This window comes from Flavobacterium pokkalii (assembly GCF_014596575.1).
GTDB classification, from domain to species: Bacteria; Bacteroidota; Bacteroidia; order Flavobacteriales; family Flavobacteriaceae; genus Flavobacterium; species Flavobacterium pokkalii.
In genome coordinates this window covers 230,686-346,028 of sequence record NZ_NASZ01000001.1, presented here as the reverse complement: position 1 = coordinate 346,028, position 115,343 = coordinate 230,686, and the positions used below count along the sequence as shown (strand labels likewise).

At 34.3% G+C, this 115,343-nt stretch carries 91 protein-coding genes and 3 tRNA genes (2 of these 94 only partly in view); 43 read left to right on the top strand and 51 right to left on the bottom strand.

Annotated elements, in window-relative coordinates:
- From B6A10_RS01515 to B6A10_RS01455, 13 genes are all read right to left on the bottom strand, one after another.
- A protein-coding gene (locus tag B6A10_RS01515) for a hypothetical protein (RefSeq protein ID WP_188219434.1) crosses the window boundary here: on the bottom strand, positions 1-163 show its start. 1,112 nt of this gene lie to the left of the window's left edge; only the first 163 of its 1,275 coding nucleotides appear in the window; it begins with the start codon at positions 161-163; its stop codon lies beyond the left edge, outside the window.
- A 35-nt stretch (positions 164-198) separates the two neighbouring features.
- On the bottom strand, positions 199-1,710 hold the full coding sequence (locus B6A10_RS01510) for a transglutaminase domain-containing protein (RefSeq protein WP_188219433.1): 1,512 nt from the start codon (positions 1,708-1,710) through the stop codon (positions 199-201).
- Positions 1,711-1,739: 29 nt separating this feature from the next.
- Complete coding sequence (locus tag B6A10_RS01505; RefSeq protein ID WP_188219432.1) at positions 1,740-3,608, bottom strand: O-antigen ligase family protein; 1,869 nt, start codon at positions 3,606-3,608, stop codon at positions 1,740-1,742.
- A gap of 1,202 nt (positions 3,609-4,810) precedes the next feature.
- Positions 4,811-5,815 carry a DUF5712 family protein gene (locus B6A10_RS01500; RefSeq protein ID WP_188219431.1) on the bottom strand — a complete coding sequence of 335 codons (1,005 nt, stop codon included), beginning with the start codon at positions 5,813-5,815 and terminating at the stop codon, positions 4,811-4,813.
- A complete protein-coding gene (locus B6A10_RS01495) occupies positions 5,815-6,333 on the bottom strand; it encodes a BfmA/BtgA family mobilization protein (RefSeq protein WP_188219430.1) in 519 nt (172 codons plus the stop codon). The genes B6A10_RS01500 and B6A10_RS01495 overlap by 1 nt, the downstream gene beginning before the upstream one ends.
- A 208-nt stretch (positions 6,334-6,541) precedes the next feature.
- Positions 6,542-7,417 (bottom strand): CHC2 zinc finger domain-containing protein, encoded by an 876-nt coding sequence (locus B6A10_RS01490; RefSeq protein WP_188219429.1) that lies wholly within the window; start codon positions 7,415-7,417, stop codon positions 6,542-6,544.
- Between the two features lie 211 nt (positions 7,418-7,628).
- Positions 7,629-8,861 (bottom strand): primase-helicase family protein, encoded by a 1,233-nt coding sequence (locus tag B6A10_RS01485; RefSeq protein WP_188219428.1) that lies wholly within the window; start codon positions 8,859-8,861, stop codon positions 7,629-7,631.
- Between the two features lie 87 nt (positions 8,862-8,948).
- On the bottom strand, positions 8,949-9,236 hold the full coding sequence (locus B6A10_RS01480; protein WP_188219427.1) for a helix-turn-helix transcriptional regulator: 288 nt from the start codon (positions 9,234-9,236) through the stop codon (positions 8,949-8,951).
- Positions 9,237-9,329: 93 nt separating this feature from the next.
- Entirely contained in the window at positions 9,330-10,058 is a 729-nt protein-coding gene (locus tag B6A10_RS01475; RefSeq protein WP_188219426.1) for a hypothetical protein, read from the bottom strand.
- A 163-nt stretch (positions 10,059-10,221) separates the two neighbouring features.
- Positions 10,222-10,295, bottom strand: a tRNA-Ile gene (locus B6A10_RS01470).
- A 107-nt stretch (positions 10,296-10,402) separates the two neighbouring features.
- Positions 10,403-10,801, bottom strand: coding sequence for a methylmalonyl-CoA epimerase (mce, locus tag B6A10_RS01465; RefSeq protein WP_188219425.1), 399 nt, complete (start codon positions 10,799-10,801; stop codon positions 10,403-10,405).
- A gap of 31 nt (positions 10,802-10,832) precedes the next feature.
- Positions 10,833-13,124, bottom strand: a complete 2,292-nt coding sequence (locus B6A10_RS01460; protein ID WP_188219424.1) for a hypothetical protein — start codon at positions 13,122-13,124, stop codon at positions 10,833-10,835.
- Positions 13,084-14,088: a hypothetical protein gene (locus tag B6A10_RS01455; protein WP_188219423.1), complete on the bottom strand. Its 1,005-nt coding sequence runs from the start codon at positions 14,086-14,088 to the stop codon at positions 13,084-13,086. The genes B6A10_RS01460 and B6A10_RS01455 overlap by 41 nt, the downstream gene beginning before the upstream one ends.
- A gap of 178 nt (positions 14,089-14,266) precedes the next feature.
- Here B6A10_RS01455 and B6A10_RS01450 point away from each other — a divergent pair, with 178 nt between their 5' ends.
- On the top strand, positions 14,267-15,928 hold the full coding sequence (locus B6A10_RS01450) for an Ig-like domain-containing protein (protein WP_188219422.1): 1,662 nt from the start codon (positions 14,267-14,269) through the stop codon (positions 15,926-15,928).
- Between the two features lie 3 nt (positions 15,929-15,931).
- Here the strand turns inward: B6A10_RS01450 and B6A10_RS01445 are convergent, their stop codons facing one another.
- From B6A10_RS01445 to B6A10_RS01430, 4 genes are all read right to left on the bottom strand, one after another.
- Positions 15,932-16,696: an amidohydrolase gene (locus tag B6A10_RS01445; RefSeq protein ID WP_188219421.1), complete on the bottom strand. Its 765-nt coding sequence runs from the start codon at positions 16,694-16,696 to the stop codon at positions 15,932-15,934.
- A gap of 84 nt (positions 16,697-16,780) precedes the next feature.
- Entirely contained in the window at positions 16,781-17,527 is a 747-nt protein-coding gene (locus B6A10_RS01440) for a succinate dehydrogenase/fumarate reductase iron-sulfur subunit (RefSeq protein ID WP_188219420.1), read from the bottom strand.
- A gap of 52 nt (positions 17,528-17,579) precedes the next feature.
- Positions 17,580-19,580, bottom strand: coding sequence for a fumarate reductase/succinate dehydrogenase flavoprotein subunit (locus tag B6A10_RS01435; protein ID WP_188219419.1), 2,001 nt, complete (start codon positions 19,578-19,580; stop codon positions 17,580-17,582).
- Positions 19,581-19,592: 12 nt separating this feature from the next.
- Entirely contained in the window at positions 19,593-20,258 is a 666-nt protein-coding gene (locus B6A10_RS01430; RefSeq protein WP_026714778.1) for a succinate dehydrogenase cytochrome b subunit, read from the bottom strand.
- 370 nt (positions 20,259-20,628) lie between these two features.
- Here B6A10_RS01430 and B6A10_RS01425 point away from each other — a divergent pair, with 370 nt between their 5' ends.
- From B6A10_RS01425 to B6A10_RS01415, 3 genes are all read left to right on the top strand, one after another.
- Positions 20,629-21,990 (top strand): hydroxymethylglutaryl-CoA synthase family protein, encoded by a 1,362-nt coding sequence (locus tag B6A10_RS01425; RefSeq protein WP_188219418.1) that lies wholly within the window; start codon positions 20,629-20,631, stop codon positions 21,988-21,990.
- Between the two features lie 304 nt (positions 21,991-22,294).
- On the top strand, positions 22,295-23,587 hold the full coding sequence (locus tag B6A10_RS01420; protein ID WP_188219417.1) for an aminopeptidase P family protein: 1,293 nt from the start codon (positions 22,295-22,297) through the stop codon (positions 23,585-23,587).
- A 94-nt stretch (positions 23,588-23,681) separates the two neighbouring features.
- Entirely contained in the window at positions 23,682-24,464 is a 783-nt protein-coding gene (locus B6A10_RS01415; RefSeq protein WP_188219416.1) for an alpha/beta fold hydrolase, read from the top strand.
- Positions 24,465-24,566: 102 nt separating this feature from the next.
- Here the strand turns inward: B6A10_RS01415 and B6A10_RS01410 are convergent, their stop codons facing one another.
- The 3 genes from B6A10_RS01410 to B6A10_RS01400 all read right to left on the bottom strand — a co-directional run bounded on the left by B6A10_RS01410 (position 24,567) and on the right by B6A10_RS01400 (position 32,203).
- Positions 24,567-27,329 (bottom strand): PD-(D/E)XK nuclease family protein, encoded by a 2,763-nt coding sequence (locus tag B6A10_RS01410; RefSeq protein WP_188219415.1) that lies wholly within the window; start codon positions 27,327-27,329, stop codon positions 24,567-24,569.
- A gap of 62 nt (positions 27,330-27,391) precedes the next feature.
- Entirely contained in the window at positions 27,392-28,810 is a 1,419-nt protein-coding gene (locus tag B6A10_RS01405; protein ID WP_188219414.1) for an OmpA family protein, read from the bottom strand.
- Between the two features lie 219 nt (positions 28,811-29,029).
- Complete coding sequence (locus B6A10_RS01400; protein WP_188219413.1) at positions 29,030-32,203, bottom strand: UvrD-helicase domain-containing protein; 3,174 nt, start codon at positions 32,201-32,203, stop codon at positions 29,030-29,032.
- Positions 32,204-32,326: 123 nt separating this feature from the next.
- On the opposite strand from B6A10_RS01400, the gene rbfA reads away from it, so the two are divergent.
- The gene (gene rbfA, locus B6A10_RS01395; RefSeq protein ID WP_026714786.1) at positions 32,327-32,719 is read left to right on the top strand and encodes a 30S ribosome-binding factor RbfA; all 393 of its coding nucleotides are present in this window, start codon (positions 32,327-32,329) and stop codon (positions 32,717-32,719) included.
- Positions 32,720-32,723: 4 nt separating this feature from the next.
- Positions 32,724-33,923, top strand: a complete 1,200-nt coding sequence (locus tag B6A10_RS01390; RefSeq protein ID WP_188219412.1) for an ABC transporter permease — start codon at positions 32,724-32,726, stop codon at positions 33,921-33,923.
- 4 nt (positions 33,924-33,927) lie between these two features.
- On the opposite strand, the gene dusB is transcribed toward B6A10_RS01390, so the two are convergent.
- The gene (dusB, locus tag B6A10_RS01385; protein ID WP_188219411.1) at positions 33,928-34,920 is read right to left on the bottom strand and encodes a tRNA dihydrouridine synthase DusB; all 993 of its coding nucleotides are present in this window, start codon (positions 34,918-34,920) and stop codon (positions 33,928-33,930) included.
- A 280-nt stretch (positions 34,921-35,200) separates the two neighbouring features.
- On the opposite strand from dusB, the gene lepA reads away from it, so the two are divergent.
- From lepA to thiL, 4 genes are all read left to right on the top strand, one after another.
- Positions 35,201-36,997 (top strand): translation elongation factor 4, encoded by a 1,797-nt coding sequence (gene lepA / locus B6A10_RS01380; RefSeq protein ID WP_055091275.1) that lies wholly within the window; start codon positions 35,201-35,203, stop codon positions 36,995-36,997.
- Positions 36,998-37,180: 183 nt separating this feature from the next.
- Positions 37,181-37,402, top strand: coding sequence for an addiction module protein (locus B6A10_RS01375; protein WP_055091274.1), 222 nt, complete (start codon positions 37,181-37,183; stop codon positions 37,400-37,402).
- A gap of 3 nt (positions 37,403-37,405) precedes the next feature.
- Positions 37,406-37,714, top strand: a complete 309-nt coding sequence (locus B6A10_RS01370; protein WP_055091273.1) for a type II toxin-antitoxin system RelE/ParE family toxin — start codon at positions 37,406-37,408, stop codon at positions 37,712-37,714.
- A gap of 142 nt (positions 37,715-37,856) precedes the next feature.
- Complete coding sequence (thiL, locus tag B6A10_RS01365; protein WP_055091326.1) at positions 37,857-38,903, top strand: thiamine-phosphate kinase; 1,047 nt, start codon at positions 37,857-37,859, stop codon at positions 38,901-38,903.
- Between the two features lie 83 nt (positions 38,904-38,986).
- Here thiL and B6A10_RS01360 read toward each other — a convergent pair whose 3' ends face one another.
- The 5 genes from B6A10_RS01360 to B6A10_RS01340 form a co-directional block, all read right to left on the bottom strand.
- On the bottom strand, positions 38,987-39,667 hold the full coding sequence (locus B6A10_RS01360) for a response regulator (protein WP_055091272.1): 681 nt from the start codon (positions 39,665-39,667) through the stop codon (positions 38,987-38,989).
- 21 nt (positions 39,668-39,688) lie between these two features.
- Positions 39,689-41,434, bottom strand: a complete 1,746-nt coding sequence (locus B6A10_RS01355; RefSeq protein WP_238929349.1) for a tetratricopeptide repeat-containing sensor histidine kinase — start codon at positions 41,432-41,434, stop codon at positions 39,689-39,691.
- A 395-nt stretch (positions 41,435-41,829) separates the two neighbouring features.
- Positions 41,830-42,078, bottom strand: a complete 249-nt coding sequence (locus B6A10_RS01350) for a hypothetical protein (RefSeq protein ID WP_188219410.1) — start codon at positions 42,076-42,078, stop codon at positions 41,830-41,832.
- A gap of 352 nt (positions 42,079-42,430) precedes the next feature.
- The gene (locus B6A10_RS01345; protein ID WP_188219409.1) at positions 42,431-43,252 is read right to left on the bottom strand and encodes a LytR/AlgR family response regulator transcription factor; all 822 of its coding nucleotides are present in this window, start codon (positions 43,250-43,252) and stop codon (positions 42,431-42,433) included.
- Between the two features lie 322 nt (positions 43,253-43,574).
- Positions 43,575-45,116 (bottom strand): glycine--tRNA ligase, encoded by a 1,542-nt coding sequence (locus tag B6A10_RS01340; RefSeq protein ID WP_055091269.1) that lies wholly within the window; start codon positions 45,114-45,116, stop codon positions 43,575-43,577.
- 98 nt (positions 45,117-45,214) lie between these two features.
- On the opposite strand from B6A10_RS01340, the gene B6A10_RS01335 reads away from it, so the two are divergent.
- Together B6A10_RS01335 and B6A10_RS01330 are read left to right on the top strand one after the other, a co-directional pair.
- Entirely contained in the window at positions 45,215-45,898 is a 684-nt protein-coding gene (locus tag B6A10_RS01335; protein WP_188219408.1) for a ComF family protein, read from the top strand.
- Positions 45,899-46,083: 185 nt separating this feature from the next.
- Positions 46,084-46,692: a superoxide dismutase gene (locus B6A10_RS01330; protein WP_055091267.1), complete on the top strand. Its 609-nt coding sequence runs from the start codon at positions 46,084-46,086 to the stop codon at positions 46,690-46,692.
- 345 nt (positions 46,693-47,037) lie between these two features.
- Here the strand turns inward: B6A10_RS01330 and B6A10_RS01325 are convergent, their stop codons facing one another.
- The 5 genes from B6A10_RS01325 to purN form a co-directional block, all read right to left on the bottom strand.
- A complete protein-coding gene (locus B6A10_RS01325; RefSeq protein ID WP_188219407.1) occupies positions 47,038-48,936 on the bottom strand; it encodes an amidophosphoribosyltransferase in 1,899 nt (632 codons plus the stop codon).
- 87 nt (positions 48,937-49,023) lie between these two features.
- Complete coding sequence (locus B6A10_RS01320; protein WP_188219406.1) at positions 49,024-49,947, bottom strand: PfkB family carbohydrate kinase; 924 nt, start codon at positions 49,945-49,947, stop codon at positions 49,024-49,026.
- A gap of 74 nt (positions 49,948-50,021) precedes the next feature.
- Positions 50,022-50,627 (bottom strand): START domain-containing protein, encoded by a 606-nt coding sequence (locus tag B6A10_RS01315; RefSeq protein ID WP_188219405.1) that lies wholly within the window; start codon positions 50,625-50,627, stop codon positions 50,022-50,024.
- A gap of 19 nt (positions 50,628-50,646) precedes the next feature.
- Positions 50,647-51,126 carry a ribonuclease HI gene (rnhA, locus tag B6A10_RS01310; RefSeq protein WP_055091264.1) on the bottom strand — a complete coding sequence of 160 codons (480 nt, stop codon included), beginning with the start codon at positions 51,124-51,126 and terminating at the stop codon, positions 50,647-50,649.
- A gap of 2 nt (positions 51,127-51,128) precedes the next feature.
- Positions 51,129-51,698 carry a phosphoribosylglycinamide formyltransferase gene (gene purN / locus B6A10_RS01305; protein WP_188219404.1) on the bottom strand — a complete coding sequence of 190 codons (570 nt, stop codon included), beginning with the start codon at positions 51,696-51,698 and terminating at the stop codon, positions 51,129-51,131.
- Positions 51,699-51,874: 176 nt separating this feature from the next.
- On the opposite strand from purN, the gene B6A10_RS01300 reads away from it, so the two are divergent.
- From B6A10_RS01300 to B6A10_RS01275, 6 genes are all read left to right on the top strand, one after another.
- Entirely contained in the window at positions 51,875-52,111 is a 237-nt protein-coding gene (locus tag B6A10_RS01300; protein ID WP_007137004.1) for an acyl carrier protein, read from the top strand.
- A gap of 174 nt (positions 52,112-52,285) precedes the next feature.
- A complete protein-coding gene (gene fabF, locus B6A10_RS01295) occupies positions 52,286-53,539 on the top strand; it encodes a beta-ketoacyl-ACP synthase II (RefSeq protein WP_026714808.1) in 1,254 nt (417 codons plus the stop codon).
- 9 nt (positions 53,540-53,548) lie between these two features.
- The gene (locus tag B6A10_RS01290; RefSeq protein ID WP_026714809.1) at positions 53,549-54,289 is read left to right on the top strand and encodes a ribonuclease III family protein; all 741 of its coding nucleotides are present in this window, start codon (positions 53,549-53,551) and stop codon (positions 54,287-54,289) included.
- Positions 54,290-54,403: 114 nt separating this feature from the next.
- The gene (locus B6A10_RS01285) at positions 54,404-54,892 is read left to right on the top strand and encodes an IPExxxVDY family protein (RefSeq protein WP_055091262.1); all 489 of its coding nucleotides are present in this window, start codon (positions 54,404-54,406) and stop codon (positions 54,890-54,892) included.
- An 8-nt stretch (positions 54,893-54,900) separates the two neighbouring features.
- Complete coding sequence (gene pyk, locus B6A10_RS01280) at positions 54,901-56,334, top strand: pyruvate kinase (RefSeq protein WP_055091324.1); 1,434 nt, start codon at positions 54,901-54,903, stop codon at positions 56,332-56,334.
- Positions 56,335-56,554: 220 nt separating this feature from the next.
- Positions 56,555-57,322, top strand: coding sequence for a Bax inhibitor-1/YccA family protein (locus tag B6A10_RS01275; protein WP_188219403.1), 768 nt, complete (start codon positions 56,555-56,557; stop codon positions 57,320-57,322).
- 56 nt (positions 57,323-57,378) lie between these two features.
- On the opposite strand, the gene dinB is transcribed toward B6A10_RS01275, so the two are convergent.
- The gene (gene dinB / locus B6A10_RS01270; RefSeq protein WP_055091260.1) at positions 57,379-58,464 is read right to left on the bottom strand and encodes a DNA polymerase IV; all 1,086 of its coding nucleotides are present in this window, start codon (positions 58,462-58,464) and stop codon (positions 57,379-57,381) included.
- Between the two features lie 109 nt (positions 58,465-58,573).
- Between dinB and B6A10_RS01265 the strand changes: the two genes are divergently transcribed.
- Positions 58,574-59,041 (top strand): CYTH domain-containing protein, encoded by a 468-nt coding sequence (locus B6A10_RS01265; RefSeq protein WP_188219402.1) that lies wholly within the window; start codon positions 58,574-58,576, stop codon positions 59,039-59,041.
- Here B6A10_RS01265 and B6A10_RS01260 read toward each other — a convergent pair whose 3' ends face one another.
- From B6A10_RS01260 to uvrC, 8 genes are all read right to left on the bottom strand, one after another.
- Positions 59,042-59,548 (bottom strand): septal ring lytic transglycosylase RlpA family protein, encoded by a 507-nt coding sequence (locus B6A10_RS01260; protein ID WP_055091259.1) that lies wholly within the window; start codon positions 59,546-59,548, stop codon positions 59,042-59,044.
- Positions 59,549-59,629: 81 nt separating this feature from the next.
- The gene (locus tag B6A10_RS01255; RefSeq protein WP_188219401.1) at positions 59,630-60,055 is read right to left on the bottom strand and encodes a hypothetical protein; all 426 of its coding nucleotides are present in this window, start codon (positions 60,053-60,055) and stop codon (positions 59,630-59,632) included.
- A 152-nt stretch (positions 60,056-60,207) separates the two neighbouring features.
- Positions 60,208-61,851 (bottom strand): glucose-6-phosphate isomerase, encoded by a 1,644-nt coding sequence (pgi, locus tag B6A10_RS01250; RefSeq protein ID WP_188219400.1) that lies wholly within the window; start codon positions 61,849-61,851, stop codon positions 60,208-60,210.
- A 174-nt stretch (positions 61,852-62,025) separates the two neighbouring features.
- Positions 62,026-63,258, bottom strand: coding sequence for a peptidoglycan DD-metalloendopeptidase family protein (locus B6A10_RS01245; protein WP_188219399.1), 1,233 nt, complete (start codon positions 63,256-63,258; stop codon positions 62,026-62,028).
- Positions 63,259-63,296: 38 nt separating this feature from the next.
- Positions 63,297-64,232 (bottom strand): tryptophan 2,3-dioxygenase family protein, encoded by a 936-nt coding sequence (locus B6A10_RS01240; RefSeq protein WP_188219398.1) that lies wholly within the window; start codon positions 64,230-64,232, stop codon positions 63,297-63,299.
- The gene (locus B6A10_RS01235) at positions 64,232-65,002 is read right to left on the bottom strand and encodes a DUF3108 domain-containing protein (RefSeq protein ID WP_188219397.1); all 771 of its coding nucleotides are present in this window, start codon (positions 65,000-65,002) and stop codon (positions 64,232-64,234) included. The genes B6A10_RS01240 and B6A10_RS01235 overlap by 1 nt, the downstream gene beginning before the upstream one ends.
- Before the next feature lie 449 nt (positions 65,003-65,451).
- The gene (locus tag B6A10_RS01230; protein ID WP_238929348.1) at positions 65,452-67,653 is read right to left on the bottom strand and encodes a patatin-like phospholipase family protein; all 2,202 of its coding nucleotides are present in this window, start codon (positions 67,651-67,653) and stop codon (positions 65,452-65,454) included.
- A gap of 42 nt (positions 67,654-67,695) precedes the next feature.
- Positions 67,696-69,495, bottom strand: a complete 1,800-nt coding sequence (uvrC, locus tag B6A10_RS01225) for an excinuclease ABC subunit UvrC (protein ID WP_188219396.1) — start codon at positions 69,493-69,495, stop codon at positions 67,696-67,698.
- 138 nt (positions 69,496-69,633) lie between these two features.
- On the opposite strand from uvrC, the gene B6A10_RS01220 reads away from it, so the two are divergent.
- Positions 69,634-70,206 (top strand): 5-formyltetrahydrofolate cyclo-ligase, encoded by a 573-nt coding sequence (locus tag B6A10_RS01220; RefSeq protein ID WP_188219395.1) that lies wholly within the window; start codon positions 69,634-69,636, stop codon positions 70,204-70,206.
- Positions 70,207-70,261: 55 nt separating this feature from the next.
- On the opposite strand, the gene B6A10_RS01215 is transcribed toward B6A10_RS01220, so the two are convergent.
- The 4 genes from B6A10_RS01215 to B6A10_RS01200 all read right to left on the bottom strand — a co-directional run bounded on the left by B6A10_RS01215 (position 70,262) and on the right by B6A10_RS01200 (position 76,010).
- Positions 70,262-70,861 carry a lipoprotein signal peptidase gene (locus B6A10_RS01215; protein WP_188219394.1) on the bottom strand — a complete coding sequence of 200 codons (600 nt, stop codon included), beginning with the start codon at positions 70,859-70,861 and terminating at the stop codon, positions 70,262-70,264.
- Positions 70,862-70,976: 115 nt separating this feature from the next.
- Entirely contained in the window at positions 70,977-71,357 is a 381-nt protein-coding gene (locus tag B6A10_RS01210) for a TraR/DksA family transcriptional regulator (RefSeq protein ID WP_026714825.1), read from the bottom strand.
- Between the two features lie 8 nt (positions 71,358-71,365).
- A complete protein-coding gene (ileS, locus tag B6A10_RS01205) occupies positions 71,366-74,767 on the bottom strand; it encodes an isoleucine--tRNA ligase (RefSeq protein WP_188219393.1) in 3,402 nt (1,133 codons plus the stop codon).
- 289 nt (positions 74,768-75,056) lie between these two features.
- Positions 75,057-76,010, bottom strand: coding sequence for a Fic family protein (locus B6A10_RS01200; RefSeq protein WP_188219392.1), 954 nt, complete (start codon positions 76,008-76,010; stop codon positions 75,057-75,059).
- 485 nt (positions 76,011-76,495) lie between these two features.
- On the opposite strand from B6A10_RS01200, the gene B6A10_RS01195 reads away from it, so the two are divergent.
- The 8 genes from B6A10_RS01195 (at position 76,496) to B6A10_RS01160 (ending at position 82,916) form a co-directional block, all read left to right on the top strand.
- Positions 76,496-77,323 carry a hypothetical protein gene (locus B6A10_RS01195; protein WP_188219391.1) on the top strand — a complete coding sequence of 276 codons (828 nt, stop codon included), beginning with the start codon at positions 76,496-76,498 and terminating at the stop codon, positions 77,321-77,323.
- 42 nt (positions 77,324-77,365) lie between these two features.
- Entirely contained in the window at positions 77,366-78,469 is a 1,104-nt protein-coding gene (locus B6A10_RS01190) for a helix-turn-helix domain-containing protein (RefSeq protein ID WP_188219390.1), read from the top strand.
- Between the two features lie 115 nt (positions 78,470-78,584).
- Entirely contained in the window at positions 78,585-78,935 is a 351-nt protein-coding gene (locus tag B6A10_RS01185; protein WP_188219389.1) for a hypothetical protein, read from the top strand.
- Positions 78,936-78,986: 51 nt separating this feature from the next.
- Complete coding sequence (locus tag B6A10_RS01180; protein WP_188219388.1) at positions 78,987-79,643, top strand: DUF6134 family protein; 657 nt, start codon at positions 78,987-78,989, stop codon at positions 79,641-79,643.
- 5 nt (positions 79,644-79,648) lie between these two features.
- Complete coding sequence (locus B6A10_RS01175) at positions 79,649-80,374, top strand: CPBP family intramembrane glutamic endopeptidase (protein WP_188219387.1); 726 nt, start codon at positions 79,649-79,651, stop codon at positions 80,372-80,374.
- Positions 80,331-81,326 carry an NAD-dependent epimerase/dehydratase family protein gene (locus B6A10_RS01170; protein WP_188219386.1) on the top strand — a complete coding sequence of 332 codons (996 nt, stop codon included), beginning with the start codon at positions 80,331-80,333 and terminating at the stop codon, positions 81,324-81,326. The genes B6A10_RS01175 and B6A10_RS01170 overlap by 44 nt, the downstream gene beginning before the upstream one ends.
- Positions 81,316-82,164, top strand: coding sequence for an SDR family NAD(P)-dependent oxidoreductase (locus B6A10_RS01165; RefSeq protein ID WP_188219385.1), 849 nt, complete (start codon positions 81,316-81,318; stop codon positions 82,162-82,164). The genes B6A10_RS01170 and B6A10_RS01165 overlap by 11 nt, the downstream gene beginning before the upstream one ends.
- 11 nt (positions 82,165-82,175) lie before the next feature.
- A complete protein-coding gene (locus B6A10_RS01160) occupies positions 82,176-82,916 on the top strand; it encodes a hypothetical protein (protein ID WP_188219384.1) in 741 nt (246 codons plus the stop codon).
- Position 82,917: 1 nt separating this feature from the next.
- On the opposite strand, the gene recO is transcribed toward B6A10_RS01160, so the two are convergent.
- Positions 82,918-83,631 (bottom strand): DNA repair protein RecO, encoded by a 714-nt coding sequence (recO, locus tag B6A10_RS01155; protein ID WP_188219383.1) that lies wholly within the window; start codon positions 83,629-83,631, stop codon positions 82,918-82,920.
- A 114-nt stretch (positions 83,632-83,745) separates the two neighbouring features.
- Positions 83,746-85,089, bottom strand: a complete 1,344-nt coding sequence (gene gdhA, locus B6A10_RS01150; protein ID WP_188219382.1) for an NADP-specific glutamate dehydrogenase — start codon at positions 85,087-85,089, stop codon at positions 83,746-83,748.
- Positions 85,090-85,338: 249 nt separating this feature from the next.
- Between gdhA and B6A10_RS01145 the strand changes: the two genes are divergently transcribed.
- Positions 85,339-86,151 carry a THC0290_0291 family protein gene (locus B6A10_RS01145; protein WP_188219381.1) on the top strand — a complete coding sequence of 271 codons (813 nt, stop codon included), beginning with the start codon at positions 85,339-85,341 and terminating at the stop codon, positions 86,149-86,151.
- A 123-nt stretch (positions 86,152-86,274) separates the two neighbouring features.
- Positions 86,275-87,012, top strand: a complete 738-nt coding sequence (locus tag B6A10_RS01140) for a DUF3298 and DUF4163 domain-containing protein (RefSeq protein ID WP_188219380.1) — start codon at positions 86,275-86,277, stop codon at positions 87,010-87,012.
- Positions 87,013-87,048: 36 nt separating this feature from the next.
- Here the strand turns inward: B6A10_RS01140 and B6A10_RS01135 are convergent.
- Positions 87,049-87,122, bottom strand: a tRNA-Asn gene (locus B6A10_RS01135).
- Positions 87,123-87,388: 266 nt separating this feature from the next.
- On the opposite strand from B6A10_RS01135, the gene B6A10_RS01130 reads away from it, so the two are divergent.
- From B6A10_RS01130 to B6A10_RS01100, 7 genes are all read left to right on the top strand, one after another.
- The gene (locus B6A10_RS01130; RefSeq protein WP_188219379.1) at positions 87,389-88,222 is read left to right on the top strand and encodes an SMP-30/gluconolactonase/LRE family protein; all 834 of its coding nucleotides are present in this window, start codon (positions 87,389-87,391) and stop codon (positions 88,220-88,222) included.
- 329 nt (positions 88,223-88,551) lie between these two features.
- Entirely contained in the window at positions 88,552-89,151 is a 600-nt protein-coding gene (locus B6A10_RS01125; protein WP_188219378.1) for an RNA polymerase sigma factor, read from the top strand.
- Between the two features lie 87 nt (positions 89,152-89,238).
- On the top strand, positions 89,239-90,411 hold the full coding sequence (locus B6A10_RS01120; protein ID WP_188219377.1) for a FecR family protein: 1,173 nt from the start codon (positions 89,239-89,241) through the stop codon (positions 90,409-90,411).
- Positions 90,412-90,600: 189 nt separating this feature from the next.
- Positions 90,601-93,885 carry a SusC/RagA family TonB-linked outer membrane protein gene (locus B6A10_RS01115; RefSeq protein WP_238929347.1) on the top strand — a complete coding sequence of 1,095 codons (3,285 nt, stop codon included), beginning with the start codon at positions 90,601-90,603 and terminating at the stop codon, positions 93,883-93,885.
- A 16-nt stretch (positions 93,886-93,901) separates the two neighbouring features.
- A complete protein-coding gene (locus tag B6A10_RS01110) occupies positions 93,902-95,500 on the top strand; it encodes a RagB/SusD family nutrient uptake outer membrane protein (RefSeq protein ID WP_055091757.1) in 1,599 nt (532 codons plus the stop codon).
- 189 nt (positions 95,501-95,689) lie between these two features.
- Entirely contained in the window at positions 95,690-99,667 is a 3,978-nt protein-coding gene (locus B6A10_RS01105; RefSeq protein WP_188219376.1) for an ATP-binding protein, read from the top strand.
- Between the two features lie 105 nt (positions 99,668-99,772).
- Positions 99,773-102,259, top strand: a complete 2,487-nt coding sequence (locus tag B6A10_RS01100) for a glycoside hydrolase family 31 protein (RefSeq protein WP_188219375.1) — start codon at positions 99,773-99,775, stop codon at positions 102,257-102,259.
- A 334-nt stretch (positions 102,260-102,593) separates the two neighbouring features.
- On the opposite strand, the gene B6A10_RS01095 is transcribed toward B6A10_RS01100, so the two are convergent.
- The 3 genes from B6A10_RS01095 to rseP all read right to left on the bottom strand — a co-directional run bounded on the left by B6A10_RS01095 (position 102,594) and on the right by rseP (position 104,491).
- Entirely contained in the window at positions 102,594-102,878 is a 285-nt protein-coding gene (locus B6A10_RS01095; RefSeq protein WP_188219374.1) for a GIY-YIG nuclease family protein, read from the bottom strand.
- 58 nt (positions 102,879-102,936) lie between these two features.
- A tRNA-Asn gene (locus B6A10_RS01090) sits at positions 102,937-103,010 on the bottom strand.
- 134 nt (positions 103,011-103,144) lie between these two features.
- Positions 103,145-104,491 carry an RIP metalloprotease RseP gene (rseP, locus tag B6A10_RS01085; protein WP_188219373.1) on the bottom strand — a complete coding sequence of 449 codons (1,347 nt, stop codon included), beginning with the start codon at positions 104,489-104,491 and terminating at the stop codon, positions 103,145-103,147.
- Between the two features lie 154 nt (positions 104,492-104,645).
- Between rseP and B6A10_RS01080 the strand changes: the two genes are divergently transcribed.
- From B6A10_RS01080 to B6A10_RS01055, 6 genes are all read left to right on the top strand, one after another.
- A complete protein-coding gene (locus tag B6A10_RS01080; RefSeq protein WP_188219372.1) occupies positions 104,646-105,713 on the top strand; it encodes an NADH:flavin oxidoreductase/NADH oxidase in 1,068 nt (355 codons plus the stop codon).
- Positions 105,714-105,972: 259 nt separating this feature from the next.
- Entirely contained in the window at positions 105,973-107,013 is a 1,041-nt protein-coding gene (locus B6A10_RS01075) for a Gfo/Idh/MocA family oxidoreductase (RefSeq protein WP_188219371.1), read from the top strand.
- A 146-nt stretch (positions 107,014-107,159) separates the two neighbouring features.
- A complete protein-coding gene (locus tag B6A10_RS01070; protein ID WP_262891608.1) occupies positions 107,160-108,407 on the top strand; it encodes an MFS transporter in 1,248 nt (415 codons plus the stop codon).
- 341 nt (positions 108,408-108,748) lie between these two features.
- Complete coding sequence (locus B6A10_RS01065) at positions 108,749-111,586, top strand: peptidase associated domain and porin domain-containing protein (RefSeq protein ID WP_188219369.1); 2,838 nt, start codon at positions 108,749-108,751, stop codon at positions 111,584-111,586.
- An 18-nt stretch (positions 111,587-111,604) separates the two neighbouring features.
- Complete coding sequence (locus B6A10_RS01060) at positions 111,605-112,945, top strand: DUF5689 domain-containing protein (RefSeq protein ID WP_188219368.1); 1,341 nt, start codon at positions 111,605-111,607, stop codon at positions 112,943-112,945.
- 115 nt (positions 112,946-113,060) lie between these two features.
- Positions 113,061-113,534, top strand: a complete 474-nt coding sequence (locus tag B6A10_RS01055) for an FKBP-type peptidyl-prolyl cis-trans isomerase (RefSeq protein WP_026713015.1) — start codon at positions 113,061-113,063, stop codon at positions 113,532-113,534.
- Between the two features lie 4 nt (positions 113,535-113,538).
- Here B6A10_RS01055 and B6A10_RS01050 read toward each other — a convergent pair whose 3' ends face one another.
- Positions 113,539-115,343 carry the 3' portion of a TonB-dependent receptor family protein gene (locus B6A10_RS01050; protein ID WP_188219367.1) on the bottom strand. 286 nt of this gene lie beyond the right edge of the window, so 1,805 of the gene's 2,091 nt are visible here — the last part of the coding sequence; its start codon lies off the right edge, out of view; the stop codon is at positions 113,539-113,541.

Here is a 115,343-nt window from a genome sequence, read left to right as displayed (position 1 = left end):
CAATTTTTATTTGTTTATCTTCGGCTACATTTACTTTTGAAACAACTTCATCTATTTTATAGATAATGTGCGCTGGAAATTGTTTTATTACTTTAGAACTTATTTGTGCCTGAATTAAAACAGGACAGAACAGAATAGTTAGAAGTGTTTTTTTTATTCTCATTTTTTATAATTTTAAAATTGTTATTCAAATTGGCTTTAAAACCAGGTTCTGTTTCCTTCATTATCCACAATAAAAGGACGTTCTAATCTTTTTGAATCACTGGATAATAATAAGAGTAAAGCATTTTCAGGTACTTTGGTAAAAAGCATGGATGTAATTTGATTATCCACTCTTTTAGTATCAATAAGTTTCCAACCGTTATCCCAGTAAAAGAGTTTGTACGTTACTCCTATTTTAAAGCGAAGGTATTTATCTGCTTCTGCTATTACCAAATCTCTGGTATGCAATAAATCAGGCAATAGTACTTTAGATTCTTTATCTTTGACAACGACCGGAGCACCAGCCGGAATCAATTTTCCATCACTAAAATATTGAGGAATTAAAACTGTTTCTTTACAAATAGAGTTGAAAATGGTTTGTCCTTTATCTACTTTTCCCCACCAAAAAGGTCTCCACGACAATCCATTAAATGTGGTTGCATATACTACCTTAGAAGTAGTTATTGATGGAAATAAAGGACAAGTTACATCAGTTGTTTCCCAAAAATCTTTGGTTACATCAATGTAATTTTGTTGTTGAAGAATGCCTTTCGGAATATGACTTGGATCTTCAAAACTAGCTAATGTTTCGGCTTGTTTTGAATAAGTTAATCTTAATACTTTAGCAGGTTCTCTTTTCAAATTTTCTCCAAAATCTTTAGATCCAAAATCACAATTATATGCTTGCATTGTATCTCCAAAAACAGTATTCATAAAATGACCTCCTGTAGCTGTTGCCCAGTACGGAATTACATTGACTGTAGCTGGAATACCTTGTGAACGCATAGTAAAAACGCCAAGATCTGCAATATCAGGACAGGGACCTTCTTTTCTAAAAAGTAATTGTGAAGCACCTAGCCTAGGTAAAGGTTCTTTACGAGCTTCTTCCCAGGTAGTTGTAAACCAAGTGTCGTAATCGCCTTTTAAATAATACAAAGCCGATTTAAATCCTTTTGAATGGATTTTTTCATCAATCCATTTGAATTTTTCGTGATAGATACTCCGCCAGTCTTGTATTTGTTCAGTACTTACTCTGTAAGGCAAAATATACTCACAGAAATCAATAAAAGAAGTTGTTTTAATTGTAGATGCTTTCCAACTAGTAAAAGCCCTTTCTAAATTCTGTATTAAATAATCGCCTGTAATAGTTTTGATGTCTTGATAAATAATGGGCTTAGCTTTGAGTTCAGGATTTTTTTCCTGAATAGCTGTAAGTGCTTTTTTTGCTTCTTCCGTATTAGAGTAGCTTAACTCATTATATTCTATTTTCTGACCTGCAGCATCTTCCCAATAATAATCAGACGAAGAGTGAATATCCATATTAGCAATCAAAAATTGCATGGCTTTTAATTTTAAGGGATCGCCGGTTTTATTACTATACTCTAAAGCTTTTTCAAGCTCAGCTCTGTTAGTTCCTGCTTTTTTTAAAACAGTTTCGACTGCTACAGGATGTTGCGCTTGTGTCAAAAAAGGAAACAGTAGTAATAGGATTTTAAGATGTTTTCGCATATTTGTGTTTAAGATTTTAGAAATAATTGCTATTGGAATCGTTTACTATTGAAATTGTTATTTAAATTGAAATTATTTTTTAGTTGTTTTCTAACCCCCAATTTCCATAATAACTTACGACACCTATATTTATATTCATTTACTTTTTCGGATGGTATTTTGGGGTTTAGTTGAATGATTTCCTGTGCTAAGGCAATGGTTTTAGCGGTGTCTTTATTTTTTAAATAAGCATTCAATAAAAGCATTTTATACAAAAATTTAGGGGGATACAAAGCATTGAGAGTTTCATATTCCCTAATGGCTTTGGGGTATTGATGCAATTTTTCATAGCACAAACCACTACCTTTATATATATCAGGTAAAGAGCTTAATTTTTTTGCTTTTTCCATACAGTATAATGCCTTGGAATACTGTTTTATTTCCAGATGAATAACAGCGTAATTTTTCCAGTAATCACTAAAACTGTTTATGTTTTTTGCTAAATCGGGCATAATTTGTAGTGCCTGCCCATAGTTTTTTTCTTTTTTTAAGAGAGCCGCTTTTTTATTGAGATTATCGGCTGTAGCCATGCCAAAAAGAAGGTATAATACATAAAGGTTAACAGATGCAATTGTAGTTTTAGTTAGTATTGAAATGCCTTTGTTTGTTTCAGGAAAAGTAAATTTTACAGGAAGTTGTACTGGTTCAAGCATACTGCAAATAATAGCGGCATATATGATTAATAAACACATTATTGGCACCATTTGAATAGTTGAATTGACCATCGACATAGCAATAAAAGCAACAATTCCAGCATAAGAAAGATTAAATATACTGTTGTCGCATCCTGTTACAGTTTCTTTTTCCCTTTTTTTAACAACTAAAAGGAGTGATCCAAAAAAGAATAACAGCAAAAGAAGTCCTATGATTCCGCCTTCAACTACATTCAATAGTAATTCGTTATGCGGCATAATTACAGGTCCGGCATTAGCTAATTCTTCTGCTGTAGCTTTTCCTTGTTTGATGTAATCAGCCTGAAATAGGTTGTATTCTTTTTCAAAGAAACCATAACCATAACCTGATAATGGCTTTTCAGTTGCCATTTGAGCAGAAAGTTTCCAGATGAATTTCCTTCCGTCAGCTGAAGCCTTTTTAGAATTATATAATTGTGAACTTATAGGGATAATTATGAGTAAACTTATAATGAGCAAAGCTTTAGCTGAAGATCTGTTTTTCTTGTCTTTTATCCAATTGATGAAGTTGTATTCTAAACCATAGAAAACTATAATAGATAATATTGCGCCTATAAAGGCAGCCCGACATTTGAGTAATAGTAATGCAATAAGTAGTGTTATAAAACCTAATAGTGCTGTTTTTTTATTTTTTCCCCGAAATAAGAATAAAAAAGCGGGGGTTGAAAGTGCTAAAAATATAGCAATAACATTAGGGTTATTCCAACTGCCTGTAACTTTAAAAAGTTCGTTTTGACTTTTGAACCAACCTAAAAATTGTCCGACACAATAAATAGATTCTATAGATGCTATTGTTGCAATACCTATAAATAATTGCGTGAAATTAAAGTTGGCTGTACTAAAAAGAATAGTTGCTTTGAGAAGTAAAAAGTATAGACAAATACAATAAATTGTAAAAACAAGAGTTCCTGTATTAGAGAAATAATGGAAGAGAACGTACAAACACCATAATCCAAATAGGATAATTGGTGTTTTAAGAATTTTACTTTTATTGTTTACAGTGTTATTATATGGAATAATTGTAAAAAATAAAGTAGCTATACAAAAACCATAATAAGCAAAAGCAGTCACGCTATAAAAGGTTTCGGTATTGACTAATCCTATTAAAATTATAATAAGCAGAAAAACAGTCAGTAGTGGTTTTAAAAAAGGATTTAATAAGTTCAATTTTTGGTTTTTTATAAAATTTTTACCCACAAACCTATTGTTGTCAAATTAAATATCCAATACCCACTTTTAGTGATATTTTGCAAATCATTGATTTTTATTAATTTAAACCAAAAAACAAATTTTAATTACCTAAACAAAACCAAACACCGATTAAGGCATTGTAGTTTTATATATTTAACAAGAATTTAAACTTAAATTTGTAATTAATGGATTATTAGACAATAAATAAAATAAGATTTTACTTCTATAATTTTTCAGAATAACTTTTATTTGAAATCATATTTTTTTAATTTTTGCTATAAACCTCCTAAATTTTAACTTCTATATATTATAGCATTTAGTCATCGATAGAACAATATATTAATCAGAAGGATTATCAATTCACGGTTTTCTTCTTATAATTTTTACAAAGAAAAAAAGAAAAAAGAAAGTCCTCGTATTAGTGGAGGTTTCAAAATAAGTCAAGTTTTTTGAAAAAATACTACCTCAATGTTTCTTAAAAATCGGAAGTGTTGTTGTATAGGCGGTTGTTATGGAAATAAAAGAGTAGAGATTTTTTCAAAAACCCGTAGGGCTTGAACTTTACTTTTTGAAACCGGAACTTAGCTTTACTTTCTTTTTTTTATATTTTTCTGAAGTCGGACGTTCTCGCTTTCCTCTTTTTGGGAGCATTTTTATGTAATCGGCAATCAAATACCTCAAGGCACCGCAGTCCCGTCTCGTTTTTAGAACGAGACAGGACGAAGTCGAGAGAAGGGCTAGCAGCGTATAACAGCGCAAAAAAATAAAGAGCAACCTTTAGACTAACCTTGATTTAGGGCAAACTGAGATTTTTCACCAAACGGAGTCAACCCCGATGGCTGAGCGAAAGAGCAACCGCTGAAAAAATAAGGGGCGGCAGACATAATACTGCTGGAATGTAGTGAAACGTAGCCTGCGGAGTGTAAAGAAATGAAGCGGTATTGTGGATGCAGTAGCCCGACCGAACGTAGGAAGTGACCGTGTGAAGACGAGTAACGAAACAGCGCAAAAAAAGAGCTGCTTTTTTTCTAAGCTGCTCTTTTTTTGTGCTATGAAGTGCCTGTGGAACGAAGGAAGGAGACTTTTTCTACCGACGACCGACTGAAACAGACGAGCAGAACAAAAGGTAGCAACCGGAGAGAGACCGCTATATTGTTATAGTGTTATAGCCATACTTACTATCTTTTTAATCTTATCTTTTTCTTTAAATTATCGTCAGTATCATCAGCAATATTTATGGATAGCAATGAAGATAATGTATTTACTAGTTGAGTATTGATTTTCCAATCTTGGAGTGATTTTTCATTAATAAATAGCTCATTATCTCTATTAATCGATTCTATTTCTATTTTTTTATTGACTTCAAGTTTGTCTTGAGGACTACCATTTTTTAGAATATTTTGATTTTCAAATTTTTCAAGTTCTCTTCTTTTATAATTAAAATGTTCATCAAAAAGTTTTTCGTTCGAATTAATCCATTTAACTCTATCAAATCCTACTTGATATTCGTTATTACCAATTTTTCTATTGGTTTGTTTTTCATTACAAGTAGGACTTAATTTTAATTGTTGAGTTTTGTCTTTTCTGGAAACAATTATGTGAATATGAGATTGCAATCCTTTTTTATTTTGTCCCGAAATTTCCTTTCCACCAATAACCTCTTTATCTGTTCCCTTAAATTTCCTAAAATGCTCAATTTTTCCAAAATAAACTAAATCAGCTCCTGACTTTATTCCTTTGTCTTGACGATTAAAATTCAAAGCATAGTTGTCCATCGCTTTGCGTCCATATTCTCTAATCAGGTTATTAAATTGCTCTAATTCGGATGAATTTAATTCTAAAACACTTGTTACTTCTTTTTTACCAGTTGCTAAAAAAGCAATGTGATTCAACTCATTCTCGCTGAAACTAATTGTTGGAGCAAAATATTTAGCATCATTTGCTCCTAATTTTCTTTTATTATTATCGATAGAACTAATAACATCTATCGTGCTAATATTAATCTCTGAAGCTGTAAAGAAACCTTGTTTCCTACTTTCTAGCTGAAATATTTCATTCATTGAAGAAGACTTTTTTATGAGTTTATCTAATTCTTCATTTTCCTTTTCTAAGTAAATGACCAAATTAGAACAACTTCCCTTGTTCTCAGCTCCAAGTGTACTATGTGGTTTCGATATTGGCATTATGAAAAAAGAGATTTAATTTTACTCAATGTGCCAGATTTATTTTTGTCGTCTAATAGTTGACAAAGAAGTAAAATGGCTTGTCGGTTTTTTTGTAATTCAACAACTACCATTTTAGTTCTTTCTAAATCATTACTATTAATTTTGTTTAGATTCTCAAAATGAGCTTTTTTTATTTCAGTAGTTCGTTCTGAATGTTGTTCTAAGAGTTTATTTATCGAAATAATTAATTTTGATATTTCTTCTTTTTGAGCATTTTGATAATTAAAAACATCTTGTCTTAATGGTTTCAAAATATCTCTTTCTTGAACTTTTAAAAAAGAGACTATTCTTTTATCTAAAGCTGCAACCATTAAAGAAGGATCTTTGTTTACAGCATCCTTAGGATCTATTCCAGTTTTCTTGAAATAATAAATCATCTCCTGTATAAGAGCTCCTAAGTTCATTCGTAAACTTTCAGATAATTTCCCAAGTTCTGAATGAGCTTTTTCATCTATAATAATACTTTTTTTAGTCATAATTATATTTTTTAAAACTGTTAATCAGTTAGTTACACATTTAATTATATTTAAATTATAAAATATTATAAATTTCATTCTCAATGAAAGCCTTATTTTCAAGGCTTTAGCCTCGCAGAGCAAGTAGGATAGGGGTTTTTCCGCCCCTGTCCTACTTGCTACTAAATACACTGCCTTTATAAACTCTTTCAAAGCATCCCCCACAAGCCTAACCATTTGTTTTAATGTTTAAAATCAAGAAATCATTTATATCTTTTGAGCCATGAAACAGATACCTAATATCTTTACATCTTACCCCCGCAAAATTCCACTTCTTTAAACAGTTTTCCGTTGCATTCGAACCCGCAACATCGTTGTCCAGAGCAAACAAAAGTTCAGCATAGACATTTAGTACCTTATCTACTTTTGAAAGCATTGATAGGGAATTCAAAACCAAGAAATCTTTTGACTTTTCGCATTTTGGATACAAACTCAATAATGAAATGAAATCAGACCAAGACTCTAAAATTATTATGGATTTATTGCTTTTATTAATCCATGTGAACCATTTCTCCCCCAAACATAACTTGGCGTATTTATTTCTGATTTCATATTGATTTTTATCATTCTTAAATCCCACCCCAAAATATTTCTTTTGATTAATCGTATAATAAACTTCATCTAAATACTTTTTACATATTTCAATATTCAATTTTCGGCTTTTTAAATATTCGATTAAAATGAAATTTGCTAATGGTTTTGTTTGATCAATTTCATAGCTTTTTTGATTCTCCTTTTTTTTGAGTTCAATATTGTTTTGTGGCTGGTGAAAAGAAAAAGAATCAAATTCACTTCTCAAAAAATGTAAAGCTTCTTTAAAATTGCAATCTTTCATTCGCATTATTAAATCGAAAACATTTCCACCTTTTCCTTCTCCAAAATCGTAATAAAGATTTTTTTTACTATCCACTTTAAAAGAAGCTGTTTGTTCATTTCTAAAGGGACTTTTATACCATAAATTTGAGTCATTTGTCCGAATTATACAAAAACCTAACCTGTTCATTACAGTCGAAATTGGTGTGTTTTTTATTGTTCTTATGTCCATAATTGTAAAAAGCTAAAAAATTGTTTTTTTTGATGCAGTGATGCAGAAACAACTTAACTAATTGTATATAAGCTAAATACTCTGCATCACTCTTGCATCACTGCATCAAACTGATTTCAATTCTTGCATCACTCTTGCATCAAAAACCATGTTTTTTCAGTTTGATGCAGAGTTTAATGCAGAATAAACAATTATATATCAACACTTTAAACTACTCTTGCATCAAAGCATCAAAAATTTTATAGAACAAAAACTTTTTTATCAAATAATAGCGACCTCTACGATCTACTTTTACAATCTCTCCATGCGACAATAGTTCAATTCCTTGATATGATTTTGTGTTGTCTTCTGGTTGAAATTCCCAGCGTTTTAAAATTTTTCTTATTTCACTAGCAGAAATAAACAATCTTGGATTTGTTTTACGTAACAACAATAAGATATCATTAGGTGCAACTAAAATTTCATCATCATCAATTTTTTCAAAACACTCGTGGAATAGTTCCAATAATGCAACTTCTGTTTTATTTTTATTGATCAATTTCATTAGTGATTCCGTCATAATTTGTTGTGGAGTAAACCACATACGTGTTTTTTGAGAAGATTTAAAATCTCGTTCGATTAAATATTTTAAAAAGTAAGGGATTTCAGCATTTAGCTTTTTCAAGAAAAAAACATCCTCTGACTTTATAGGTCGAATTTTACGAATCCAGAACCGAATTTCTTCTTCGTCGATCTGAATGAAGTTATCTTCATTATTAGAACATAAGATGAACTTTGCAAAGAATTCAATTTCCTGTCGGTCTTTTCCTTTGGCTTCCACTTTATCTTTATCGGTTGTGGATAGATATTTTAAACGTTCTGTAATTTCTTTTTTATCAAAGAATACTTCATCAATAGCAACAAGCAACATGCTTGCCCAATCGCTGTTAAATTGCGAGTTAAAAGAATCGCCTTTTATGTACGTCATATTCAGTCCAAAAATTGCTTTAAGCCATTTGATAAAGGAACTTTTACCTGTAGCTCTTTCTTTGCTCACAAGACATAAAATAGGTAATGTTTGCGTTGGTTTTTCAAACAACAGTTTCAAATAATCTAAACCAAATTCTTTTTGATCTCCGAATATATGCTGCACGAATTTTAACGTATTTGGTATGTTATTTTCTAATTGTTCCAAAGTTAAAACTTCGTTTGTTGGCGACGCACCTAATTCATTATAGGTATTATAAAAATTATCTACAATTAATTGATAGTTAAGATGATCTGGAATACAACAAAAACCGTCTAATTTCTGGATATTTCCTAAAAAATTTTTACCATGATCGGAAACAATTGTTTCGCGATTCCAGCGTGTCATTACTTTGACTTTATCGCCAGAAATGAGTGGTTTTTCTATAATTTTAAAATAGGAAGTTCCTACTCGGATATAAGGAATATCTAAGTCCATAGTTTAATGGTATTTTATTCCTACATTTGCATAGGAATAGATTAAGAAATAGGATTTTATGCGTTCAGTTTGCGGAAGTTGAACGCATTATTTTTTTAATTGCTTGGAAAATTTAGATAAAACTTCCTCATCAGAATAGACTTTATGTTTTCTGATCCATTCAACTATTTCGACTCTATCGAAGAATAAAGCTCCGTTGGTCGGTTTATTATGAGGGATTAATTTTTTAGCAGATAATTTATGTATAGTACTATCTGAAAAGCCTGTATAAGCCATCAAATCCTTAATAGTAAAGATTTCTTTTTGAAACTGATTACCCTTAGTAATCATCATTTTAATTTCATTTAACTGTTCAATAATTTTTTGTGGACTCATAATAAATGATTTAAGATTATGAGGCTAAATTATCTAGATGAAGCTAGATGAAACGTGGAATTGCGACTTGATCACATAAAAATTCGGGGAAATTCACCTTTTTTTAAGACTCTCGTATATTTCTCTTTGGTAAGGGGTAACTAATATTCTTTTTATATCTGATAATGATTTTTCATTTACAGGAAAATATTTTCCTGCTTTTTTATATAGAAATAATGAAGCCATTATTTTTTTACTAACCTTATAATTTGAGTCTATTTTTATCAAAAAAGGGATCATAAATTCATTAATAAAACCGTGTGTTTGCATAGCATTAACTTCCAATTTAAATAAACATTTGTCTTTAGACTTTTTTAAACAATTACCAATCAAAATTTGAAAATCACTTAATGACGTATCATCATTAAATAAATCGATTTTTCTAAATTGTTTATAATAATGATTTATGACATCTTTATTGGAATCCAAAAGTTCATTAATTTTTCTCTCAGAAATATTTTTGGAAGATTTTTGTGAATTTTGGAATTGAGACAAATTCTTATTAGATTTTTCTCTATTAATTTTAACATAAATACTATCGTTTTTATAAAAATAAAATGACGATACTCCAAGTATGAAAGTGAAAATAATTCCTAATAGTATCATTATTGAATGGAATAAAATATAAACTCCATTACTTAATTGAAAGACACTTAAGATAACAACTGAAAAAGGCAACAAAGGAGCCAAGATGAGAGAAATTATCTTAGAATTAAAAATTGAATTTAACTTTTCAATATGTCTGTGAAGGAAGAAAAAAATTTCTTCAATTACATTTTTCATAAATCTAGTTTTTTTTGAAGCGTAAAAATACTAAAATAAACAGCTAATTGAAACAGAATGAAAAGTTTACTATCTTTGCAAAGTCCAACAGTTTGTTGTACATATGTTGTACTGAAAGAAACAAAAAAGCCTCTACATCACTGTAAAGGCTTGATTTTGAGAGTGGTCCCACCTGGGCTCGAACCAGGGACCACCTGATTATGAGTCAGGTGCTCTAACCAGCTGAGCTATAGGACCGGTTAAGAGTTTGCAATATTACTACTATTTTTTGTTTGCTCCAAATATTTTTAGTCTTGTTTTACACATGCTAAAACACTTCATCTAAAAAGCGTTGATTATTAGAATTATAAACTTTGACATAATTCTATCAAAACACCATTTGTACTTTTGGGATGCAAAAAAACGACTAACTTATTATCGGCTCCTTTTTTAGGAATTTCATTCAAAACAACAAAACCTTCAGCCTTCAGCCTTTCCAACTCATCCGGAATACTTTCGACCTCAAAGGCAATATGATGAATTCCCTCCCCTTTTTTCTCAATAAATTCAGCAATAACACTATCCTCCTGAATAGCAGCAAGCAATTCAATTTTACAGCTATCATTTTTAAAAAAAGAAGTCAAAACCGATTCATTTTGTACTTCCTCCTGCTTATAAGCCGAAACACCTAATAAGCTTTCAAACAATTTATTAGAAACCTCAATATCTTTTACCGCAATTCCTATATGATCTATTTTTTTCATTTCCAAATTTTACAACCTCAAGAAACACTTACTACTGATTAATAAAGGTATTAAAATAACCGCATTCCCTAATTACATCTTGATAATATTTAGTATCCGAATAATCTTTTTGCAAAGTTTTGAATCCATTCCACGCTAAAAAATTAAGCTTGTCTCCATAAAATTCCCAATAACTCTTGTTTTTGAAATAATAACGTTGGTTGTAAAAATCGTTCCGTTCACATTTAGCTAATAAATAGCTGCATTTTGCCTTTTGCTCTTTTGTAGTTGCCGCCAATAGCGCTTTTTGATAATACATTTTAGACACTGAACAATCAACAATCATCTTTTTCATCGATTCTCTGAAATAAGTTGGACTAGAACCATAACCTACAATGTTAATCTCGTAAAATGTTCTTGCATTTCCAAAATGAGAAATATTATAAAACGCATTTCCTAATAACAAACTATTATTGTAAACATCTTCATTTGCTGCCAATTTTTCCTGCATTAATTGGATTGTATTCAAAAAATCAATTTTGGAATATTTCTTTTTTTGAAAAGCCAAATGTTCACAATCGTGACAATCTTTTATATTCCCATTAAAGGGATTTCCATAGAATAACTGCAATTGGATAGAATCTGTTTGCTTCAAAAAAGCTATTGCGTCAGGAATTTTGTTTTGAAAGGTAGCTTTAACAGCCTGAAAATTTATAATATCCTTCAATCTTAAATCATAAATTCCTTCAGCAATTTGTTCCAATTGTGTTTTGTTTGATTTTGATAAAAAAGTCTTCATGTCCAGAAGATTCTTTTCATCATCATAAAATGAATTACCCATATTGCCGGAATAATATTCGGTAGATTGTGAAAACAACTCTGCCATAACCGCGTTATTTTGTACTTTAAACAAAGAAGACAAATAGCATCTGCTCCAATTTGAAGCATGATCGAATCGGAAATTTTCGATATTCTCTTTTGGAAGCTCTTGATACAACCATTTCAAATCCTTTAAAATGGTTTGCGTTGAATGGTCATCAATTTTGGTTATTTTATTCAAATTATTCACAAAACGAAGCAATCGCAATTGACTGGAAGCCAAAACTGTTTTTGGCATTTCCTTTTCAGCTTGGCTATAATTTTTATCAGCCATAAGATATTTACCATGTAAAGTTTGCAAATAACCTAAAGCCATATTCCACAAATAAGGCTTAGCAGTAGCATTGGAGGCATTAATCTTAGTTACCAACTCCAAGACTGACGGACTCAATTTAGATATTTGTTCCTTTTTACTTATTTCTAACACAGGATTTCCTCTGTCACCTCCTATTTTATTTTCCTGATTATTTATTAATCGGGTCAATAAATAATCTAAATGCGGACTTTTAGGATCCAACTCGAATATTTTGGCAACAGCTTCTTCTTCATCATTATAATAGCCTCTAATAGCCCAAAGCGCTGCTTTTTCCTCTTTTGTTTTTGCCATTTCTAAGGATTGCTTCCAGTCACTCTCTTCCTGCGGACGAAAACTATAAGCAGCCACTACTCTCATTTCGGGACATTTGTCAAAAACCTGACTATATAAATAATTCGAAACAGCATAATTTCCCTGTTTATAATGAATTCCGGCCAAATACCCTATAGCTCTGTAATACAAAGTGTTTTTAGGAATTAAACTCTCTGTTTTATGGAAAAAATCAATTGCTCTTTGTTTAGTATCACTATAAAAATAAGCCTTTATGGTTTGAAACCAATATCTGTTTTTCAGAAACAAATCTTTGGTCGTATTGTATTTATTTTCTATTTCCTCAATGACATCCGAATTTACAAATTCTTTTGAAACTACCGGATCATAACCCCAATTTTCTTCTCCAATTGAGACGGTTTCTATTTGCTGTGCCAAGTATAAAAAATTAATAAATTCTTTAATTTTGGCCTCTTTCAAATTCATTTTAGAAGCAAATCCTAACGAAGATTCATTCTCCTTTTTAGTCTTAAAAAAGAAATACAACTCTTCCACCGTTATCCTACGGTTGTTTTCCAGTAAAAATTCTTTTACATATTGAGGATTCATCTTTCCTTTCAAAAAAGACTGCCACTCGGCTACAATTTGATTATTGAACCTTGAATTATGCCCATTGTCAAAACCAATTCCGTAAAAAACATCTCCTGATAAAAACAAAGGCGAATAGGATTCATCAACAAAGGTTTCCGGAGTAAAATTAGAATTGTAATACCAATTATCAAACCAATCTCCGCCGCCGCAAGCGTAAATCACGCCATAGGCAAACATCAAAACACCACTAAAAACAACTACTAATTTGCTTAAAAATATTCTTTTCATAATTTTTCAAATTATCCTGATCTAAATCGTAAAATATAATTTCTTTAGGCTTTTGGGCTAAATTCTCTTTTAAATCTTCAGCCATTTCTTTTAAATCTGCGGCTGTTACTGCTTCAATTTTCACGAAATCTCCTTTTTTATAAAAAACTCCCTTTCGGTAATTAGATTGTATCACTTTAAAAGTAGTTGTATTAATAGCTAGAAAATTTTCATCTTTCTGCAAATCCTCAAACGTCAATTTACTCCGCAAACCCAGAATATTATTGTCTCTGCTATGAATTCCCCAGGAATAAATAGGCAAGGCAACATTTAATGCCAAGGGATATTTATTTAAACTTGAAATGTAGCGTTTTGCAATACTTCTGTCATAAATGGAATTACCTGATTTCATAGAAATTGTACCCATGTTATAATACATTAAAACTCCGGAATCGACATTTGGCACCTTCGTTTTTTCAAAATATTTTACCTGATGCAAACGAATTGTTGCTGATATTTTTTTCTTCGAAATATGTTTAAACCGCTCAATAAACACTAAATAATTTTCCTTTGAATTCAAACTCCAATCACAATCAATTTGAACTTCCCTGCAATTTATCCCATTTATAGTATTAATTGTTTCCATAAAACGTACTGTTTTTTGTACCAAATCTTCAACATCTAAATCTGTTTGTAACATTACGCTGTTTTTAATATAAACCACCGGAACAACATTCTTAACAGTTGGTTTTTGAATAAAGTGAATTGGACTTCTTGGGTATGGAGTTTTAGTTTTGGGATTCAAATCAATATCAAAATAGCGGATATAAATTTTTTGAATATTATTGTCCCGGATCGCTTCTTGCTCTGTAGCAGACAATTCGTAATTGGTTTTCCAGTAATAAAATGAAATAAGTGAATTCTCTTTTTTATCACAGGAAAAAAATAGGAAAATTAAAAGAAGATATATAGTATTATGTCTCAAAAAAGTAGATTTACAAACTGCTAAAGTAAGAATTAGCTTCGAATTAGCACATAATATCCTTTGTTAAAACTCAAGAAATTTGGTTTTAAACCAAACAAATACTACTTAATAATTCCATAAAAAGTTTTAATACCAGTAATTATAATTGTTATTTTGTATTCTCTAAATTTTAAATTTCATGTTGAGAAACAAGCTTAAATATATTTCGATAATTATATTACTAATCACAATTGTAAGTTGTGCCAAAAGAGGTTCTATTACCGGCGGATTAAAAGACACTATTCCTCCAAGCCTGAGAACAAGTTTTCCAAAAAACTTCAGTACAAATTTCAACGCCAAACAAATCAGACTGGAATTTGACGAAAATGTTATTCTGAAAAACCTCAGAAAACAATTGGTTATTTCGCCGCCAATGAAAAATGACCCGCTTATCTTACCCACAAACGCGAGTAAATTTATCACGATTAAAATTTCAGACACTTTACAGCCCAACACTACTTACAGCTTTAATTTTGGACAAAGTTTAACCGATAACAACGAAGGTAACCCGTTGAACCAGTTTAAATATGTGTTTTCAACCGGCGATTATATCGACTCGTTAAAACTTAACGGAAAAGTAAAATATGCTTACGAAAAAGAAGCAGAAGCCTTCATTTCGGTAATGCTTTATGAAATAAACGACAAATACAACGACTCGGTAATTTATAACGAAAGCCCAAGATACATTACCAACACCCTGGACAGTTTAAAAACTTTTAGCCTTGAAAATCTAAAAGCCGGAAAATACCGTTTGATTGCACTAAAAGATTTAAACAACAACAATAAATACGATCCAAAAACCGAAAAAATTGGTTTTATCAAAGAAACTATTTCAATTCCAAACGACACTTTATACGAAGTAGAATTATTCAAAGAAAACGTTCCGTTTAAAGCTTTTAAACCCACTCAGGAATCCGGTAATAAATTATTCATGGGGTACGAGGGAAGCCTTAAAGAAACTCATGCAAAACCCAAAATCACATTAAAAAACAACAACGAAATTTTACCGAGCATCGCCACCAAATTACCTAAAAAAGACTCTTTGCAAATTTGGTTCAAACCAATAAAAACCGATTCTTTAAAAGTAGAAGTTGCTCAGGGAGATTTCAACAAAACATTTGCCATAAAAATCAAAAACCAAAAAAAAGACAGCTTAACTATAAGCTCCGTAAACCCTGCCAGTTTTTATGATTCTTTTGCTTTAGAAGCCACAACGCCTTTAGTGAAATTTGACGAATCCAAAATCAAATTAATTGATAAAGATTCTGCAGCGGTAAAATTCACCACAAATTATGATGAATTCCGTCAAAAATTATTTTTTGATTTCAAAAAAGAACCGGCTCAAAAATATGCTTTCCAGATTTTACCGGGCGCTCTAACTGACTTTTTCGAACAAACTAACGACACTTTAAACTACCAAATAAGCACCAAAGAACTGGAAGATTACGGAAATTTAAAAGTAAAATTAGAAAACATAAAATCTTTTCCCGTTATCCTAGAACTCCTTAAATCCACCGGAGAAGTGGTTGCAAATGCTTATTTAGAAAGCAACTCCGTTGTTAATTTCAACCTCTTAGATCCGGCCGTATTTTCGCTGCGCGCTATATACGACAACAACAAAAATAAAGAATATGACCCGGGAAATTACTTAGAGAAAAAATATGCCGAAGAAGTAATTTATTTTTCCGGAGAAATTGACGTAAGAACCAACTGGGATGTCGAACAAACTTTTGACCTCAGTATTCCATACAGCCCGCCTGTTAAAAAAGACGACAAAAACAAAAAGAAGAAAAAGCCGTAAAAATCAGAGCATTTTAAAAAGATCCTGATCTTTTAAAAAACCCAATTGTTTGCGCGTAGCCAGCATACTTTCACGATCTAAAACCAATAGAAATACCCCTTCGGATTCTTTGGGTTCCAACAAATAATCTCCCAAACAATCCACCACTTGGGTATGTCCGGAATAGCCGTGACCGTTATCATCGGTTCCAATGCGGTTTACACCCACAACATAACTCATATTTTCAATCGCACGCGCCTTTAAAAGCGCATCCCAAGCCTGAGTCCTTTTTTCAGGCCAACTCGCCACATACAGCAGCAAATCATAGTTTTCAACATTACGTGAGAAAACAGGAAAACGCAAATCATAACAAACCATCGGACAAATTTTCCAACCCAAATAATCAACAATTAACTTTTGCTCTCCGGCAGTATAAATTCGATCCTCTCCTGCAAGAGTAAACAAATGTCTTTTGTCATAATGCAAAATTTCACCTGATGGATAAACAAACAACATTCGATTATAAAAACAACCTCCGTCTTCAATTACCAGACTTCCTGTAACAGCCGTTTTTTTATCCTTCGCCAAAGCTTGCATCCACAAGACCGTTTCTCCCTGCATCGTTTCAGCAATCGCCGCAGGATTCATAGTAAAACCCGTGGAAAACATTTCGGGCAATACAATTAAATTGACCGACTCACTAATTCCATTAATTTTTTCTTCAAAATAAACTCGGTTAGCTTTTGGGTTTTCCCAAACTAATGGCGATTGGATTAAGGCTACTCTCATATTCAATTATGGTTTTCCAATAAAGATAAATAAAAAGCGCATTCAAATCAATGAATGCGCTTTTAAAATATATTGAAAAAAATATTATCCTTTCAAACTTGCCGACATGTATTCTCTGTTCATACGAGCAATGTTTTCTAAAGAAATTCCTTTTGGACATTCGATTTCACAAGCTCCTGTATTGGTACAGTTACCAAATCCTTCTTCGTCCATTTGTTTCACCATGTTCAATACACGGTCTGCAGCTTCTACCTGACCTTGTGGCAATAAAGCATATTGAGATACTTTAGCAGAAACGAATAACATAGCCGATGAGTTTTTACAAGTTGCCACACAAGCTCCACATCCAATACAAGTTGCAGCATCAAAAGCAGCATCAGCGTCTTTTTTGTTTACCGGAATCGTATTAGCATCGATAGTATTTCCTGAAGTATTTACCGAGATAAATCCTCCTGCGTGTTGGATTCTGTCAAAAGAACTTCTGTCAACCACTAAATCCTTCACAACTGGGAAAGCAGCAGCACGGAATGGCTCAATAGTGATAGTATCACCATCTTTAAACATACGCATGTGCAATTGACAAGTAGTTACCCCTCTGTCCGGTCCGTGAGCTTCTCCATTAATGAATAAAGAACACATTCCGCAAATTCCTTCACGACAGTCGTGGTCAAAAGCTACCGGCTCTTCACCAGCATTAATTTGTTGCTCATTGAATACATCAAGCATTTCAAGGAACGACATATCAGGTTCGATTCCGTCGATTTTATAATCGACCATTTTCCCTTTATCTTGAGCGTTTTTTTGACGCCATATTTTTAATGTAAGTTTCATCTTCTCTAAGTATTAAGTATTAAGAAACAAGTATTAAAACTTTCTCTAAATACTATTTATAACTACGTTGTACTAATTTAATGTTTTCGTAATTCAACGGCTCTTTGTGTAATACCGCATCACTTGGTTTTCCTTTGTATTCCCAAGCAGCAACATAAGCAAAGTTTTCGTCATCACGAAGTGCTTCTCCTTCTTCTGTTTGGTATTCTTCACGGAAGTGACCTCCACAAGATTCTTTACGATGTAAAGCATCTTTAGCAAACAACTCTCCTAATTCTAAGAAATCCGCAACACGAATTGCTTTTTCTAATTCCTGATTGAATTCTTTATCTGATCCAGGTACTTTTACATCTTTATAAAACTCTTCACGTAAAGCAGCTATTTCTTCCATTGCTTCAGTTAAGCCCTTCTCATTACGAGCCATACCTACTTTGTTCCACATAATTTTACCTAATTTTTTGTGGAAATAATCTACTGAATGCGTTCCTTTATTATTCATAAAGTTAGCAATCAAATCTTTTACAGATTTCTCCGCTTCTTCAAACTCAGGTCTGTCAGTAGAGATAGGTCCCATTTTGATATCCGGAGCTAAATAATCTCCAATTGTGTATGGCAATACGAAATATCCGTCAGCCAAACCTTGCATCAAAGCAGAAGCTCCCAAACGGTTCGCTCCGTGATCAGAGAAGTTAGACTCTCCAATTGAGAAACATCCAGGAATTGTAGTCATCAGGTTATAATCAACCCAAGTTCCACCCATGGTGTAGTGAACCGCCGGATAAATCATCATTGGCGTAGTATATGGATCTTCGTCAACGATTTTGTAATACATCTGGAACAAGTTTCCGTATTTACTTCTAACGATATCAGTTCCTAATTTAGTCACTAAAGCGTTATCATTTTCATCCAATCCTTTAATATGTGCCTGCTCTTTTCCGTAACGTTGAATAGCCGCAGCAAAATCCAAGTAAACTGCTTCTCCAGTTTTGTTAACACCAAAACCGGCATCACATCTTTCTTTAGCCGCACGGGAAGCTACGTCACGAGGCACTAAGTTACCAAAAGCAGGATATCTTCTTTCCAAGAAATAATCTCTGTCAGCCTCAGCTAAATCAGTTGCTTTTTTCTTTCCTTCACGAATAGCTTGCGCATCTTCTAATTTTGCAGGAACCCAGATACGTCCGTCATTACGAAGCGACTCCGACATCAAAGTCAATTTAGACTGGTGATCTCCTGAAACCGGGATACAAGTTGGGTGAATTTGAGTATAACAAGGGTTTGCGAAGAAAGCTCCTTTTTTGTGGATTTTCCAAGCTGCAGTAGCATTAGACCCCATTGCATTAGTTGACAAGAAGAATACGTTTCCGTAACCTCCGGAACCTACAACAACAGCGTGAGCCGAATGTCTTTCGATTTCACCAGTAATTAAGTTACGAGCGATAATTCCTCTTGCTTTTCCGTCAATAATTACTAATTCAAGCATTTCATGACGATTGTACATTTTGATTTTTCCACGACCAATTTGACGGTTCATGGCAGAATAAGCTCCAAGCAATAACTGTTGTCCTGTTTGACCCTGAGCATAAAATGTACGGGAAACCAAAGTTCCTCCAAAAGAACGATTATCCAATAATCCACCATATTCACGAGCCAATGGCACCCCTTGAGCCACACATTGGTCAATAATATTAGCAGAAACTTCGGCCAAACGATATACGTTTGCTTCACGAGCTCGGTAATCTCCTCCTTTTACAGTATCGTAGAACAATCTGTAAACAGAGTCACCGTCTCCTTTATAATTTTTTGCAGCATTGATACCTCCTTGTGCAGCAATAGAGTGCGCACGACGAGGTGAATCCTGAAAACAAAATGCTTTTACGTTATATCCTAATTCTGCTAAAGTAGCAGCTGCTGAACCTCCGGCTAATCCTGTTCCTACAACAATAATATCTAAATTACGTTTATTAGCAGGGTTTACTAAATTAATATGATCTTTATAATTTGTCCATTTGTCCGCAATTGGACCATTTGGAATTTTTGAATCTAATGCCATTATAATTGAATATTAATGATTGAAATGATGAAATAATGCAATAACTACGAATCCTAAAGGAACAACTACCGAAAACCATAATCCGAAGTTTTTCATTCCCTTTGTATATTTATTGTTTTGCCCAATAGACTGGAACGAAGAACTGAAACCGTGACGCAAGTGTAAAGACAATAAAATAAAAGACAAACTATACAATCCAGTACGAACCGGACTTACAAATTTCTCTGCTAATTCATGGAAATAACGGGTCTCGTCAGCAGGATTGAATTCTATATACTTGTAAACCATTTCCGGAAACCAGAAATCATAGAAGTGTAACGCCAGGAAAGCCAAAATAACTGAACCGGAAATAATCATGTTACGTGAAGCCCAGCTTGCATTAGCCGCTCCATTATAACTTGCATACCCAACCGGTCTTGCTTTTTTGTTTTGAATATCCAAAACAAATCCCATGATAAAGTGAAACACAACACCTACAATAAGAATAGGTTGGATAACAAACTGAATCAAAGGATTGGTTCCCATGAAATGAGAAATCGAATTAAAAACATCAGCACTAAATACTGACATCATATTAATAAAAAAATGCTGTGCTAAGAACAACATCAAAAAAAGTCCTGAAAGTGCCATAGCTACTTTTTTTGCTATTGACGATTTCAATAATCCAGATTTTGCCATAATATTTTAGAATATAATTTAAAAAAGTACACAAAAATAAAGTAATTAGCAACCAACTACAACCTTTTCGCTACTATTTAGAAAGATTATAAAGTTCTAAGTCCCAAAAGCTTTCGTTTAAGCAATAATTAATTTAAATTATTGATTTACAGATATTTAACTACAAATAAAAAAAACAACAACAATAAATTACTACAAAAAAAGAATTAATTATTTACATTTTAAGAACTCAAAAAATATAAAATCCATAATTTTAAGAATGTTTTACTTTCGAATTGACAAAAACACAAAAACCAACTATTTTGTGTAGTTAATAAAACTACATTTCTAAAGCATCATTTTATCTTTGCAATTCCAAAAAAAATTGAAAATGAAAACCGGAATTGACGCTATATCTTTTGATGTAGCAAAACTACATTTACCTATAAAAACATTGGCTGAGGCCAGAAACATAGAACCCGAAAAACTGGAAAAAGGTTTAGGATTAATCAAAATGACTTTACCTGACACCCATCAGGACAGTGTCGTTTTTGCAGCCAACGCTTTAACCAAATTAATTCAGGACAACAAAATTGACCTAAACGAAATCAGCAGAATTTATGTAGGAACCGAAAGTTCCATAGACAGCGCTAAACCTATCGGATCTTATTTAGTGGATTTGATGGAGCAAAAATTTGGCGAAGATTCTTTAGCAGAATGTGATGTTGTTGATTTTACCTTTGCTTGTATCGGAGGGGTTGATGCCATGCAAAACTGCCTGGATTTTATAAAATTAAACCCAAACAAAAAGGCAATTGTCGTTACGACCGATTTTGCCAAATACGACTTAAACTCAACCGGCGAATACACTCAGGGTGCGGGAGCTCTGGCGATGCTGATTACTGCCAATCCAAGAATAATAGCCTTCGAAAACCATTGGGCTACCAATACAAAAGGTGTTTTTGACTTTTTCAAACCGCACCGAACAATTACAAAAGAAGCCATTACCGGAAACTCAAATAACGAAAATTGGTTTGACAATTTGGAAGCCGAAATCGAAATCCACAAAGACCAACCGGTTTTTGACGGACAATATTCGAACCAATGCTACATGGACAGAACCCGAAATGCCTATTTCTCGTTCAAAAAATTAAAAGAAACTTCAGCAACTTTGTACCAAAACTGGAACAGTATCATCATGCACCTGCCTTATTCTTATCAAGGTCGTCGTATGTTATCTGAAATCTACGCTTTGGATGCTGAAAATTCGATTATTTCAGGCGAAGAAACGCCGGCTGAATACCAAACAAAACTAAAAGAAACCAGCAAAACTACCGAATACAAAAATTTTGTTGAAGAAAAATTAATACCTGCCGAATTAGCTTCTTCCTTAATTGGAAACTTATATACGGGTTCTATTTTCATGGGACTCCTTTCTACTTTGGCTCATTTTTATGATTCGAAAAAAGAAATCACAGGAAACACTTTTGGATTCTTAGCTTATGGAAGCGGTTCTAAATCAAAAGTATTTGAAGGAACAATACAACCAGAATGGAAATCGGCAATTGCAAACACAAAACTTTTTGAAACCTTAGAAAAAAGCTTCGAAATTGATTTTGACACTTACGAAAAACTCCATAAAAAAGAACAAAAACAAAGCGTTCAAACTCCAAAAAACGAATGGATTTTAGACCGCATTGAAAACGAAAATCCAAATCTAATTGGTGCACGTTATTACAAATGGGTTGATTAAAAATTAAGACCGCAGATTGCTTCGCCTGTTCGCTGCTGCTCGGGTCGCAGATTTTTTTGCCACGAATTCACTAATTATTTTTTAGAATCTAAGAAGTCTAAAAAATCAGTGATAATCTGTAACATCAGTACAATCCGCGAGCTAACATATCTAATTCTCTTTCCGAACTTTGCGAAAAAACTTTACAGCCTTTGCGGTTAATTTCTTTTAACCACAAAGGCTATTATAAAATTAGCGTTTACAAACTACAGCTACGCTGATTTTAAATTGGATTGATTAGATTTGTATTTCAAAACTTTTTCAAATGAAATACCATCCAATTGATCGCCATTTATTTATAAAAAACCGCAGCAAATTTACGGCTCAAATGAAACCTAAAAGTGTTGCCATTTTCAACTCAAACGATATTTATCCCGTTAGTGCCGACAGCACTTTGCCTTTTGCGCAACACCGTGATATTTTTTATTTAAGCGGAATCGATCAGGAAGAAAGCATTCTTTTACTTTTTCCGGATGCACCTTACGAACATCAAAAAGAAATACTGTTCCTAAAAGAAACCAGCGAATTGATTGCTATCTGGGAAGGCGCTAAATTAACTAAAGAAGAAGCTTTTGCAGTTTCAGGAATCAAAACTGTTTATTGGTTACAGGATTTCGAGAAAGTACTTTTTGAGTTAATGACTTATACCGAAACCATTTACATCAATACCAACGAACATTATCGTTCAAACGTAGAAACCGAAACTCGTGAAGCCCGCTTTGTAAAATGGTGGAAAGAAAAATACCCTGCACATCAGGTAGCCAAAAGCAACCCAATTTTACAACGCCTGCGTTCTGTAAAAGAAAGCGAAGAAATCGATTTGATTCAACAAGCCTGCAACATTACTGAACTTGGTTTCCGTCGTCTATTATCTTTTGTAAAACCAAATGTAATGGAATATGAAATCGAAGCCGAACTAATCCACGAGTTCATTCGCAATCGTTCCAAAGGTTTTGCTTACACACCGATTATTGCCTCTGGAAATAACGCCAATGTATTGCATTATATCGAAAACAACCAACAATGTAAAGAAGGCGATTTGATATTACTTGACGTTGCTGCCGAATATGCTAATTACTCTAGTGATTTGACACGCACCATTCCGGTTTCCGGACGTTATTCCAGCAGACAAAAAGACGTTTACAACGCTGTTTTGAGAGTTAAAAACGAAGCGACTAAAATGCTGACTCCGGGAACGCTGTGGAAAAACTACCAATACGAAGTAGGCAAAATCATGACTTCCGAATTATTAGGATTAGGACTCCTGGACAAAGCCGATGTTCAAAACGAAAATCCGGACTGGCCAGCTTACAAAAAATATTTCATGCACGGCACTTCGCACCACATGGGATTGGACACGCACGATTACGGACTATTGTACGAACCGATGCAAGCCAATATGGTCTTTACTGTAGAACCTGGAATTTACATTCCGGACGAAGGTTTTGGTATCCGAATCGAAGACGATGTGGTCATTCAGGAAAAAGGAGAACCTTTTAATTTGATGAAAAACATCCCGATTGAAGTCGAGGAAATCGAGAGTTTAATGAATTCTTAATTCTTCTTCTTTAGAGCAAAGAAAAAAGAAACAAGAGAAAAGACGGTTTGCAGAAATGTGAGTCGTTTTTTATTTTTGTGCTAAGCTTAAAAACATGAATAAAATTCTCCATAAAAACACTAAAATCGCTTATACCGATTCCGGCAAAGGAACTGTCGTTGTTTTGCTGCATGGTTTTTTAGAAAACCAACAAATGTGGAACAACTATATTGAGGTCTTTGCCAAGAAAAATCGTGTCATTACCATTGATTTATTAGGGCACGGTGCAACAGAATGTTTAGGTTATGTACATTCAATGGAAGACAATGCCGATGTAGTTCACGCTGTTTTAAGCAAATTACACATCCGAAAAGCTGTTTTTGTGGGACATTCGATGGGCGGTTATGTAGCTTTGGCTTTCGCCGAATTGTATCCGGATAATGTAAAAGGTTTGGTTTTGCTTAATTCCACTTCACGTGCCGACAGCGAGGAACGAAAAGCCAATCGTGACCGTGCGATTAAAGCGGTAAAACAATCTTTTTCTAATTTTATTTCGCTTTCTATTGCCAATTTATTCAGCGAAGAAAACAGAGAACGCCTGAAAGAGCAAATTGAATTAGTCAAAAAAGAAGCCTTAAAAACACCTCTCCAAGGAATCGTTGCAGCATTGGAAGGTATGAAAATCCGAATGGACAGAGAAGTCATTTTGCATCTGACACCTTATCCCAAAATGTTGATTTTGGGTCAAAAAGATCCTGTTTTGAATTACGAAGAAAATTTAGAACAAATTGAAGAAACTAATGTGCAACTCGTGACTTTCCCTGACGGACACATGAGTCACATTGAAAATCAAACCGAATTAGCTAAGGTTTTGTTAGACTTTTTCAAGAAGGTTTAAAGCATTTCTTTATAAAATTAATTTAACCACAGATTACACAGATTAACACAGATTTTTTTTTAAAACTTTGTGTTCTTTGCGAAACCTCAGTAATCTTTACGGTTAAACCTTTTCCTCAAACGGCATCGTTTCATCTAGAATCTCTTGCAACAACAAAACAATTTGCTCCAAATAATTCGCCATTATTTCTTCATTTATAATCTGCTCTATTTCTTTATCTTCTTTAAAATTAAAAGGTAAAAACCCAGCTTTTAGATTTTTAAACGAAATGATTCCGGCTTCAATTGGTTTTCCCTGAGCTTCATTTTCATACATAAAAGCATAAGCCAAAACCTGAATAATTTTGTCATGTTTAATTTCCTGAATCAATCCGTTCCAGGATTTCAAACTCACATTTCCTTTTTCGACTTTTCCTGTTTTATAATCAATAATTCGAATGATGCCGTTGCGTTCTTCAATTCGATCCACATTTCCTTTAATCAATACCGGAAATGGTAACGAAGGATGTTCTAAAGTTCGAGAATAAGTTTGTTCAAGAGCAATAATTTTAATCGCATCACCTGCTTTGATACTTTCTAATTCTACTTTCAGGAAATTAGAAACATTGCGTTTGGCCACTTCAAAAGCAAGCAAATTACGCCCTTTTTTGATTTCACCTTCTTTATAAACAATTTTAAACTGCTTTAAAACCTCAGCATCAATTAGTTTAAAACAATTTTCAATATCAGCCTCCGAAATAAATTTCCCAATGAAAGGCGTATATAAAGCCAATAAGGTTTCGTGAATAATCGTCCCCAAAGTATTCAACGCTATGTTCTCCTCTACTTCTTCTACCTCGCGAATGCGTAGTATTTTTTGAAAATAAAACTGAATCGGATTTCGAATATAAGAAGTCAGTGCGGAAGGCGAGAAACCGTCTTTGGCAATTTCAGCCAAACGCGTCATTACTGCTACAGATTTTTCAACAACCATAGGTTTATATGCTGTTTCGGGCAAAATCGCATTATAAATTTCATGAGTCAAAGCATGATTTGGCTGTTTCTCAACTTCTAATTGGGTAATAAAACGGCTTTTTTCACCAGCATCCAAACCTTCACTTTCAGTGTTGTACAGCAAATACACATTTTTGGCGCGTTGCAACAAATGATAAAAATGATAGGTATAAATTGCGTCTTTTTCTTTAAAAGTTGGCAATCCCAATTCTCTTTTTACATCATAAGGAATAAAGGAATTTTGCGATTTTCCAGCGGGAAATTTCCCTTCATTCATAGAGGTCACAATCACAGTTTCAAAATCCAGCACACGACTTTCTAAAACTCCCATAATTTGCAAACCACTTAAAGGTTCTCCTTCAAAAGAAACTTCGGCTAAATCAATCAGCTGTTTATAAATAGCATGCAACGTTTCAATTTTATCAATATGGCGATGTTTTGAATAGTACGTAATCAGTTTGTTAATCACTTTAAAAATAGCATAAACAAAGGCTTTAGTGATTTTTTCCTCTTCATTATCATTGCTTAAATTCTGCTTTACAGTCAATAACAATTCCGAAACAGATTGCAAGACCGCTAACGAATTATCATCCCATTTGTTAAAGAGCAACAAGAACAAATCAGATGGACCCTGATTCAATTCCATCAATTTCTGATGACTGATAAATGTATAATTATTAGTATTAATAGTATTAACCAAACGGGAAGTTTTAGCGTAAGGCTCTACCAGCGGATGTGTCAGAATATCCAAAACGTCTTTATAATAAAACACATAACTCGAAGACTTTCTGGACAAAGCATTGGTATGCATTTTAAATAATTTGGCAATCAAAATTTGCGCCGGATTATTTTTTCCCGAGTAACCCATCGTGATATTCAAAGCCCCGACTGATGCGGGCAAAGAATACAACAAGGGAACCAAAAGATTTTCTTCGCCAAGAACAATAGCTACTTTATCTAATTTGGCCGAAGGATTTTGCTCAACAATTTGTTCAATAATTTTTCCGGATATTTTAGCCTGACCAATACTTTTTGGAGTACCAATAATTTGAATATTTTTAGATTGCGAAAAATCATCCACAATCCATTCAAAAGAATGAGATTTATAATGCTTCCAATTTTCTTTAAAACGTCGTAAAAACAATCCGGCATCGTGATAAGGATCATTTAAAAATGTCTGATCGGCATCCCAAAAAATTTGAGCCTGATCATTGGCTAACAAATGTTGGATGATTTTTTCCTCAGAAGCATTCAAGGCATTAAAACCTGCAAAAACGAACTCCGTATCAACAACATTATTGGAAAAATGAGTAAGGTTTGCTACCGCTTCGCGATAAATTAATCCCTGATAACCGATGCCTTTATTCAATAAATGCTGGTACAATGACTGATAATAAAGAGGTAATAATTTCCAGAAATCAATATATTTTTCCAGTAATGGGGTTTTATTCTCCACCTCAATTCCCCATTTTTTAATATCTTCGATATCTTTAAGATACGACAAAACATGAGTTGGATCCAGCAAATAGCGATCTATTTCATTAAAATCCTGTAAAAGTGTTTTGGCCCAATTGGCAAACAATTCAAAAGATTGCTGATTTGGCTTTTCAGTAACCGATAAATAAACCTCATAAAATTCAAACAGCAATTCGATTGCATCAACAGTCCGAATTCCGGCAATATCCTGAACAAAATCTTCAATGCTAATAATTTTTGGAGCCAGAATATTGTTTGAAACCCTTTTCCTCAGAGCTTCCATCAAAAAAACTTTAGCTCTTTTATTAGGCAAAACTACAATGGTTTTAACCAGCCTATCCGAATATTTTTCAATTAAAACCTGAGCTATTTTATCTAGAAAAGTACTATTTATCATAGCATAAAAATAAAAAAACGCCCCGATAAACGGGGCGTTTTTCAATAATTATTTAGAAGAAATTATTTGATTAATTTCACTTCAGTTCTTCTGTTTAATGCTTTACCAGCAGCAGTTTTGTTAGTAGCAATTGGCATAGTTTCACCATATCCTACTGATTTCAATTTACTAGGAGAGATTCCTCTGTCTAATAAAGCATTTTTCACTACCGCAGCTCTGGCTTCAGAAAGTTTTTGGTTGAATGCTTCAGAACCGTCGCTATCAGTATGTCCTTCGATTAAGAACTCAGAGTTTGCGTAGTTTTTAAGCAATGCAGCCATAGCGTCTAATCTCTTAGGAACGTCAGCAGATTTAAATGTTGATTTTCCAGAGTTAAAGTAGATAAATCTAGCTTGAGATTTCAATTGATCCATAGCTTCTGGAGTTACTTCAGGACAACCTTTGTTACTAGCAGGCCCCGCAACTTCCGGACAAGCATCATCTTTATCAGCTACACCATCTTTATCTGTATCTGGCCAAGGACAACCTGCGTTTTCTTTTGGACCAGCTACGTTAGGACATTTGTCATCTTTATCAGCTACACCGTCTTTATCAGCATCCGGACATCCTTTTAATGAAGCCAAACCAGCTACATTAGGACAAGCATCTTCAGCATCAGTGATTCCGTCACCATCAGCATCCGGACATCCTTTCAATGAAGCTAAACCAGCAACTTCAGGACAAGCATCTTCAGAATCAATAATTCCGTCACCATCAGTATCAGGACAACCGTTGAATTGTTTTAAACCTGCAACTTCAGGACATGCATCGTCTTTATCATACACTCCGTCACCGTCAGTGTCTTTTCCTCCAAATTTGAAAACAACACCAGCTGTATGTTGGAAGTGAGAACGCTGCAATGGATCAGAACTATCAAATGCTTTTTTATAGGTAGTTCCTAATTCGATACCAACATTTTGAGAAACCCAAAAAGCTAATCCGGCACCTGCATTAACAGTTCCAAAACTACTATCTCCTAAGAAAGTATAACCTCCTCCTAAGTGTAAACTTGGATCAATAACTTGAGATTTGATTAGATTCATGAAACTATATTTCACTTTTCCATCAATTCCATAATACATTAAATCACCTGGATTAGTAACAATCATACCTCTACCATCGTGACCCGGAGCAGTTGGATCAAAAGTTACCAACTTATCAATTTTATTAACAGAACCCTGAAGTCCTACTGTAAAATTGCTTCCCACGTAACGAGATACACTTAAATAAGATACTGAAGGCAGAATATTCCAATTGTTTTTCACATCAAATGGCTGAGAAAAATGACGATCTAACCAATTATTACCTCCGCCTGCACTAGTTCTAGTATCCACGGCATTTACTCCAAAAGCAATTGCCCATGGATTGTTACTGTCTTGCGCCTGAGAGCTAACCCCCATAGCCATCAGCACAGCAACAAAAAGTTTGTTAAGATGTTTCATACTTAATTTTTTTAATTACAATTTAGTTAATTACAGACAAAAATAACGCGTAATTTTTTAACTACAAAATAGAATGTTAAAAAAAAAAGATACATGCAAGGTATTTTAAACTGACTAAATCCATAAAAATTAGTACTTAACAAAACAAATCCTCATAATTTTAACAACAAACAGAAACCGCAAAAAATCAAATTTTTATTTCAAAAAACACCAAAAAAATCACAAATACACAACTTCCACTTCCTGACCGATAAACACCAATGCTTTTTGAACAACTTTTAAATCCATTAATTCAATCGCCTGCTGATATTCTTCTAACTGTTTTTGATATTTAGCCTGATAAGCCCCGGTTTTATAATCCAACAGCAAAACTTCTTTATTTCTATCAATCACAATCCTATCCGGCTTAATAATCCTTCCTTCTTTTTGAATAATCGTTTGCTCATTCAACACTTCATTACCTTCCGCAAAAAAAGACTCTAACAAAACATGATTTACCACTTTCAAAATTGTTTCCGACACTTTTTCTTTTTGCTCCACGTGAATCAAACCATTTTCAACCGATTTTTCAACAGCCACATCCACATCCGATTTTGATTTCACAAAAGACATGATTTCATGTATCACATTCCCATATTCGATAGACTCCTGCTGATGCGTTCCCCACATTAGAGCCTCTCGTTGTGCAATTTTTACTTTCTTAGGCTCTAAAATTTCCACAACGCTTTCAATCGGTTTTGAAGCATCAACATGTTTGACTAACAAAGAAAGCTTTGTCTTTTCACCAAACTCGTATTCCGATTTATTCTCTTCAAATAAACCTTTACTGATTAGGTAATTAACAAAAAAAGAAGACATATCTCCCTGTTTAACCTCGCCTTTGTTGGTCAAATTCATATTAGAAATCACATACAACTGCTCTTCGGCACGGGTTAAAGCCACATATAACACATTGATATTATCCAACAACTCTTCCTGTTTTTTCTGCCCGTACACTTTTTTGGCATTTTCCCCAAAACCTTCAACTGCTGCACTATTATCGATTAAAACTTTTGGCATTTCTAAATCCATTTCATCAGCATCCAGCCATAGTTTATCTTTCGGTTTTCGCCCATAATCCTCTTCAGCAAAAGGCATAATCACCACTGGAAACTCTAATCCTTTTGATTTATGAATCGTCATAATTCGCACTGCATTATTTCCTTCGGGAGACGGAATACTGTATTTAGAACCATTTTTATCCCAAAAATCCAGAAAATCAGCAATTCCAGCCTGATTACGCACATCCCGTTCCAAAACAATATCCAAAAAGTATTGTACATAAGCACTTTGGCTTTGTTCCTCATTTGAAATAAATTTTAAAACAATCAATTCTACGGCTTCATATAAAGATTTTTTTCGAATATTTTGAAACGAAAGTGAAATGTCAAAATTAGACAACCATTGTTCAAAATCCTCTTCGTTTGTTCGCTGCATTCCCTGAGCAATAAAATCATGTAACGCCAACTGCTCCTGCAAATTCACAGCGATGCAATACAGGAAATAAGCCTTCGATTCTAAATCGGCATTATTTTTCAGGTATTTTAAAAAGTGAATCACAAAACGAACTTCGGTCGCATTTTGAATCATCAAAGTTTCCGATGACAACAACGGAATTCCTTCTTCCGTCAAATAATTCGCTATCGCAATTCCCTGATCACGTTTACGGGTCAAAATCACAACATCTTTATATTCAAAACCTTCCCGAAGCACTTTTTGAATAGTATTTAGCGTAGCCAAAAGATACAAATCCATTTTACCTAAAACTTCCTCCTCATTTTCTGTTTCCTCTGTTTTTGGAATGAAAGAAATATTTACATAACCTCCTTTTTTAGCATTGGTGTGCTGATGACTATGATTTTCATATAAATCTTTATAATCTTCCTGTTCAAACTCCGATGCAATTAACCTGAAAAATTCATTATTAAATTCAATAATCTGAGAATACGAACGGTAATTTTTATCCAAATGTTCAATTTTTTTATCCGGATTGTTAAAAGGATTTTCGTCCTTACTCAATTCAATAAATTGTTCGGCTTTTCCACCACGCCAGCGATAAATGGATTGTTTTGGATCACCCACAATCATCAAAGTCCCTTTATTTCCGTAATCATCCTGACCGGAAAGCGCATTATCGATAAGCGGAATTAAATTTTTCCATTGCATTTCGGAAGTATCCTGAAATTCGTCAATAAAAAAATGGCGGTAACGCTCACCCAATCTTTCATATATAAAAGGAGCCGGCTGATTTTGAATTTCGCGCTGAATAATTGCATTAAATTCCGAAATAGAAAGCACATTTTGCTCTTCCTGAATTTTCGCCAATTCGTTACTCACCGTATTGAGTAGCGAAAGCGGTGTGATGTTTTTCAAAAAAGCTTTGTAGAAATTTATTTTTTCAAAAATCTTATAAATCTTATCCAAAAGTTGCAACAAATCCGGAATAATATTTTCAATCAACGCCCGGTCTTTAGCCGTTTTATTGATAGCAATATCGTCAAATTCATGAAAAGTTTTATTCTTAGGATTAAATTTCCCATCGCGGATACTCGCCAAATGATTTGGAAAAGTGCCTCTGGAAAAAGATTTGGAGTCAATTCCGTTTTTTTCAATCAACAACAAAGCTTCCTCTGCCAAAACTGCCGTTTCCTTTTCCAGCGCTTTACAGATTTCGGCTAATTTTTTCTTGATTTCAACAAATTCTCCAATAGATTTATCCTGAAACTGCACAATTTCGTTACGATTGTTTTCATTCAAAATCAATCTTCCTGTTTCGAGAATTTCACGGGAAACATCCCAGGACTTATCGTCATCGGTTTTTTCCATCGTAAAATCGATGAGTAATTTGGTCAAAATATCATCTTCTCCGGCCTGTGCAATAATAGCGTCGACCGCTTCGGTTAATAAATTTTCGGTATCCAAAGTCACCTCAAAAGTCATCGGCAAATTCAAATCGTGCGCAAAAGCACGAATCACCTTGTGCGTAAACTTATCAATAGTCGAAATATCAAAAGCAGCATAATTATGAATAATATGCTTGATGATTTGTTGCGATTTACTTTTGATTACATTCAGCGACAATTTTCTATCCCAATCCTGAGTGTCATTTACTAAATCCTGCATTAAATCTAAGGCTTTCAACGAAGGTTCGTCTTTCGCAAATTCAGACAAACTGCCCACAATCCGGCTTTTCATTTCATGTACCGCCTTATTGGTAAAAGTAATCGCCAAAATATTACGGTAAGCATCATTTTTAGGCGAAGTGAGAATAATTTTCAGGTATTCTTTGACCAAAGTATAAGTTTTACCCGAACCTGCTGATGCGTCGTAAATTGAAAAAGAATGTCTTTGCATTTAGATTTTTGATTGCTGATTAACAATTTTTAATTTCAAATGTTTCAGTAAAACTAAAAAGCCCGAAAAAATCAGAAATTATAAAATTGTTCGTTGAATGCTTAAAAGTAGTATTTTTGCACTATGGAAACAAACAGACAGAAAAAAATAGGCGGAGTTATTCAAAAAGATTTGGTGGATATTCTGCAAGGTGAAGTGAGAAAAAACGGTGTTAGTAATTTGGTTATTTCGGTATCCAAAGTTTCTGTAACCAGCGATTTATCTGTAGCAACCGTATATTTGAGTATTTTTCCACAGGAAAAAGCTCAGGAAACTTTGGAAGGAATAAAATCAAATACTCCTTTGATTAAACACGATTTAGCGCAACGTGTTCGCAAACAACTACGCCGTGTTCCTAATTTAGTTTTCTTTATCGATGACTCTTTGGATTATATTGAAAAAATTGACAATGCTTTGAAAAACAAAGAAAATCCAATTGAAAACAGAGATTTATTAGACCGAAGAAAACAATTTTAAGCATTTGAATTTTCCGCTTTACATAGCCAAACGTTACATTCGCAGCAACAGCAAAAACAATGCCATCAATATCATCAATCGTATTGCGAGCATGGGAATTATTGTGGGCGCGATGGCTTTGTTTGTGGTTTTATCGGTTTTTAGCGGACTAAAAGTTTTTAGTCTTTCATTTAGCAACAACATTGACCCCGACTTAAAAATATCGAGTACACTTGGTAAATCTTTTTTAGTCACTCCCGAACAAGAGAACAAAATCAAAAAAATTGAAGGTGTTACGGCTTTTTCCAAAATTATTGAAGAACGCGTTTTATTCACTTTCAACAACAAACAGGAGGTCACTTACCTAAAAGGCGTTGACTCCAATTACAGCAAAGTTAACAACGTTAACAAAATACTTTACAACGGTCAATGGCTTGAAAAAAATACTTATCAGGTAGTTGTAGGTTTTGGTTTTGTGCAAAAACTCTCTTTAGGCTTAATGGATTTCAATAACCATCTGGAAGTTTTAGTTCCAAAAGCCGGAAAAGGAAACATTGAAAGCGCCGAAGACGCCTTCAATTCATCGGAAATTTTCCCAATTGGGATTTATGCCATAAATGAAGATTTGGACTCCAAATATGTTTTTGCCGACTTAGGATTGGCTCAGGAATTATTGGAATACAAATCCAATCAGGTTTCCGGAATTGAACTCAAAGAAAAACCTAACTCCGATGAAAATACGATTATCAAAGAATTAAAGAGCATTTTTAACGGAAAAATCACCGTAAAAAACCGCGCACAGCTCAACGAATCCTTATATAAAATGTTGAACACCGAGAATATCGCGGTGTATTTGATTTTTACTTTGGTTATTATTGTGGCACTTTTTAACCTCATTGGAGCTCTGATTATGATGATTCTGGACAAAAAAGGAAATTTAAAAACCCTTTTTAATCTGGGAACAGAAATTAAAAGTCTGCGAAAAATATTTTTGCTTCAAGGGACTTTACTAAGCGTTTTTGGCGGACTAATCGGTCTTGCTCTGGGAATTATTATTGTGCTTTTACAGCAACATTTTGAGTGGATTATGATTACTCCAACGCTTCCCTATCCTGTTGTTTTTTCGATGGAAAATGTTGTAATCGTCATGGCAACCATTACCACACTGGGATTTGTTGCTTCACTAATTGCGAGTAGCCGAGTAAGTGAAAAATTATTAGATTAAAAAACTACACCACTTCGTAATTCGAATAAGCCTCATTGATTTCATCTAAAACCGCAAACAATTCTTCCGGATGATCCAGCGTAACTAATTTTTGTTTAAAAGTTTTAAACGAATGAATGCCTTTAAAATAATTGGTATAATGCGGACGGGTTTCTACAATTCCTAATCGTTCGCCTTTCCAGTCCATCGCCCAAGTCAAGTGATTGCGTACTGCTTCAACTCTGTCGACAACAGTAGGTTTTGCCAAATGTTCTCCTGTTTTTACAAAGTGTTTGATTTCGTTAAAAATCCATGGATAACCAATAGCAGCACGACCAATCATAATGCCGTCAACGCCGTATTTGTTTTTGTATTCTAAAGCTTTTTCAGGCGAATCAATATCACCATTCCCAAAGATAGGCATGGTTATTCGTGGATTATTTTTCACTCTCGCTATGTGCGACCAATCGGAATGTCCTTTGTACATCTGAGCTCGGGTTCGGGCATGAATACTCAAAGCAGCCACTCCAATATCCTGCAAACGCTCGGCAACCTCATCGATATTTATGGAATTATCATCCCAACCCAAACGGGTTTTTACTGTAACCGGAAGATTGGTACTATCAATCACGGCTTTTGTCAAACGCACCATCAAATCCACATCTTTCAAAACACCGGCTCCAGCACCTTTACAAACTACTTTTTTTACAGGACAACCAAAGTTGATATCAATCAAATCGGGATTTACTGTGGTTACAATTTTGGACGAAAGCGCCATAGCTTCTTCATCACCACCAAAAATTTGGATTCCTACCGGGCGTTCGTAATCAAAAATATCCAGCTTCATTCGGCTTTTAATAGCATCACGAATCAAACCTTCCGAAGAAATAAATTCAGAATACATCATATCGGCACCATGCATTTTACACAAACGACGAAATGGCGGATCGCTCACGTCCTCCATAGGCGCTAATAATAGTGGAAAATCAGGTAATTCTATGTTGCCAATCTTAATCATCTTCTCAAATTTGCTGCAAAATTACGTTTTTTAAACGAAACGATAAAAGAAGAATTAGGAAAGACTTATCACTTAAGCAATTAGTTTACTAATTATACGCTTTGAAGCTATCGAATTTAGCGTATATTTGCAGATTAATTGTCTTGTTTTTTCGGGATTGCGTTAGGGAGTGTAGCGGCATCCTTTTATGGAATGAAATGGAATAAAAGATAGAGCGGAAAGCCCGCCCCGTAGGAGAACGCCCAAAACAGGCAAGACAAAAAATTGATACAAAGAAGAAATGAAGCACATTAGAAATTTTTGCATTATTGCACATATTGACCACGGGAAAAGTACGTTGGCTGACCGATTATTAGCAGCTACGCAAACCGTTACGGCTCGTGAAGAAAAAGCACAGCTTTTGGACAACATGGATCTTGAGCGTGAACGTGGAATTACCATTAAGAGTCACGCTATTCAAATGGAATACAAATACAAGGGAGAAGAATATATTCTGAACCTTATTGATACTCCGGGACACGTGGATTTCTCTTATGAAGTTTCTCGTTCTATTGCTGCCTGCGAAGGTGCTTTGTTGATAGTAGATGCTGCTCAGAGTATTCAGGCGCAAACTATTTCGAACTTATATTTGGCTTTGGACAACGATTTGGAAATTATCCCGGTCTTAAACAAAGTCGATTTACCAAGTGCTAATCCGGAGGAAGTAAGTGACGATATTATTGATTTATTGGGATGCGACTTAGAAGATATTATTCACGCTTCGGGTAAAACCGGTTTTGGAGTTGAAAACATCCTGGCTGCAATTATTGAAAAAATTCCTGCTCCATCTGGAAACAAAGAGGAACCTTTACAAGCTTTGATTTTCGATTCACATTATAATCCTTTCCGTGGTATCGAAGTTATCTTTAGAGTGGTAAACGGTGAAATTACCAAAGGTCAGAAAATCAAATTCATGGCTACTGGAAATGAATATTTTGCCGATGAAGTAGGTACTTTAAAATTAAATCAGGTTCCGAAAAATAAAATTTCTACAGGTGATGTAGGTTATTTGATTTCGGGAATTAAAGAAGCTAAGGAAGTAAAAGTGGGTGATACTATTACCGACGCTAAAACTCCTACCAGCAATATGATTACGGGTTTTGAAGATGTAAAACCAATGGTATTTGCCGGAATTTATCCGGTGGACACCGAAGATTTTGAAGATTTACGTGCTTCGATGGAAAAGCTACAATTGAATGATGCTTCATTAGTTTTTTCTGCTGAAAGTTCTGCTGCTTTAGGATTTGGTTTCCGTTGTGGATTCTTAGGAATGTTACATATGGAAATTATTCAGGAGCGTTTGGAGCGTGAGTTCAACATGACTGTGATTACCACAGTTCCTAACGTTTCGTATTTGGCATATACGAAAAAAGAACCAGACACTCCAATTATCGTAAACAACCCAAGTGATTTACCAGATGCTACAAAATTGGATCGTGTAGAAGAACCATACATCAAAGCAACTATTATTACTAAAGCAGATTTCGTGGGTAACGTAATGAGTTTGTGTATCGAAAAACGAGGCTTGATTACTAATCAAACGTATTTAACAACGGAGCGTGTGGAATTGAATTTTGATATGCCTCTAGCTGAAATTGTATTTGATTTTTACGACAGATTAAAAACGGTTTCTAAAGGTTATGCTTCGTTTGATTACCACCCAATAGGAATGAGAGAATCCAAATTAGTTAAAATGGATATTTTATTAAATGCTAATCAACTAGATGCTCTTTCTGCTCTTATTCACGCTGACAACGCCTATACTATTGGTAAAAAAATGTGTGAAAAATTGCGTGAGTTAATCCCGAGACAACAGTTTGAAATTCCAATTCAAGCTTCTATTGGAGCAAAAATTATTGCTCGTGAAACCATTAAAGCTTTGCGTAAAGACGTTACGGCAAAATGTTATGGAGGAGATATTTCGCGTAAACGTAAGTTATTGGAAAAACAGAAAAAAGGTAAAAAACGTATGCGCCAGGTAGGAAACGTAGAAATTCCACAAGAGGCATTTATGGCTGTACTTAAATTAAATGATTAAAAGATTTTAAGATTGAATAATTGAAAACCTGATGATGAAAATTATCAGGTTTTTTTGTTTTTATTGAAAGTAATCTATTTAAAATGGAAAAATATTTATCGCTTTCAGTATTTACGAAATGATTCAATCTTTCAGAAAATTCAAAGCTAAAAACAATAAACTATTTTCATTAACTTTGTTACTATGGAAACTATAAAATTAAATATCGATTTAAGTGTCAATCAACTGATTGAAGCGGTAAAACAGCTTTCTCCAAAAGATCGTTTGAAAGTGAATGATGCCATTTGGAATGAAGACATTGAAATTCCTGTTGAACATCAAAAGATAGTTTTAGACAGAATGGCTAAAGCAAAAACAAATCCCGAAAGACTTTTAGACTGGGACAAAGTTTCTAAAACATTATAACTCTTGAGTTATCATTTAAAAATAGACATTGATGCGTTCAATGATATTCAGAGAACTTTTGAATGGTACGAGTTGCAATCAAAAGGTTTGGGTTTACGCTACAAAAACCAAACTAAAAAACAAATCAATGCTTTAAAAAAAGATCCATATTTGTTTTCTATTAAATACAATTCTATCCGTTGCCGAAAAATAGAAAAATTTCCTTTTCTCATTCATTATGAAATAAACGAAGAAAACAAAACAGTAACTGTTTTCGCAATTTTTCATACTTCAAGAAATCCTGAAATTTGGAAAACAAATCTTAAAAAATAATCAACCTGACGATGAAAATTGTCAGGTTTTTTTGTTTCCAAAAATCAAAAATTACATTTAAACTATGGCTTAAAAACTTTGTATCTTTGCCACTTTAAATTATAAATAAATGAACGGAGATTGCTTCGTTCCTCGCAATAATATGATTGAAGATAAAAACCCACAACGTACAAGCATTGCTCAATTGGGCGAATTTGGATTGATTGAACATCTTACCAAACATTTTGAAATAAATCAAGCTTCTACTTTAAAAGGTATTGGTGATGATGCCGCAGTTTTGGACTTTAAAGACAAAAAAGTAGTAGTTTCTACCGATATTATGGTAGAAGGTGTTCATTTTGACTTAGCTTATATGCCTTTGAAACATTTGGGATACAAAGCAGTTGTGACCAATGTTTCTGATATTTGCGCTATGAACGCCAAAGCAACACAAATCACAGTTTCTATTGCAGTTTCTAACCGTTTTACTTTGGAAGCTTTAGAAGAATTATATGAGGGAATAACTTTGGCAGCCACTGAATACAAAGTAGATGTGATTGGTGGAGACACCACTTCTTCCCAAAAAGGATTAATTATTAGCATCACCGTGTTAGGCGAAGCAGATGAAGAAGAAATTGTTTATCGCAATGGGGCAAAACCAACAAATTTATTGGTAGTAACTGGAGATATTGGTGCCGCTTATATGGGATTACAGGTTTTAGAAAGAGAAAAACAGGTCTTTCAGGTAAATCCAAATTCGCAACCTGACTTAGAATTATATACCTATTTAATTGAACGTCAATTAAAGCCGGAAGCCCGAAAGGATGTTCGCACTTTATTACATGCTTTGGAAATCAAACCTACAGCTATGATTGATATTTCGGATGGATTATCTTCGGAAATTATTCATTTGTGCAAACAATCCAATGTTGGCTGTAATTTATACGAAGATAAATTACCACTGGATCCTCAATTTATCAATGTTTGCGAAGAATTCAATATTGACAGTACCACTGTTGCCATCAATGGAGGTGAAGATTACGAGTTACTGTTTACGATTCCTATTGAAGATTTTGACAAAATAAAAGGGAATCCAAATTTTTCTATCATTGGACACATGACTGAAGAAAGTGAAGGCATTCATCTTGTAACCCGTGCCAATACCAAAATCCCTTTGAAAGCAAGAGGCTGGAACGCACTCAGCGAATAAATCACACCAAACTATTACAATAAAAAAAAACGCAAATTCAGGATATTTATTCTGAATTTGCGTTTTTAATTTTTACGGTATTTTTAGAAAATCAAGCCTTTATTTTTAGCAGCTCTCACCAAATCGCTATCTTCTCCATCAACTACTTCGAATAACTCTTTTAGATTTGCCTTTCTGGATTCAATGGCATTTAGAGAAATTGGTACAAACTGGGGAATATCTTGTATTTTGGTTCCTTTGGACAAATGAAACAAAATCTGTTTATCAAATAAATCTATTTCAATCGAATTATCATGCGAGCTTAACATTTCCAAAATAGATTTACTATAATATATTTCGTCATTAATAACCTTATCAAAAGCAATTAACAATTCGTCAAAAGTCAAATCATTTTTTATCACTAAACCTCTGGGACTAACATTATTTATCAAAGTTTTTAACTTTAAAAACTCCGTAAACATCGTTAACATTACAATCTTGCAATCAGGCATGTATTGCAAAATTAATTTAGCCAAATCTTCTCCGGAATACAGTTCTTTTTCCTCATAGGAAGGCATACTTATATCCAAAAAAGCAATATCAAAAACAGCTGTATCAGGATTAGTAATTAAATCAAAAGCCGACTGACAGTCTTTTGCTTCAGCAATTACAAACTCATAAGCATTTGGATTATATCTTGTAATGGCATTTTTGTACCCCTGAATAATAAACGGATGATCATCAACAATCAAAATGTTTTTCTTGAGCTTAGTTTCAGTTGTCATTTGCTTTATCAAATATTAATATTATTCTAAGGGAATACTAACCGTAATTGTGGTTCCTTTACCAACTTCTGATTTTACATTAAAAGTTCCATTACACTCTTTAGAACGCGAAATCATATTTTGCAACCCAATGCCTTTCTTTTTAAGATTTACATTAAAACCAATTCCATCATCAGTAATGGTTAACAGAATACTATTTTCCTGTTTTTTCAAATCAACTTTAACAGTAGTTGCTTTTGCGTATTTATTAATATTCTGCAAAGACTCCTGAATAATACGGTACAAATTAATTTTTACCGAATTGACTGCTAAATCCCATCTAATAGTAGAATCGATACTCGAAAATAATTTTGCTGAAAACGTCTTCCTTTGTTCCTCAAAAAGATTGTCTACAATAGCAACGAAGTTATTAATTAATTCTGATTTTTCCCTGTTCAAATCATGTGAAATTTCACGAATATCCTGTTCGATATTTTTCAATTCAGCCAGATAATCATTTCGCTGACTAACCGCCAAATCATCATTAAAGGGATTCAAACCTTCCAAGTTCATTCTCACCCCAAACATTCTACCCAAAACACCGTCGTGTAATTCCTGCGCCACACGTTTTTTTTCCTGAACCCTGTTAGCTTCAATAGTATTTTGCTGGGAAATCATCAGGTTATAAATATCCTCATTAGCTTTCTGTTGCTGTTGTTTATACAAAAGCTCTCTATTCTTCGCCTTTTGTGATTTAATGATGTAGATAAACATTCCTAAAATTGCAATCCCGGAGAAAAAATAAACCAATCGTCTATTTTTAGCTTCTAAATCCGAATTTTCACCTTTTATCTGATCCGTTTCATATTCTATACGAGAAAATTTTTCGCCTATTTTTCGTTCTTCTCTCTGCAACTCTTCATTGATTCGGATATACTCTTTTGTGTAAGCAGAAGCATTTTTCGGATCTAAAACTGAAATTTGATTCAAAGCTCTCATCACATCACGAGGAACATTAGTACTCCTTGCGAGAGAAAGTGCTTCTTTAGAAAATTGTAAAGCTTTTGCTGTATCTTCCCTAGAACTATAATACTCAGACAAATGCATTTTACTAACAAAAACTCCAGAAGCTAATTTCAAACTATCCCATATTTTTAATGATTGATAAAATAAATTAGGAAGATCTCTTTTCTCTTCTAGTTTAAACTTAGCATACCCCAAATTATCTAATAAAAAAGCCTCTATATTTAAATCCTGGTTATCTATCTTTTGTTGCTCTATTCCTTTAATAAAATAATCTTTTGCTACCGCAAAATTTTTCAAATTCACATAAACTAACCCTAAATTTAAGTATGAAATGGCCATTGTTTGACTCTTTCCTATTATTTGCATTTTATCGAGCGTTTTCAACGCTTTATTATGATATAAGATAGAATTTTCATACTCTCCCATTCCATTATATACTTTCCCTAAAATATTATAAGCATCATAATTTACCTCATTAACTACATCATTATTTCTATCACCCTTAATCGTTCGTAAAACCTTAAAGACCTCTTTTTCACTACTAACAAAATCTCCAACTTTAAATAATAAATCAGCTTTATTTATGAGTGTTCTGGCTAATTCAGATTTTACACTTAATTTATCATACATCTTTTCAGCCTTGTAATAATTTAAAAAGGCCGAATCTGCTATAGACTTTTGGAGGTAATAATCACCGAGATAACCATATGCTTTCGCCAAACTTAAAGTATCTTTAACCTCTTGTGATTTTTCTAAAATCAAATTGACTGTCTTACTATATTCTTTCCAATTATTAAGATTATAATACCTGTTAGCAATTTTAAAGAGATTTACCCTATTTAAAGAATCATTTTCCTGATGAATGACTATTTCATTAGCCTTACTAACATAATCAAGTCTTTTTTGTTTCGGAAGATTAAAATCATTAGCTAAAGAAAAATAAACTAAAAGACTGTCATTTGTTACTTGAATAGACTTATTATCTGTTTTCTTTTGATTGCAACAAAAAAAAACAAATAATACCAACCAAAAGATTAATTTAACTCCAATTGTCTTCAAAAGTAAATTTCAATTTCGTCAAAAATACTAATTTAAAGTTAACAGCATAAAAAAAGGCTGTCAAATTTGACAGCCTCTAATATTTTAGGATAGAGTATTTAATTATCAGTTTTGATTGTTCTGCTACCTCCATCGATATTAGCTATATTATCTGTTTTAATAGTTCTGCTACCTCCATCGATATTAGCTATATTATCTGTTTTAATAGTTCTACTTCCTCCATCGATATTAACAACATTATCAGTTTTGATTGTTCTACTTCCTCCATCAATAGAAGTTGAAGCTGTGAAAGAAGTTAAAACTAACATTAAAGAGAATAATCCGATTGTTACGATTGATTTTTTCATGACTTGGGTTTTTTATGTTTTAATATTTTTTTACTTATTAATCGAAAGCGCTTGAGCGTTTTTCTTGAAGTAAAATTACATAGACAACCCTTATTTCATGCCTGTTTTCAGGCGTTTATGGTAGAATAACCCCGTTTATGAGTGAATGAACCTCAAATCTGGGTAAACGACCGTTTTTTAAATTTTCAGGTAATTTCCATTTGAAATTTCAGAAACAACCGAGAGCTATTATTTGCTTTACACGATTTACAGAATGAAATTTTAGCATTAGAATTCTTAATAGCATACTGAATTTCCAGTATAAATTCTGGAAATTAAAGACTATTACAATAAAGCTACAGAATGTACTTTTTTAAATTTCTAAATAATTTCCGTTTGAAATTTCAGAAATAATAAGATCAATGTTTGCCTTATATGATTTGGAGAAAGGAATTTTGGCAGCAGAATTTTTGATATAACACACTGCATTTCCGGTATGAATTCGGGAAATCAAATTACTATTTACAATATAACTGTTGTGAATTCGAACAAAAGGAAAGGACAAAACATTTTCAAAATGTTTCAACGTTTTAAAAGCCGTAACGGTTTCGCCCGTACTTAAATGAATATCCGTTGAATTATTATCAGCCTGCAAATAACAAATATCTCTGGTATCAATATATCTATAATCTCCATAGGACTTAATACACAGAATAAGCGGCTCAGTAACTGTTGGTGTCTCATGCTCGGCTACAAAACTGGTTTTGGGATCTTCTTCCTCTTTTAAACTTTCTGTCTCAACCACTTTTTCCGAAACTCCAGTAGCTTTTTTTAGCTTTAAGACCAACTTTACAAAATCAATCCGCGCCAAAGGTTTGAGTAAATAATCAGTAACCTGATACTGAATGGCTTCGAAAGCAAAATCCTTTTTAGAAGTAGTAATTATTATTTTCGGAATTACATTTAAATAACGATACAATTCGTTAATCAATGCTAAGGAAAGGTTGCTTTTCTTATTTTTAGGATCAATTTCAAGAAAAACCAGTTGAGGATTGTGCTCTAAAATCAAATTCAAACCTTCTTCGTAGTTATTAGCAGAGCCGACAAAAGTAAGTTCAGAAAAACCTTCAGCTACTGCTTTGGTTTCCATGACACTTTCAGGACTGTCATCAATAATAACGTACGAATAATTCATTTGAGGCACTTTCTAATATAATTAGATCGCACAACATTAGTTTAAAGTATAATTATGTAGGTAGTTTTGGGAACTAAATCAAAAATTGGTTTTAGAAAAAACAACAACTTTCAACTAGCTAAAAATAAACATTTAACTTATTTTTCACATTAAATAGCCTGAGAAATCGATAAAGTACCGATACTAGTTGATAAAGAGTAAATAAATCCGACCAAGAGCAATTCTATTTTATTTTAATCTTCATAATTTTACAATTATTTCATTTCAAAAACGAAAAAAGCCCTCCAAAAAGGAGAGCTTTCATCAAAATTGTATAAAAAAATTACATCTTCATTAACCAATTTTTCATCGAAACTTCATTTTCGATAATTCCTGCCAACTCAGAAATTTTAACACGATCCTGTTTCATCGTATCTCTATGACGAATAGTTACTGTTTGATCTTCAATTGTTTGATGATCTACTGTAATACAAAACGGAGTTCCTAAAGCATCCTGTCTTCTGTAGCGACGTCCTACCGCATCTTTCTCATCATAAGCCACATTAAAGTTCCATTTTAAATCGGCAATAATTTGATGTGCAATTTCAGGCAAACCATCTTTTTTTACCAATGGCAAAACTGCCGCTTTTGTAGGCGCCAAAACCGCCGGCAATTTCAACACCGTTCTTGACGAACCATCTTCTAATGTTTCTTCCTGTAAAGAAGTTGCAAAAACAGCTAGGAACATTCTGTCCAAACCTACCGAAGTTTCTACTACATAAGGAACGTAGTTTTCATTTAGCTCAGGATCAAAATATTGCAATTTTCTACCAGAATATTGTTCATGCGCTTTTAAATCAAAATCAGTACGCGAATGAATTCCTTCTAATTCTTTAAATCCAAAAGGGAAATTAAATTCAATATCAGCCGCAGCATTAGCATAATGCGCTAATTTTTCGTGATCATGGTAACGGTAATTTTCTTTTCCAAGACCTAAAGACAAATGCCATTTTAAACGCGTTTCTTTCCAGTGCTCATACCACTTCATTTCCTCTCCCGGACGAACAAAAAACTGCATCTCCATTTGTTCAAACTCACGCATACGGAAAATAAATTGTCTTGCTACAATCTCATTTCTGAACGCCTTCCCTGTTTGAGCAATTCCGAAAGGAACTTTCATTCTACCAGATTTTTGAACATTTAAAAAGTTTACAAAAATCCCCTGAGCGGTTTCCGGACGCAAATACAAATCCATTGCATTATCGGCCGAAGCACCTAATTTGGTTCCAAACATCAGGTTAAACTGTTTTACTTCAGTCCAGTTTCTGGAACCTGACTCAGGACAGGCAATTTCTAATTCTTCGATCAAAGCTTTTACATCAGCCAAATCCTCATTCCCTAAAGAGCGAGCCATTCTTTCCAAAATTTCTCTTTCTTTAGCTTTATATTCTTTCACACGGGCATTTGTAGAAACAAATTCCTCCTCGTTGAAAGCATCACCAAAACGAACACGGGCTTTTTCAATTTCTTTGATTGCTTTTTGATTTAACTTTTCAGCATAATCTTCAATCAAAACATCAGCGCGGTATCTTTTTTTCGAATCTTTATTATCAATTAACGGATCATTAAAAGCATCTACGTGGCCGGAAGCTTTCCAGGTAGTTGGATGCATTAATATTGCAGCGTCAAGCCCTACAATATTTTCATTCATCTGAACCATTGCTTTCCACCAATATTCGCGGATGTTCTTTTTTAACTCCACTCCGTTTTGTGCATAATCATAAACTGCACTTAAACCATCGTAAACTTCGCTGGACGGAAAAATAAACCCGTACTCTTTTGCGTGCGAAACTACATTCTTAAATATATCTTCTTGTTTTGCCATAGTGGTGCAAAAATATAAAAAGTGTATTTAAAAAAAAGAAAATAATTAAAGTTTGAACCCTTGATTTTTATAATTTTAGAACAAATAAAGCTTCTAACATGTTTAACAGCATCCTAAATCTTTTTTTTCCTAAAATTTGTCCGGGTTGCGAAGCAATTCTTTTAACTAACGAAAAAGTAATTTGCAGCATTTGCCGTCATAATATCCCGCTTACCAATCATCATTTATTAAAAGAAAACGAAGCTTATCAGAAATTTTATGGTCGAATTCCGCTTGAACATGCTTCGGCTTTTTTATATTTTCACAAAAAAGGAATCGTACAAAACCTTATTCATCATCTAAAATACAAAGGGCAACAGGAAATAGGAGATGTTTTAGGTCAATGGTACACCGAAGATTTAGAAACTACCATACAAGCCTTAAGTGCCGACGAAATTATACCCGTTCCTTTGCACCCAAAAAAATTCAAAGAAAGAGGCTATAATCAGGTTACTAATTTTGGAAAATCACTCTCAGGAAAATTACAACTAAAATACAACGACGGCATTTTATTTCGAAAAGTCTATTCGAAAACACAATCTCAAAAAAACCTTTTAGATCGTTCTCAAAATATCGAATCTATTTTTGATGTTCATTTCACCGAAAAAGACCACAACAAACACTTTATCCTAATCGATGATGTAATCACAACCGGAGCCACACTCGAAGCCTGCAGTCGTGCTTTATTAAAAATACCCGGAGCTAAAATCAGCATTATTTGTATGGCTATGGCACAATCTTAACAAAAACAAAACATTGAAAACCAACAAAAAAAGAGATTAAAATCCTAAAAAGCAATTGATTTTTTCTCATAAAAAATAACAAAAAAACAGATTATATCATTTATTTAACGAACAAGTATTTCCAATTCCAAACTTAAATGTTTAATTTTGGATAAATTATTTATAAATCTTAAACAAAAAATATCATGGCTTTTGAATTACCTCAATTACCTTATGCGTACGACGCACTAGAACCACATATTGATGCACGTACAATGGAAATCCACCATACAAAACATCATAATGCTTACACTACTAACCTTAACGCTGCCATTGCCGGTACTGATATGGAAGGTAAAACAATTGAAAACATATTAATTAACCTTGATATGTCTAATGCTGCTGTTCGTAATAATGGTGGAGGTTTTTACAATCACAATCTTTTCTGGACTGTAATGTCTCCAAACGGAGGAGGACAACCAACAGGAGAATTATTAGCTGCTATCGAAGCTGCTTTTGGATCTTTTGAAGAATTCAAAGCTAAATTTGCCAAAGCAGGAGCAACACAGTTTGGTTCAGGATGGGCTTGGTTATGTGTACAAAAAGATGGAAAATTAGACGTTTGTGGAACTCCAAACCAAGACAACCCATTAATGCCAGGTGTTGGATGTGGTGGAACTCCAATCTTAGGAATGGACGTTTGGGAACACGCTTACTACTTAAACTACCAAAACAGAAGACCAGATTATATCGAAGCTTTCTTCAATGTAATTAACTGGACTGAAGTAGCCAGAAGATACGCTTCAGAAAAATAGTATTTTTAGATAAAAGAATACAGAAAATAGAGAATAGACAAATGACTGAAAAGTTATTTGTCTATTTTTTTTGTTTTTATTCCAAAGTTGATTTTATCTTTTTAGAACTTTATTCTAATAAAAAAGACGAGCCAAATATATATTTCGCTCGTCTTTTACTCTATTTACTTTACTCAATTTTAATCCAATAAAAAAGGTGGAATTGCTTCCACCTTTTTTGCCCCAAATCTACCATAAACTTAACCTACTAATATTATGGTATGACAAATTTATCTCAGATATAACTTAATAACAAATATTCAGGATAAACGACACAAAAAACCGATAAATAACGTGATTTATCGATTAATATGCCCTAGCATCTTTACCTTCATAAAAATTCATGAAAGCGCGGTTCACCACACGGTTTCCTCCCGGCGTAGGATAATCTCCCGTAAAGTACCAGTCACCTAAATTTTTTGGACAAGCTACATGTAAATCTTCTACTGTTTGGAAAATAATTTTAACCTCTGCTTTAATCTCCGGAGAGCTTAACATCACAGCAATTTTATCTGAAATTTCCTGATCGGTAAACGGTTCATAAATAGCCGTCACATAGTTCACCACATCCACATCTTTAAAGTCTTCCTGTGATTTACATTTTGCATAAACTTCATCCACAATATGATATAGATTTCTTTCTTTCAAAAGCTCTAAAGCAGCCCTAAAAGCGACCAAACCTTCTAACTTAGCCATATCAATCCCGTAACAATCCGGATAACGAATTTGCGGTGCAGAAGAAACAATCACAATTCGCTTTGGATTCAAACGATCCATCATTTTGATGATACTCTTTTTAAGCGTAGTTCCTCTTACAATACTATCATCAATAATCACCAGATTATCTTCCGGCTTAATCACACCATAAGTTACATCATAAACGTGAGCAACCAAATCATCACGACTATCATCCGCTGTAATAAACGTTCTTAATTTAGCATCTTTAATCGCAACTTTTTCGGTACGAATTTTAACTTCTAATAATTCCTTTAAAGTTTCTGCCGTTAATGTATTTCTATTTTCTAAGATGTAATTGTTTTTTCTTTGATTTAAGAAATCCTGAGCTGCTTCAACCAATCCAAAGAAAGAAGTTTCAGCTGTATTTGGAATATAAGAAAATACCGTGTTATCTGTATCCTGATCAATAGCTTTCAAAACTGCCGGCAGGATTAATTTTCCTAAATCTTTTCTTTCCTGATAAATTTCAGCATCACTTCCTCTGGAGAAATAAATTCGCTCAAAAGAACAAGCTTTTTTAACCGTTGGGGTCAAAATTTCTTTCATTGAAACCGCTCCGTTTTTCTTGATAATCAAAGCACTTCCCGGATCAATTTCTTTAACTTCATCAAATGGGACATTAAAAACTGTTTGAATAACCGGTCTTTCTGAAGCTACCACTACAATTTCATCATCCTGATAAAAATAAGCCGGACGAATTCCAGCCGGATCTCTAAACACAAAAGCATCACCATGACCTAACAAACCAGCCATAGCATAACCTCCATCCAGATTTTTAGCCGAACGCGCCAAAATTTTAGCCACATCCAGTCTTTCTGCAATTACCGGAGAAGCCTCTTGTTTTGAATAACCTTCCGCTTTACAATCCTGGTACAACTGCATTACTTCTTTATCTAAGAAGTGACCAATTTTTTCCATTACAGTAACGGTATCAGCCATTTCTTTTGGATGTTGTCCTAATTCAACCAAATTTTGAAATAACTCTTTAACATTTGTCATGTTAAAGTTACCCGCCAAAATAAGGTTACGATGCATCCAGTTACTTTGTCTTAAAAACGGATGCACACTTTCAATACTGTTTTTACCAAAAGTTCCATAACGCACATGCCCCAAGAACAATTCTCCTATATAAGGAATATTCTTTTTTTGCGCCGCCACATCATCGGCATATTCCGGATTAGCAGTCAACTCTTCATTAATTCTTTCATTAATCTGAGTAAACACATCTTGAATTGGCTGAGCCTGATTAGAACGAACTCGGCTAATATATCTCTCTCCCGGCTCCACATCCAGTTTGATACTTGCAAATCCGGCTCCATCCTGCCCACGATTGTGCTGTTTCTCCATCATCAGATACATTTTTTGTATCCCATAAAAGGCAGAACCATACTTTTCTTTGTAATATTCAAGCGGTTTAAGCAGTCTAACTAAAGCTATTCCACATTCATGTTTTAAAGCGTCGCTCATTGTAAATTTATTTGTAGTGTGAGTTTTTTACTAAACTATTAAAAACAATACTAATTAAAAAAGCCCCGTTTCCGAGGCTTCAAAGCATTATAATTCTATATCAAATTGTGTCAATGATTTAAATTGTTTTAATCGCGACACAACTTCTTCTTTATCTAAACTAAGCATTCGTTCTGTTCCAAATTTTTCCACGCAAAAGGAAGCTAAATTGGAACCATAAATAATTGCATTTTTCATATTCTCAAAAGAAACATTTTCACTTTGAGTAATAAATCCGGCGAAACCTCCCGCAAAAGTATCTCCTGCCCCTGTTGGATCAAAAACTTCTTCTAATGGTAATGCCGGCGCAAAAAACACATTGTTTTCATGAAACAACAATGCTCCGTGCTCTCCTTTTTTTATCACCACATATTCCGGACCCATCGCCTGAATTTTAGCCGCAGCTTTCACTAAAGAATATTCTCCCGAAAGTTGTCTGGCTTCTTCATCATTAATAGTAATAACATCTACACGCTTAATAACGTCCAGCAATTCAGGTAAAGCACAATCCATCCAAAAATTCATAGTATCCAAAACTACTAATTTAGGCTTGCTCTCTAACTGATCCAAAACACCACTTTGCACTAACGGATGCAGGTTCCCAAGCATCACCACATCGGCATTTTTAAAATTTTGAGGAACTTTTGGCTGAAAATCGGCCAAAACATTTAATTGCGTATCCAAAGTATCTCTTGAATTCAAATCGTTATGATAACGACCGCTCCAAAAGAAAGTTTTACCTCCTTGTACTACTTCAAGACCGGAAATATCAATCTTTCTATCTGTCAGTAAATCAATATATTCTTGAGGAAAATCATCTCCAACAACAGAGACGATAGCTGATTGCAGGTTGAAAAAAGCTGCCGAAAGTCCAATATAAGTTCCCGCTCCACCTAATATCTTATCGGTTTTTCCGAATGGGGTTTCAATTGCGTCGAAAGCAACAGTTCCAACAATCAATAATTTATTCATTTTATGAATTTCGAAATTTAAGCTGCAAAGATAATTTATCTCTTGCAAAGTTGCAAAGTTTTAAGCTCAGTTTATTACTTAGCAGCTTTTACTTCCAGCTGACTCTTCATATTTCTAAAAGTATAAAACGGTGCTTTAGCTATCATCATATTAATAAAAAAAGCCGGAATATTAGATTCGGGATCACCATACAACTGCTGTGTAACCTGAGTATGATTAGCATCCAATTTTTTCAAAGTCCAAATCCCTTTGAATTTTGTTAATCGAACCACATCTTTTTTCTCCTTCACATAATTATTATAAGGCGTAAGCAAAACAACATAATCCTCCTTTCTTTTTTGAAGCTGAACTTTCGAAACATGATCCCGGTCTTTTACAGGCCATTCAATATCATTATGAATATAAAAAATCCAAACAGAGTCGTTTATTTTTTTTACCAAATCCGACTCCGCTATCCTGTAACTCCAGTTTTTAAGATTTTTTATATCCAGAATTTTTTTCAGCACCGTATCAACTGGCGACTTAACCTGCATGGTTACCTTATATTCTTTTATTGCAACCGAATCGGTTTTTCGGGTATAAACCTTTACCCCTTCTTTATCAATAGCTAACTCCCATGACCTTTGCTGAAAAGCAAAACCAGAGAACATAAAAATGAAAATAAAAAAGAATTTAGTCATCTTGTGAATTTATAAAAAATCAAATCAATTTTCCGTCTTCATTTTCATAAAAAGCATCAATTGACAAACTCTTTTGATTGGAAGCAAAAACAGCCAGCTCATCACAACGTTCATTTTGAGGGTGACTATTATGTCCTTTAATCCATTTAAAATCCACCTGATGTTTGCGATACACTTTTAAAAAGCGCTGCCACAAATCGGCATTTTTTCTTCCTGCAAAAGCTTTTTTTTCCCAACCTAAAACCCATTTCTTAACCACAGAATCCACTACATACTTAGAATCTGAAACAACCAGCACTTTCATATTCGGATTTTTTAATTTTTCCAACCCTACGATTACCGCCAACAATTCCATTCTATTATTTGTAGTATAACGAAACCCCTCATAAAACTCTTTTTTATGAGATGTCCCCACCAATTCCATAATCACACCATAACCTCCGGGGCCGGGATTCCCTTTTGCAGCGCCATCAGTATATATATGTACCTGATATTCCAATTTTACGATTTAGCCTTTAACAAATCAGCGACAACTCCCGGAAAATACTTTTGTTCCAATTCATGAATTTTTTCAGCCACTACCTCAGGCGAATCTGTTCCTAAAACCGTTACCTGTTTTTGAAAAATAATAGCACCTTCATCATAATGTTCATTTACATAATGAATGGTAATCCCCGTTTCTTTCTCTCTGTTTTCTACAACTGCCTTATGCACATGCATTCCATACATTCCTTTTCCGCCATATTTTGGCAACAAAGCAGGATGAATATTAATAACCTTATCCGGATAAGCTTCGATGATAGCATCAGGAAATTTTAATAGAAAACCAGCCAAAACTATCAAATCAGGTTGAATATCATTTATTTTTTGTAATAATTCACTTTCGTTTAATTCTGATTTTGTAAAAATCACGCAAGGAACATTATTATTTTTTGCCCTGTCAATCACTTTTGCATTTGCATTATTAGTAAAAACACTTACTACTTCGGCAAGAGCCGTTCCTTGAAAATATTTAATAATATTTTCGGCATTTGTCCCAGATCCAGAAGCAAAAACAACAATTTTTTTCATATTTCATCTCATTTAAGTCACACAAAAAAAAGAATAAAAAACGAAATTAAATAGCTTTGATATCTCTTTGTTTAAAATTATTTTTTATTTTAGATGTCACATTTATCAACTTAATAGTTGTTTTAAAATAAAGTTTTTTATTTTTGCCACAAAATTAAATTCTAAAATTAAAGATTATGTCAGACATTGCATCAAGAGTAAAAGCGATTATCGTAGACAAATTAGGCGTTGACGAAAACGAAGTTGTAACAGAAGCAAGCTTCACTAATGATTTAGGAGCTGACTCATTAGACACTGTTGAGCTTATTATGGAATTCGAAAAAGAATTCGATATTCAAATTCCAGACGATCAAGCTGAAAACATTGCTACTGTTGGTCAAGCTATTTCTTACATCGAAGAAGCTAAAAAATAATAAATATTCACCCATATCTGAATTTTAGGTATGGGTGTTATTATTTTTTCAATTGAGAATTACAGATTGAATTTCAATCAAAAAAGATACACACAATCTAAATCACCCACTACTTTATAATTATACAGTAAAGAGAGTGGGTTTATTTGTTAATACATAACAAAATTTAAATGTATGGAATTAAGGCGAGTAGTTGTAACAGGTTTAGGAGCGCTTACCCCAATAGGTAATACTGTTGAGGAGTATTGGAATAGTCTTATTAACGGAGTTAGCGGAGCTGCACCAATCACTTATTTTGACGCGTCAAAATTCAAAACACAGTTTGCTTGTGAATTAAAAAACTTCAATGTTGAAAATTTTATTGATCGCAAGGAAGCCAGAAAAATGGATCGCTTTACACAATATGCAGTAGTTTCTGCAACTGAAGCGATGGAAGATGCCAATTTCGATTTAGACAAAATTGATGTTGACAGAGCAGGAGTTATTTGGGGTTCAGGTATCGGAGGTTTAGAAACCTTTCAAATAGAAATGCTAAACTATGCCGCTGGTGACGGGACACCAAAATTCAACCCTTTCTTCATCCCTAAAATGATTGGCGATATTGCTTGCGGGCATATTTCCATCAAATACGGCTTTAGAGGACCTAACTTTGGAACTGTTTCTGCTTGTGCTTCTTCCACAAACGCTATTATTGACGCATTCAACTATATCCGCTTAGGTCATGCTGACGTAATGGTAACCGGAGGTTCAGAAGCAGCAGTAACTATTGCAGGAATGGGAGGTTTTAACGCTTTGCACGCATTATCTACAAGAAATGACGCCCCTGAAACAGCTTCAAGACCGATGGACAAAGACAGAGATGGTTTTGTTTTAGGCGAAGGTGCCGGAGCATTAATCTTAGAAGAATACGAGCATGCAATTGCACGTGGCGCTAAAATCTATTGTGAAATAGGCGGAGGCGGTATGTCTGCTGATGCGCACCACATTACAGCTCCTCATCCGGAAGGGTTAGGTGCCAAAAATGTAATGCTAAACTGCCTGAGAGATGCCGGTTTAAAACCAACTGACGTTGACGGTGTTAACATGCACGGAACTTCAACTCCACTTGGAGATCAGGCTGAATCAAAAGCTATTTTACAAGTTTTTGGAGAACATGCTTACACCATGAACCTAAATTCTACAAAATCTATGACTGGTCACTTGTTAGGAGCTGCCGGAGCTATTGAAACAATTGCTTCTATTCTGTCTTTAAAACACGGAATTGTTCCTCCGACAATTAATCATTTTACAGATGATGAAACTATTGACCCAAAATTAAACTTCACTTTCAATACAGCTCAAAAGAGAGAAATGAATGTGGTTATGAGCAATACTTTTGGTTTTGGAGGTCATAATGCTTGTGTATTAGTGAAAAAATTAGGATTCTAATTTGATACTATGAGTATATTCAAAAAAATATTCAAAAAATCCCGTTCTCAAGAAGACGGGATTTTTTTTGATGCCATCCAAAAAATACTGGGATTTCCCCCTGGAAAACTGAGTCATTACCAAAAAGCCTTTACACATCGCTCCTCCGGAAAAACCGATGCAACAGGAAACCCTGTTAGCTATGAACGCTTGGAATTTCTTGGCGATGCCATGTTAAGCTCAGTAATTGCAGCGCATTTATTTAACGAAGTACCACACGGAGACGAAGGCTATTTAACTAAAATGCGCTCAAAAATTGTCAGCAGAGAACACCTTAACGAATTGGGAAAAGATTTAGATCTGATACGATTTGTTGACAGCAAAGTACCGGTGCAACATTTTGGTGAAAACATCCACGGCAATATTTTTGAATCACTCATTGGAGCTATTTATCTGGACAAAGGCTATTTTTTCTGCGAAAAATTCATTCAAAAAAAAGTAATTACTCCTTATGTTGACATTCCCCGACTGGAAGGAAAAGTTATCAGCTACAAAAGTTTAATTATCGAATGGTGTCAAAAAGAAAAAAGACAATTTCATTATGACATTTACGAAGATAACGCCATAGATGGTCAGCGTTTATTTGGAGTAAAATTAAGCATTGATGAAAAAGTAGTTGCAAAAGCACGTGCAACTTCTAAAAAGAAAGCCGAAGAAAAAGCTTCCCAACGCGCTTATTTTGCATTTCAGGAAAAAATGAACAAAAAATAAGACTGTTTTTCTTCACTCTACAACGTTTTCGTTTTAAATTTAACGAATTCCTTGTATTTTCAACACTTAAACTTAGGGAGAAATAGTATATTTACATCTTTATTTTTAAAGAAGATGGCTGTTCATAAACTAAGTCTTGATGAATTTGACGAAATAGACTATAATCTAATCGCAATTCACACATCTTTAGACGATTATAGATTGGCATATTTTATCAATCAAAAACTTCCCATAAATCTCGCCAAGAGCGAAGATGAAGTTCATATAAATGTCAAAGAAGGCGAAACAATGTTTTCGAGATTTTATTTTTATGACGAAGAAAATACTGTGTCCTGGAATTTGGTTCAAAACAAAAATGAAGTTGTACCGGACAATAACTTTCAGGCTCAGGATTTATTTTCAAACACAGAAGAAGGCATATCAGCAAAAGCATATTTGTTGCCCGAATTAAAAAAAGCCGACTATTTTTTAAAAATAGACAACACCGATGACAGCATCGATGTAAACACAATAAAAACAATATTAAATACAATAGACAATATAACAGCAGTTTATACTGTTGAAACAAAACAAATAAAATCTAAAAACAATCTAATTTTTTAACGCAAATGATTACTACAAACAAGAAAACTAAAATTGTGGCTACTCTTGGGCCTGCTTGCAGCACGAGAGAAACCATAAAAGATATGGTTGAAGCAGGTGTAAATGTATTTAGAATCAATTTCTCTCATGCTGATTACAATGATGTAAAAAACAGAATTGAAATCATCAGAGGACTTAACAAAGAATTTGGATACACCACAGCCATTCTAGCAGACTTACAAGGACCAAAACTTCGTGTTGGAGTAATGAACGACGGCGTTGTTGTAAACGACGGTGATTTGATCACATTTACTACTGCCGAAGACATTGTAGGAACTGCCGAAAGAGTTTTCATGAAATACCAAAACTTTCCAAACGACGTAAATCCGGGAGAAAGAATCTTACTAGACGATGGAAAATTAATTTTCGAAATCGTTTCTACAGATAAAAAAACTGAAGTAGTTGCCAAAGTAATCCAAGGTGGCGAATTGAAATCTAAAAAAGGAGTTAACTTACCAAATACTAAAATATCTCTTCCGGCTTTGACTGAAAAAGATATCGCTGACGCTATTTTTGCTATTGAGCAAAAAGTAGACTGGATTGCTCTTTCTTTCGTAAAAACACCACAGGATTTGAAAGATCTTCAGGATTTAATCGCAGAACACTCTGAATACAAAATTCCAATTATTGCCAAAATCGAAATGCCGGAAGCATTAGAAAACATGGACAAAATTGTAGCTTATTGCGACGGTTTAATGGTGGCTCGTGGAGATCTTGGAGTTGAATTACCAGCTCACGAAGTTCCATTAGTACAAAAAGACTTAATTCGCAGAGCTAAAACAGCCAGAATTCCGGTTATCGTTGCTACTCAAATGATGGAAACGATGATTAGTAGTTTAACTCCAACTCGTGCCGAAGTTAATGACGTTGCTAACTCGGTTATGGATGGTGCCGATGCAGTAATGCTTTCGGGAGAAACAGCTGCCGGAAACTACCCGGTACAGGTAATTAAAAAAATGACTCAGATTTGCGAAGCAGTAGAAAACTCTCCGTTAATTCAGGTTCCTCAAAATACACCACAAATTAAAACAAAACGTTTTATCACTAAAACTATTTGTCGTCATGCTGCAGTTATGGCCAACTCTATCGAGGCAAAAGCTATTTCTACAATGACTAACAGTGGTTACACAGCATTTCAATTATCAGCCTGGAGACCTAACACCGCTGAAATTTTAGTTTTCACTTCTAACGAAAGAATCCTAACGCAATTAAACTTACTATGGGGTGTTAGAACTTTTTTCTATGATAAAGAAGAAAGTACCGATACTACTGTAACGGAAATCAATAATATTGCTAAAGAAAACGGACATGTTCAAGCCGGTGACTACATCATCAACCTAGCTTCGATGCCTATTAAAGAAAGAGGAATGGTTAACACTTTGAGAGTTTCTGAAATTAGCTAAAAAACTATTTTCCTTAAATACTAAGTCCGTCCCGATTTATCGCGACGGATTTTTTTATTCAAAAAACTTTCAACAAAACTAAATTCATTTTTAAATAGCGAACAACAAGTTTTATCTTCAAAATAATTCTTCAGGAATTATCCTTCGAAAATTTTAAGACTATTTAAACATTCAAATGCAAAATAAAATTTATATTTGACTAACATAAAATGAATGTATTATGAATTTTAAATCTAAAAATCCTTTTTTAAACAATAAAAGCTTTTCGCCAACTTCGAGAGCCGAACAAGTACACGAAGCAACTGTAATTGGTTTAGAACAAGAAATGACACTTTCGGGAACCATCAACAAAACTATTTTACTATTCTTATTACTTACAGCATCGGCAATGGTAATTTGGTGGTTAACTTTTAATGGAATGAACCCTATTATTCCCGCAATAGGAGGAGCAATAATCGGACTAATTCTGGTAGTTATTTCCTCTTTCAAACCCCAGTATTCATCATATCTTGCTCCGGGTTACGCTCTTTTTGAAGGCTTGTTTATCGGAGGAATTTCAGCCATATTTGAAGTTCAATATCCTGGAATTGTTATTCAGGCTGTTGGAGCTACTTTTGTAACTTTTGCCGTTTGTTTAGGATTATACAAATATCAAATTGTAAAAGTTACCGAACAATTTAAATCGATTGTATTAGCCGCAACCTTAGCGATTGCTACTTATTATTTAATTTCCTGGTTGTTTTCATTATTCACAAGCTTCCAGCCTGTACATTATGGAAATTCCTTATGGAGTATTGGTATCAGTGTTTTTGTAATTGTAATTGCAGCTCTGAACTTATTTTTAGACTTTGACCAAATTGAGCAAGGTGTTCAAAAAAGAATGCCAAAATACATGGAATGGTTTGGCGCTATGGGACTAATGATTACCCTGGTTTGGCTTTATGTTGAATTCCTAAGATTACTTTCCAAATTATCCAGCAGAGATTAATTTCGTAACAAAATATTCAATACTAACCCTTCTCACAAAGAAGGGTTTCTTTTTATTTAAAAGTCAAATTTTAATTGCACTGCTACCACTGCTTTTTTTACTTCAGTATTTAAATTACTCATCGAAATCCCGAGTAAACGAACGGAATCTTTCATGCGCTCCTGATATAATAGTTCTTTAACCGTTTCCAGAATCAAACCTTTATCAGCGATAAAATAAGGCAAAGTTTTACTTCGGGTTTGCTGTGTAAAATCGCTATACTTAATTTTTAAAGTCACTGTTTTTCCGGAAACTTTATGCTTTTTAAGTCTGCGCTCCAAACTATTCGCAATCAGTTCCAATTGTTCCAACATAAAAACTTCCGAAGAAAGATTTACTTCAAAAGTATGTTCGGCAGCCACCGATTTTGCAATGCGACTGGGTTTTACCTCACTATTATGAATACCGCGCACTACATTGTAGTAATAACTTCCTGACTTACCAAAGTGTTTTTCTAAGAATTCTAAAGATTTACTTTTCAGTTCCAATCCGGAAAAAATACCCAACTGATACATTTTTTCGGTCGTGACTTTACCAACTCCGTAAAACTTCCGAATTGGCAAAACTTCCAAAAACGGAATTACTTCTTCCGGAGTAACCGTTTTTTGGCCATTAGGTTTATTATAATCACTGGCAATTTTAGCCACAAATTTATTAATCGAAATCCCCGCTGAAGCCGTTAATCCCACTTCATTATAAATACGATTTCGAATTTCCTGCGCTAACAAACTGGCACTTGGATTTCCTTTTTTGTTTTGGGTCACATCCAAATAAGCCTCATCCAGAGAAAGCGGTTCAATCAAGTCAGTGTAATCACGAAAAATTTTATGAATTTGATTCGAAATTTCCTTGTATCGTTCAAAACGCGGACGAACAAATATAATGTCAGGACAATTTCTCTTAGCCAAAATCCCGCTCATAGCCGAACGAACACCAAATTTTCGAGCCTCATAACTGGCCGCTGCCACCACACCCCGATTTTCGGCACCACCAACCGCAATAGGTTTTCCCCGAAGTTCAGGATTATCCATTTGCTCCACAGAAGCAAAAAAAGCATCCATATCGATGTGTATGATTTTTCTATTCGGATTCATTTCGGACATACAACAAAATTAGGCTCAATTTTTCAAAATGAAATCAATAAACTCAAAATATTTGATACTTTTGAACATCAAAAAGCCGTAAAAAACACCTTTTAAACTTATTTATAAAATGCTGGAAATAGAACGAAAATTTTTAGTCAAATCAGACGCTTATAAAAACGAAGCTTTTACACAAAAACGCATTAAACAGGGTTATTTGAATTCAAATCCGGAACGCACTGTTCGCATCCGAATAAAAGACAATAAAGCTTATATTACCATAAAAGGCAACTCCAATGCCTCCGGCATGTCGCGTTTTGAATGGGAAAAAGAAATTCCCGTGGAAGATGCCCAAAATTTATTGTTGCTTTGCGAAACAGGAGTTATCGACAAAACACGTTATGAAGTAAAAATAGCTAACAACATTTATGAAGTGGACGAATTTCACGGAAAAAATGAAGGATTAGAAATGGCCGAAATCGAACTTCAATCAGAAACAGAATCGTTTGAAAAACCCGATTGGTTGGGAGAAGAAGTAACCAACGATAAACGGTATTACAATTCGTATTTAAGCAAAAATCCTTTTAAAAACTGGTAGTTATTTTATAACTTCTTCGATAGTTACGATAATAGAACCGGCTCCTTTATTTGATGCAATTTCCATAAATGCTCTCTTAGTCAGGTCTATTTCTCTGGATCTAACAAAAGGACCTCTGTCAATCACTTCTACAAATACAGATTTCCCATTTGCTTCATTGGTTATTTTCAGCTTAGTTCCAAAAGGAAATTTTTTATGAGCCGCAGTATAATCTCTATTGCTGAATTTCAATCCGCTTGCAGTGCGTTTTCCATTAAATTTATCGGCATAATAAGAAGCATGCACACTTTTTTTATACACTTTCAATTTCCCGATTGCTTCACCAAAAAGAGTATCGGTTACGACACCTTTTTTATCAACTGTAAAAGGAAGTTTTCTCGGAACATTATCTTCTTCCGGACCGGCAACTTGTTGATTATTTACCTTTTGTTCGGAAGTTTTAGCACTTTGAGCGTTAGCAAAAACAACCGCAGCAAATAAAAAAAGTAGTGTTGTTATTTTTTTCATATTAACTTTTTAGTTCAAATCTATTTAAAACAAAAACCATACCTCGATAAAAAAAGTCCTAAAAAGGACTTTTCTAAGTTTTTATTGAAACCATAACGACCAAGGAATTCTACTTAGTATAAGTACTAATCCTAAACCGTAAAAAATAGTAAATGTTTTAAATTTAGACTCGCTTGTGGTTAATTTTTTATGTTTAGACCATCCAATTGTAATCAACGTAATAGCAATGATGTTAATTAAAGGATGCTCTAATGAAGTTAAACGTAACATTTTGTCTGACATTTGCCCTAAAGAAGTAAACCCAAGCGGAGAAACAAAATACAATACCAATCCAATTAACAATTGTGTATGAGTTCCAATTAATCCAAAAATCGCAATCTTTCTGTCTTTGGCTGTAAACTCTTTTTTAGCTGTAAAACCTATAAAAGCGTTTACTACCGCAATTACTAACAATACAAGTGCTATATAAGCCCAACCCGAATGAAACTTTTGAATAAATACGTCCATATTTTTGATATTTTTTTTTAACAAATATAAACAAAAAAGGCATAAAAAAAACCCCGTATTACTAAAAGCAAATCGGGGTTTTGTCATTTAAAATCAGTACTTTTTAAAATAAGAACTGATAATCAAACATTTAAGCAAAAACCAGCAAAATGTTATTTATTTCTTAAAAAATGACTTAATAATGAAGCAGTTGAGCTATCATGATTTTTAACTTCATTCGCATTAATTTCGTCCAGGATAGAATTAGCCAATTGCTTTCCTAATTCTACTCCCCATTGATCATAACTAAAAATGTTCCAAATGAATCCCTGAACAAAAATCTTGTGTTCGTATAAGGAAATCAATGAACCTAAAGACTTCGGAGTTAATTTTTGAATCAAAAATGTATTTGTTGGTTTGTTTCCTGCAAATACTTTAAACGGTAATAAAAACTGTGCCGCTTCAGCCGATAATCCCTGTTTATCAAATTCTGCCTGTACTTTGCTCTCGTCTTTCCCGTTTAACAACGCTTCGGTTTGAGCAAAAAAGTTAGACATTAATTTATCATGGTGGTTATTGTCCCCATACAAAGGCTGAACATAACCTATAAAATCGGTTGGAATTAATTTAGTTCCCTGATGAATCAATTGAAAGAAAGCATGTTGTGCATTAGTTCCCGGTTCACCCCAAATAATAGTTCCCGTTTGATAATCCACAGTCTTACCATCGCGACCTACACTTTTTCCGTTACTTTCCATAGTTCCCTGTTGTAAATAAGGTGCTAATTTTTGCAAATACTGCGTATATGGAATCAAAGCTTCACTTTCGGCATCAAAGAAATTATTATACCAAACACTCAACAAAGCCAAAACAACCGGAATATTTTGATCAAAATCAGCTGTTTTAAAATGTTCATCCATTTCATTTGCTCCGTTCAACAAAGCTTCAAAATTTTCAAAACCAACCGCCAAACTGATTGACAAACCTACCGCACTCCAAAGTGAAAAACGACCACCAACCCAGTCCCACATTGGGAATACATTGTCCGGATTGATTCCAAATTCAGTCACTTTTTGCAAATTGGTCGAAACCGCCACAAAATGTTTTGCTACATCTTCCTGAGTAGCCGATTGTAAAAACCATTTTCTAATCGTTTCTGAATTGGTTAAAGTTTCCTGAGTTGTAAAGGTTTTGGAAACAATAACAAATAGCGTTGTTTCCGGATTTAATTTTTTAATTACTTCATTCACATGGTCACCGTCAACATTGGAAACAAAATGAACATTCAACTGATTCTTGTAATATTGCAAAGCTTCCACCACCATTGCCGGCCCTAAATCAGAACCTCCAATTCCGATATTCACCACATCGGTAAAGGCTTTCCCGGTATATCCGGTTTTTTTACCCGAAACAATTTCGTTTGTGAAATTTTTAATTTTATTTTTTACCTCATATACCTCCGGAACAACATTTACACCATTTACATTAATCACCGCCGAATCTTTGGCTCTCAAAGCCGTATGAAGCACCGCTCTGTTTTCAGTTTGATTAATTATTCCTCCTTCAAAATAATCCTGAATTCCGTTCTTAAGTCCCATTTCATTAGCCAACTCAAGCAACAAATTCATTGTTTCCTGATTCACAATGTTTTTAGAATAATCAATTAAAAAATCCTTCCACAGAATACTGAATTTTTCTGCTCTTGAAGCATCCTGTTTAAACATTTCCTGCATGGAAACATGTTGCAATTCTTCAAAATGTTTTTCAAGCTTCTTCCATGAAGCAGTAAGCGTTGGATTTAGTGTACTTAAAGCCATTTATTATTTGTTTTTAGTGTTTTTAGATGGTCGTAAAAATACTGAATTTAGTTCGAATAGCCGGAAAAATCCCCACTATATAATTAAAAAACCAACCAGTTTCTAGATAAAAAAAGAGAAGTAAGTTGCTAACAATTACTTCTCCTTTATATTTTCAGTGATTACTAATTCGCATTATAAATTACCGATACTGTCCAACTCTCTCTTTAGCGGCTCAATCGTTTTTAAGAATCTTGCTTTATTCCTGCTTTCCATTGGTGTTCCTGTAGGCAATTTTAACCTTAAAGCATCCACTTGTACTCCATTTTTCCAAAAACGATAACACACATGCGGCCCTGTTGCTAAACCGGTACTTCCTACCCTTCCGATAACATCCCCCTGATTGACATGTTGTCCGCGTCTTACCAGAATTTTAGACATGTGTAAATACTGAGTCGAGTATGTTCCATTGTGTTTTACTTTAACATAATTTCCGTTTCCGGCAGTATAACCTGTTCTCTCAACAACCCCGGTGGCTGTTGTCATAATAGGAGTTCCGGTTGGAGCCGCATAATCAGTCCCTTTATGCGCTTTCCATTTATGCTGAACAGGATGGTATCGGTTCATAGTAAATCTAGATGTAATTCGACTAAACTTAATTGGCGATTTCAGGAAGAAATTTTTCATCGTCTTACCCTCCTCATCATAATAATCAACTTTTCCCGATGCTTCATTCTGCACAAATGGGAAAGCGTACATAATCTTGCCTCTGTATTCAAAAAAAGCAGCTTCAACATCGCTTACTCCATTATAAATAGTATCATTTATGTAGCGCTCGTTGAAAGCAATCCCAAAACGATCTCCTTTTTTCAGCTTAAAGAAATCGATGGACCAGGAATAAATTTTTGTAATCTGACTAGCTAAATTAGCCGCAACACCAGCATTTGATAAAGTTTCCGACAAAGAACCTTTCAAAACTCCGGTAATTAATCTTCTTTTAAAAGTAACCGGTCTGACTTTTTTGTGAGCCACCACCGCCGAATCCCGAAGATCAAAAATATAATAGGTTAAATCATTTGGCTGATATACAAAAACCTGAAGTTTATTGGTTTTATCCTTAGAACGCAACATCGTGTAAGCCTTATTAGGACGAATCACACGAACATCAAAAGTATCTTTAATACTGTTTACAATTTCATAAATTTTACGTTCTCCAATGTTTTGTTTACTTATAATTGTTCCAAAAGTATCTCCTTTTCTAACGGTATCCTGAATCACATTAAAATCAGCAAAATTAAACCCAAAATCCGAATTGTCTTTTTGGGGAATTTCCTTCTTTACCAGTTTCTTTTTTTCCGTTTCTTTATCTGATTTTTTACAAGATACGACGAGAGTTAATGCAATTATAAATGTTAAAACGTATTTCAAACTTAATCTATTTATTCAATTCTACTTAAATTATTATTTTATTGTTCCTTTCCCCAATTTTCAATTTCATCCTTAGACCAAAGTTCCGGAAAAAATATCCTTTTTTGATGTTTCGGATGCATGTATTTACGCCAGTCGCTTCCTCCGGTTGCTTCGCCATCTCCCATACCACTTTGATCAATATACTTAACCGCAACATTAAAATGCTGCATTACCCATTTAATATTAACAGTATAATCTAAATGACGCATCGCTTCTTTCAAACTTAAAGATTCCTGATCTTCTAAAGGAAGCTGTTTGTATTTTTGCCAAATATTAATTGTTTTATACTCCTCCATATAAGTCAAAAAAGCAGCCTTATATTTTTTTTCAAAAGAGCTTAAAGTATAAGATTTCGCATCTGTTTGCTGCTCTTTTCCGGCAGCCTGCCAATACAGCATTTCAAACGCATTTTCATTCGAAATAGTATGATCAAAAGTTGCTCTGAAACGACTATCTATTAAATTAACCAAATCGGTAGCACAAAATTCAATCAAACGATATTGCGCGCTTTGAAATCCGCTGGCCGGCGTAAGCGTATTTCTGAATTTCATATACTGATTAACATCCATTCCGTTTTCCATAATAGAAAAAGAAGTTGTCAACATATCAAAATAACGGCTAATGCGCGCTAATCGGTCGATAAAAAAATAGGCTTGAATATTGACTGCATGAGAGATTTGATTCATCTCCCAAAGAATCATTTTGAATATCAATTCGTTAATCTGATGATAAACAATAAAAACCATCTCATCAGGAAGAACGGTTCTTTGAACCTGCAAATTTAATAAGGCATCCGTTTGAATATAATCCCAATAATTTATTGGTTTAGACCACAGCAAGCCTTCAAGCTGAGTCTCTGTCTTTTGATTAATAGACTCGTACTTTTGCTCTATTTCTTTTAAAATAGCTGCTGTATGCTCATTAATATTCATTATTTCTTTATTTTAAAAGGAGCCTTCAATCCTTTAAAAGCATCCAAATCGGCCTTTAGTGAACCCACTGCCAAATCGGCTTTAATGCGCAATGGCAACCTGTTATCATCATCTGAAACCCAAACCGTTAAACTTTCCTGTTCTTTAAAAACCCTGCCCGATTGTACTAATGGTCTAAAAATCATAGCTGGAACGGTTCCAAATTTAGTTGATATATTTTCACGACCCATAAACTTTAACTTAAATTTTGTGGTTTCGTCGTCAAAAAACATATCGATTTCAATAGATTCTCCGGGTTTAATCTTGTCAATCGTAGGATAATTTCTCAGATAATAAAAAGTAGATAATATATCCTGAGTATTATCAGGAATAACAAAGGTTTTTTCAGTTTTCTTTTTATAATCTTTTACCGTAACTCTATTAGCTGACTGATTAAAAAAACCTTCCTGATTTTTGGTATAACCTCCTTCGTTTATTTTTCGGACAAATTGATACGGATTACCGGAATCTTTATCTATATAGCTTTCATAGAGATCTTCCACTTTGAAAAAAAAACGGGACAAACCCGTAGTATATCCTTTCCCTACAACGTGAAAAACTTTTTTTTGATTAATTACAGCATCCTTAACTTCCAGAGTGGCATAACCTGCATTTACAAAACCATAGTGAACTCGAAATTTAAACCATTCGCCCACACCAAATGCATCGTCAGAATGAGAATCAAAACTTACGGTTAAAATCAACAACAAGAGTAATATTATTTTTTTCATAATTTACTAAATTTCTTTTTATTGATTTAATTGGCAAAATTTGTTCCAAATATATCAAAACAAAAAAACCCAGTCAAATTAATGACTGAGTTTTTATGCTATTAACCAACCAAAAAATTATAAATTATTAAATTTATATAAACCAAAAGGAAACCACCCCTCTTGTTTTGATACGACAAAGATACGGCAAGAAAATGCGATTTCTACAACAAAAATTCAGTTTAACAAAATTTTAAAACAAGATTCGGAAGGATTAGCCTTTTTTTTTGAATATCATAAAAAAAGCAAGGATAAAAAATTAAACTCATAATTTTTGGTTTACCTCAAAAATTCAAAAAACGGTTGATTTTACACTTATAAGCTTTTTTTAACTAAAAAAACGCCTGAGATTTGACTAAAAACAACCGTTCTCAATCTTTGTTAAATAATGATTTTATAGTTTTCGGGATTTAAAAAGGAAAACCAACACTAAACCAGGTATAACTTTTTCCGGTTTCCGGCGACCAGCTTCTTTTTATCTCAATAGGCCCAATAGCTGTTTCTAAACCATAACCTAAAGCATAGCCGGATATTTGCGGAATTGAAACCCAATCAACCGTTTGAAAAATATCCTCACCTATATTGGCATAATTTGCCGTAAAATTAAGATGATTGTTTTTGAAGACTTCATAATCCAATGTCAGTGTTGATTTAATGTAACTATTGCCGCCCATGCTCAGAAAATCATAGCCGTAGAAATGGCTGAAATTATTAGAAACATTATACCCAAATCCTCCCAGAATGAAATTAAAGAAAGACACACTCTTACCTCCAATGGCAAATCCTGCTTCGGTTTGAAATCTTACCGTAGCCGACTTAAACAACTGAAACGCCACTCCAAAATCAGCCTTAGCAATTGAAAAAGGACTGAATTCCCCTGTATAATCGGAAGAATACAAATAGGAATGAATATCTCCTGAAAACGACCAACCTCTTTTTGGAAAAAATTTATCGTCCATAGAATCAAAATTCAAGCGACCAAAAACACTCAGATAATCACTTTTATCAATTTTAGGATCGGTATTCGCCAGCGTTTTAGAATTAATATTCAAATATTTATATTCCACACCGCCACCAATCAGGAAACGTTGGGCAAACATGGTTTGAAAATACAACTGATTTGTCAAATCAAACAAATCAACATTAAGAGACTGAATGCCTAAATCCTCAAAATTCAGATTACTAATTTGCCCTTCTACATTTCGATTAAACTGATTTAAAAAAGATTTGAATCCCAAACTGATATTGTATCCGTTTTCGATATAATAGTCAAAATTATACCTGAAATTATCTCCCAAAATCACATCTAACGAAGCTACATCATTTTTAAAAAAGTTTTTCTTATGCGTTAGATTAATTAAAACCGAACTTTTATACAAGCCATCATAATGCAAGCCAAATTTCAAAAAATTATTTATCGGATTTTCTTTTAATACCAAATTCAAATCGTCCTTTCCGTTCTCATCCTCAAATGAATAATCGATGGCACTAAAGTTTTCCGTTGCATTCAGATTATTAATTCCGGTTTGCAATTGACGGTAACTGATTTTGGTTCCCGGTTTAAACCGCAACTTTCCGTAGATATATTCTTTGGTATAATTTCTCAATTTGTTGCAGTTTATAGCAGCAATTTGCAAACTATCCGACTGTTGCTCTAATTTTGGTTTTTTATAATTTTTAGATTGAGCACCTAATTGTTTTAATCGTTCAAAAACCGAAAAAGCAGCTTCTTCACCTCTGCTCAAAATTACATCACCGCTGTCAAAAGACATCACCCCGTATTCTCTCACATCGGGACGAATATAAATATCCGTTTTTAAAATATTCTGCTTCATTTTATCAATAGAATGAAGGTTGGTTATTTGCACCAAAATTTTAGTAGCATCATTGAGTTCTTTTCTGTCCAGTAAATCATTTTGAACATCCACACCGATAATAATATCAGCTCCCAATTTTCTAACTTCATCCACCGGATAATTATTAACCACACCGCCGTCAACCAAAAAGCGATCCTGGTATTCAACCGGAGAAAACAACGACGGAAAAGCAGAACTCGCAATCATCGCCTGGGCCAGATTCCCTTTGTTCAACACCACTTGCTCGCCTGTTTCAATATCAGAGCCAATACACAAAAAAGGAATCGGAAGTTTATTAAAATCTCTTACATGGCGAACATTTCTGGTGATTCGGCTTAGCAAATTAAAATTATACAACCCTTTAGAAAGCGCATCCGGAATACCAATTTTGTATTTGTTAAATGGCAAAACCAACGAATAAACTTCATCATTGCGTTTCTCATAAAAGTTCTTCGTTTGCCGCGGAATATAATCACTCAACAATTCATCAAAATCGGTTTCTTTAAAAATAGAATCAAGCTGGGCAGCATTATAACCTGCCGCATACAAACCACCCACAACAGCACCCATACTGGTTCCGCCAATATAATCAATCTTAACTCCGGCCTCTTCAATTACTTTAAGAACTCCAATATGAGCAAATCCTTTTGCACCACCGCCACTTAAAACCAAACCTATTTTAGGTCTGTCTTTTTTTTGGGAAAACATAGTTAAACCACTAAAAAAAACAAGTAACAAAAGGATATATTTTTTCATAAAACAAGATTCGGTTTTAAAAATTAAACATCTTTACTTCTATCATTGTGCTGTGCTTTTGTAAAAATCGGTAATTTTTTTGGCTTTTGATACTCCTACCACCTCCGAAATCTCTTTTTCTGTAGCCAATTTCAATCTTTTAACACTTTTGAAATGCTGAATCAGCGCCAACATGGTTTTCTCTCCAATTCCGGGAATCGATTCTATCGAAGAATTCAAAGCTCCTTTGCTTCTTCTGTCGCGATGATGCGTAATCCCAAAACGATGCGCTTCATTCCGCAAATGCTGAATTACTTTTAAAGTCTCCGATTTTTTATCCAAATATAAAGGCACCGGATCATCCGGATAAAACAATTCTTCTAATCGTTTGGCAATACCAATAATGCTTATTTTTCCGCGCAACCCTAAATCATCCAGACTTTTTAATGCCGAAGACAACTGCCCTTTTCCACCGTCAATAATAATTAGTTGCGGCAAAGATTCCTTTTCGTCCAACAATCGTTTGTATCGACGATAGACTACTTCTTCCATCGAAGCAAAATCATTCGGTCCTTCGACAGTTTTGATATTAAAATGACGGTAATCTTTTTTGCTTGGTTTTCCGTCTTTAAAAACTACACAGGCCGAAACGGGGTTAGTTCCCTGAATATTAGAATTATCAAAACACTCAATATGTCGCGGCTCAGCCGGCAAACGCAAATCTTTCTTCATTTGCGCCATAATTCTATTGGCGTGCCTATCAGGGTCAACGATTTGCAATTGCTTTAATTGTTCTATTCGGTAAAATTTAGCATTTCTTTCAGACAAATTCAGAATTTGTTTTTTATCTCCCAATTGTGGCACAGTCACTTTTATATTTTCGCCTAAATCCACGACAAAAGGCACAATAACTTCCTTAGACAACAACTGAAATCGCTCTCTGAGTTCCACAACAGCCAATTCTAACAACTCTTCATCCGATTCCTGCAATTTCTTTTTCATTTCTAAAGTATGGGAACGAATAATAGAGCCATGTGAAATTTGTAAAAAATTCACATAAGCCGAACTTTCATCCGAAACAATAGAAAAAACATCAACATTGGTAATTCTCGGATTTACAATGGTAGAACGCGATTGATAATTCTCCAGAACTTCAATCTTCTCTTTAATTTTTTGGGCTTCTTCAAAATGCATTTGCTGCGCCAAATCCATCATCAGTTTTCGGAAATCTTTGAGACTTTCTTTGAAATTTCCTTTTAAGATTTCGCGAATTGCATTCACCTGTTTTTGATATTCTTCTAAAGATTCATAACCCTCACAAGGACCTTTGCAATTTCCAATATGGTATTCGAGACAAACCTTAAATTTTCCGCTTTGAATATTCGCATCACTCAAATCAAAATTACAGGTACGCAACGGATACAATTCCTTAATTAAATCCAAAATAGTATTTACAGTCTTAAAACTGGTATAAGGTCCAAAATATTCCGAACCGTCTTTAACCATTCTTCGGGTTGAAAATATTCTCGAAAAAGGTTCTTTCTTAATACAAATCCACGGATAACTTTTGTCGTCTTTTAAATTGATATTGTAACGAGGCTGAAGGGTTTTTATCAAATTATTTTCCAGCAAAAGTGCATCAGTTTCTGTAGGAACCACAATGTGTTTGATAGTCACAATTTTTTTGACCAAAACATTCGTTTTAGCTGTATCATGAATTTTATTAAAATAAGAAGAAACCCGTTTTTTTAAATTCTTCGCCTTTCCCACATATAAAATTTTGCCATCTTTATCGTAATACTGATAAACACCGGGACTGTCTGGTAAAGTTTGAATTTGAAGTTCGAGAGCTGTTTTTTGCATTAGAATTTAGTTTCAAAAAAGATAAGAAAATCCCAAAACAAGCTGTTTTAAGACCCTTATTTGAATTCTAATCAAATTTACGAATTACAAATAATTATTTCTACTTTTAACTTTTTAATTCCACGCATAAAATCAAACATGGGAAACACTAAAACAGAATTACGCTCCAAATACAAATCACTACGCAAACAACTTTCGGAAAACGACATCGAAGAAATGAGTTTAACCATTGCTAATCAATTGTTGAAACTCGACATTTGGGACAAAAATTATTTCCATGTTTTTCTACCCATTGCCGAACATCAGGAAGTGGATACCGAATTGATATTGCACCTGCTTTCCGGAAAAGACAAAGAAATTCTGATTTCAAAATCGGATTTTGAAACCCGCAAAATGACCCATTATCTTTTAACTGATAACACTAAAATTAAAAAAAACGAATACAATATTCCGGAACCGGTTGATGGCATTGAAGTACCTTCGCAAAAAATAGAAGTTGTTTTTGTACCGCTTTTAGCTTTTGACAAAAAAGGACACCGCGTGGGTTACGGCAAAGGTTTTTACGATAAATTCCTGAGCGAATGCCAATCCGGAACTATCAAAATAGGACTTTCCTTTTTTGAAGCCGAAGAAAAAATAGACGACCTTCATGAAGCCGACATGCCACTGAATTATTGTGTAACGCCAAACAGCATTTATACATTCAACTAATAAAAAAAACCCGACATTATAAAATATCGGGTTTTGCTTTTATATCATTTCACTATTAATGTTTGTGAAAAGCTTTTTTATTAAAAACGATTAAGATTCCAACTCCGGTTGAAATGGCCACATCGGCAACATTGAAAATAGCATTAAAGAAAGTAAAATCCCTGCCGCCCCAAAGCGGTAACCATTGTGGTAAATTGCCATGCCAGAAAGGGAAATAAAACATATCCACTACTTTTCCGTGAAAATATTCACCATAAGGCTCATTGGAAAATAAAGTTGCTAATTGTGAAGTACTATCGTCAAAAATCACTCCGTAAAAAACCGAATCAATAATATTTCCAAATGCACCTGCCAAAATTAAAGCGATGGCTACGATTAAATAATTACTACTGTGTTTTCTTTCTATAGAATCCCACAACCAGTAACCTATACCTCCAACAGCCACTAAACGAAACAAAGTAAGAATCAATTTCCCGTAAGCTCCCGGAATTTGAGTTCCCCAAGCCATCCCTTCATTTTCTATAAAATGAATTTTAAACCAATTGAAAACCTCAACCTCTTCTCCTAATATAAAATTAGTTTTTACATATATTTTAGAAATCTGATCTACCAGTAATACGAGGAAGATAAGCAGATACGCTTTTCGTAATGACATTTTAAAAATTTTAAGTGCGCAAAAATAGAATAAATTATAAAAAATAAATTCCAAACTCCAATAATTTTATCATTATTACTGGCATTTGGAATTTATAGATAGGAATTTCGATATTTTATTTCTGTAGATTTTTAGCCTCGATGCTCATTGTTGCATGAGGAACAATTTTCAATCTCTCTTTACTAATTAATTTTCCAGTTACTTTACAAATTCCGTAAGTTTTATTCTCTACACGAAACAAAGCATTCTTTAAATCGCGAATGAATTTTTCCTGACGGATAGCCAATTGAGAGTTAGCTTCTTTAGACATCGTCTCGCTTCCTTCTTCGAAGGCCTTGAATGTAGGAGAGGTATCATCTGTCCCGTTATTCAAATCATTCATGTAAGCACTTTTTATCAAATCTAAATCCGCTTGGGCTTTCTCAATTTTCTTTTGGATTATCTCTTTGAACTCTGCCAAATCGGCATCTGAGTATCTTATTACTTCTTCCACCATAATCAATATTATTTTGTAATTGTTATTTTAGTTTTTATGTCATCAAATTCAATTTCTGTGCCATTTTCAATTTGTGTATCAAAAACCAACTCCTCAGTCAAGGTTTCTGATTGAATGTATCCTTTATTCTCATTAACCGCGGCTTCTAAAACTGCATTGCTTTGCAAATACACTTTAATTTTATCAGTTACTTCGAATCCGGAATCTTTTCGAATATTCTGAATTCTGTTTACCAACTCCCTTGCAACTCCTTCTTTTCTCAATTCTTCAGAGATTGTGATATCAAGCGCTACGGTAATTCCGTTAGAATTTGCAACCAACCAACCTTCAATATCCTGAGATGTTATTTCTACATCCTCTAATGATAAAGTTACGTCTTTTCCTGCAATAACAATAACTATACTTCCTTCTTTATCCAGTTGATTAATCTGATCAGAAGAAAAGTTTTGTATCTCTTTGGAAATCAACCCCATATCTTTTCCGAAACGTGGCCCAAGCGCTTTAAAATTCGGTTTAATTTGCTTTACCAACACTCCTGAAGCATCATCCAAAAGTTCAATTTCTTTCACATTTACTTCTGCTTTTATCAGGTCGGAAACGGCCTCAATTTCGGCTCTCTGACGCTCGTCAAGTACCGGAATCATTACCTTTTGCAAAGGTTGACGCACTTTGATCATCTCCTTTTTACGTAGTGATAAAACTAGTGATGAAATGGTCTGTGCTTTCTGCATTTTGCTCTCTAACGATTTATCAACAAAGTTTTCAACGTATTTTGGAAATTCCGCCAAATGTACACTATCAAATTTTTCTGTTTGTGTCGCCTGCGTTAAGTCTCTGTAAAGCTTATCCATAAAGAACGGAGCTATAGGAGCACTCAGTTTACTTACGGTTAACAAACAGGTATATAAGGTTTGATAAGCCGCAATTTTATCCTGCGCATAATCCCCTTTCCAGAAACGACGACGACACAAACGAACGTACCAGTTACTCAGGTTTTCCTGAACAAAATCAGAAATCGCACGAGCTGCTTTGGTTGGCTCATAATCGGCATAAGCCTCATCAACCAATTTAATCAAGGTATGCAATTCAGATAAAATCCAACGGTCAATTTCCGGTCTTTCGTTCAATGGCACCTCTACCTCATCAAATTTGAAACCATCAATATTGGCATACAAACTAAAGAAAGAATAAGTATTATATAATGTTCCAAAGAATTTACGTCTTACCTCAGCTACTCCTTCGATATCAAATTTCAAGTTATCCCAAGGATTCGCATTGGCAATCATGTACCAGCGCGTAGCATCAGGACCATATTCTTTTAAGGTTTCAAATGGATCAACGGCGTTACCCAAACGCTTCGACATTTTTTGTCCGTTTTTGTCCAATACCAATCCGTTTGAAACCACATTTTTATAAGCAATATTATCAAAAACCAATGTTCCGATAGCGTGCAAAGTATAAAACCATCCACGGGTTTGATCGACACCTTCGGCGATAAAATCAGCTGGAAACGATTTATTGTTATCAATTAACTCTTTGTTCTCAAATGGATAATGCCATTGCGCATAAGGCATTGCCCCCGAATCAAACCAAACGTCAATCAAATCAGACTCACGTTTCATTGGTTTTCCCGAAGCCGAAACTAAGGTGATTCCGTCCACTACATTTTTATGTAAGTCAACTAAATCATAGTTAGCCTCGCTCATGTTTCCAATTTCAAATCCTTTGAATGGATTTTCCTTTTGAACTCCGGCAGCAATTGCTTTTTCAATTTCGTTGTACAATTCTTCTACCGAACCAATTAAGATTTCTTCTTGTTTGTCTTCGGTTCTCCAAATTGGTAATGGAATTCCCCAATATCTCGAACGCGATAAGTTCCAGTCGTTAGCATTTTTCAACCAGTTTCCAAAACGACCTTCTCCGGTAGCTTTTGGTTTCCAGTTAATCGATTCGTTCAAATCAAACATTCGGTCTCTTACCTCCGTAATTTTGATAAACCAGGAATCCAATGGATAATATAAAATAGGCTTGTCAGTTCTCCAACAATGTGGATAACTGTGCACGTATTTTTCAACTTTGAACGCTTTATTTTGTTCCTTCAAAAGAATCGCAATCTCTACATCCACCGAACGTTCCGGTGCCTGATCGGCATCGTAATATTCGTTCTTCACATATTTTCCACCAAAATCTCCTAAACTTTGAACAAACTTACCTTGTAAATCTACTAATGGAACTGCTGTACCATTTTCGTCTAAAACCAACATTGGCGGTACTTCTGGCGTAGCTTCTTTAGCCACTTTAGCATCATCAGCACCAAAAGTTGGCGCCGTATGTACAATTCCGGTACCGTCTTCAGTAGTTACGAAATCTCCCGAAATTACTCTGAAAGCATTTTCCGGATTTTGATATGGTAACGCCCAAGGCAATAATTGCTCGTAACGAATTCCTACTAAATCAGCACCTTTTGCTTCTGTTAAAATTTGGTACGGAATCTTTTTATCACCGGCTTTATAATTTTCAAAATCGGCAACTTCTTCAGTAGCAAAAAACGCTTTACCAAATTGTTTCCCTACTAAATTTTTAGCCAAAATCACATTGATTGGCTCAAAAGTATATTGATTAAAAGTTTTAACTAAAACATAATCGATTTTTGGACCAACTGTCAAAGCAGTGTTGGAAGGCAAAGTCCAAGGAGTAGTCGTCCAAGCTAAAATGTGAATGTCACCAAAACCTTCTAAAAAGCTTGGCAAACTTTCATTTTTTGCTTTAAACTGTGCTACAATTGTAGTATCAGTTACATCACGATACGAACCCGGTTGGTTTACCTCATGCGAAGACAATCCTGTTCCTGCTTTTGGAGAATACGGTTGGATCGTGTAGCCTTTGTACATCAAATCCTTGTTGTAGATTTGTTTCAACAACCACCAAACACTCTCCATATATTTGGATTTATAAGTAATATAGGGATCTTCCATATCTACCCAATAACCCATTTTTTCGGTCAAATCATTCCAAACGTCCGTGTAACGCATCACCGTTTTTTTACAAGCCTCGTTGTATTCGGCTACCGTAATGGTTTTTCCAATATCTTCTTTGGTAATTCCTAATTCTTTCTCTGTACCTAATTCTACCGGTAATCCATGAGTATCCCAACCTGCTTTACGCTTTACCTGAAATCCTTTTTGGGTTTTATATCTGCAAAAAATATCTTTAATCGCACGCGCCATTACGTGGTGAATTCCCGGCAATCCATTAGCCGAAGGCGGTCCTTCAAAAAACACATAAGGAGCATTCCCTTCACGAGTGCTCACACTTTTTTCAAATATATTTTCTTGCTTCCAAAAATCCAGAACTTCCGACGCTACTGTAGGCAAGTCAAGTCCTTTGTATTCAGTAAATTTTGTACTCATTGTATCCTTTTCTTAATCGAGGTGCGAAAGTAAGGAATTTTGAGGAAATTTGTGAAAAAGTTACACCCAAATGTGAATTCATTTCACATTTTTTAGTCATTTTTATTGCTATTTTGAGCTTTTTTACTAAAGAATTGGTTTAATGAATACTATTTTATTAAAAACAATGGCGCAAAGTGAGGACATTTTGCGCAACTGGAGCAGCTGAAAACTAGTACTTTGTTACTCTCGTTTTTACCGCAAACTTGTCATCCTGACGAAGGAAAGATCTCAATCCAAACAATCGGGTTTATTTCACTATATATCTCGTTTTATTGAGATTACCAACACTTTCAAACATATCCATTTCCATCCCTTTTTTCAAATCTCTGCTTGCTGTGGCAGACGATAAATCTTTAAATATGTTCATATAATCTTTTCTGCTAAACTCTTTTATTCCGAGTTTTAAAAAATACTCTAAACGATCAATATCTTTTAGAATCCTGTTGTTGTAATTAAGCAAGTTTTCTAAAGATTTTTCAATAACTCCAAGCATGTATTCAATAAAGATTGTTGACTTCCCGGATTTATCACTTAATGCTAGTGATTTATAATATTCATCCTGAGTTTTGCTGATTAATGTTTCGAATGGTAAAAACTCAAAAACCGGATATTCAGCCATTAGAATCAGCGTTTGCCATAATCTTCCCATTCTTCCGTTACCATCTAGGAAAGGATAAATGAATTCCATTTCGTAATGAAATACACAACTTTTTATTAACGTTAATTCATCAGGATCTTTCAAATATTCAAACAAATCTTTCATTAAATACGGAACATTCTCATGAGGCGGAGCAATATGTTCTACATTTGTTCCTTTAACTATTCCAACACCTTGTTTTCTATATTTTCCGGCACTTTCAATTAATCCATTCATTAACTGAAGATGCGCTTTTAAAAAACTCTTATCAGATGAAAACTTATATTCTTCCAGTTTTTCATAAACCTTAATGGCATTTAAAACTTCCAATACATCTTTTTCAGGACCAATTACTCTTTTATTTTCTATCAAAGCCGTGATTTGTTCTTCTGTCAATGTATTACCTTCGATTTGTAGCGAAGAATGAATGGTTTTTATTCTATTCTGTTTTCGAAGTTGTGGAGATTGTTTGCTTAGATAATTAGCGTTTACTTCTCCTATTTTCTCTGAAATTGAGCTTATCAGTTTTAGAATTTTCGGAGTAATGTCGTAAGGTGGCTTCATTGATGCTATCATTTGATATTATCAAAGATAGGTTTTTTCAGTAAACGTCCAAAATTATTGTTACTAACACCTATGTGTATCCGAGCCATCGGGTTCCATATCTTACCATATGCGTTAGCGCAGGCATTTGCCTGTGTCCGCTTCAATTTAAAAACAAGAAAGTTGTAACCGTTTTAATTGTTAAAACTTTCTTTTACTCTCTTTACGGGCACAGGCAAATGCCTGCGCTAACTTTTCCCTTATATACTACAAGTCCGAGCCATCGGGTTTCTAAAAAGCAAAAGAAGATAATTACTCAACAAACATTTCAAACCAGTTTTAAACATAAAATATTAAAATTCAATTTATTATGATTAAATTTGATATAAGCTCCAAATAATCAAAAAAACCTATAAAACAATGCGTTATTTAAGGCGATTTCTTGAAATTGCCCCTAAAAAGACAATGGATTAAAAGAGAATTTTATAACAAATAAAACTCAAATCATGTTGCAATGTTTCGTAATCATATTGTTCACCATTTCTCTTTATTCACAGTCTTACGTTGAAGCTTTACAACTTAAATACACTAATGCTTTTCAAAATCAACTATACAACAATTCCGTTATCAGTACTTTTGAAATCAGCAGCGAACTCCCAATTACCATCAAAAAAGGCAGCTATTTATTTTTAAGTCCATCTTATAACAATCACCAAATTACCTTAGAAAACACCGAATTGTCATCAACCACAATAGAGTCGTTGCGTTTACCAATAGGCGTGATTGCGCCAATAGGAAACTCGAAATGGTCCCTTACAGCGTTAGCCTTACTAAGTTCAAACGGAGCCGAATTATTTAGGGGAAATAGTTTCCAGTTTGGCACCATTCTTTTTACTACTTTTTCCAAAAATCCCAATAAAAAAATCCGACTAGGCGTTTATGCCAATAAAGAGTTCTTTGGCTGGTTTGTAATTCCCGTTGCCGGGGTAAATTGGCAAATAAACGATTCCAATACTGTTTTTGGATTACTCCCCGGCCGATTGACATTTGAACATAAATGGAATTCGAAATTATATGGCGGACTGACTTTTCGTGCCCCAATGAACAGCTACCGAATAAATGACCATCAATACATCACCTTGTACGACAACCAGCTTTCTTTGTTTTTAGATTATTACCTGACAAAACCTGTTTGCCTGACCTTAGAATCCGGCTGGGGACTTTTTAGAAAAATCCGAACGAGTACCATAGAAAACAATATCAAAACAAACGAAACCAACAAAATTGACGGCACTTTTATCCGATTATGCGCAGCTTATCGATTAAAAATATAGCTTAGAATCAGGAGTATAATTCACTAATAAATCTTTCAAAAGATGAAACAGGTATTTGATTTTGTGATGATATCAGGAGTACTGCTTGGAATTATTTTCATCATTTCAACGCTGTGCTTTAAAAAGAAAACTGATAAAGCCATCCTTTATCTAAACCTTGTTATTGCCTTTTTGATACTCAATAATCTTCAGGCTTTTTCTTTGGAAACCTTTCTAATTGATGCGCCTTTCTTTATAAAAAGATTACAAATTCCGTGGTATGTTTTAATTGTACCTTCTTTTTATGTCTTTTTGACCTATTACCTGAAAATTGAAAAGAAAATTTCCTCTTATGTGTATATCTCCTTTTCGATTTTTACTATCGAAATGCTGATTCGGGTGGCCTTGTATCCGCATTATTACCATTTGGGACAAAATATGTTTATTGCAAAATATGTACAGATCGAAGAAATTATCAATGCCTGCTACTCTATTTTTCTTTTTATAAAAACACTGTTAGTCTTATTTAAATACACCGATTTATACCAGCAAATATTAGTTTTTGACAATTTAAAATGGTTGCGAAATTTAATGTTTTTGGGAGCCATTATCATTCTCATGTGGGTTTGTGCCATTTTACTAAATCTGGACAAAACCTTAAATCCACAGGTATTGATATATTATCCGTTGCGCCTCAGCACTACTACATTACTCTATTGGATAAGCTATCAGGGCTTTTATAATTATTCGTTAATGACGGAACGTATTGAATTACGAAAAGCAATCTTAACCGAAGAAAAAAACAAAGAATCAAACCTTGCGAATAATCATTCTAACGACAGTAAATTCCAACCCGTGAAGAATTATATCGAAAAAAATAAACGTTACATTGATCCGAATTTCAGCCTGGAAAAACTAGCTTCCGAAATGAATATCAGCACCAGCAAATTGTCCCATTTGATTAATCAGGAAAGCGGTTATAATTTTTCGGATTACATTAACTATTTAAGAGTTGAAAAAGCAAAAAAATATTTGAACAATCCTAACTATTCCACCTATACCATTCTGGCGATAGGATTAGAATGCGGATTTAATTCCAAATCAACTTTTTATTCTGCCTTTAAAAAATTCACTTCTCTAACCCCTTCCGAATACAAAGAAAAGTAGGAATAAGTAGTCCTATATTTCCTTATTTATCCCAATTTCAGCAAAATACATAATCTGGGATAGCACTTCTTTTTACCCGTTATAATTTTGATACAGAAATTAAACTATCAAAGTTATGAAAACCTCTACTCCCTCTTTAACCGTAATTTCCTTCTTATTCAAAAGTTGTCATAGTCACAACCCCAACAATTCGAAAGAAACTGCTTTGTTTACAGAAAAAGATTGTTTCAGCAAACCCATACCGCTTTTTGAAGAATCCAAACTACAATCTGTAAATCACCGCTCCCTTATTGTGCTCAATCACAATATTCAAAAAAACATTCTTACAACAGAAATCAAAACACAAAACACCACAACATTCGAAGAAATTATAGCCATAACTGTTTCTTCCCTTTCTATTATTATCCCCATAACTACCTTAAACAGTGATTTTGTTTTTAATGATTACAGCTTTTCGAAAAATTAAATTCCGGCAATCATGTTAACGCTCATCATTTTTTCAATTTTAAAAAAATGTATGCCCCCAAATTTAACTGCGCCTTTTTTTAAAACAGCAACTCTCTTAAAAATTTTTGTTACTAAAATTCTAATTCGGCTTTCAATAAAACTAATCACTTTTTTACCCATCATTTCCCTTGCTCAAAGCGAACAACTGGATTACAATATAATGTTTAACGGAACTACTATTGGCTGGCTCAAACTCGAAAAAAATGAGGTCGGGAACAAGTCTAATCTTCAGTTAACTTCTGAAATTAAAACCAATATTTTATTTCCCATTAAAGTGTTTTCGAAAGAAACATCCACTTATGAAAACGGCAAACTAATTTATTCCTCACAATTCAGAAAAACGAACGGAAAAACAAAAATTGATAAAGAAATTAAACTCAATGAAAATCAATATGAAATCATTGAAAACAACAAAAAAACCAAACTCTCCTGTCCTGTGATCGACACAAACCTGCTGAGTTTATTTTTTCAGGAACCTAAATACATTAAAGAAGTTTATTGCGACAATCAGCAACGTTTCATAAAACCTATAAAAATGGAAGATGGTAGTTACAAAATGAAATTTCCTAATGGTTATTGCAACAGCTATTATTACAAAGAAGGAATCTGCATTAAAGTTAAGGTAGAACATAAATTTTATGTAGCCGAAATAATCATCAAACATTAAAAACCGTGGAAACTACGACCTTATTCTTGTATGCTTTCAGCTATATTATCTTTTTTGCTTTCAATTGGAAACAAATAAAAAAAGGAAGTCAAAGACTCATTGATGAAAACGGAAATTTCTCTTCCAAACCAATCCAGTTGATAAGCAATCAAATTTTCGAAGCTATTTTACTCGGAATTACTGCCTTAATAACACTAAAAAACAATGTTTTACAACTTTTATTTAATCCAGAAATAACCGCAAACATAATTACACTTTATCTTTTAACCTTTATTTTAATTCTGTTTCTGGCATTCAAGCAAAGTAAAAATACATTTAAAAAAAGAAAACAATCCTCAGGAAATGCAACACAGTTTTCAACACTTTTTTTCTGTTCTTATTTTATAAGCCGGGCACTTTTTCTTTTTTCGTATGAATTATGGTTAAGAGGAAGTTTCCTTTTTGAAACCGCTCATCAATTTGGAATTCCTATAGCCATTATTACCAATGTGTCCATCTATGTTTTACTACATCTATTCAATAGCAAAAAAGAACTATTGGTCTGTATTCCTTTTGGAATTATGGTTTGCATATTCAATTTACTGTTTCAGGCTGTCTGGCCTGCCATCATCCTCCACATAAGCTTTTCATTAGCTTATGAGATTAATTTTTACCGATTGTATGTAATTGATTTAAAAACAACACGTCATGAAAATTTTAATAACAGGGGCTACGGGACAAATAGGTCATAAACTAGCACTTACCCTTGCCGAACGAAATAACGAAATACACATATTGGTTAGAAATCCAAAATCTCCGAATATTCCTGCGCATAAAAACATCCACGTTTTTCAAGGCGACATCACGGATGTACAATCAATTTCTAATGCAATTCAAGGGTGTAATCAGGTGTATCACACTGCTGCTTTGGTAAAAATATTCGATTCCGATGCGACTCAATTTTACAAAATCAATGTTGAAGGAACCAAAAATCTATTAGAAAAATCATTAGAATTTGGCATACAAAAATTTCTTTTCACCAGTAGTTGCAGCGTGATTGGCCCGTCAGAAGGAAAATCATTAACCGAAAATCATTCGCGAACCACTCCTTTTATCTGCGATTATGACAGTACTAAATATGAAGCAGAAAATTTGGTAAAAAAATACGCTTCCGAAGGACTTCACGCAGTAATTGTTTCTCCGTCAAAAATTTACGGTTACAGTTGCACCGAAACAAAAAGTATTACTATGAATACCGTAATTCATAATTTTTTAAACGGCAAACTCACTTTTATTCCAAAACCCAGTCATTTAATAGCCAATTATTGTTTTATTGACGACGTAATTGAAGGTCATATTCTTGCTTTAAACAAAGGTAAATCGGGTGAAAATTACATTTTGGGAGGAGAAAATATCTCATATAAAGATTTCTTCAACACCGTAAAAAATGTTTCCGGAGCCAAAACCAAAATCATCGAAATCCCGAAAACCTTCCTCAAAATTGTTTCTGTAATGCAATGGATCCGATTTTACACCACTCAAAAAGAGCCTTTTGTTACCAATGAAAGTATCCAACAAATTTTTTGCAACAAACTCTTTAGCAGCAACAAAGCCATCCAGTTTTTAGGATATAAAATCACTCCTTTTGAAGAAGCCCTGAAACAAACTATTCCTCATCTAAAAAATCAACGTCATGAATACTAAACTTTACACCCTGATAACCGGTTCCAGCGAAGGATTCGGAAAAGCATTAGCCATTGAATGCGCCAAAAGAAAAATGAACTTAATTCTGGTTTCATTACCCAATTCCGGACTCACACCATTAGCCGAATTTATAATGCAAACTTACAACGTCCATGTAATTCCTATTGAAAAAGACCTTTCGGTGGAGGAAAATTGTGTTGCCCTGTACAAAGAAGTGGAGCAAAGAAAGCTTTCCGTAAATATGCTGATCAACAATGTCGGTTTAGGAAGCACTATGTTTTTTAAAGAAGGAACTATCGATTTTTATCAAAAACAAGTCAAATTAAACGTAATGGTAACCACATTGCTCAGCAGTTTGTTTTTAGAAATGCTAAAAACCAATCAGCCTTCTCATATTTTAAATGTAAGCAGCCTGAGTTGTTTCTTTTATCTGGCGAAAAAACAAGTGTATGGCGCTACCAAATCTTATGTCTATTCTTTTTCCAAAAGCCTGCGTGCCGAATTAAAATCCGACAATATCAATGTGAGTGTCATTTGCCCCGGCGGAATGAACACCAACCCAACAACTATTAAAACCAATCAGTCTAATCACTGGCTCGCCCGTCAATCCATCATGAATCCGGACAAAGTGGCTGTTATTGCCATTAAAGGCTTATTGCATCAGGATGAAATTATAATTCCCGGTTTAATGAACAAACTTTTTTTGTTAATCGAAAAATTACTTCCTGATTTTATGATTAAAATGATTGCCAACAGTCATGTCAATAAGTTCCAATCCTACAACATTGGAAACGGAAATCACGAGCAACAACTCCTTAGTCAAACTTCCCAACCTTAAAACCAACTGTTATGAAAACAATATTATTCCTCATTGCTATCCTAAGTTTAGGTTGCAGCCCTGAATACTATGTTCCTAATTCACAAAATATCCCAATTATGAAAGCCAAAGGACAAACCAACTTTGGAGTGGCTTACAACGAAAGTGAATATACCAATGGATTTGAAATCCAAACCGCCCATGCTATAAGCGATCACATTGCTTTACAATTCAATGGCGATTGGGTAAAAAATGGCAATGGCGGATACTTAAGTGATTCCTCGGATGACTACAAAGCAACGGGAAGAATGCTGGAAATAGGTGCCGGCTATTTCAACAAAATTGCTCGTCATTTTGTATTTGAAACCTATGGATTACTTTGTTTTGGAAAACTTGACTTAAAAAATTATACTGATGAAAGCGGATATGATAATTTTTCGGCCAAATTTAATCGTATAGGAATTCAACCCAGTATTAGTTACAGCCGGAAATATTTTTCCACTTCTCTTTCTTCAAGACTTGTTCACCTAAAGTACAAAGACATCAATGGCGATGATAACGCAACTAATTATGATGTTGCTTATTTAAAAGCGAATAATGCTTTTTGGTTGTTTGAACCTGCACTGACTATTCGGGCTGGATTAGAAAATTTCAAACTTCAGCTTCAATATGTTTACAGTTTGAATCTTACGGATTCTTCATTCCCTCAACAAAAAGATATTATTTCTTTAGGTGTCAAAATAAATATCGATCCAACTAATCTAAAAAAATAAATCAGGCAAAAACCTCTTTTAAAACCTCTAGTGATTTAGGTCTTTTGAAACCATCCAAATGATACGCATAATAATCAATGAGGATTTTTAAGAGCAATTGTCTTTCAATTACATGAAATACTTTTTGATTGCTGTCTAATTTTAACGTTAGGAGTTTTTTAAACAAATGCGTTTCATGTTCGCTCAAAGCATTTGCTCCGGCAAAAGGCGTAAAAATTCCTTCGTTGATTTCAAAAAAAAGCATATCGCTATCGGAAGTATCCGGATAAAAACCGAGATATTTAGTCATTTCGAGCATTAGAATCAGATGAAAATTAGCAATTTCGTCATGATTGTCTAACCAATGCAAAGCGGTTTCTAAAAAAGTAAAAAGGGTTTCGTTCTTCTCTTCTTCATGAATGGAATGATGCAAAATTTCAGAAAGAAACAACACAATCGTACTCTTGAAAATATCCGAATGAATGCTTTGAAAAGGCGCTGCAATTTTAATTTCTTTAAAATGTTCCAAAGTGCCTTTGTTCTTATGAGTAGCTTCAATTTCGAGAATACTCATCGGCTGAAAATAAGCCATTTTTTGCGACGTTTTTCTCCCTGAAAAAGCATCTCTGACAAAGTACGATTTCAATCCATGCGACAACGTAAAGCACTTTACAATCAGACTTTTTTCCTGATATTTTAAAGCCGAAATAACAATTGCTTTGGTTTTAATTTGCATGGATTGGTTTTACTAAAATGAATTGCGAAGATAGTTAAAAGAGTCCTTAGCTATTTAGTCCCTAGTCCTTAGTGCTAAAAAGTAACTAAGGACTAAGGACTGAGGACTAAAAAACTAAACGACCCCCTGAGCAAGCATAGCATCGGCTACTTTTACAAATCCGGCAATATTGGCACCTTTTACATAATCGATATATCCGTCTTCTTCGGTACCATACTGCACACAGGAAGCATGAATATTAAGCATAATTGTTTTTAATTTTTTATCTACTTCCTCGGCCGTCCAACTCAATCGCAAAGAGTTTTGGGACATTTCCAGTCCTGAAGTGGCTACTCCGCCGGCATTAGAAGCTTTTCCGGGAGAAAATAATATTCTGGCTTTGTGGAAAACAGCAATTGCCTCAGGAGTCGAAGGCATATTAGCGCCTTCAGAAACACAAACACAACCGTTAGCCACTAAAGTTTGCGCATCTTCGGCGTTCAATTCGTTTTGAGTGGCACAAGGCAAAGCAATATCACAAGGTTGTTCCCAGGATTTAGCGCCTTCGTAGAATTTTGCATTCGGGTATTTTACAACATATTCACTGATTTTAGTACGCAATTCATTTTTCAAATGCATCATATACGCCAGTTTTTCGGCATCAATTCCGTCAGCATCGTAAATATACCCTGTAGAATCCGACATCGTAACCACTTTAGCTCCTAATTGTGTCGCTTTTTCTACCGCATATTGCGCTACATTTCCGGATCCCGAAACCGCAACAATTTTGTCTTTCAAATCCATTCCACGGGTTTCCAGCATACTCTGAGCAAAATACACCACTCCGTAACCGGTAGCCTCGGGTCTGATTAATGATCCTCCGTAAGACATTCCTTTACCCGTTAAAACGCCCGTAAATTCATTTCGAATTTTTTTGTACTGCCCAAATAAATAACCTACTTCGCGGGCTCCTACTCCCATATCTCCTGCCGGAACATCCGTATAAGCACCTACGTATTTGCACAACTCCGTCATAAACGATTGGCAAAAACGCATTACTTCGATATCTGATTTCCCTTTTGGATCAAAATCCGAACCTCCTTTTCCGCCTCCCATTGGCAAAGTGGTCAAACTATTTTTAAAAGTTTGCTCAAAAGCCAAGAATTTCAAAACACTTAAATTCACTGTAGGATGAAAACGCAATCCCCCTTTGTATGGCCCAATTGCTGAATTCATTTGAACACGAAAACCTCTGTTTACCTGAGTTTGTCCTTTATCGTCAATCCAGGCCACACGAAAAATGATAATTCTGTCGGCTTCTACCATTCGCTCCAGGAGCATTTGGTTTTGGTATTTTTTATTTTTTTCGATAAAAGGAATTACTGTTTCGGCAACTTCTAAAACAGCCTGTAAAAATTCAGGTTCATTGGGATTTCTCAATGTAACCCCATTCATAAAATCTTGAATAGCCTGAGACATAATATTTAGGTTTTTAACGTTAAAAAACATTTTGTGCTTCCTAACAAATATACATTTTTATACAAAAATTTCACCTAAAACTACTACCTAAAAACCAAAGAATAATTCTATTCTTATTAAGAAATGACAACAAAAACTTTAACTAAAAGGCAATTCATCTGAAAAAAATCCATTTCATCTAGTTTACTGATTATTTAAGTAGTTGAATAAGCTTTTTTATATCTTTGTTGTATCTTGAATTGTACTAAAATGCTCAAAAATAAATGGATAAGCCTACTAGTTTTAGCAGTTTTATTTGGATTTTCCAATAAGACAAATGCACAGCTGGGTTTTTCGCACGAAATTGGAGCTATTGCCGGTCCGGTTGCTTTTCAATCCGATTACGGTGAAAGACACGATTTAAAAACCAATGCCGGCAATACCGGAATTGGAGTTGGAATTATCCATTACATCAACTTTTCTTATACGGCAGAATGTGACTGTTACAATCCCGAGACTTATTTTAACGACCATTTTAAACTTCGAAGCGAATTATCATACAACAAAACAAATTTCGATCATTTTGGAGAATGGGTTTCTCTGGAAAGAACTTCACTCGAAGCTGACCAATTGAGAGCCATGAAAGGAAACAGCTCTGTAACCAACATTGGAATGCAGTTAGAATATTTCCCGTTGAGTATTCGTGATTTCACGGCAAGAATAGGAAGTTTAGGTCCGTTTGTGAGTTTGGGCGGTCAATTTAGTTATTACAACACCGAAGCCTATTCAACGATGGGACCATTAGGAACATCATTAACAACTTATCCAAAATACCTAACACCAACCGACAATCGTCAGTATGGTTTTTCGACTGAAGGCGGCACAGTGTGGTCTATTGTTTCCAGTGTAGGAACCCGATACAAACTGGCTCCGTTAAGCGATTTAATGATTGATTTACGTTTTCAATATTATTTTTCAGACTGGGTGGACGGCCTAAAACCCAACCCGGATTTATACAAAGAAAACAAGGCCAACGACTGGCTGGTTTGGCTAAACGTAGGCTACATTTACTACCTGCAATAAGCCTTAATTCCTTTTCTGATTTTTATTTTTAAAATCAAACCGCTATCTTTAAAGTCACTTCTTCTTTATAGGAAGGCATTTTTTATACCCAAAACAAAAGGAATTTCCTCAAACTTTTTTAAAATGAAATACAGTCTGCTCGTTTTCTTACTACTTTTTATTAGCTGTTCCAAAGAATTAAATTTTGAAAATCAATCTTTTAAAAAAACATCCTCTTTGGATTGCAAAGAAAATTGCCCAACTATCAAATTAAAAATCCCTGTTGCCACCAATTCCGGAATTATTGCTGACAGTATTAACAAAACCGTTTTTGAAACCGTAAAATCGATTATTGATTTTGGGGACAAGCCCAATATCGCTACCAATTACGAGCAACTGGCTACTTCATTCATCCAGGCTTATGAAAAAATAAAAAAAGATTTTCCCAGAGATCATTTTGGCTGGGAAGCTAATATAGAAGGAAAAGTAAAATACCGTTCCGAGAACCTCATCAACATCGAAATCAATCATTACACTTTTACCGGTGGCGCCCACGGCTATGCCGGATTACGCTCTTTACTTTTTGACCCCGAAACCGGCAAACAAATTCCTAACGAAACTTTGTTTAAAAACTGGAATTTATTTCAGGTTTTTGCAGAAGCCAAATTCAGAGAAAAGTTCCAAATCCCGAAAGACCAACCCATCAACAGCACCGGAATGCTTTTTGAAGATGATATTTTTCATGTTGCACAAAATATTTTCTTTACCCAAAAAGGAATTCTCCTGCATTACAATCCTTATGAAATTGCACCTTATGTAGACGGATCAAGAGAATTATTAATTCCATACGAAGAAGCCAATGACTACTTAATTAAAAAATAAAAGCCTCTACATTGCTGTAAAGGCTTCTAAAAAAAGCTCCCCCTCTTGGGCTCGAACCAAGGACCCTCTGATTAACAGTCAGATGCTCTAACCAACTGAGCTAAGGAGGAAACTGTATATTTTAATGTACTTAATAACGTTTCCGTTTGCTAAGTTTGTCGGTTGACTTGTTCTTAGCGGTTGCAAATATAAGAGGTTTTTTGAATGTAGCAAATAAAAGAGTTGTTAATTCGTAATAAGATTTAAAAAGTTTATAGTTGTAGAAAGACTATCGTTGCTAATCGTCTTTCCGAAAAATTTTTCGTTCCTGAATCTGAAATCAATATTTTTGTTAGGCTATAAAGTCAAATCTTAAAAAAACAAAAATTAAACTAATATGAAATACAAATTTTTAAGTTTACTCGTCTTTATGACATTAACTTTTGCTGCAAAAGCCCAAAAACTTTCACAAGCTGTTTGGGAAACTTCAAATTTAGCCGTACCTGAATCGGTGTTGTATAGTGCGACTGAAAAAAGCTTATTTGTGAGTCTGATAGATGGCGCCGGTAATGCAAAAGACGGAAAAGGAGGCATTGCTGTCCTTAATACTGATGGCAGTATTAAAAACGCAAAGTGGATTGAAGGCCTAAACGCACCTAAAGGCTTAGCACTTTATAAAAAAACACTTTACGTGGCAGATATAGACGCAGTAGTAAGTATTGATATTTCGAGCGGAAAAATCATTAATAAATTAGAAATCGAAAATGCTATATTTTTGAACGATATAACGGTAGATAACAAAGGTGTGGTTTATGTATCAGATACCCGTGCAAATAAAATTTACTGCATTAAAAATGACCGAAGCGAACTTTATTTACAAAACGTAACCAATGCCAATGGATTAAAATGGATTGATAAAGAATTATATGTTTTAGCCAATACAGAACTTTGGAAAATAGATGAAAAGAAAAATATAAGTGTTTTAGCTAAAGGTTTTGAAAAATCAGGAGATGGTTTAGAAAAACTTAAAAATGGTGATTTTATAGTTAGCTGTTGGGCGGGATTGATTTATTATGTAAAAGCCAATGGCGAAATTCGAAAATTACAAGATGTTCAAGGGCAGATGAATACTGCTGATTTAGGATATAATGAAAAGGAAAATTTGATATACGTTCCCACCTTTAACCATAACAGCGTGATTGCTTACAAATTATTAGTGAACCAAAATTAGTTTTTATTGTTCTTTTCCAGAATGAGATATAGCATAAAAATCCTTTTCCGAAAGCAAAGGATTTTTTTATTTCTTGCTATCACTCGAAAATTTAGCACAAAAAAGCTCCCGAAAATATCGTTTTTTCAAACCAATTTATAGTTAATTTAGAGAAATTATATCATTTAAGTCTGGGATTTTAAAAAAATAGATTCTAAATATACCATCAACTTTTATTTTCTTTTTGCTAATGCCTCCCCTATTATTTAATCCTTAATAATTGTTACTTAAGGTATTTTAATTATGTTTGCTTTTATCTTATTCTATAAATTAATAGCCAATCTAATAGTATGAACTCTAATTTGAAACTTTCAAATGAATCTGATCTTCTATTGAGTATTGCATCAGGCGACGAATTATCTTATTCTAAATTAGTTGAAAAATATTGGCAAAAAGTGCTACAACACGCCTTAAGTTTTGTTAAATCTTATTCTATTGCCGAAGAATTAACCCAAGATGTTTTTATTCAAATTTGGGAAAAACGAGACAAATTAGCTGAAGTAAAAAGTTTTGAAAATTATCTTTTTATTGTGAGTCGTAATTTAATTATTAGTCATATTAGAAAAAAATTGGTAGAAACTGATACATTGAAAGATCAAAAACTACAAGAGTTATTTTTAAAACCTGATGAGCAATTTGAATTTCAGGAATTAGTTAAGATCATAAACGAAGGAGCAGCACTTTTACCCGAACCCAGACGCTCAGTTTTCTTATTAAGCCGCATGGAAGGAAAAGATGCCGATTATATAAGCAAAAAATTAGGTCTGGCAACAAGAACGGTTCGTTGGCATCTGATGCATGCCTTAAATTTTCTTAGAAATTATCTTCACAATCACCATATCATCAGTTTTTTGACTATAATTTTATTAGGATCGTTTTTTTTCGAATAAATTTTTTCATTTTTCATTGCCACTTTAGCAAACAAATCTCGTCTTTATAATTAAACGGCTTTTAATGTCGTTTTTAAATTTGTATTTATGTATCAAAAAAAAGTGTTCAAAGAGCTTATGGAGCAGTTTATTTCAGGAGAAATCACCCCTGAAGGAAAAACCATGCTACTCACAATGTTGGACAATCCTAAATATTCAGAAGAGCTAAATACTATTCTTCAGGAAAATTATGATTCTGTAGAAATTCCTTCCATCAGTCCTGAGTTGACTAAAAAGTTCATTGACGAACTTAAAAAGAAAATGAAAACTTCTTCAAAAACGAAAGAGACACCAGTTGTAAACATGCTCAATTGGAAAAAAATAGCGATAGCTGCAAGTATTATTGTTGCTATTGGCATTGGAACTTTTACCCTCTTCCAAAAAGAAGCCCCATCTACTAGTGTAATAACATCTAAAGAAAAAAATGACAAAGCACCAGGGAAATCAGGAGCTATATTAACACTTTCTGATGGTTCCAAAATTGTTTTGGATAGTGTTGGAAATGGAGTATTGGCGAATCAAAACAACACTCTTGTTTCAAAAAAGAATGGCAAACTGGTATATAAAACGAGTAAGAATGCTCAATTAGCATACAATACCATGACTACTCCCAGAGCGCGACAATATAATCTGGAATTATCAGACGGTACAAAAGTATGGCTTAACGCATCTTCGTCAATTATGTTTCCAACTTCTTTTGCTCCAAACGAAAGAAAAGTAATCCTAACCGGAGAAGCTTATTTTGAAGTTGCCAAAGATAAAAAGAGACCTTTTAGGGTTGTTGTTAATAATATGCTGGTAAATGTATTAGGGACTCATTTTAATATAAATGCGTATGATGACGAAACCAGTGTAAATACTACTCTTTTAGAAGGAAGCGTGTTAATTACTGAGAAAACTAAAAAAGTACTGTTAAAACCCGGACAGCAAGCTCAAAAACAAAAATCTGGCGTCATTACTATAAATGACAATGTAAATATAGAAGCAGTGATGGGGTGGAAAAACGGTGTATTCTATTTTGAAAAAGCTAGTCTTCAAACAGTTTTACGCCAACTAAGTCGCTGGTATAATGTAGATGTTGTATTTGAAAAAGACATACCTGAAAGAATTTTTGAAGGAGAAATACAACGAAATTTACAATTATCACAAGTATTGAAAATTTTAGAAAAAAATAAAGTCCATTTTAAAATAGATGGAAATATTTTAAGAGTGATACCCTAATTTAGATTAAAATGGGGAAACCCTTTTTATATAAAATATGTATCTGTTAACCATAAAAAAAGCCAGCAAATGTTGGTAGCATTGCTGGCTAGTTCCTAAAATAATAAAGAGGAACGAACAATTAATGGAAAATAGATAGATAAACCAAGCAAGGAGAATTTATTATTAACCAAAATCATTACCAAAATTATGAAATTATTACCAAAAACCAAGCCAAAAAACCATTGGCCAATTGCTAACGCCTGGAAAGTTATGAAATTAACATCCGTATTAGTTGTTGCTCTAACTTTTCAAGTTTCAGCAGCAGTATCCTCACAAACAATTACTTTATCAGGGAAAAATGTCCCGTTTAAGAAAGTAATATCGGTCATAAAAAATCAAACAGATTATGTTTTTTTCTATGATATGGCCATTTTAAAAGAAGTTAAACCAATATCTATTGATGTCGTAGATGTTCCTGTAGAAAAAGTACTAGAACAAGCCGTAGCGGCAACACCAATTACCTGGATTATTGAAGGCAAAACAATTTCGTTTATCCCTAAAAATGAAAGACTAAAAGAATCAACTAATTTGCTTTTAGTACAGCAAAATGTAGTTAAAGGTAAAATTACAGATCAGCAAGGATTACCTTTACCCGGGGCTACGATTCTGGTAAAAAGTACTAATAAAAGTACTACTACAGATTTAGACGGAAACTATTCTATTGAAGCTTCTGAAAAAGATGTTTTATTGTTTTCTTATATTGGATATACTACAAAAGAGATTATAGTTACAAATCAAAAAACGATTAATGTAAGCTTGAAAGAAGACATCTCTGATTTAAATGAAGTAGTTGTTGTGGGTTATGGTACTCAGAAAAAAGGTGATGTAACTAGTGCAGTAGCAAAAGTCTCCTCTAAAGATTTTAATCAGGGGCAGGTAAAAGATGCCGGTCAGCTTATACAAGGTAAAGTAGCTGGTCTGGCCATAACTAATACAAGTGGTGATCCTACAGCAGTAACCTCAATTAAACTTAGAGGCAACAACACACTTTCAGGTGCTTACACAGATCCATTAGTACTTATTGATGGAATTCCCGGAGCGCTTAATACTGTTGCGCCGGAGGATATTGAGAGCATAGACGTGCTTAAAGACGGATCAGCTGCAGCAATTTATGGAACACGTGGTACTAACGGTGTAATTTTAATTACTACTAAAAAAGCAAAAGGAGGAGAAATTGATGATGTTCAGTACACAGGATATGTAAGTACATCCAGCATTGCAAATAAATTAGATATGCTTTCCAGTCAAAAGTTTAGAGAACTTTACCCACAATATGACAAGGGTAGTGATGTAAATTGGCTTAATGAAATCACCCGTACACCAATCACTCATGTACACAATCTTTCTATGCGAGGAGGAAGTTTTAAAACAAGCTATGCTGCTAATCTTAACTACAACAGCCAGCAAGGGATTATGCTAAAATCAGACAATAATACTTTTAGAGGCCGTATTGAAATCAACCATCATATGTTTGATGATAAGTTGTTAGTGAAATTTTCTATTTTAGGAAGGGAAAATAAATTTACATCCACATCAGATGCAGGTAGTTTTAACGGTGGAGCATATTGGCAGGCCTTACGCAGAAATCCTACAGATCCTATTTATAATGCAGATGGTACATATTATCAAAATAAAGACAAATTGGATTATCTAAATCCTCTGGCATTATTGAATGAGGCTGATGGTAATGTTAAAACATCTGAAATCAGATACAATAGTACATTAACATACAATCCCATTAAGGATTTAACTCTTAATGCCCTTTTCTCTTATGTGAAAGAAAATAGAGCAACTGGCTATTCAGAAACACTTCAACATTCATCAGCAACAGTATATGGTTTTCCGGGGTATTCATCTATTTCAGGATTTAATCGAATGGAAAAACAAACAGAACTTACGGCTAAATACGATAAAACAATCGATAAGAATAAATTCAGCGTATTAGGCGGTTATAGTTATATTGAATCTGATATTGAAAGATCTAATATGTCTAACTACGGTTTTCAGGATGATTATTTTGGCGGATGGCATAATATAGGAGCAGGTTCAGCGCTCCCATTGGGTCTTGCAACAATGAATAGTTCTAAAAATCATGCAAATTTAATCAGCTTCTTTGGTCGTATGACTTATGCCTATGATGATAAATATCTTTTAATGGCAAGTTTACGTCATGAAGGAGCTAGTCAGCTTTATGGAACAAATAATGCTTGGGGTACCTTTCCTGCGGTTTCTTTAGGGTGGAAAATAACCAACGAGAATTTTATGAAAAACCAGACTTTATTTGACGAAATAAAACTTCGTGCTGGTTATGGTGTTACAGGTTCACAACCTGCAAATTCATTTCTTGGTGTAGCATTGTTACAATATGGTGATTTTGCTTTAGTAAACGGGCAATGGGTTAGAACAATTACACCTGCTTCAAATCCAAATCCTGATTTAAGATGGGAAGAAAAGAAAGAAACAAATATAGGTGTTGATTTTTCAATGTTTGACGGTCGTTTATCAGGGTCTATTGACGCGTATAATCGTAATGTAGATGGGTTATTATATTCTTATAATGTACCAACACCTCCAAATTTATACCCTACAATTGTTGCTAATGGAGGTACAATGCAAAATAGAGGTTTAGAAGTTTTAGTATCTGGAATACCAGTGCAAACTAATGATTTTGAATGGACAACTACAGGAACCTATTCGACTAACAAAAATAAACTTAAAAGTTTGGATGGAGCCTTTAAAACGCAATTTGATTATTTTGATACTGGAAATGTAAATTTTGAAGGAATGACAACTTCATCCCACAGAGTACAGGTTGGTCAGCCAGTAGGTAATTTTTATGGCTTTAAAGTGGTAGATGTAGATGAAGAAGGTAAGTGGGTGTATTTAAATGCGGCAAATGAAAGAGTAAATTATGATGATTTTGCTCAAAGTCCTACAGACAGACGTGTCATTGGTAACGGATTACCAAAATGGTATGCCAGCTGGGTTAACACATTTAGATACAAAAATTTTGATTTAAATGTAAACATTCGTGGTGCTTTTGGTTTTCAGGTAGTTAATGAAGCTCGTATGAACTATGAAGGTACTCAAAACGGATATGCTGATAATCGTCTTTCCTCAGTAAATGATTTAGTATTTGGAAAAACATTATTGAATAATACAATAGCACCTCAGTTTAATAGCTATTATGTTGAAGACGGAGATTATGTTAAAATTGATAATATAACACTTGGTTACTCATTCAAAGAAATGAAGTCTTCTATTTTTAAATCTATAAGGCTTTATAGTACTGTAATGAATGTATTAACAATTACAGGTTATAAAGGTATTGATCCTGAGGTTAACACATCAGGATTGAATCCTGGTGTAGATAGCAGAAGTAGATATCCTACTATAACCTCTTTTACTTTTGGAGTACAAGCTCAATTTTAATTTCAAAAAAAATACAATGAAAACAAGAAATATATTTTTAGCAATAAGTATTGCTATGTTATTTAGTACCTTTTCGTGTACTGAATTAGTTGATGACAGTTATGGATCTGTTATTTCAGAAAATTATACACCAAGTACAGAAACAGATATTAGTGCATTAGTAAATGCAGCATATATACCTTGGAGAAAAACAATGCTTTTATGGAATGGAGTTGTAAGAGCTCAGGAACTTCCTGCAGATCAGGATGTACTTCCTGCACGAACAGGTATAGGTTGGGTAGATGGTTATGCTTATAAAAGAATGCATGAACATACCTGGACTTCAAGTGATGATGGTGTGTTGCAACCATGGAGTCGTACTTTTGAAGGAGTTAACACCTGTAATCGAATAATATACCAAATTGAAACTGGCAAAATTGCTGTTGACGACGAAAGAAAAACAGGACTTCTAGCTGAACTTAAAGTACTTCGTGCTTCATATTATTATATCCTAGTGGATTTATATGGTAATGTACCAATTGTTACTGATTTTAGTGATACAAGTTTGCCAAAACAAGCTACCAGAGCCGAAGTTTTTGATTTTATAGTAAAAGAAATTAAAGATAATATAGGAGTTTTGTCAGAAACCCCAAGAGGTCTTTATTATGGACGAATCAACAAATGGGTAGCTAATACAATACTGGCTAAGATGTATCTTAATGCTGAGGTATGGCGTGGACAAACTATGTGGGCTGAATGTATCACTGCTTGTGATAACGTAATAAATTCTGGTCATTATTCTTTAGAGGCAAATCAAAAAAATGTATTCATTACTGAGAATGAAAATTCAAATGAAATAATTTTTGCTCTTCCTTTTGATGAGAAATATGTAAAAGATTGGAATGCATTTGACTTTCATATGTACACTCTGGCAAGTGAAAATCAAAAAACATATCAATTTACAAATTCTCCATGGGGCGGAGTTTGTGCCACTCCACAATTTATAAATTCTTATAATCCAAATGATATTCGTTTAAAAGAGAATTTTATTGCTGGCCAACAATATGCTATTACTGGTGAACCATTATCAATTAATTATACAAATGCAGTTCCTTCAATAGATGAATCTGATAAAGATGATGGCCTTCGTTGGGGTAAATTTGAGTATGCTATTGGCGCTACAAATCGTTTAAGTAATGATTGGCCAATGTTTCGTTATGCAGACATATTACTTATGAAAGCTGAGGCTTTACTAAGAGCTGGACAGCCAGGAGCTGGTACTTTGGTAACAGAAGTTCGCGAAAGAGCATTTAAAAATAATCCTGCATTAGCTATAGTAACCGATGCGCAATTGATGCTAGGAAGCAATTATGATTATGGAAGACGCGATAAAAATTCTCAGACTTTTGAAGGCGGTGCCGATATTGTTATGGGTAGATTTCTTGATGAGTTAGGTTGGGAGTTTACACAAGAAGGACGCCGTCGTCAGGATCTTATCAGATTTGGTGTGTTTTCAACAAAATCATGGTTTTCACATAATGCAACTAAAAACAATAATTTTAATTTATTTCCTATTCCTAATGATGCATTACTGACAAATTCTAATCTTGATCAAAATCCAGGATATATAAAATAAATATCAAATGGCGAGCTTTTGTTCGCCATTAATTATTAGTTAATTCTTTTCAGAAAAGAGAAAAATATTAAAATCACTTAAAAAAACAATTTGTCAAAGTTAGCCAGAGAACTTGGAGTAAAAGAAACTTTTATTCCAAGTTCTTCTTTTTTTTGTAGATTAGTTATTCGAAATAGATAAATAGCCACAATGCGTTATATTTTACTTGGATGTTTTTTTTGTTTTTATGTGTCACTATGTGCGCAACATTCTTTTGTCTTTTCAGCAATTGATTCCAAAGATGGACTTTCCGACAATAGGATCCGTACTATTTCGCAACTTCAGGATGGGAGAATGGTTATTACTACCGAAGGATTAACAAATATTTACGATGGAACATCCTTTAAATATTTACATCAAAAAAGCAATACCAATTATCCTTTAACCGACTATAACGGATTTCACCACAGCTATGTAGACAAAGATTACATGTGGATAAAAGACAAAGGAAAACTGATGCTTATTGATATTAAACAGGAACGCTTTGAACAAAATCCAAAAAAAGTATTATCCTCTATGGGAATCCGGGAGTCAATTGCCGACTTTTTTCTGGACGCTTACCAAAATTATTGGATACTTACAACCTCTGATAAGCTTTTGTTTAAAGATGCTCAAAAAGAGAAAGCTACTGTTTTTCTTCAAAATGTTTCCACTCCCAATGGCATTAAAGACCAACTTTATGATATAGCAGTAATTCAGAAACAGCTTTTTCTTTTTTATAGAAACGGATTAATCGTTTGTTATGATTTAAAAACAGCTAAAGAACTGTTTAGAACCAATTCTTTATCAGAAGAAGAGCAAAAGCGATACAATCGAACCCTAATGGTCGTTCAATCAAATAATTCATTGTATCAAATAAGAAATGGTTCTGCCGGTCTTATGTTGGCTTATGATATTAAGAACCGAAAGCACAAAAAAATACTTCAAACCGATTATTGGCTCAACACTATTTCTGTGGATAGTAGAGGTAATTTATGGGTGAGTTGTGCTATTGGGTTATGGTTTATTGATAAAAATTTAAAAGAGAAACAATTTATTCCCTCGTTTAAATTGGTTGACGGAACGCAGGTACATACGGAAGCCAGTACCCTTTATAATGATTCACAAGGCGGACTCTGGATTGGGACCTTTAATCATGGGCTGTTGTATTATCATCCCGATCGTTTTAAATTCAAGAATATTGGTAAAACATTTTTTGGCACTCAGGATAAGGATATTAATATAAACTGTTTTACAGAAATAACACCGAATACATTTCTGATAGGGACAAGAAATGGATTGTACAGCTATAATTTTCAAAAAAATACGCTCTCGGTTTTCCAAGGTTTACCAGCTGATGCCGATTGTCTTTCGATGACAAAAGATTCCAAAGATAGGATTTGGATTTGTACCAGAAATAAAGGGATGTATTGTTTACAAAACAATCAGATAAAACCTATTGAGTTACAATACCATTGCCGAAACATTGTTGAGCAATCAGCAAATCAATTTTTACTGGCAGCAACCGAAGGATTGGTTGAATTTAATTCAACAACTGGAAATGCCCAATTGTTGCAACCGAAGTTGAATGGGGAAAGATTAGGTTCCGTTTCTCAATTAATTCCTTTTGGCAAGCAGACTTTTATAGGAATAAGTGACGCAGGATTATTTGTGTATAATTATAAAAAACAACACATTGGTCAACCTTTTAATAAAATTTTGAACAATAAAAATCAGCACTATAGCTGTGTTTTTAAAGACAGTCGGGGGATAGTTTGGCTGGGTACTCAGGATAGACTAAATGTTTGGAATCCCCTAAAAAAAGAATTTCATACGCTCTATACCGATGATGGTTTGGTCAATAACAGTATTAAGGCTATTGCGGAAGACAAACAGGGGAAGCTATGGGTTACAACCGCTGCCGGTATTTCCCGAATAACAGTCAACAACAAAGGAAAACAGCTTGATTTTGCTATTGCTAATTTTAATCATTATGATGGTGTGATTGAAAATGAATTTGTTACCAATGCTATTTATACCGATGAAATCGGAAAGTTATTCATGGGAGGTGTAAATGGTTTTAATGTTATTGATTTAAAAAAGCCCCGGGATTTAAAGCAATTACAAAAACCATTGTTTACGGGGCTACAGCTTTTTGGCAGTGAAGTAAAAGTAGGGGAATCCTATGACGGGAAAACGATACTGAAAAAAGCAACTGCTACAACCAGTCGCATAGAGTTAAATTACAATCAGAATTTTATAACGGTTCATTTCTCTGCGCTAAATTATGTCAATCCTACACAAACCTATTACCGATATCGTTTGGAAGGAGTTGATGATAATTGGCGGGAAATAGTGGCTAAAAGCGGAACAGGAAGTGCCACCTATACTAATCTGGCGCCCGGAACTTATGTATTAAAAGTAAAAACCGCCAGCAATAGTCGGGCATGGACTGATGATTATTCACAAATTAGCATCATAGTTCATCCGCCTTTTTGGAAAACCCCTTTGGCATATATTTTATATTTAGCAACAGCTTTATTCTTGCTCTATTTTGCTTTGCGATATTACAAACAATGGACCACTCAAAAAATAATGAGGAAGAACGAAGAAAAACTGAATGAAATGAAGTTTAGTTTTTTTACTAATGTAAGCCATGAATTCCGCACACCACTTACCTTAATTATTACGCCTCTCGAATCGATATTGAAAGAAATAAAAGAAACTCATTTAGAATCAAGAATTCGTTTAGTCTACCGTCATGCTATTAATTTACAGCATTTGGTCAATCAATTATTGGATTTTAGGCGATTGGAAATTTCGGGTGAAAAACTGCATCTGACTTTTGGTGACTTGGTAGATTTTGTAAAACAATTTGAAGAATTATTCAGCAAATTGGCTCAGGAAAAACAAATTGAATTTTCAATACAATCGAATGTTTCAGAGTTATTTATGTATTTTGATAAAGATAAATTACATAAAGTAATCAATAATTTATTGTCGAATGCATTTAAGTTTACGCCAAAAGGAGGGACTATAAAACTTAGTATTTTGCAAAAAAATGCGGATGCAGTTCATTTAGAAGTTATCGACTCGGGTTCGGGAATTCTTGATAAAGATATGCCGCATTTATTTGAACGTTTTTATCAAGCCACAACAACTCAAGGGGGAAGTGGCATTGGCTTGCATCTGGTAAAAGAATATGTAGAATTGCATTCGGGAGAAATTATCGTAACGAGTGAGCCCAATGTGAAAACAGTATTTACAATAACAATTCCAACTCATCTTGTTCCGTTAAAAACAGATTTGGAAGTAAAAAATACAGATTCAAAGCTTTTAACTGAGAATCAAAGTTTGCAAGCAGATGTAAGAAAAGAGAAAATTCTGGTAGTGGAAGATAATGAGGATTTAAGGTCTTTTCTCGTGAATGAGTTAGCTAATACATACGAAGTTTTTGAAGCAGCTGATGGTGAAGTAGGTATAGAAATGGCTTTGTCAATAACTCCTGATTTGATTATAAGCGATGTGATGATGCCTAAAGTAAATGGCTTTGAATTATGCGAAAGCATAAAATCCAATTTGCAAACTTCACATATTCCGGTAATTTTATTAACCGCTCGTTCCTCCGAAGAGCTCAAAATTACAGGTTATCAATCCGGAGCTGACGAGTATTTGTCTAAACCCTTTAATCTCGATATTTTGTTGCTTCGAATAGAGAAACTGATTGCGCAGAAGAACCTTCGTCAAGCTACTTTTTCTCAAAAATTAGAAGTGAACCCCAAAGAGATTACCATAACATCACTCGATGAACAATTAATTGAAAAGGCACTTTCTTGTCTGGAAAAAAACATGGATAATGCCGAATATTCTGTTCAGGAGTTCAGCCGGGATTTAGCTATGGATCGAACCGTTTTGTATAAAAAACTACAATCCATTACAGGACTTTCTCCTTCGGAATTCATTCGTTCCATTCGATTAAAACGAGCCGCTCAACTATTAATTCAGAGACAATATTCGGTTGCTGAGGTATCCGAAAAAGTGGGCTTTAATACTCAAAAATATTTCAGTAAATATTTCAAAGAAGCTTTTGGAGTAAGTCCTTCAAAGTATGCGCAAAGTGAAAGAAATACTGATAATGAACTGCTATAAAAAAATAAACAACCAAATGCACCCATGAAAACAACATAGTGTACCTGTTTCTTTAAATGATAAAAAATAATTTTGGTTCTTTGATTAACTAAAAAATTAAACCAAATGAGAAATGCATTTCTGAGTAAAAATCCGCAGTACTTGCTATTGCTGGTATTATTCTCTTTTTCGTCCTTAACAGCTCAAGATTATCAAAAAACAACTCTTGGAGTAAAAACTAAATTCCAGGCACTGGATGTTGAAATCCAATTTTACAGTCCAACGATTGTACGTATTTTAAAATCACCGAAAGGAATTGCTTTCAAAAAAGAGAGTCTGTCTGTAATTAAAAAACCAGAGTCCATTAAATTCACCACTCAACAAAAAGGAGATCTTGTTTCTTTGCAAAGTAAAAAATTGAAAGTGACTATTGATGTAAAATCGGGCAAAGTTTCTTTTAACTCTCTTGCCGGGTCAGCACTTTTAAGCGAGACAGCATCAGGCGCAAGTTTTACCGATTTTAATGATGCAGGATCTAAAACATACAATGTAAATCAAGAGTTTAAATTAGATCAAGACGAAGCTATATATGGTTTGGGACAACAACAACGTGGTCAGTTATCGTTGCGTAATGCCAAAATCAATATGGTACAAGGGAATGTTGATGATTATGTTCCTTTTTTAGTATCTACTAAAGGATACGGATTATTTTGGGACAATTACTCTCCAACTATTTTTGAGGATAAACCCGAAAGTACTTCATTTCAATCAGAAGTGGGCGATTGTATTGACTATTACTTTATACTTGGTGATAATATTGACGGTTCTATTGCGGGTATGCGAGAACTTACCGGACAAGCTCCTATGTTTCCTTTATGGACCTTTGGCTATTGGCAAAGTAAGGAGCGTTATAAAAGTCAAAATGAATTAGTTGGGGTTGTGAGTAAATATCGTGAACTTGGAGTACCACTGGACGGAATTATTCAGGATTGGCAGTATTGGGGCAATAATTACTTATGGAATGCGATGGAATTTCTTAATACTGAATTTCCAAATCCAAAGAAAATGGTGGATGATATTCACAATATGAATGCACACATGATTATATCTATCTGGAATTCATTTGGACCACAAACCAAACAATTTCGGGAAATGCAACCAAAAGGGATGCTTTTAAATTTTGGTACCTGGCCGCAATCTGGTGTTGAATCATGGCCTCCTAATCGGGACTATCCATCCGGAGTTCAACCTTATGACCCATATAATCCGGAAGCTCGTAACATTTATTGGAAGTATCTTAGTAAAGGTCTTTTTTCAGTAGGTATTGATGGTTGGTGGATTGATTCGTCAGAACCTGACCACTTGGATTTTAAACCTTCGGATTTTGATATTAAAACCTATTTAGGTTCTTTCCGAAAGGTGCGTAATGCTTTTCCTTTGATGACCGTAGGAGGAGTTTCTGAACACCAGCGTGCAGAAAGTTCAGATAAGCGAATCTTTATTCTTACACGTTCCGCTTTTGCAGGACAACAACGTTATGGTGCTAATACCTGGTCGGGTGATGTTAATTCATCCTGGCAGTCTCTGCGCAATCAGATTCCGGCTGGTTTGAACTTTTCTATGAGTGCCATTCCGTATTGGAATACGGATATTGGAGGTTTTTTTGCAGGTTCTTACAAAAAAGGATGGGGTGACGGAACTAAGAATCCATCATTTCAGGAATTGTATGTACGCTGGATGCAGTTTGGTGCATTTACCCCTATGATGCGTTCTCATGGTACTGATATTCCCAGAGAAATATACAATTTCGGAAAAAAAGGAGACATTATTTATGATGCTATAGTCAAAACCATTGATTTACGTTATTCACTGTTGCCATACATTTATTCCGCTTCATGGGATATTACAAAAAATCAATCGACCATGATGCGTGCTTTGGTAATGGATTTCGATGATAAGAAAGTGGTTGACATGAATAATGAGTATCTATTTGGTAAATCAATTTTAGTTGCACCTGTTGTTCATGCACAATATACACCTGAGACTATTGTAAAATCAAACGAAGAAACAGGCTGGAATAAAAATGAGGATACAAATAGTGCAAAAATACAAGAAACTACTTTTGCTCAGGTGAAATCAACAAAAGTATATTTACCGAAAGGAACATCCTGGTACGATTTCTGGACCAACGAAAAAATTAATGGTGGACAGGAAATAACCAAAGCAACAACAATTGATGAGATTCCATTATATATCAAATCAGGAAGCATAATTCCTTTTGGACCACAAGTACAATATGCTACGGAAAAAAAATGGGATAATTTAGAAATCCGTGTATATCCCGGAGCCGATGGGGAGTTTACTTTATATGAAGATGAAAATGATAATTACAATTACGAGAAAGGTGCTTACTCAACTATTACTTTTAAATGGAACGATAAAACTCAAGCCTTAATGATTGGAAAAAGAAGAGGTAGTTTCAACGGTATGCTAAAAAACAGAAAGTTTAATATTGTAATTGTAACTGATGGAAAACAGTTTAGAGAGAACCCAACTACTAATTTTAATAAAACACTCTCATACGATGGTAAAGAAAAGATTGTAAAATTATAAAACCATCAGAGAATATAATTGCCCTTCAATTGTCTAACCATAGATAGGCAATTGAAGGGCATATTTTTTACAGTTCTTTATCCAACCACTTATCTGGCGCGGGAAAAGCGAGTTTTTTGAGTATAATTTACCCTGAAAATTTAATTATAGAAAATGACGGTTTTCGAACTAATTCCTGTAATGGTAATCGACGTCATGTCCAGTATTTGCGGTAGTTTGGAGAGTATGGAAATAAAAAAAGCCATGTCCGAATGGCTTTTCCAATAAAAAGCTCCCCCTCTTGGGCTCGTCCCGATAACTATCGGGACAAGGATCCTCTGATTAACTGGGTTTATTAACTGTATTTTAGTAATAGTTTTTGAGAAATTTCAGGATATTTTTTGAGGTTCGAAATATATGTTTTGCTTTTCATGTTTTTTATATGTCTCTCTATTTTTCTGGCTTGAGTTATATCAATGCATTCAATCAAATGAAATAAAACCCAATCTCTAGATATTTTAGTATGAGAATTGGCAAATTCGCCTGAGTTATGCCATTCCAATCGAAGTTGGAAATTTGAAGTTTCACCTATATAATAGGAGTCTGTTTGTGAAGAATAAATGATATAAACAAAATGCATACAATAAGATTTAAACAAAAAAAGCCTCTACATTACTGTAAAGGCTTTCTAATAAAAGCTCCCCCTCTTGGGCTCGAACCAAGGACCCTCTGATTAACAGTCAGATGCTCTAACCAACTGAGCTAAGGAGGAAACTGTATATTTAATATGCGTAAGGAACGTTTTTGTTAGCTAAATTTAAGCGCTGTTAGCTTGTTCTTAGCGGATGCAAATATAAGACTTTTTTTGAATGTAGCAAACAAAAAATCAAAAAAAATCGATTTTTTTTATCTACCTACAATAGCCTTATAAATATCGTTTCCGTTAGCAAATAACAACAGCGTGATAAGTAATACAAAACCAACCATTTGGGCGTTTTCTAAAAATTTATCACTTGGTTTTTTACCGGAAACAATTTCGTATAATAAAAACATTACATGTCCACCATCCAGTGCAGGAATAGGCAATAAGTTCATTACACCAAGCATAATTGATAACAAAGCGGTGATGTTCCAAAACACTTCCCAACTCCAGGTGCTAGGAAAAATATTGTATATAGCCGCAAATCCACCCACTTGTTTATAAGCTCCGGTGCTTGGGCTAAAAATCATTTTTAATTGTTTTCCGTAACCAATCAATTGATTTTTCCCTTTTTCAATTCCCACTGGAATAGATTCCAGAAAGCCAAAATCCTGTGTACTTACTTTATAATACCCCAATTTTTCCAAAGAATCCATTCCTAAACCGCCTAGCTGCACTCCTAATTTCCCTTCTTTGTTCACATTAAGTTGAATTGGAGTTTCTTTTTGGTCACGTAAAACCACAGCCGAAATAGTTTTTCCTTTATTACTGTCCAAAATAGTTTTGGCTTCGTCAAAATATTTCGTCTTCTGACCGTTTAACGAAAGAACAATATCTTTTGCCTGTAAATTTTTGTTAGTAGATTCATCGCTTACAGCTCCAATTACAAAAGGCATACGAATTGAAACAACAGGTATTTTTTCAGATTTGGTAGATAACTGATCAATAAAATCATTTGGTAATTTTATGCTTTGTTGAGCACCGTTTCTTTCAATAAGAACTTCTTTACCCATTGCGATTTTCATGTTGATGTCATTGTCAAATTTGGCAATTTGAACTCCGTCAACCGCCAAAATTTTATCTCCCGTTTGGAAACCTGCTTTAATCATAGCCGGATTTTCAATCAAAAGTCCGTCTTTCAAATCAGCATTTGCAATATAAGTTTCGCCAAAGGCAAAAGCCATTCCGATGTAAATAATAAAAGCAAGAATAAAGTTTACAGTAACTCCTCCCAACATAATAATTAAACGTTGCCAAGCCGGTTTAGAACGAAATTCCCAAGGTTGTTGTGGCTGAGCCATTTGCTCTTTGTCCATACTTTCGTCAATCATTCCGGCAATTTTCACGTAACCGCCCAGTGGCAACCAACCGATTCCATAAACCGTTTCACCGATTTTCTTTTTGAAAAGTGAAAATTTCACATCAAAAAACAAATAGAATTTTTCAACTCTGGTTTTGAATAATTTGGCAGGAATAAAATGTCCTAATTCGTGAAGAATAATCAGTAATGATAAGCTCAATAAAAATTGAGAAAGCTTGATAATTATTTCCATTTTTTAATTTCAGTTCTTTATATAATTCGGCTAAAGTAACATTTTCTATTTTAGTTGCAAAGATTTACCTTAAACCTAGGGTAATAAATGTTTGTTAATAATTTTCATTTTGCGCTTTGAAGCGTAACTTTACGTTTCTTAAAAAACAAATCCTATGGCTTCTTTGTTATTTTCAGCTTTACAAATAAAAGATATCCGTTTTAAAAATCGAATTGCGATTTCACCTATGTGCCAATATTCATCTGTTGATGGTTTTGCTAATGATTGGCATTTGGTACATTTAGGAAGTCGCGCCAGTGGTGGTGCCGGATTAATCATTCAGGAAGCAACTGCAGTAGCTCCCGAAGGACGCATTTCTCCGGAAGATTTAGGAATTTGGAAAGACGAGCATATCGAAAAAATGAAAGCGATTACGGCTTTTATCAAAAGTCAAAATGCGATGCCGGGAATTCAATTGGCGCATGCCGGTCGAAAAGCCAGTGTTACTTCGCCCTGGAAAGGCAATAAAAAATTAGATATTTCTAATGGTGGATGGCAAACGGTGGCACCGTCTGCAATTGGTTATCATGATGAGGAAACGCCACAAGCTTTAGACAAAAACGGAATCCAAAAAGTAATCGCCGATTTTAAAGCAGCAACCAAAAGAGCTGTTCAGGCAGGGTATGAAGTTTTGGAAATTCATGCGGCTCATGGTTATTTAAATCATCAGTTTTTGTCGCCTTTATCAAATAAAAGAACCGACGAATATGGCGGAAGTTTTGAAAACCGTATCCGTTTTACAATGGAAGTTCTTGAAGCAGTTCAAACCGAATGGCCGTCGAATTTGCCGTTATTCGTTAGAATTTCGGCGACAGACTGGGCGGATGGCGGCTGGAATATTGAAGAATCGATACAATTTTCGAAAATATTAAAAGAAAAAGGTGTCGACTTAATTGATGTTTCTTCGGGAGGATTGGTTTCCTACCAAAAAATTGCCTTAGAACCAGGCTACCAAGTCCCTTTTGCCGAAAAAATTAAAAAAGAAACCGGAATTTTAACCGGAGCTGTGGGATTACTTACCGAAGCTCATCAGGTAGAAGCTATTTTGCAAACTGAAAAAGCTGATTTGGTACTTTTTGCTAGAGAATCACTTCGTAATCCAAATTTAGGATTGGATTTTGCCAAAGCTTTAGAAACTGAAATTGATTGGCCAAAACAATATGAACGAGCGAAAAAGGTTTAATCGCAAATCCCGATAACTATCGGGACACAAAGTTTTCCGCAAAGAACAAAAAGAATTATAAAAAAATCAGTGTTCATCTGTTGTATCCGTGTAATCTGTGGCAAAAATTTTTAACGGAAAGGACACAAAATTTTTCGCAAAGTTTACAAAAAATAAAAACCATTAAGGCATTAAGTTTCATTAAGAAAGAGCAGACTTATTTTTCTTAATTTCTTAATGGTGAAAAAATAATTTTTAATGTTTGACAAATAATAAAAATATGAAAAAAATAAAAGCGGCTTTACTTTCTTATGGAATGTCAGGCAAAGTGTTTCAGGCACCTTTTTTAGAATTGCATCCGGGATTTGAGTTATTAGGTTCCTGGGAACGAAGTAAAAAACTCATTCAGGAAGATTATCCGCATGTACAAAGTTATGCCACTATCGAAGAGGTTTTGGCTTCGGATGCCGATTTGGTAGTGGTAAATACGCCAATTGATACGCATTTTGAATATGCTAAAAAAGTTTTAGAAGCCGGAAAGCATGCCATTGTGGAGAAAGCTTTTACCACCACAGCTGCCGAAGCCGAAGAATTAGCCACATTGGCAAAAGCTAAAAATTTAAAATTAGCCGTTTTCCAAAACAGAAGATGGGACAGTGATTTGAAAACCGTGCGTCAGATTTTGAATGACGGTGTTTTGGGCGAAATTGTCGAAGCCGAATTCCATTTTGACCGATACAATCCGTTGTTGAGTCCAAAAGCACACAAGGAAACGGTCAATGCCGGTTCCGGAGTTTTAAAAGATTTGGGGCCGCATATTATTGATCAGGCCTTGTATTTGTTTGGTTTACCAAAGTCGGTTTTTGCTGATATTCGCACTACCAGAACAAATTCGGTGGTGGATGACTGGATTGATATTTCATTGTTTTACCCAGATTTGAGAGTGCGATTAAAAGCCGGTTTTTTTGTCCGCGAACCTAATCCGGCTTATGTGATTCACGGCAAAAAAGGTTCGTTTTTAAAACATCGCGGCGATGTTCAGGAAGACGATTTGAAAGTGATGAAAAAGCCTAATTTGACTGATTGGGGAACAGAACCACTAGACAAAGAAGGTTTTTTACATACAGAAATTGATGGAAAAATTATGCATGGCAAAATTCCGACTCTTCAGGGGAATTATTATGACTTTTTTGACGGGGTTTACAATGCTATTACAAATGATACTGTTGAGCCGGTTACTGCTCAGGATGGATTCAATGTGATGCGAATTATTGAAGCTGCAATCCTGAGTAATACCGAAAAAAGAGTAGTTGATTTATAAAATTTTTACGTATAATCTATGACCGCAAATTATATTTAATCAGCGAATCTGCGGTTGTTTTTTTACATAAACTTATAAACGATAACGATATATTAGGAGAGTCTTAAAGCCAAATTTCGAACAGCTCAAAATTGCTTTTTGTATTTTTGCAGCTTCATTCACTAAAAAACAGAAAGCCTTTGTTACGATTAAATTTTATAGGAAGCTTCAGAGCGCAGGGAAAAATTAAAAAGAGTTTTAGAAACGCTAAAGTTTCTTATCTGAACAGAGTGCGTATTGCAGTTTCCTCTTTTTATTTCGGAATGGGATTGTGTTTTGCAACCTGGGCGAGTAGAATTCCGGATATTCGGGTGGCACTTGATCTTAGCGATGCCGATTTGGGCTCAATTTTATTTGCCCTGCCGGTAGGACAATTGACCATGATGGCTTTTTCAGGAAAATTAGTTACCCGTTTCGGGAGTCATCGATTGGTAGTTTTGTCATTAGGTATGTATGCTTTTTGTATGACCAATTTAGGTTTGGCTACCAATGCCTGGCAGCTGGCTTTAGGACTCTATTTGTTTGGAATGTTTGGAAATATGAACAACATTGCCGTAAATACTCAGGGCGTTTATACCGAACAACTTTTTAACCGAACAATTATGGCTTCATTTCACGGCGTGTGGAGTTTTGCTGGTTTTACAGGAGCTTTGGTAGGATTAGGAATGATGGCATTAGACTTAACGCCGCACCATCATTTTATCATTGTAGGTATCATGACCTGGATTTTGATTGCACTCAATTATAAATTTTTGGTAAAAGCCAAAGAAAAAAGAAAATCCACCGAAAAGAAAAAGCTGTTTTCTAAACCGGATACGGCTTTAATCTGGTTGGGAATTATTGGTTTTGGATCGATGGCCAGCGAAGGAATTATGTTTGACTGGAGCGGAATTTACTTTAAAGATATTGTTCAGGCGCCTGGTCCGTTGATTATTTTGGGATATACTTCGTTTATGATTATGATGGCTACCGGACGTTTTCTGGGTGATGGAATGATTAATAAATTTGGTCGAAAAAGTGTCATCCAAACCGGAGGAATACTGATTTCAACCGGACTTTTTACAGCGGTATTTTTACCTTTTTTAGTTCCGTCCACAATCGGATTTATGCTGGTAGGATTAGGTGTTTCGACTATTGTTCCAACCTTATACAGCATCGCCGGAAAACATCCTACGATTCCTCCCGGTGAAGCTTTAACGGCAGTTTCTAGTGTAAGTTTCCTTGGATTTTTAATGGGACCACCTGTTATTGGCTACATAGCCGAATTGTTTGGGTTGCGATTTTCTTTTGCCTTTATTGGAATCTTCGGAATTATTATTGCTTTTTTAGTACCAAGAATCAAGGTGATTCAGTAGCATTCTAATTCGATTTTTAAAAAAGATAAAACCTTAGCTATGATTATAGAAAAACTAATCGCAGCTAAGGTTTTTTTATTTGAAAAAAATCTTTTAAAAAATCTTTGTTTAAATAATTTTTTTCTTACTTTTAATTCGTCAAAAGTGATAAGCTATTTATAAATCGCTTAATACCACCACTTTTTGATTTTGTAAATTTTCCAAAACAAGTTTGCCTGCGATTATTGAAATTTTCCTGAAAAAAGGAACAATTTCTAAATCGGTAATTCCAGTTTTCAGTTTGTATTGCTACCTGATTTTCTTTTTTGAAAAGAAAAACTCAGGATTAATTCTATTGGTTTATGAGGCGTTTACTTGTTTTATTTTTTGGTGTTGGAGCAGTTTGTGCAACATTCGCACAGGAACAATCCCGCATTTCGGCTAAAGTTTTGGATGCTAAAACACTCCAACCGATCGTGGCTGTGGTGGTTTCGATACAAAATACCAATTTCACCCAACTTAGCAACGCTCAAGGAGTCGTGATTTTTGAAGCGATTCCCGCAGCCGACTATTTAGTGCTTTTTCACAGTCAGGGATATAAAGACGCCCTGTTTACGGTTTCAACTCAAAATACTTTAGCGGTAGATTTAGGAACAGTCTTGTTAGAATTGGATCAAATTACCGATCAGCAGGCTGCAATTGTTCAAATTTTTGATGAAGATTTAGCCGATGATAACAGCAGTTCCGAAAGTACTTCGGGATTGTTGCAGTCTTCAAAAGACGCTTTTCAACAGGCGGCCGCTTTCAATTGGGGACAGGCGCGTTTTAGAATTCGGGGTTTGGACAGCGAAAATGCCACTACAATGCTAAACGGAATTGCAATGAACAAAATTTATGACGGACGGCCGAATTGGAACAATTGGGGCGGACTCAACGATGCGACCCGAAATCAGGAACTTTCCATTGGCACTACTCCTTCCGATTATACTTTTGGAGGAATTTTGGGTGCTCAACAAATCAATACCAGAGCTTCAGTTTATCGCGCCGGAAGTCGCATTACTTTTTCGGGAACCAATACTAATTATCGTTGGCGGGCTATGGCCACGTATGCTTCCGGGATGGAAAAATCGGGTTGGACTTATGTGGTTTCTGCCGGAAAACGTTATGCACAGGAAGGCCATTTTGAAGGCACAAATTATGATGCTAATTCGCTATTTATTAGTATCGAAAAGAAATTAAATACCAAACATTCCCTCAATTTTACCGGAATTTACACCCCAAACGAAAGAGGGAAAAATTCGCCTAATACTGCCGAAGTAACTCATTTAACCAGCGAAACCTACAATTCCTATTGGGGCTATCAAAATGGTAAAATCCGAAATTCGAGAGTAAAAACCGTTGAAGAACCTATGGTGATGCTGAATCATTATTTCAAAATTAACGATCATACGAATTTGAATTCCGCGGTGCTGTATCAGTTTGGAAAAATTGCCAATAGCAACATCGATTATCAAAATGCTAACAGTCCGGATCCAACGTATTATCGGAAAATGCCGAGTTATTACAGTTCGATGTATGCTCCGGATAATGGCGAATTCTCCGGTGATTTTATTCCGGATTATGAAAATGCCGAGAAAAGCCGATTGGTATTTTTAGCCAATCCGCAAATCGATTGGGAAGTGATGTATCGGGCGAATCAAAATCCTGTGACGGATGCCAATTCGAATATCATTGGTTACGAAGCGGCTCAAAGTCATTATGTGTTGTATGAAGACCGAAATGATGATAAAACACTGGCAGTAAATTCGAATTTTAACTCCCAACTCAGTGAAAATCTAATAGTCAATGCCGGAATTTCGTTTCGGGATTTGCAATCACACAATTACCAAAAATTAACCGATTTGTTGGGTGGTGCTTATTTTGTAGATATTGACGGATTTTATAACGGCACACAAGCACAATCAGATTTGAACAATCCAAATCGAATGGTAAAAGTTGGGGATACTTACGGCTATAATTACCGGTTTTTGGCAACGGTTATAGATGCTTTCACGCAATTTAAATTTTCGTATCACAAAATTGATTTTTATCTGGCGCAAACTTTTTCGAAAACCCAATATCAAAGAGAAGGTTTGTACAAAAACGGAATTTACCCGACGATTTCCTTTGGCAAAAGCCAAAAATTAAATTTTGAAAATTTTGGTTTTAAAGGCGGTATGCTTTTTAAAATTTCGGGCAAACAATCACTCCAATTTAATGCCGCTCATTTGACCAAAGCGCCCAATTTAAGGAATAGTTTTTCGAATGCAAGATTGAATAATACTATCGTTGACGGTTTAGAAAATGAAACACTCAACAGTTTGGATGCGACTTATATTTTTAGAACTCCTAAAATCAAAACCCGATTGACAACTTATTTTTCGAATATAAAAAACGCAACTAAAATCAGCTTTTTTTATGCCGAAGGAATATTTGATAATGAAGCCGGCTATACGAACACCAATGCTTTTGTGAGTCAGACGCTGACGCATTTAGACCGAAAAAATATCGGAGCCGAATTTAGTTTGGAATACCAAATGACTCCTACTTTCAAAACCACTTTTTCGGCTGCTTATGGCAAATATACCTTTGACAGCAATCCGAATGTGAGTATCAATAACGATGCTGTAGCAACGGCCGAAAACAGCAATCCTTCCTTTGATTTCGGAACAGCATTTTTAAAAAATTACAAGCAGGCCGGAATGCCGCAGCAGGCGTATTCTCTGGGTTTGGAATATCGGGATCCTAAATATTGGTGGATTGGGACTAATGTTAACTTTTTAGCAGAAAATTATATTGATGTTTCACCAATTTCAAGAACCAATAGGTTTTATACAAATCCCGCAAGCGGTTTCCCTTTCCCAGAAGCCACAGAAGAAAGAGCTGCTGAATTATTGCAACAGGAAAAATTGGATTCGGCTTTTTTAGTCAATTTGTTAGGCGGAAAATCCTGGCGTACTAAGAAAATGAATGTTGGATTATTTGCCAGTATCAATAATCTGTTGGACACAAAATATAAAACCGGCGGCTATGAACAGGCGCGAAATGCCAATTTCAGACAACTCAACCAGGATATTTCCAGTGGTACACCTTCTTTTGGAAACAAATATTATTACGGTTACGGCCGGACTTACTTTATAAATCTCAATTTCAGTTTTTAATTTAAAAATCCAACTGTTATGAAAAATTATACTTTTCCATTGTTTTTAATATTATTGGTTTTGGAAGGCTGTGCCAATGATCCGACAGAAATTCCAAAATTGACTTGTAGCCAACCCGATTTTCCGGTCAACAAAACGGTTGAAAATATTCAGCAAACCGCAGCAGAAATTGTGGCTCAATATCCGTATGACGATGTCATTGAAGCTTATGTGGTTTCGAGCGATGAAAACGGGAATTTTTTCAAAACAATTTCGTTACAAACTTTAGCGACAGAAACCACTCCGGCGGTTGGTTGTAGTGTGCCGGTAGATGCAACGAATCTTTATGTTGATTATCGAATTGGGAATAAAGTTTATATCAAATTGAAAAATCAATACACGGATTTGTATTATGGAGGCTTGCGAATTGGCAGTTTGTATGTTAATGCTTATAATCAGGGCGGTGTGGGAAGGCTTTCGCAAAATGATTATAAAAAAGTATTAAACGCTTCCTGTACCAATGTAAAAGAAGAGCAATTAGTTCATGCTATTGATTTGGGCGAAATCAATGATTCTCATTTGAATACACTTATCGAATTGAGTGATGTGCAGTTTACGGAAGCCGCTATTAGTCGCCATTATTATGAAGAAACGAATGATGTAGGCGGAGCGACCAATTGGAATTTGGTTGACAAAAAAGGAAATCAACTGATTTTCAGAACGAACACTTATGCTGATTTTTCAAAAAATATTGTTCCGGAAGGAAGTGGGAAAGTACGGGGCGTTTTAACCAAATATGCTTCCGATTATCAGTTAATTGCCCGAAAAGAAAGTGATGTTCAAATGTCCAAAACCCGAAACATTCCTTTTTTTGTCGAAGATTTTCAATCGGTTTCAGATGGAACCAATTTAAGTTTACCGGGTTGGAGTAATATTATAGAAGCCGGAGCGATTGTTTGGAAAGGCGGAATCACTTCCACTAATGGTTACGCTGAATTTGCGATTACAGGAACAAAAGTAGCATCGAATATTGTTTGGTTGATTTCGCCAAAAATTGATATGGATACGCATACTAATGAAAGGTTTTCGTTCAGAACCGCGCAACATCATCTCGATGTAGATTCACCTTTAAACACCCTTAAAGTATATGTTTCAACCAATTTTGACGGTGCAAATATTAAAACAGCGACCTGGATTCCAATTTCGGCACGAATACCAACTCAAACAACACCCTGGTACGAATTTATTGGTTCAGGTGCAATTGATTTATCTGGCTATTCCGGAAAAATTAATATTGCTTTCAAATACATCGGTTCCGGAAAAAATTTGACCTTAGACGGTGCTTTTCAATTGGATGATGTACAAATTTATGGAGATTAAGTAAAAAAGCGGCTCGTCATTAAAATACAAACCCTGCTTATCAATGATGTTGATTTTAAATTTTAGATGCATTATCGAATTTTATTATATTTGACTGCATTAAAAAATATATATTATGAAAAAGCTATTATCGGCAGTATTAATTATGACCCTTTTTATTTCTTGTAAAAAAGAAAGTAAATCGAGTGAAGCAGGAAGCGAGATTCCGTATATCGCTAAAAACGAAAAAGAAATTGAAAAATATGTTGCTGAAAAAGGACTTAAAGGAACTAAAAGCGAGTCTGGATTGTATTATGTAATCCAAGATCCGGGAACCGGTGCTCAGGCTACGCCAACTTCAAATGTAACCGTGGCTTACAAAGGTTATTTTATGGACGGAAAAGTCTTTGATCAAAGTGACGAAAAAGGAATTTCTTTTGGGTTGAACCAAGTAGTAAAAGGCTGGACTGAAGGAATTTCATATCTGAAAGAAGGCGGAAGTGCAATATTAGTCATTCCGGCTAAATTAGGATATGGCGGTAATGATTATGGAAGTATTCCGGGAGGTTCGGTACTTGTTTTTGAAGTAAAATTGCTTAAGGTAAATTAGTTTTTTACAAAAAAAGGTAAGAAACACTCATTCCAGCATAATAATTTCTGGGATTTCCCGGATAATAAAATCTTGCCGGAGCATTTCCAAAACCTACAGCATTAGGCAAAATGCTGGCGGCATAACGACCGTTTAAGGTATTGTTGATTCCGGCGTAGAATTCTGTTTTTAAACTTTTTAGCAAATTAAAAGCATAACTTGTTTTTATATCTAACAGCTGATACGAATTACTGTATTTTGAATTAGCATCATTCATGGGGATTCGTCCTGTATTTCTAAAAGAAGTGTTGAGACGAAATCCCTGAACGGTGCTGAATTCAAGTCCTAAATTCCATTGTATATCCGGAACATTGGTGAGTTTGTTTCCGGAATAATCATGATCTCCATCCACAAATTTTTCGAATAAAAAATGATTGATTGTCCCGGAAAAATAAGGATTCAATTGCCATTTGTCCGATTTTAAAAAGTGGTAATTCACCTGAAATTCAACTCCCTTATGCCTAGTTTCTCCGGCATTAACTCCTACATATTGGTCATCGGCCGTACGCTTGGCAACTAATAAATTGGTTATGTCAATATAAAATAATGCCAATTCCGTATATAAACTATTGTTGAACCAATTGCCTTTAAAACCTAGTTCGTAATTCCAACCGCTTTCCGGTTTTAGAGCGGTATTTATAGTGCCTTCTGGAGTTAAAGTTTCGGCAACAGCAGGTACCGAAAATCCTTTACTGATTGATAAATAAATATTTTTTCCTTGGCTGATTTTATAAGAAAGTCCTAATCTGGGCGACCAAATTTTCCCAAATGAAGAAGGTTTGTCTGTATTTGAAAGCTTTTCTTCTAACAAATTTTCCATTGTATATCGGGTAGAATTCATCGCCAAACCACTTTCTAAAAGGAGTGTATTCGTTAATTGAAATTGCAGTTCCAAAAAATAATTAATATAGTGTCGCTTTTGATGAATAGTGCTAAAAGAGTCTCCTTTTATACTTCCCTGCCCCGGTTGTGTTTGATAAAGATTTTGGTAAAGATTGTATTCGTATTTTTCATTCAAAAATTCGACACCACTGCTTATTTCCAAAGGTCTTTTTAGAAAATAATTTTTGTAATTGATTTTGGTTCTAAAACCTAAAGCATTCGATTTATCCGTTAAAATATCAAAAGGACGGTCTTCATTTCCTTTTTTTGAATTGGAGAAAAAACTGGTCTTCGCCGACCATTTTGCTGAAAATTGATGCTGGTATCCAATTCCCCAAATCAATTTATCATAAGATTCATTTCCTCTGGCAGCCGCCCAATTTGCAGCTGCTTTTTGAGGCTGATACAGAAAATCATTTTCATTTATTGAACTCGGGATATAGGCTTTGACTTTTGTAAAGACTCCCAAATAAGATAATTTTCCTTTCGGACTAATTGCTTGTTTTCCGTGCAAATTAAATGATTTTCGGTCGTAAGCGCTGTTTTCTCTAAAACCGTCATTTTGTAAATGAGTAAAACCGGTAAAAAGATTTGATTTAGCAAAATGAAATCCTCCGGAGAGACTTTGTTTAATCAAACCAAAACTACCATAAGTGGTGTTTGATTTCCCAAAAGCTGCTGTGGTAGTCTCTTTAGGTAATAAATGAATTACACCGCCCAATCCGGAACCAAAACTGCTGGAATTAGGCCCTTTGATAATTTCAATATTTCTAATGGATTCCAAATCTAAATCCTCCAGCGTTGTTTCGCCTTCTCCTGTTGATAGCGGAATATTATCAAAATAAGCTTTCACTTTGTTGGTTCCGTAAGGAGTTCTCGCGCCAATTC

Coding starts and splice junctions, on each gene's coding strand:
- B6A10_RS01330 (WP_055091267.1), top strand. CDS start 46,084: ATGGCTTTTGAATTACCTCAATTACCTTATGCGTACGACGCACTAGAA.
- B6A10_RS01275 (WP_188219403.1), top strand. CDS start 56,555: ATGAATTTTAAATCTAAAAATCCTTTTTTAAACAATAAAAGCTTTTCG.
- B6A10_RS01110 (WP_055091757.1), top strand. CDS start 93,902: ATGAAAACAAGAAATATATTTTTAGCAATAAGTATTGCTATGTTATTT.
- B6A10_RS01065 (WP_188219369.1), top strand. CDS start 108,749: ATGAGGCGTTTACTTGTTTTATTTTTTGGTGTTGGAGCAGTTTGTGCA.
- B6A10_RS01185 (WP_188219389.1), top strand. CDS start 78,585: ATGAAAACCTCTACTCCCTCTTTAACCGTAATTTCCTTCTTATTCAAA.
- B6A10_RS01415 (WP_188219416.1), top strand. CDS start 23,682: ATGAATAAAATTCTCCATAAAAACACTAAAATCGCTTATACCGATTCC.
- B6A10_RS01080 (WP_188219372.1), top strand. CDS start 104,646: ATGGCTTCTTTGTTATTTTCAGCTTTACAAATAAAAGATATCCGTTTT.
- B6A10_RS01430 (WP_026714778.1), bottom strand. CDS start 20,258: ATGGCAAAATCTGGATTATTGAAATCGTCAATAGCAAAAAAAGTAGCT.
- B6A10_RS01180 (WP_188219388.1), top strand. CDS start 78,987: ATGCCCCCAAATTTAACTGCGCCTTTTTTTAAAACAGCAACTCTCTTA.
- B6A10_RS01115 (WP_238929347.1), top strand. CDS start 90,601: ATGAAATTATTACCAAAAACCAAGCCAAAAAACCATTGGCCAATTGCT.
- ileS (WP_188219393.1), bottom strand. CDS start 74,767: ATGAGTACAAAATTTACTGAATACAAAGGACTTGACTTGCCTACAGTA.
- B6A10_RS01345 (WP_188219409.1), bottom strand. CDS start 43,252: ATGAATTATTCGTACGTTATTATTGATGACAGTCCTGAAAGTGTCATG.
- B6A10_RS01410 (WP_188219415.1), bottom strand. CDS start 27,329: ATGATAAATAGTACTTTTCTAGATAAAATAGCTCAGGTTTTAATTGAA.
- thiL (WP_055091326.1), top strand. CDS start 37,857: ATGATTGAAGATAAAAACCCACAACGTACAAGCATTGCTCAATTGGGC.
- dinB (WP_055091260.1), bottom strand. CDS start 58,464: ATGTCCGAAATGAATCCGAATAGAAAAATCATACACATCGATATGGAT.
- B6A10_RS01460 (WP_188219424.1), bottom strand. CDS start 13,124: ATGAAAAGAATATTTTTAAGCAAATTAGTAGTTGTTTTTAGTGGTGTT.
- B6A10_RS01100 (WP_188219375.1), top strand. CDS start 99,773: ATGAGAAATGCATTTCTGAGTAAAAATCCGCAGTACTTGCTATTGCTG.
- recO (WP_188219383.1), bottom strand. CDS start 83,631: ATGCAAATTAAAACCAAAGCAATTGTTATTTCGGCTTTAAAATATCAG.
- B6A10_RS01320 (WP_188219406.1), bottom strand. CDS start 49,947: ATGAATAAATTATTGATTGTTGGAACTGTTGCTTTCGACGCAATTGAA.
- B6A10_RS01285 (WP_055091262.1), top strand. CDS start 54,404: ATGGCTGTTCATAAACTAAGTCTTGATGAATTTGACGAAATAGACTAT.
- B6A10_RS01265 (WP_188219402.1), top strand. CDS start 58,574: ATGCTGGAAATAGAACGAAAATTTTTAGTCAAATCAGACGCTTATAAA.
- B6A10_RS01200 (WP_188219392.1), bottom strand. CDS start 76,010: ATGAAGCCACCTTACGACATTACTCCGAAAATTCTAAAACTGATAAGC.
- B6A10_RS01255 (WP_188219401.1), bottom strand. CDS start 60,055: ATGGACGTATTTATTCAAAAGTTTCATTCGGGTTGGGCTTATATAGCA.
- B6A10_RS01315 (WP_188219405.1), bottom strand. CDS start 50,627: ATGACTAAATTCTTTTTTATTTTCATTTTTATGTTCTCTGGTTTTGCT.
- B6A10_RS01125 (WP_188219378.1), top strand. CDS start 88,552: ATGAACTCTAATTTGAAACTTTCAAATGAATCTGATCTTCTATTGAGT.
- rbfA (WP_026714786.1), top strand. CDS start 32,327: ATGGAAACAAACAGACAGAAAAAAATAGGCGGAGTTATTCAAAAAGAT.
- B6A10_RS01450 (WP_188219422.1), top strand. CDS start 14,267: ATGTTGAGAAACAAGCTTAAATATATTTCGATAATTATATTACTAATC.
- B6A10_RS01400 (WP_188219413.1), bottom strand. CDS start 32,203: ATGCAAAGACATTCTTTTTCAATTTACGACGCATCAGCAGGTTCGGGT.
- rseP (WP_188219373.1), bottom strand. CDS start 104,491: ATGGAAATAATTATCAAGCTTTCTCAATTTTTATTGAGCTTATCATTA.
- B6A10_RS01075 (WP_188219371.1), top strand. CDS start 105,973: ATGAAAAAAATAAAAGCGGCTTTACTTTCTTATGGAATGTCAGGCAAA.
- B6A10_RS01420 (WP_188219417.1), top strand. CDS start 22,295: ATGAAATACCATCCAATTGATCGCCATTTATTTATAAAAAACCGCAGC.
- B6A10_RS01290 (WP_026714809.1), top strand. CDS start 53,549: ATGAGTATATTCAAAAAAATATTCAAAAAATCCCGTTCTCAAGAAGAC.
- B6A10_RS01145 (WP_188219381.1), top strand. CDS start 85,339: ATGCTCAAAAATAAATGGATAAGCCTACTAGTTTTAGCAGTTTTATTT.
- B6A10_RS01095 (WP_188219374.1), bottom strand. CDS start 102,878: ATGCATTTTGTTTATATCATTTATTCTTCACAAACAGACTCCTATTAT.
- B6A10_RS01510 (WP_188219433.1), bottom strand. CDS start 1,710: ATGCGAAAACATCTTAAAATCCTATTACTACTGTTTCCTTTTTTGACA.
- B6A10_RS01375 (WP_055091274.1), top strand. CDS start 37,181: ATGGAAACTATAAAATTAAATATCGATTTAAGTGTCAATCAACTGATT.
- B6A10_RS01340 (WP_055091269.1), bottom strand. CDS start 45,116: ATGGCAAAACAAGAAGATATATTTAAGAATGTAGTTTCGCACGCAAAA.
- B6A10_RS01480 (WP_188219427.1), bottom strand. CDS start 9,236: ATGAGTCCACAAAAAATTATTGAACAGTTAAATGAAATTAAAATGATG.
- gdhA (WP_188219382.1), bottom strand. CDS start 85,089: ATGTCTCAGGCTATTCAAGATTTTATGAATGGGGTTACATTGAGAAAT.
- B6A10_RS01335 (WP_188219408.1), top strand. CDS start 45,215: ATGTTTAACAGCATCCTAAATCTTTTTTTTCCTAAAATTTGTCCGGGT.
- fabF (WP_026714808.1), top strand. CDS start 52,286: ATGGAATTAAGGCGAGTAGTTGTAACAGGTTTAGGAGCGCTTACCCCA.
- B6A10_RS01230 (WP_238929348.1), bottom strand. CDS start 67,653: ATGAAAAAATATATCCTTTTGTTACTTGTTTTTTTTAGTGGTTTAACT.
- B6A10_RS01195 (WP_188219391.1), top strand. CDS start 76,496: ATGTTGCAATGTTTCGTAATCATATTGTTCACCATTTCTCTTTATTCA.
- B6A10_RS01120 (WP_188219377.1), top strand. CDS start 89,239: ATGTATCAAAAAAAAGTGTTCAAAGAGCTTATGGAGCAGTTTATTTCA.
- B6A10_RS01425 (WP_188219418.1), top strand. CDS start 20,629: ATGAAAACCGGAATTGACGCTATATCTTTTGATGTAGCAAAACTACAT.
- pgi (WP_188219400.1), bottom strand. CDS start 61,851: ATGGCTTTAAGTACACTAAATCCAACGCTTACTGCTTCATGGAAGAAG.
- B6A10_RS01060 (WP_188219368.1), top strand. CDS start 111,605: ATGAAAAATTATACTTTTCCATTGTTTTTAATATTATTGGTTTTGGAA.
- B6A10_RS01215 (WP_188219394.1), bottom strand. CDS start 70,861: ATGTCATTACGAAAAGCGTATCTGCTTATCTTCCTCGTATTACTGGTA.
- B6A10_RS01170 (WP_188219386.1), top strand. CDS start 80,331: ATGAAAATTTTAATAACAGGGGCTACGGGACAAATAGGTCATAAACTA.
- B6A10_RS01240 (WP_188219398.1), bottom strand. CDS start 64,232: ATGAATATTAATGAGCATACAGCAGCTATTTTAAAAGAAATAGAGCAA.
- uvrC (WP_188219396.1), bottom strand. CDS start 69,495: ATGCAAAAAACAGCTCTCGAACTTCAAATTCAAACTTTACCAGACAGT.
- B6A10_RS01435 (WP_188219419.1), bottom strand. CDS start 19,580: ATGGCATTAGATTCAAAAATTCCAAATGGTCCAATTGCGGACAAATGG.
- B6A10_RS01475 (WP_188219426.1), bottom strand. CDS start 10,058: ATGAAAAATGTAATTGAAGAAATTTTTTTCTTCCTTCACAGACATATT.
- purN (WP_188219404.1), bottom strand. CDS start 51,698: ATGAAAAAAATTGTTGTTTTTGCTTCTGGATCTGGGACAAATGCCGAA.
- B6A10_RS01235 (WP_188219397.1), bottom strand. CDS start 65,002: ATGAAAAAAATAATATTACTCTTGTTGTTGATTTTAACCGTAAGTTTT.
- B6A10_RS01190 (WP_188219390.1), top strand. CDS start 77,366: ATGAAACAGGTATTTGATTTTGTGATGATATCAGGAGTACTGCTTGGA.
- B6A10_RS01160 (WP_188219384.1), top strand. CDS start 82,176: ATGAAAACAATATTATTCCTCATTGCTATCCTAAGTTTAGGTTGCAGC.
- B6A10_RS01140 (WP_188219380.1), top strand. CDS start 86,275: ATGAAATACAGTCTGCTCGTTTTCTTACTACTTTTTATTAGCTGTTCC.
- B6A10_RS01445 (WP_188219421.1), bottom strand. CDS start 16,696: ATGAGAGTAGCCTTAATCCAATCGCCATTAGTTTGGGAAAACCCAAAA.
- B6A10_RS01220 (WP_188219395.1), top strand. CDS start 69,634: ATGGGAAACACTAAAACAGAATTACGCTCCAAATACAAATCACTACGC.
- B6A10_RS01495 (WP_188219430.1), bottom strand. CDS start 6,333: ATGACTAAAAAAAGTATTATTATAGATGAAAAAGCTCATTCAGAACTT.
- B6A10_RS01490 (WP_188219429.1), bottom strand. CDS start 7,417: ATGGACATAAGAACAATAAAAAACACACCAATTTCGACTGTAATGAAC.
- B6A10_RS01350 (WP_188219410.1), bottom strand. CDS start 42,078: ATGAAAAAATCAATCGTAACAATCGGATTATTCTCTTTAATGTTAGTT.
- B6A10_RS01105 (WP_188219376.1), top strand. CDS start 95,690: ATGCGTTATATTTTACTTGGATGTTTTTTTTGTTTTTATGTGTCACTA.
- B6A10_RS01500 (WP_188219431.1), bottom strand. CDS start 5,815: ATGCCAATATCGAAACCACATAGTACACTTGGAGCTGAGAACAAGGGA.
- B6A10_RS01405 (WP_188219414.1), bottom strand. CDS start 28,810: ATGAAACATCTTAACAAACTTTTTGTTGCTGTGCTGATGGCTATGGGG.
- B6A10_RS01165 (WP_188219385.1), top strand. CDS start 81,316: ATGAATACTAAACTTTACACCCTGATAACCGGTTCCAGCGAAGGATTC.
- dusB (WP_188219411.1), bottom strand. CDS start 34,920: ATGATTAAGATTGGCAACATAGAATTACCTGATTTTCCACTATTATTA.
- B6A10_RS01300 (WP_007137004.1), top strand. CDS start 51,875: ATGTCAGACATTGCATCAAGAGTAAAAGCGATTATCGTAGACAAATTA.
- B6A10_RS01260 (WP_055091259.1), bottom strand. CDS start 59,548: ATGAAAAAAATAACAACACTACTTTTTTTATTTGCTGCGGTTGTTTTT.
- B6A10_RS01130 (WP_188219379.1), top strand. CDS start 87,389: ATGAAATACAAATTTTTAAGTTTACTCGTCTTTATGACATTAACTTTT.
- B6A10_RS01485 (WP_188219428.1), bottom strand. CDS start 8,861: ATGGACTTAGATATTCCTTATATCCGAGTAGGAACTTCCTATTTTAAA.
- B6A10_RS01210 (WP_026714825.1), bottom strand. CDS start 71,357: ATGGTGGAAGAAGTAATAAGATACTCAGATGCCGATTTGGCAGAGTTC.
- B6A10_RS01325 (WP_188219407.1), bottom strand. CDS start 48,936: ATGAGCGACGCTTTAAAACATGAATGTGGAATAGCTTTAGTTAGACTG.
- mce (WP_188219425.1), bottom strand. CDS start 10,801: ATGAAAAAAATAGATCATATAGGAATTGCGGTAAAAGATATTGAGGTT.
- B6A10_RS01360 (WP_055091272.1), bottom strand. CDS start 39,667: ATGACAACTGAAACTAAGCTCAAGAAAAACATTTTGATTGTTGATGAT.
- lepA (WP_055091275.1), top strand. CDS start 35,201: ATGAAGCACATTAGAAATTTTTGCATTATTGCACATATTGACCACGGG.
- B6A10_RS01055 (WP_026713015.1), top strand. CDS start 113,061: ATGAAAAAGCTATTATCGGCAGTATTAATTATGACCCTTTTTATTTCT.
- B6A10_RS01440 (WP_188219420.1), bottom strand. CDS start 17,527: ATGAAACTTACATTAAAAATATGGCGTCAAAAAAACGCTCAAGATAAA.